Origin of the sequence: Solemya velum gill symbiont, from assembly GCF_002020255.1 — a bacterium.
Taxonomy (GTDB): Bacteria; Pseudomonadota; Gammaproteobacteria; order Chromatiales; family Chromatiaceae.
The window spans coordinates 288358-403700 of record NZ_MPQG01000001.1; the positions used below are offsets into that span (position 1 = coordinate 288358).

A 115343-nucleotide genomic window follows, 5' to 3' on the forward strand; every position below is an offset into this window, starting at 1 on the left:
CAAGCTGTTTAGCCAGCATCGATGAAAGTACGTTGGCCTCCTCATCATTGGTCACGGCGACAAAAGCATCCGTGTTCTCGATATTCTCTTCCAGGAGAAGCTCCTCATCCGAGATATCTCCTGACAGAACAATTGTATCGGTCAACTCCTCTGCAACCATACGGGCACGATTTTGGTCGCGTTCAATCAGCTTGACGTTGTAGTCCTTTTGAAGTGCGATCGCGAGTCGACGACCGATATTGCCGCCGCCGGCAATGATCAGACGACGCACCGCTTTCTCGGTTCGTCTCAGTTCACCCACTACGGCCTTGATATTTTCCGAGGCGGCGATAAAAAAGAGCTCATCATCTGCCTCAATGACAGTGCTTCCATTCGGCGAAAAGGAGCGATCATCACGGTATATCGCTGCAACCCGCGCCTCATGGACACCGGGAAGGTGCTCATTCAATTCACGTAACTCATGCCCCACAAGCGGTCCGCCATGATACGCCTTGACACCCACCATGCGTGCCCTGCCCTTCGCAAAATCCACCACCTGCAATGCGCCCGGATTCTGAATCAGGCTGATTATCGAGTCTGTTACCAGCTGCTCCGGAGAGATCAGAACATCGATCGGAATTGCATCACTGCCAAACAACTCCGGGTTGGCCAGGTACTCGGGAGCACGTACACGAGCGATTTTCCTCGGCGTCCTGAACTGGTTCCAGGCAATCTGACAGGCAGTCATGTTGATTTCATCACTCTGGGTCACTGCGATCAGCATGTCGGCGTCCTCGATGCCGCTTTGTGCGAGGATATCGGGATATGAAGCATACCCGTGAACAGTACGCAGATCGTAGCGTCCCTGCAAAGACTCAAGTCGTTTTGTATCCTGGTCGACAACAGTTATGTCATTGTGCTCGCTGGCAAGGGTTGCAGCCACTGACTTGCCAACCTGCCCTGCTCCCAGAATGACAATCTTCATTTACGCTTGGCCTTCACATCAATGTCGAGAGTTTTCAGTTTGCGATAGAGATGCGTTCTCTCGATACCAGCCTCCTCCGCCATCTGCGTTACATTCCGGTCATGCTTACCCATCTGGTAATTGAAATAGGCCCGCTCAAAATCCTCGCGTGCTTCACGCAATGGCTGATCGAAACTGATCGAGATGCCAGTGTGTTGTCCGCTGGATGACAACATGCCAATCGCACTCTCAACCTCACTGACCTCGATCTCCTCATCGCCACCAGCTATCAACAGACGCTGCACCAGGTTTTTCAATTCACGTACATTCCCCGGCCACTGGTACTGGCGCAGGTAGTTTTGTGCAGCAGTGTCGAAACGACGATAGGGCAGCCGTTCACGTGATGAATAGTGATCAACATAGAAGTTCAGCAGCTCGATGACATCATCCTCATGTTCACGCAGCGGCGGAATAACAACAGGCACAACGTTGAGCTGGAAAAAGAGGTCCTCACGAAAACGCCCCTCGTTGACCTCATCCTCAAGATTTTTCTGAGTCGCGGCAATGATACGCACATCCAGGTGTACCGGCTCACTACCGCCTACACGCAGGAAAGACCCCGTGTCAAGCGCGCCAACCAGACGCTTCTGGACATCAGCATCCATATCCGCAACCTCATCCAGAAAAAGGGTTCCGCCCCTGGCCTGTTCGAGTCGACCGTAATCAATCTTCTGATCTTCTTCACGTCCAAATAGTTCGAGGGCCGCATTACCAGCTTCAATCGATGAGACAGCGACATGTACAAAGGGCCTGTCGGAACGGGCACAATTGGCATGAATGTAGCGGGCAAAAGTCTCTCGCCCGCTACCGGCCTCGCCACTCATCAATACCCAGCTGTCATGCTGTGCAATTCGTTTCACCTGCTCCCTGAGGCGCGTAATCGCCTGGCTGCTGCCAGTGGGTTCTATAAATGGCTGTGCATGCAGAGAGTCATTCGCCTGCAACTGCAGGCGGCTGCTCTGCAGTGCGCGCTCAAGCGTCAGCAACAACTTGGCAATACCCAGGGGCTTCTCAAGAAAGTCGTAAGCACCAAGACGCGTCGCTTCGACAGCCGTCTCCACGGTGCCGTGTCCGGACATCATTACAACCGGGCTCGGCAACTTGCCACCGCTCATATCCGACCACTCCTTGAGGAGTGTTATTCCATCTGTATCCGGCATCCAGATATCAAGCAGCACTGCATCAGGAAGATGCTCCCTGAAGTGGTGGCGTGCTTCATCGGCGTTTTTTGCTGTTGCTACAAGGTAGCCTTCATCCTCAAGGATATCCTTAACCGTTTCGCGAATATCCGGTTCATCATCTACGACCAGAATGTAGGAACTCTTCATTTGTTATTACCAATTGGTTCTATCGATTTATTACACGACGCTGTGGTCAGGTGCCGGAACTGCATCGTAGACATCACCTTCCTGCCACACGGGTAGTCGCACAATTGCCCGCGCACCCTGCTTGCGTCTGTTCACCAGCCAGATGCCACCATTATGCTCCTCAACAATCTTTTTTACGATTGCCAGACCGAGCCCGGTGCCACCCTCCTTGGTTGTTACATAGGGATCAAAAATCCTTTCCATCAGGTCAGCATCAAAACCGCTGCCGTTATCTGTCACCATCAATTCGATGTAATGATACCCGTCCCCATCAACAGTAGCACTATTGATCTCTACACAGCCGTCATCCAGACCTGCGACAGCTTCCTGGGCATTTTTCAGAAGGTTATGGAAAACCTGCCTCATCTTGACCGGATCTGCATGCATTAATGCACTTCCAGCCCCATAGTCCGCAGTCACACGGCAAGTTGGACTCGAACTGTAAAGCGTCACCACCTCGCGTAACAGATTGTCAAACTCCAGTGGCCTGGCCTGCATATCAATATTCGAAGGCTTTGCATAGTCGGAGAAAGCATTCACCATCTGTTTCATGGCATCAACCTGTTGCACAATCGTGTGAGTTGCCCGGTCGAGCACATCCTTCTGCTCCTCTTCAAGCAGTGGCATATACTTGCGCCTGATGCGCTCTGCTGAAAGCTGTATGGGTGTCAGCGGATTCTTGATCTCATGAGCCAGTCGTCGCGCCACCTCGCTCCATGCCGCATCCCGCTGGGCCTGGATCAAATCGGTCACGTCATCAAACATCAATACGATCCCGCCATCACCACCACACTCACTCGCGAGCGGTGTGACTTGCCAGCGTAGTGTCTTGTAACCAGTGCCGGTATCAATAACCACCTGGTGTTCGCGCTCGAGGCCAGCACCGTAAACAGCGCTGAAAAAAGCTGCCAGCCTGGTTTCGCCTGCCGCAATCTCGTCAAGCGTCATTTCCAGGCACCGCTCCATCTGCACATCAAGAATAGTGCTTGCAGCACTGTTTGCTGTCCTTAACTTCCTGTCACAATCGAATGTCAGTACACCCGTGGTCAGATGCTCCAGCAAGGTCTGCAGGTATGTGCGCTGTGATTCAACCTGGCGCTGGCTATTGGCAGCCTCATCACGTGCCTGGCTGATGCGCCTCGTCATCTGGTTGAACGATGAGACCAGGAATCCGAGCTCATCTGAATGTGATACATGGGGAAGACGCGTGCTGTAATCTCCTGCAGCAACCTGCTCGGTTGCCTCGGCGAGATTAACTATGGGCGACAGGAGTCTGCGCGCCGAATAGATAGCTCCCCATAATGCACCGAACACGGCGAACAGCAACACCAGCACAAGTGTTATCGTAAAACCGAATTGAAGCTGCTCGCGAAGGTAGGTAAGTTGCAGGTACTCCTCGTAGGACTCTTCAACTTTCTCACTCAGCAGGGTGACACGTTCGCTGGTGGGAAAGAGTGCCTGCACAACCCTCTTTGCAGCAAGATCAGCAACCACGATACGTAAATGCAACTGCTCATCGATGCCATAGGGAATAATTCCGACAAACGAACCACTCTCCCTGACTTGCTGGAGTATCGAGGTCCCCGGGGTATCTGCAACCACGACACTGGGATCCTGGTTGCGTGACAGAATCACCAGGCCATTTTCGTCCATGAGGGTCAACTCGGTCGCTCCACTGAGTCCGTGCAAGCGGCCAATCTGGCCAAGTAACTTACCGTCCGCAACAGCGACCAGCTCCCGGCTGATAGCACGTGTCTGGTTCAGCAGACGGCTCTTTTCAAGATTAAGCGATGCCTTGCCGAGAGTCAGTGCATCACTCATTGTGGTTTCAATTTCAATATCAAACCAGCTATCAATACCCTGGCGCAAAAACTGCATTGAATAGTAGAAAACTACCAGCACCGGGATTAGCGAAAGGGTTGTAAAAAAGCTGACCATACGCACGGTCATGCGTGCTCCCGGCACCCCGTTTCGGTAAGACCTGAAAAGCCTGTAGAGGTTCAGAAATACGAGCCCAAGGAGGATGAAAAGCCCACTGACTGAAACGATAAGCAGAGGAATATAGAGTTTGCTGAGTGTCGCCGAATTTTGAACTGCATTACTCATCAGGTGTAAGGTCACCAGCAATACCAGCATCAAAAATCCGGCATAAGCAGCTCGTAGTTTGAGCCTGTTTATTGATTCAGCGACCATTCACTCCATCCACTCTGCTGTTGCCACTGCGATGACAGGTAGGCCCTTGGGCGCATCGGCAATGGCAGACTCTCTATATCCAGATTGATATTTGCAGCAATGACATAGTCATGTCCTGGCAACAATTCACTGCTCCCGGCAACCGGGATTTCGCGTATTCTTCCCAGGTAACCAAACAAGGCATGTTTCGTCACAAAACGCTCCAGTCCGTTTGTTGATCCAGCACTGGAACTGGCAAAGGTTTCCACCTCGTAAATATTCGATAATGGCCTGTACCTGGCCCGGAAGATTCGCTTGACCTGTTTGCCCCTGTCAAACCAGGATGCCTGCCTGTCACGAATATCGATCTTCATGATAAACACCAGCGGCACCCCCTGGTCGAGCGCCTCGATCACAACATCAGAGAGAGTGTAACTGATATCAAGATCAGTTAAGTAGCCTCCATCGCCCTGATTCCAGCTATGCACAGCCGTGATCTCAATCCCCTTGCTGTCACTTGCGTTAAAACAGCCTGCAATGAACAGGCAAAGCAACGGTGTCAGCAGACGCATCACCCGTGCTTCTCCATTAGTGCGTAATAGAAACCATCCATGCCTGAGCTGCCCGGCAGTATCTGTATTCCGTGCGAACACTCGATGCCGGCCGGATGCGACAGCTGCACCATCGCGGCATCCGGCGTGTCATCAATGAAAGCAGAGACCTGCTGCCAATTTTCCCCGGGGAGTAATGAACACGTGGCATACAGCAATCTGCCGCCAGAGCGTAACAGGCTCCAGGCGTGACGAAGTATATTTGCCTGCAACATGATCAGCGGGGCAATGTCAGACTTGCGGCGTAACAGGCGTATATCCGGATGACGGCGCATGACGCCAGTTGCCGAACAGGGCACATCAAGCAGAATCCTGTCGAATCCCGCATCCGATAGCTGATCGCCGGGTTCCGACATGTCGAGTTGCAATACATCTGCTTCAAGACCCAGACGCTGCAAGTTGTCATGTATCAGCTGCAAGCGCTTCTGCTCCACGTCGACCGCCGTCAGGGAGCATTCAGGTTGAAGTTCAAGCAGGTGGCAACTCTTGCCGCCTGGTGCTGCACAGGCGTCAAGAACTGTATCGCCCGGTTGTGGCTCGAGAAAGAGCGCCGCCAACTGGGCACCTGCATCCTGCACTGAAACCAGCCCTTTATCGAAGCCGGGCAGCTTATCGACGCTGACCGGCTGATCCAGAACCAGCGCTTGCGGAACATGCTCCACAGGCCTGCTGGTCATTCCTGCCCGGACAAGAGATTCAGCATAGTCCGTGACCGTGGTCAGCCTGGAATTGATCCGCAGGGTCATCGGCGGGCGTTGCAGAAGTGCCGTGCCAATTTCCTGCACTTGTTCAGGATACTGTTCTGACAAACTGCCATAGAGCCATTCGGGGAGCCCGGACGCAATCACAGAATCAGCTTCCAACTTCTGAAGAAGCTCCTGCTGTTCACGTTGTGCCCGTCTGAGGATGGCATTGACCAGACGGGTTGCCCACTTCTGTTTCAGCTGCACAGATGCCTTGACGGTTTCATCGACGGCAGCATGAGCAGGAATACGCATGTGAAAAAGCTGGTAGAGGCCGACCTTGAGTAATTGCTCAACCAACTGCTTGCTGCTCTTCAGTCGCTTGTCGAGCAACTGGTCGAGCATCGCATCCAGCTGCAGATTCCAACGGCACACACCGTAGGCCATTTCCGCCACCAGTGCGCGTTCATTGTCACTGACATCACTGCTTCGATCATCAAGCGCGGAATCCAGTGCGCGTCCGTTGGCAACATCCTGGATCACGCGGGCAGCAACTGAACGTGCGCCCTGTTTCATTTGAACCTCATTCGAAACGTGCGCCCAGGATGTTATGCGCATTGAGAAAATCGGCTGCCGACATGGCGCGTTTACCCGGCAACTGCAGGCTCTCGATCACCAGCTGCCCACTGCCGCATTGCACGACAATCCCGTTCTTGTCAGCCGCAATCACTTCACCAGCCACACCTTCAGCATCGCACTCTCTTTCATGGCCTTGCCAGACACGCAGCTTGTTGCCGTTATAACCTGTCCACGCAACCGGCCATGGATTAAATGCCCGCACCTTGCGGCTGATCACTTGTGCCGGCATCGCCCAGTCGATCTCTCCTTCTTCTTTACTGAGCTTGTCGGCATAGACCACACCGTCGTCCGGTTGGACAACAGGAGATGCTTCTCCCGATTCAAGCATCGGCAGGGTCTCCATCAGGGCTGTTGCACCAAGTTCAGATAGCCTGTCATGAAGCTCACCACCAGTCTCTTTCTCTCCAATTGCTATACGCCGAAGGTGCCATACCGGACCGGTATCCAATCCCGCCTCCATCTGCATGATGGCAACACCGGTTTCATCATCACCAGCAAGAATGGCACGCTGAATTGGGGCTGCTCCACGCCACCTTGGCAACAGGGAAGCATGTATATTGAGACAGCCGAGACGTGGCATTTCCAACACCTCGCCGGGAAGAATCAGACCATATGCAACAACAACCATCAGGTCCGCATCAAGCTCGGCAATTTGCGCTTGAATCGCCTCATCCCTGAGTGTCAAAGGCTGTAACACCTCTACACCCTGCTCAACTGCAAGCTGCTTGACAGGACTCGGGCTGAGTTTGCGTCCACGCCCAGCAGGTCTGTCCGGCTGGGTCAATACGGCGATGACCTGGTGCGGTGAATCGAGCAGTGCCTGCAGTGGAGGCACCGAAAAATCGGGTGTCCCTGCAAAAATAATCCGCAGTGGCCTTGTCATGTTCGATTAGCCCTCAGGCGGTTGCCTGCCGGCTCTGTTTTTCGAGTTTTTTACGAATGCGCGTACGCTTCAGGCTCGAAAGGTAGTCAACAAAAAGCTTTCCATCCAGATGATCAATCTCGTGCTGGATACAAACAGCCAACAAACCCTCGGCATGCATTTCGAAAGATTCTCCATGCTGGTTCAGAGCGCGTACCCGAATCTCTTCAGCACGGGTCACCTCTTCATAATATCCGGGTACAGAAAGACACCCTTCATCCATGGTTTCCTCACCCTCTCTCTCAATAATTTCGGGGTTGATGAAGACCAGCGGCTGGGAATGGTCCTCGGTTATATCAATGACGATGACACGCTTGCGCACGTTGACCTGAACTGCTGCCAGACCAATGCCTGGTGCTTCGTACATGGTCTCGAACATATCGCTGACGAGCTGACGAATAACATCATTTACCTCGACAACAGGCTTTGCGTGTTGTCGTAATCTCTCGTCGGGAAAGTGGAGTATTTCTAGTTTGGCCATGGTTTATTCATACCAGGTGTTGATTCACCTGTTCTCCTTCGCATACTGAATTTATACCGATTTTATCGCGGAATCGGTAATAACTGTTGTAAACTTCAGATGATATGGGAAAAAGAGGGGAAAATCTTCTCTATATTCTAGCGGTCTGTTGTTCCTGGAGAACCAAGTATGTATTACACCATCATCAGAACCATCACATCGCTGTCGTTACTGGCAGCAGTACTGACCTTTTCATGTGCCACTGCTGCCGATAATATGCGCCCGGTTATCACGCCAAAAACCCCGCACATGCACTTTAAGGACTACAAGTCCTTCATACCAAAACTCCACCTGTTGCAAGCGAACCAGGTCAATGAGTTACCCTACATCGTGGGAATCGAGGAAGATACCCTGATGGCGACTCCCGGGGATTTGATCTATGTACGCGGACTCAATTCATACAGGGGACGCAAGTACGACATCATCAGGCCCGATGATCGCTACTACGACCACGATACGGGGGAACTGCTGGGTATCTCTGGAGTTCATATCGGAACCGCTACCACTCTTGGTGGAGACGATCCCAAGACCATGAGAGTTGAATCAATCCAGGTGGAAGTACGGCGTGGCGACCTGCTCCTTCCTGCAAGAAAATCTGCTCTCGCAAAGGGACTCAAACATCCGAAAGGACCCAGGCACCGGGTTGCCGGCCATGTCATTGATACGATTCACGGTGTCATCAGGGCCAGCCACTACGAAGTCGTAGTGATCGATCGTGGCAGCAGAGATGGCCTGAAACCCGGCGATATTCTCGCCGTCAACAGCCCTTCGCGCCAAGCCGTTGACCAATATACCAAGCAACCCCCCCTCCCCACCAGCGGAGACCCTATCAGTGCGCAGGTCGTCTATACGCCACATGAAGAATTCCTCGAGAGTTACGAAGGCCAGAAAGGCAACATGGGAGGCATCGTTGTCGATACGGCTGTCGAGGTCACCAGGCTGCCGCAGGAGTCAATCGGACATGTGCTGGTATTCCAGACTCATGAGCGAGTAAGTTTCGCCATGATCACCAACGCTTCACGCGCCATCTCGGTAGGCCACATCGTCACCAATCCTATCGTCAGGCCGCCTCGCCACTAACCAGGAACAACTCATTGACAGCAAAGGATTTGCACACAAGTCAGGCCAGGCTCATTCACACCAAGGGGGCAGGGAGTGCCACCCTGCAGCGTCTGGTCGCTCACTTCGGTTCGCTGCAGACAGCCCTGCAAGCATCACCGGACTCTCTTAACCGGGCTGCCGGAAAAAACATAGCGGATAAGATTCCGCGTTCAGATGACCCGCAGGTCAGACGCACCCTTGAGTGGCTTTCACAGCCCGAAAATGGCCTGCTCACCTGCGACAGCTCTGACTACCCCTCTCTATTGAGAGAGTGTGACAGCCCACCGGCTGCACTTTTCTACACGGGCGACATTTCACTTCTCAAGCAACCGTTGTTGGCGATTGTCGGCAGTCGCACACCGACACGCGGCGGCACTCAGAACGCGCATGACTTCTCTGCCGACCTGGCTGCAAGAGGACTCGGCATTGTCAGCGGGCTCGCTGCTGGTATAGACGCTGCTGCCCACCGTGGAGCACTTGATGCGGACGGCATCACTATCGCCGTGACGGGCACTGGCCCAGACCGCGTTTACCCTGCCGGCAATCACGCACTGGCTGTTGAAATTGCTGCCAGGGGCCTCATCATCACCGAGCATCCACCTGGCACACAGGCGCATCCCGGGCACTTTCCACGCCGCAACCGCATTATTGCGGCGCTGGCTCTCGGCATCCTGGTTGTCGAAGCCGCAGAGAAGAGCGGATCCCTGATCACTGCACGTCTTGGATCTGAAGCCGGCAGAGAGGTATTTGCCATTCCCGGGTCGATACACAACGCCCTCACAAAGGGTACCCACAAGCTCATTCGCCAGGGCGCAAAACTGGTCGAAAATGCGGCAGATATCCTCGAGGAACTCGCACCCCTGCTCGCCCAAGCCCGCAGTGACGTCAATAGTGACCGGATTGATAGCAAAGCCGATAAATCGCTTCCTGACCCGGAATATGAAGCACTGCTCGATCTCATTGCGCACGACCCGGTAAGCGTTGACAAACTCATACAAAAAACAGGATTGACTGCTGAAGTGGTTTCCTCCATGCTGTTACTACTGGAGCTAAATGGTCATGTTGAATCCTTACCTGGCAATTGTTACTGTCGTATCGCATCCAGCCCTAACTGAGGGACAGGCTCCCTCGCTCTTCGAACTATCGCATCGGAATCATCAACGTGAATGAGAACATCATCGACGTATTGATTTATATCTACGAAACCTACATGGATGGTGACCAGCCCGTGCCTCCGGACCAGATCCTGATGCAGGAACAGCTGCTTGATGCCGGTTTCCAGCAGATCGAGATCAACAAGGCTTTCGACTGGCTCGATGAGCTAGCGTGGCGCCAGGGCAGCATGTCCGGGAATTTTGACCCCAGGCAGGTTTCAATGCGCGTCTACACAGAGCAGGAGATGCAGCGTCTCGACCTCGAAACCCGCAGCATGCTGCTATTTCTTGAACAGAATGGCGTACTCGATCCGATCAGCCGCGAACTCGTTATCGAACGCGCCACCGCGCTTGAAAGCGGTGAACTCGATGCCGACGACGTCAAGTGGATTGCCCTGCTGGTACTGATGAATCAGCCCGGACAGGAAGCCGCTTTCAATGTCATGCAGGACCTCATCTACGATGGCATTCCCGACGCCCTGCATTAAAAACCTCGCTCGATAGAGGCATCCCGGCCGCTGTCGATTCAACACAATTTCACCTTTTTTCCGGAAAAGCTTGACACGGGGCAGCATCAACCGTTATTGCTAAAAAATAGAAAATTTCGGACATCGGGTCGTTTATCTCATGAATCTGGTCATCGTGGAGTCGCCGGCCAAGGCGAAAACCATCAAGAAATATCTGGGCAAGGGTTTTGAAGTCCTGGCCTCCTATGGTCATGTACGCGACCTGATCCCGAAAGAGGGTGCCGTCGATACAGAGGACGGCTTCGCCATGCGCTACGATGTCATCGAACGCAATGGCAAACACGTCAAGGCGATCGTCGACAAGCTCAAAAAGGCCGACGCCCTCTATCTCGCAACTGACCCGGATCGCGAGGGAGAAGCGATCTCCTGGCACCTGTATGAACTCCTCAAGGGCCGCAAGGTACTCAAGGAGAAGCCCGTACATCGCGTGGTGTTCCACGAAATTACCAAGAAAGCGATCCAGGAAGCAGTCGACCACCCCCGAGACCTGTCGATGGAGATGGTCAATGCACAGCAGGCTCGTCGTGCTCTCGACTACCTGGTTGGTTTCAACCTCTCCCCGCTGTTATGGAAAAAGATTCGCCGCGGGCTCTCCGCCGGTCGCGTACAGAGCCCTGCGCTGCGCATGATTGTCGAGCGCGAAGAGGAGATCGAAGCTTTCGTTGCACGCGAGTACTGGAGCATCGAGGCAGACCTCAACAAGGATAAACACGCCTTCAGCGCCAAGCTGTCACAACTCAATGGCGAGAAGGTCGAACAGTTCACTATCACCAACGAAGTGCAGGCGAGCGCTGCCGAGCAGGCACTCTCGACCGCTGCAAACGGTGAACTCGACATCCTCAAGGTCGAAAAGAAACAGCGTCGCCGTAACCCGGCACCACCTTTTATCACTTCAACACTGCAACAGGAAGCGTCTCGCAAACTCGGCTTTACCGCCAGGCGTACCATGCAGGTCGCCCAGCAGCTCTATGAAGGTATCGATATCGGTAACGGCGCCGTCGGACTAATCTCTTACATGCGTACCGACTCGGTCAATCTTGCTGAAGAGGCCATCGGTGAGATTCGCGAGTACATCACTGCCAACTATGGCAAGGACCAGATGCCTCCCGAGCCACGTATATTCAAGACCAAGTCAAAGAATGCCCAGGAGGCGCACGAGGCAATTCGCCCCACCTCCATCGGCTTTGCTCCAAAGGAGATCGCAGCACATCTCAGCAAGGAGCAACTCAAACTTTATGACCTGATCTGGAAGCGTACCCTCGCCTGCCAGATGATCCACGCCACGATAGACACAGTCTCTGCCGATCTTGGTGCCGGTGACGCGGGTGTATTCCGCGCCAGCGGTTCAACCATTGCCAAGCCCGGTTTCATGACAGTTTACATGGAAGGCTCGGATGATCAGCCGAAGACAAAAGATGACGAAAAGATGCTTCCGCCACTGACAGTGGGTGAAAAGATCAAGCTGCTACTCATTCGTCCGGAACAGCACTTCACAGAACCGCCTCCACGCTATAATGAGGCTACCCTGGTCAAGGCGCTGGAAGAGCACGGCATTGGTCGCCCATCGACATACGCCTCAATCATCTCGACCCTGCAGGATCGGGAATATGTCGAGATGGATCGCAAGCGCTTTATTCCAACCGATGTCGGCCGCGTGGTGAGTAAATTCCTGACTAACTACTTCACAAATTATGTCGACTACAGCTTCACCGCGAAGCTCGAGGACGAACTCGACGCTGTATCACGCGGTGAGGAAGAGTGGATTCCACTGCTGGAGAAGTTCTGGAAGCCATTCAAGGAGAAAGTCGATTACACCGGGGAGAACGTCAAGCGTTCCGACGTAACCCAGGAACCGACTGGTGAGTCCTGTCCCGAGTGCGGTAACGAACTCAATATTCGCCTTGGGCGTAACGGGCGCTTTATCGGCTGTTCAAACTATCCGGAGTGCAGCTATACCCGCGACATGGGTGACGGTGGCGAGCGCGCAGAACCCGAAAAGGTCGAGGGACGACAGTGCCCCGAGTGCGAATCGGATCTGATTATCCGCCAGGGACGCTATGGCAAGTTCATCGGCTGTTCCAGCTATCCGGCCTGCCGCTTCATCGAACCACTTGAGAAACCGGTCGATACTGGCGTTGAATGCCCTCAGTGCCACAAGGGCACCATGATGCAACGCAAATCGCGTCGCGGAAAAATCTTCTATTCCTGCTCGACCTATCCGAAATGTGATTACGCCGTGTGGAATGAACCTCTGAAAGAGCCTTGCCCGGACTGTGGCTGGCCCATGCTGACGATGAAAACCACCAAAAAGCGCGGCACCGAAAAAGTGTGCCCGCAGAAGGAGTGCGGATACGCCGAGGCGGTTGAAGTCGAAGAGGCAGCAAACGCCGATTAGGAAACCCCTGATCAGCCGGGTTCTACTGGGCGCAAATTGACAAAAAAGAGAAGTTTGGCTTGAAGTCGACACGTCTCTCTGGTATAAATTGCGCCTCTTTGCTCCAAGTGGAGCCGGAATTGCCCCTGGGGAAACCTGAAATCGGTTCATACCAGGGGAAAACACAGAATTTATTTGAGGCTAGAACAATGTCAAAAGTCTGCCAGGTTACAGGCAAGCGCCCGGTCAGCGGAAACAACGTTTCCCACGCACACAACAAGACCAGACGCCGCTTTTTGCCCAATCTGCACAACCATCGCTTCTGGGTAGAGAGCGAGAACCGCTGGATTCGTCTGCGCATCTCATCAAAGGGCATGCGTATCATCGACAAGAAAGGCATCGATGCCGTTCTGTCTGATCTCCGTCAACGCGGCGAAAAGGTATAAGGGAGCAATAGCATGGCAAAAGCGATTCGTGAAAAAATCCGCCTGGTTTCAAGTGCCGGTACCGGTCACTTCTACACCACCACCAAGAACAAGCGCAACATGACTGGCAAGATGGAGATCAAGAAATTCGATCCCCGTGCTCGTCAGCATGTCATGTACAAGGAAGCCAAGATCAAGTAAGTTTCATCTTACTTATCTCAAAAACCCGCATGCACTCTGCTTGCGGGTTTTTTATTGCTTGTTGTATAGCCTCCAAGCCACCTGCGTAAAAACAGATGTGGCTGAAACCATCAGCCTGAACAGCTGTCAAAATGACTCAGCCTCCACAACATGACCTCTATGCGAACAACTATCACCGCCCTGTTAATTACGCTCCTCCTGGTTCCGCTGCAGCTGCAGGCTGGCTCGCTTGATGATCAGCGCAAAACTTTCCTCGCTGCAGAAAAGGCATGGCAGGAAGATGACACCGAAAGCTATGAAAAACTCAAGTCCTCACTGGGTGACTATCCACTGCGTCTCTATCTCGATTATGCTGAACTGAAGAAACGATTCGGAAAGGCAGACAACAAGGAGATCGAGAACTTTATCGAGGCAAACCGTGACAGCGCACCAGGACAGAAAATTCGCATTCGATATCTGAACAGGCTTGCTGACAGAAAGAAATGGAAAGGCTTTCTCAAGTGGTTTGATCCAAAGGTCGATACTGGTCCAAACATCGTCTGCAAGCAACTCACAGCCCTGATCAAGAGCGGTAAGGGGAGTAAAAGCTACAAGCAGATCGGAGCTATCTGGCTCACTGCCACGTCACGGCCGAAATCGTGTGATGCCGTATTCAACTACTGGAAGAAGAAAGGCAAGCTGACACGTGACCTGGTATGGCAGCGCGCTGACCTTGCAATCAGGCACGGCAAACCGAAACTGGCAAAAAGCCTTTCAAAATATCTGAAAAAATCGGATCGGAACTGGCTTCATCTGTTGATCAAAGTCCGCACGCACCCGGAAGCCACGCTCGTCAAACTGAAGGGGAAGCACCCATTCAAGGGCAAGATGCTGGGCTATGGCCTCGCCCGCCTGGCCGAATCCGATCCCGACAAGGCGATAGAGATGCACACCAAGTTGGTTTCCGGCCTCCCCGGCAAGCAACGCTGCCATACCGATACACGCCTCGCCCGTGCACTCCAGAGGAAAGATGGTGAGCCTGTTTACGCATTTTTCAACACCGTCAAATCCTGCCCCGGGCACACTGAATTACACGAGGCGCGCCTCAAGGCAGCCCTGTTGCGCCAACGTTGGGAGGATGTGATTACCTGGTACCTGGAAGCACCGGAATCGATGCGCTCTGAAACAAACTGGAAGTACTGGTATGCACGTGCGCTTGACCAGACAGGTGAAAAAACTGCAGCCAGGGATCTTTTCGGCAAACTCGCAAAAGACCGCAGCTTCTACGCCTACCTTGCAGCCGATCAGCTAGGTCATAACTACCACTGGAATCATCGTCCGGCAACCAGCGACTCTCTCGACAAGATACGCAAGCACCCAAGCATGCTGCGCATCCGCGAACTCTATCACCATGAACGTGATACTGAGGGACGGCGAGAATGGAATTACCTGGTCAAGGAACTGGACAAGCAGCAACTGGTTGCTGCTGCCGTCCTGTTCGACAAGTGGGGTATCCACGACCGCGCCATCTTCACCATCTCCAAGGCCGGCTACTGGGATGATCTGCATATCCGTTTTCCTGTCAGGCACAAGCGCCTGGTCACCTCGCTTGCCAAAAAGCGTGGTATCGACCCGAAGTGGGCCTTTGCCATCCTGCGACAGGAGAGTGCTTTCATGCAGGATGCCAACTCATCAGCAGGCGCACTGGGGCTGATGCAGCTGATGCCAAAAACCGCCCGCCACGTGGCGAAGCAACTGAAAATTAAACGGCCTAAAAAAGATGACATTCTAAAGCCTGAAATCAATATCAAGCTGGGCACGGGTTATCTTGCAGAGATGCTCGAGAAATTCGGCAACCTCGCACTGGCAACTGCTGCATACAATGCCGGTCCCCACAGGGTGAGTAACTGGCTATATGACACGCAGTTACCCGGAGACATTTGGATTGAACTGATTCCATTCACGGAAACGCGAAGATACGTACGTCGTGTCATGACCTATGCAAGTATCTACGACCGTCTGCTGGGTGGTAAGAGACGCGGGATTGAAACACGCGTGGGCACCGCACCAGCCAACCCTGTTGAAGAGTAAACTGATCAACTCGTACAAGACTGCACTGGATATTCCACTCAAGGTTAAGGATAATCAGAATCAGACACATGCAATCGACCAGGAAAACACAATGCGAAAACTGCTACCGATAATCGCACTGCTGCTTCTCTCACAGACTGCAATTGCCGCTACCTATGGCCCTACCGCTGCCTGGGACAGGGACTCAGTACGCCAGCCCTTTATCGATGGCATCGAGGCCATGGCAAAATCCATGCGCAAGCATAAGCCGGAAAATGATGAATTGTACGGTTACGGATATGGCAATCCCTATAACCCCTTTACTACCAATCCCTTCTCTACAAACAGATTCAACTGGAACGGCTCAGATGGGCGTACACCCTTCCCGTCAGACGATCCCTGGCTCGATGAACTGCCGCTCGGCTCGGAGGACTCTCCCTTCTTCCGCATTGCGCCCGTAGCCAAGCTGTCAGGGCGCTGGCTAGGCCAGTATGGCGACGGCATCTGGTTCAAACGCGGCTGGATCCGTTTCTACCGGGTTGATGACTACCACGATGGTCGCTACAAGGTAAAAGGGCAATACCTGTACGTCTATCTCAACAACGGCCTGCGTGTCACACGCTTTCGCTATGCAGTTGAAGATGACCTGCTGGCACTGAGAAGTAATTCTGGCACCACCTACCTTTACCAGCGTTTTGAAGAAGAGGATGACGACGACTCATCCGATGACGAGCTTGGCTCCGACGACTAGCAGCAGCACTGCAAACACTCGCTTGATTGTCGCCACCGGCAGCGTATGCGCGAGATGGGCACCGAAAGAGACCGTCAGTACACTGGCAGCCACAACGCCGAATATTGCCGGCCAGTAAAGAAAACCGCTCGACCACCCAGGTAACGCACTGTTACCCCAGCCGCTGATCAGAAATCCAACGGCACCGGAAAGCGCAATCGGCAGACCCACAGCACTCGATGTCGCGACTGCATTAACAACCGGAATCCTGTGCCACGCCAGGTAGGGAACCGTCAGGGTGCCACCACCAATACCGACAATCGCAGAAATTGCACCAATCACCGCACCAGCTGCCGAGACGAAGAGTTGCGACGGTAAATCATTGTGCCATTCAACCTTGCTGCTGAGCAGCATACGCAGACCGGCAATGATGACGAAGGCACCAAAAATACGCTGCAACCAGAGTGTCTCGAGGATACTCGCCAGCCAGGCGCCGACAAGTCCGCCGATAATAATGCCCGGCGTCAAACGACGAAACAGCTCCCAGCGCACCGCTCCGCGCCTGTGGTGCGCGCGGATCGAACCCATGGAAGTTGCAACGATGGTTGCCAGTGAAGAGCCAACAGCAAGATGCATAACAATCGACTCATCAAAACCCTGGGTACGGAACAGGTAGACCAGCACCGGAACAATGACGAGTCCACCACCCACACCAAGCAGACCGGCGAGCACGCCAGCCGCCGCTCCGACCGTCAGATAAATGAGAACGTCTATCATTCCGGCATTTTCCTTGCATAATTACTTGACGTGAATGGTACATCGATTCAGGATGTGGCGTTGTAAAGATTCAAGCAGTATCCGAATATGAAAATCAGAAAAGTTTGCATTCTCGGCGGCACCGGCTTTGTCGGTCGGCATGTTGCCTATGAACTCTCGCGTCGCGGCATACTGTGCCGTATTCCGAGCCGCCGGCCTCACAGAGCACGAGACATACAGCTATTCCCCGGCTGTGAAGTTACGCAGATCGGCAAATTCGAAACAGAAGAGCTGCAGGAGCAGTTCAAAGGGTGTGATGCCGTCATCAACCTGGTTGGCATCCTCAACCCCAGCCGCAACAGCAGCTATCACGATATCCACGCTGAACTTGTGTCTCACGTTGTCGATGCGGCAATTAACTCCAGTGTTAAACACCTGCTGCACATGAGCGCCATCAACGCCAGTGAGTCCTGCGGCAAGAGCAACTATTTACGCTCGAAGGGTGAAGGTGAGAATCGTGCTCACACACTGAGCAGGCATCATATTGCCGTTACCAGCTTCCGCCCATCGGTCATCTTTGGTGCAGAAGACAGCTTCATCAACCGTTTCAACAGGCTGATGAAACTGCCAGGCCCGCTGCCCCTCGCCTGCCCTGATTCAAAATTTGCCCCTGTCTATGTCAATGACGTTGCACAGGCCTTTGCCAATGCACTTGGCTCGGAGGAGACATTTGGCAAGCGCTACGAACTGTGCGGCCCCAAGGTCTTCTCTCTGCATGATATCGTCGACTACATCATCAAACATACCGGCAGGAAAAAAACAGTTATTGCACTGGGTAAAAACTCATCATTACTGCAGGCTACACTACTCGGCCTGGTGCCCGGAAAACCCTTTACGCTGGATAATTACCGCTCGCTGCAGACACCGGCTGTTTGCTCGAGAGATGGCCTTGCCGAGTTGGGAGTGACAGCGACATCGATGGACCAGGTCGTGCCGGATTATCTCAGATGAGCCGAATCTGGCTCAGTATCGGCAGTAATATCGAGCGTGAACTGCATATCACTGAGGCCTTGTCACAACTTGAGTCAGAACTGGGAAAGGCGATCCTCTCGCCTTACTACGAAAGTCCGGCAGAGGGGTTTGAGGGGCCGGATTTCATCAACCTGGTTGCCGGTTACGATACGGATAAAAGACCGGCGGAATTGATCAAACTCTTCAACAGCATAGAATCCGGACTTGGGCGTACCCGCACGGAGAAAAAATTCTCTTCGAGAACCATCGATATCGATCTGCTCACCTATGGTGACCAGGTGATCGAGGTGATGGGTAAGCAGCTACCACGTGATGATATCCTCAAGTACAGCTTTGTACTCAAGCCGCTTGCCGATGTTGCTGCTGATGAGGTGCATGTACTGACCGGAAAAACCTATCAACAGCACTGGGATGAATTCACCCCGAAAGATCGACTTATCAGGTTGTAAAGAGGGACAGCCAGTCCGGGTTATGCTGATATTTGTCTGAACACACGGAAGAGTTAGAAAATCGATATTTCAACAAAGACAATCATTGCGGGAACCCTCCTGCTGATAACATCAACAGCCTGCGCCAGCGGCGGGGCGGGCTATGGGGGAATGTTCTCGCTTACGGCCTTTATGCTTGGCTGGTCTCTCATACCGGCTGCGTTTGTTCTCAGCATGACTGTGACCAGGCGATCTGACGGCATGCCGGTCAAGATTCCGCGTGCCCTGTTCCTGTTATGCATGCTGATCTTTACGGGAAGCCTGGGCGCACTAATCGTGCTACCCCTGTGGGCTGAGGATGACTTGGGACTTGCAGAAGCTTTAGCATCAGGTTTACATTTGTTAACATTTTACTTCAGATATATTCTCCTCCTGGTTGGCCCATTTGCCGTGACCACCTTTTGCCTGAATCTCGCCAGGCACCGTAAGAAAAACAGCAGACCAAGAACAGGCCCGCTTGCTATCCTCTTTACATCAATTGCTATTGGAGTGATCGCGAACCTGGTCCAGTTTTCTAAATAGCAGGTCAGGTATCAGGAAAAGGGGTTTCATGCCTGCGTGGCCGAATCTACCTGGCCACGCTGGACGAATCGTGAAAGAGCCGGAGGGATGGTATCCCCCCGGCTCTTGACTGTATTTTTTTCTACAGAGTCGGACTCATTCAGCGACAGTCCTATTCTTCGACTAAGATATACCCTTCACCTGTAATGAATGCCGGATAATCATACCTGCTGTAATGGCGACCCGGTGCGATCGGGTTTCCATCATAGATCAAGCTTCCAGTAACGATCGTAACTGCATATTCTACACTCCCTGTATCGATAGTCGCTCCTGCGGCCAGTACAATTTTATCGACTTTTTCAAAATGCCCATTGGTTTTCAATTTGCCGTCGGAAGAGCGTACTTCGATCGTGCCATAGTCGGAAATTTGATCAGACGCTTCCCACGCAACACCGATATTACTTCCGCTACCCTCGATCACCAGGTGATTGGAAACCGCATTCGTCCCTGAGGGTTTTGCGAGAGCAATCATCCCGCGCGCGACTGTCGTCGTCCCCCTATAGGTATTGGGATCACTGCCCTCCACAAAAAGCAGATTATTCCTGCAGCAAGCTGACCTTTCACCTGCCCCCAAATAAGTCACATTCCCTTCACCTGAGATGGATCCAGAGTAGCGAAGAGGATTACCCCAACCACTATCAATGCTGAAGTTGTGCCCATTCAAGTCCACGTCCCGGGCACATGAACCTGTTTGCCAGCCAAACGCGCCATCGCCAATAAGAACTCCGGCATGGTTTTTCGGAATGACCTGACACGGGTTGTTGATTTTACGCTCGAAAACAAACTGTTTTCCCTCAATGAAGTTAATGACTGGACTACGTAAATGCGGGTCACCAGGAAAGTCACTGACCTCGTCCAGGAAGATATCAAGAATTTCAACGCCGCAATCAGCGCCCCACCCTTCCTGGTTAGACAGACCGGACATCACCACGGCAATGTTGACAACATCTCTTAGTTTTCCGTCAATCAACACCAGAGACTGATCAACGTTGAGTTTTTCGAATTTCTCTTCGCACCCCACCGCAAGATGATAACGAAGACCCGAATTGGTAAAGTAGGGTAGTGACAGATGCCTCTCCTGGGCCAGGTGGTAATAAGCATCCTTAAAATCAGAGTTTGCCGGGGTCTCAGCGCTCGCTATGGCAGGTGCCAGGCAGGAGCCGAAAAAAACAAAACCGGGTACGACACGTGATAGATATTGACTGTTTTTCATGATGAGTTCCCTCTCAAAAACATGATTTGAACTATGGCAAGATCTCCGTTTTGGTTATTCCATCACTAAAACAGAGATGTTCTGACTGTACCTCAAGTGACCAAGTGGTGTTTGAACCAAAGTCCAACTATCAGCTTCTGTTGCCCCGTTCGATAATGATGCCAACCCCCTCGGCACCACTCACGGCACCTTTCTTGTTCAGCGTCAGGCGTACCCATGGCACACCGAACTCCTCGCGGATCAGGCGGCACACCTCTTCGGCAAGGGTTTCTACCAGCTGAAACTCGCTATTGCCGACAAAGTCGATGAGACGCTTGGCAACTGCCTTGTAGTCGAGGGTGTCATCGATGTGATCGGAGGCGGCGGCCTTTGAAATGTCCGTACCCATCTCGATATCGAGCACAACCGACTGGCGAATTTCTCGTTCCCAGTCATAAATTCCGATTGTGGTATCGATCCGAAGCGCTTGCAGGAATACAATATCCATTGTTTGTGAAGATTCAGTTAGACTTTCACCAGTGTACTGCATGTCACCACGTGTGCAAGCAGGCAGATTGTAGTGAATCAGGAGATAAGAACCACCGATGTTTGGATTTGGAAAAAACAAGTCACAGGAAGATGAGATCGCAGCTGCAGAAGCTGATGAGTCCGCTGCAGATGCAAAGGAGACGTCACTCTTTGCACGCCTCAAAGAGCGCTTGGGACGTACGCGCAGCACCATCTCTGACGGCCTTGCAGGGCTGCTACTTGGAAAAAAGCAGATCGATGATGAGCTGCTCGAAGAGCTGGAAACACTGCTGCTGACTGCCGACGTCGGTATTGATGCAACGCAGACAATCATCAGCGACATCACCGCCAGGGTTAAACGCAAGGAGCTGTCCGATCCGCAGACACTCAGTGATGAATTGAAAAGTGAGCTGCGCGCCATTCTCGAGGCTGCAGAGAAAGCAGAGATCGAACCTGAAGCGGGACGTCCGAAAGTGATTCTCATGGTCGGTGTTAACGGTGCCGGCAAGACTACCACCATCGGCAAACTCGCCAAGCGTTATCAGCAACAGGGTAAGAGCGTCATGCTGGCGGCAGGCGACACCTTCCGTGCCGCTGCCGTGGAGCAGCTGCAGACCTGGGGCGAACGTAACGAGGTACCAGTTGTCGCACAACAGACAGGTGCCGATAGTGCATCGGTCATTTTTGACGCACTGGAAGCCGCTACTGCACGTGGCACCGACATCCTGATCGCAGATACGGCGGGCCGACTGCATACCAAGGGCAACCTGATGGACGAGTTGAGCAAAATCGTTCGTGTGCTCAAGAAAATCGATCCGCAGTCACCGCACGAGGTGATGCTGATCGTCGATGGCGGTACCGGCCAGAACGCCCTGCAGCAGGCGATTCATTTCAACCATGCGGTGCCACTGACCGCGATCAGCATCACCAAGCTGGACGGTACAGCCAAGGGCGGTATTCTTTTCGCAATTGCCGACAAGCTGAAACTGCCGATTCGTTATATCGGCATTGGCGAGGCAGTCGATGACCTGCGCCCTTTCAATGCTGAAGAGTTTGTCGAGGCGCTGTTCCAGGGATGATCCATTTCGATCACGTCAGCAAGCGATTTGAAGATGGCCAATACGGCCTGAAGCAGATAAATCTGCAAATCGAGGAAGGCGCCATGGCTTTTATTACCGGCCACTCCGGCGCGGGTAAAAGCACCCTGATGCGTTTGATTGCCCTGCTCGATCGCCCGACACGCGGGCAGTTGATTGTCGATGGCCGCAACATGGCCAAACTGCCAAACAGGGAAATCCCCTTCCACAGACGCAAGGTCGGCATGATTTTTCAAGATCATCGCCTGCTTAATGATCGCAGCGTGTATGAGAATGTTGCCCTGCCGCTACAAGTGATTGGCGCATCGCCTCGTGACAGCGGCAAACGTGTCCGCGCAGCGCTCGATAAAGTCGGCTTGCTCAAAAAAGAGAAGAGCCTTCCAGCCAGCCTCTCCGGTGGCGAGCAGCAGCGTGTTGGCATAGCCCGCGCCCTTGTCACGCGTCCACCGATTCTGTTGGCTGATGAACCAACCGGCAACCTTGATCCTGAATTATCACGTGAAATCATGGATCTGTTTCTTGCCTTCAACCAGATTGGCGTGACCACTCTGATTGCATCGCATGATCTTGCGCTGATCAATCAACTCAATCGTCCCGTAATCAAGCTGCATGAAGGATCCATCGCCCGTGTTTGAGCAACATAAACGCGCCATCAGAATTGCACTGGGCGATCTGTTTCAGCGCCCCCTGGCTTCGTTGATGACAGTCCTGGTTCTCGCTATAGCACTGGCATTGCCGGCAACTCTGCTCGCCCTGTTAAACCTGGGTGAACAGTTAACATCTGAGTGGAGTCACGAACGCACAGTCACGATGTTCCTGAAGGCAGACGTCGATGCCGAGGCTGCACTGCTGCTCTCTGCCACCATCGAAGAGATTGAAGGTGTTGACTCAACCGAACTGCGCACAAGTGCGGATGCTCTGGCCGAATTTCGCCTCTACAGCGGTTTTGGCGATGCACTCGATGCCCTGGACGAGAACCCCCTACCGAACCACATTCTGATTCATCCGTCCGAAATCTCGGACAACGATGCCATCGGAGAGTTGGTCAGCCATCTCGCAACCCTGCCCGAGAGTGACCTGGTTGAATACGACCTGGCGTGGGTGGAACGGCTCAACAGCTTTACCGAGACAGCAAGACGATTTGCCGATGCACTTGCGCTCGCACTCGCTATCGCGGTAGTCATGATCATAGGCAACACGATTCGACTGGAAATTGCCACACGCCACAGCGAAATCGAGATCACCCGGCTGGTTGGCGGCACAGATGGTTTTATCAGGCGGCCTTTTCTCTATACGGGCATGCTCTACGGTTTCAGCGGTGCCCTGTTGGGATGGTTGCTGGTGTCACTGCTCCTGCTGTTTCTCAAGTCGCCACTACACGACCTTGAAATCCTCTATGCAACCAGCCTGCCACTGAACCCCTTCGACCTGCAGCGCCTCGCTATCCTGCTGCCCGCAGGCACCCTGCTCGGAATGGCAGGTGCAGTACTCACGGTTGGCCGTCACCTGGCCACGATTCAGCCTGAATAGTCCGGGCAGCCGGAAATCGCCAGAAATTGCCTATAACAACAAGAACCAGCTGGATATTGAACCCGAAAGAATGCCTCGACTTTCTGCGGAAAACTCATAACTAACTGTTATATATAGTTATTATTTATTTCATCAGGATTTGAACGAAACTTTTCCACAGGTTGGCACTCTAATCAACCGAGTGCTAAAATAGGCACACAGAAAAGAGGTGTACAAATGTCAAAATCAAATGCAATTGCGTTAAACCTGCCGACCGGAAGCATGGAAGCTTACGTCAGCGCTGCATTTCAGCTTCCAATGCTGTCAGCAGAGGAAGAACGCGACTATGCGATCAAATTACGTGATCATAATGATCTCGACGCTGCGCGGGCACTCGTTATGTCACACCTGCGCTTCGTGGTACGAGTTGCACGCGGCTACTCTGGCTATGGTCTGCCACAGCAGGACCTGATCCAGGAAGGTACCGTCGGCCTGATGAAAGCCGTCAAACGCTTTAATCCAGACAATAATGTCAGGCTGGTCTCCTATGCAGTACACTGGATTCGCGCGGAAATGCACGAATACATCCTGCGCAACTGGCGCATCGTCAAGGTGGCAACTACCAAGGCGCAGCGCAAACTGTTCTTCAATCTGCGTAGCGCGAAGAAACGTCTCGGCTGGCTCAATCATGAAGAAGTTGTGGGTATAGCCGAGGATCTCGGCGTGAAGCCTGAAACCGTGCTGGAGATGGAAAAACGCCTCTCTGCACATGACCTGCCATGGAATGCACCATCTGATAGTGACGATGAAGAGGCACACTTCTCACCATCTAGCTGGTTGCCCGGCAATACGCCGGATCCTGCCACCGAGATTGAGCGTGCAGACACCACTGCAGCGCGTGAGAAGGCCCTTGCTGAAGCGTTGGCACAGCTGGATGATCGCAGCCGCGAAATTCTTGCTGCACGCTGGCTCAGTGAGCAGAAGATGACGCTGCAGGACCTCGCCGCACAGTACGGCATCTCTGCAGAGCGTGTTCGACAGCTCGAAAAGAGCGCCATGCAGAAACTGCAGCAACTAGTCGATCTCGACTAGGCCTGCATGACACTACAGCCCAAAAAAGGACGTCATTGGCGTCCTTTTTTATTACCCGATTGATTGTCCGAGCATGCCAATCAAGCCGCATTTTTTCTTTTTTGGTGGCTTCTTTATTCCCCTGATTTTACGGCTTGTCTCGACCAGTTCATGGATCATCGGCATCAGGACGACCTCCAGGGCATGGGTCAGCTTGCCGCCCGGAACCACGATCGTATCCCTGCGCGACATGAAGGATTCCGGCAGCATACTCTTCAACCTGACGAAATCTACCTGCGTTCCATCCCGAAAACTGATAATCAACAGGCTTTCACTATCTGTCGGATAGACAGGCATGTTGAAAGGATCCGAGGTATCAACAGCCGGAACCAGCTGGAAATTAACATGGGTACGACTGAACTGGGGCGTGATGTGGTTCACATAATCACTCATCCGGTCAATTATTGACTGCCGCACCTCAGCCTTCGTGTAGCCTCGCATGGAGGTATCACGCTGTATCTTGCGAATCCATTCGAGGTTGATATTCGGCACGATTCCGATCAGCAGGTCCGCGTACTGGGCAATATCGATATCATCGCTGATCGCACCTCCGTGTAAGCCACGGTAATAGAGCAGATCACTCTTCTTTTTCATCATCTTCCATGGCGAAAAGGTGCCCGGTTCCTGCCCCATGGCATCTGCGTGCTCTTTCGAGTGCAGGTAATAGCGATAGACGCCCGTCCCGGTCACTGCGTACTGAAACAGCAGAGACTCGAGCTTGTCTAGATGGTTACCCTCGGGTCCGAAATGGGTCAGGCTCCGCCCTTCCTGCTTCGCCCTCAAGAGCTCTTCCTGCATTTCTGCACGGGTATAGCGATGAAAAGCACTCCCCTGGATATAGACAGCCTTGACACGTTCCCTGCGGAAAATATGCTCAAATGCTCTCGTGATAGATGAGCTACCGGCTCCGGATGATCCGGTAACGGCAATAATCGGGTGCTCCCTGGACATTAGAATTTCCTGATATTCACAACTTCCCTATTTCTAGCATGGTTTCATGGTTGATTACAAACCCGATGACCTGTGCAAAGGAGTCTCCCCTGAAAATTAAAAAAGGGCGCAAAAGCGCCCTTTTTCAAGATACAACTGCCTCAATCAACCAAAAATGATGACCGACAGGAAGCTCAGCCATGCAAAAATGATCAGGCCGATGGTGAATGTGAGAGGAAAGTTTTCAAAATTAAACAATTGCCGCATGATTGCCAGCTCCGTAACTTAGGTTTCTGAATTCTGTTCATCTGTCTGCTTCTTCTCTTGCACATAGTCATGCGGAACAAGCGGATCATCGTCATCCATAAGGATGCGATAGGCAGGACCTTCAAGATCCTCGTACTGGCCACTCTTGATGGTCCAGAGAAAAAAGAGTACCGCGACAGTCATGATGACCACTGCCAGGGGAATCAATAAATAGAGTATGCTCATGTCGCCCTCGTCTGTTGGCTGTTTCCGGTGTGACGCAATCGCAGGGCGTTGGTAACGACCACCAGTGAACTTGCTGACATGCCAAGTGCCGCCATCCAGGGCGCAATCATGCCCGATGCCGCAAGTGGCAAAGCTACAATATTATACATCAGTGCCCACAGCAGGTTCTGCCGAATAATCACCAGCGTGCGACGTGCAACTTTGAAACCACTGACGAGGTGCGAGAGATGATCAGAGAGCACAACAAGATCTGCAGCCGCATGCGCCAGTTCTGTTCCGCCGCCCATGGCGACTGAGACATCTGCACCCGCCAGCACCGGCGCATCATTCACCCCGTCACCGACCATGGCGACAATCTTTCCCTGCTGCTGTAAGCGCCTGACATAGGCAAGCTTGTCGTCGGGTGAGGCCGAGAAGAGCACGTTTGAAATACCCAATTCAGCGGCAACTCTTGTAACCGGTTCCCTGCTGTCTCCTGAGAGCAGATGTGGCTCTACACCCAATTCCCTGAGCGCTGCGATAACCTCTGCTGCACCCTTGCGCAACTCATCACTAAGTTCAAAGCGCGCAACCAGGCCCGCTTCATCTGCAAGCCAGATACCTGCTGCACCATGCTCCTCCTGCTCAGCCGACACAGCACCCAGTTCAGAAACAAAGCGAAGCGAACCAATACGATAGCGCTGTCCATCAACGACGCCCTCGACGCCTTCTCCCGGTCTGGAGACGATTTCGCCTGCAGGCATCGGATCTCCGGCCTTGATTGATATAGCCCTTGCAACAGGATGCTCCGAACGTGCTTCAAGTGCTGCGGCGATATCAAGCGCAGTGCTCTCGCTGACATCAGTCAATGTAACGACACGGGTCAGTTCAAGGCGTCCCTTGGTCAGGGTTCCGGTTTTATCGAATACAACATGCGTCGCCTTGGCGAGTGTTTCGATTGCATGCCCGCGTGTCGCCAGCAGGCCCAGCCGGGTCAGGGTTCCGGTTGCTGCAGTGATCGCGACCGGGGTTGCCAGTGACAAGGCACAGGGGCAAGTCACAACAAGTACAGAGAGTGTCACTGCAAAAGCGTGCTGCGCATCATGCATCCACCACCATGTTGCGACCAGTGCTGCAATGATCAGTACTGCAGCGACGAACCATCCAGCGATGCGATCGGCAAGACGCGCGATTTGCGGCTTTTCCGCCTGCGCACGTTCGAGCAGCTGAACGATACCGGAGATAACCGTCTCCTCACCCACCCTGTCGATTTCAAACACCAACGGGCTTTCAACATTAAGGCTGCCGCCAACCAGTCGGTCACCCACTTTGCGCACCAGCGGCAGACTCTCACCCGTCAACAGGGATTCATCAACGGAGCTAACTCCTTCTACGAGGACACCATCTGCCGGGATGGTCTCGCCGGGACGTACGACAACCCTGTCACCGGCAATCAATTCAGTGACCGGAACCAGCTCTTCATTTCCGTCGGCAGAGAGTCGTGCTGCAGTTGCAGGCAACAGGCGCACCAGCGCTTCGGCGGCCTGCCCTGCCCGATGGCGTGCGCCCATCTCGAGATAACGCGAGGCAAGCAGAAAAAAGGCGAACATACAGACAGAATCGAAGTAGACCTCGGTTCCACCGGTTACGGTTGACCAGACACTGGCACCAAAGGCACCGCCTATGGCTATCGAGACAGGGACATCCATTCCCACCTGTTTATGCGTTATATCGCGCCAGGCGTTTTTGAAAAAACCGAGTCCCGCATAGAAGACCACGGGAATGGTAAGAAACATGCTGACCCAGTGCATAAAGCCCTGCATCTGCTCATCCATTCCGTAGAACTCGCCGGAGTAGAGTGCCACTGCAAGCATCATCACCTGCATTGCACCAACCCCGGCAATCGCCATCTTGCGCAGCGCGAGACGCTTCTCCTTGCGCTGAATCTCTTCCTGCTTACCCGGATCAAACGGGTGCGCGATATAACCGATGGCAGCGATCGCCTTGAGAATATCACTCAGCTGGATACGTGATTCATCCCATTCAACGCGGGCGCGATGGGTTGAATAGTTCACATCAAAGTTCAGAACACCATCGAGGGCGCGCACGTGACGCTCATTGAGCCAGACACAGGCAGCACAGGTGATACCCTCAAGAATCAGGGATGCACGACGCTTGTCATCTTCATCCACTTCAACAAAGCTTTCCTGCACCAGCTTTTCGTCATAGAGGGAGAGACGCTGCAGCTGCTCCGGAATCAACTCCTCCGGTCGTTGTGACGGTTCGGTGCGGTGGTCGTAAAAGCTCTCCAGGCCTCCGGCAACTATTGCTTCTGCCACTGCCTGGCAGCCATGACAGCACATATCCCGCTGCTGACCACGAATCTCAACCTGCAGGTTGATATCTTCAGGGACCGGCAGGCCGCAGTGAAAACATGGATGCTGTGTTTCGTCGTTCAAGTTCAGGTTCCCGCCGTAGCAACCGAGGTCGTTGCCTGTATCTCGTGAGTATCACCTTGCCTGTCAATTGTCACAACCAGGTTCCACACACCCGGCAAAGGCATCTCCAGCTCCACCACGTAAAAGCCCGGTGAATCCGGACGCATGCTGAAACTGAAATCATGCTCGCTATTCGAGGGACGAATAAAGGTTCCGGAGACTGTTGCCCCACTAACCGGTTGATCCTCTGCATCACGCACTTCAAGAAGAAACAGCTGTGGCTGGCCGACAACGGGGGCTGTACGCCAACCTTTCCGGACCCGCCATCCACGTGCCTGCTGCTCTTCTACCTGCTTGAGGTATTGATTGTAGAGTGCCTCTTTCTTCTGGTAGTCATATGGAACTGTACCGGGAAAACGTGAATCAGCAACCTGCGCTGATTTGGGCTGTGGAAGCAGTTTGGCAAAAATTCCGGTAATGCCTGTCTCCGCAAGGCCAACAAAGGTCACGTTAACTGCAATCACCATGGCAAAGAAAGCAACGATAATCGCCGGTCCCCAGTGCCAGCTTGTTCCCGAACGATGACCGACAATGCCGAGTACATAGGCGAGTACGACAAAAATACCGAGCTCGATGGCAAACACATCACCACCACGCCAGTTCAGCAGCGTCCACGGGATATGCACGCCAATCACTGCGAGAATCAGGACAACCGTCATCGCCTTGCTATCGAGCCTGGTGAGAAAACGCAGCACCAGGTAGAGCAACAGTTCCAACAATACACCGAGTCCAATTACAGCAAGTAATCCTGTTGTATTCATATCAGCTGCTCATCTCAGGGTGTGGTAAATACGGCATTCTGCATAAACTCCTGCAGGTCATCCCGTTTGAAAGGTGTAGCTCGAAAGACAAAAGAGTGAGAGCCTTCACCAAGAAGGTCCGGATGACTCCGGACGCGTGCCGTCAGGCGCAATCTCTGCTCAGGCGCAAGAATGATTGCCTGAAATTTTCCCATATCCAGTTCAGCGCCGGGCAGACCGTCAAGCGAGAAAGCCAACATCAGGTTGGCACCCGTCTTGTTGTTCATCTTGATTTCGTAGCTGTTCTGGATACGACCATCAGAGAGCGTCACAAACAGAGGCTGGCGTACTTGCGAAATCGTCATATCAAATTTCTGTTGGTGAGAAACACTCCACACCAACGCCGTAACAATGATCATTAGTACAGCAAAATAGCCTAACACCTTTGGTCGCAACAAGCGTGCACGCTTACCTTCACTGACCTGGCGCTCGGAAGTGTAGGCGACAAGACCGCGCGGCCACTCAAGCGAATCCATAATGGTGTCACAGGCATCGATACACAGGGCACAGGAGATACACTGAATCTGCAGGCCATTTCGAATATCTATTCCTGTAGGGCACACCTGCACACAGTAACCGCAATCGATACAGTCACCCACACCGGCCTCGGCTCTCACCTCGCGAGTTTTCAGATTGCGCCCTGCCCTTGCGCGTCCCTTATCACCTTCACCACGTTTTGCATCGTAGGAGACGATCAGCGAGTCGCTATCAAACATGGCGCTTTGGAAACGTGAGTAGGGACACATATAGGTACATACCTGCTCGCGTGCATGCCCTGCCATGACATAGGTTGTCGCTGTCAGGAAGAGTGCAGTTGCATAAGCCGCAAACGGCGCCTGTAAGCTGAAAAAGTCTCCGAACAGTTCAGGAGCATTGCCCCAGTAGAGCACAAAACTGAGCCCCGTAATAAAGGAGAACAGTAGCCATAACAAATGTGTTGTACTGATTTTGAGAATTTTTTCCGCATTCCACTTCTGTTTCGACAGACGGATACGCGCAGGACGTTCGCCCTGTACCAGCCGCTCAACCAGTACAAAGACATCGGTCCACAGGGTCTGGAAGCAAAAATAACCACAAAAGACACGCCCGGCAATACCTGTGACAAAGAACAGAAGATAGGCCGCGAGCATCAGGAAACCGGCAAGCCAGAAGATATCCTGCGGATAAACAGTGAGGTCAAACAGGTAGAATTTACGCCCGACAAGATCAAACAAAACAGCCTGATCACGACCGGTGTCACGCTCCCAGCGTAGCCACGGAAGCAGGAAATAGACTCCGTAGGCAAGCGCAAGTATGCCCCACTTAAGGTCACGAAAACGCCCCTTCACCGAACGCGGGAAGATCGATTTACGTGCCTCGTATAGATGCTCTACCGGTTGAACCTGCTCATTTTCCATTAGTTAATCTGTAGCTAGTCAATATATGTTTTTCGGTCTCATCGAAACAATACAGGGAGTGATGTCAACGACGCCACTCCCTGGAAGCTAATAGCAGGCAGAACTTGCCAGCCCTGCCGAATCAATCAGCTGATATACTTACTCACCGCCGCCCAGCTCGTGAACGTAGAGTGTCAGCAACTTGATTTGCTCCACACCAAGACGACTCTTCCACTGCGGCATTTGGCGTGTTATGCCATTTTTGATCACACTCTTAACAGCAGCGACCTTGCCCTCTTCCTTGACTGCGCCCGGCACATTGGCAACTGTCCATACTGCATCTGTGAGGTTCGCTGCACCCTGTGACTTGAGACCAGTTCCATCTGTTCCATGACAGTAGTAGCAACCGCCTTCCTGGCCCTGGAAAATCTTCTGACCTGCTGCTGCCTTGTCGGTTTCGACAGAGTGACCTGACAGGCCCAGAACGTAATTTGCCAGCTGCTCGAGCTTCTCATCATTGAGACTCTTGCCGAACGCCGGCATAAATCCATTACGGCCGTGCGTGATGGTCTGCTCGATCTCGGTGGTAGTACCACCCCACAACCAGGCATCGTCAGCCACATTGGGGTACAGACCGAATGCCTGTTCCGGCAGGTCTCCACCAGGCCCGTGGCAGGCTGCACAGTTATCAGCAAATACAACCTTGGCCATCGAGTTGGCAAAAGCCATCATGTCAGGATCACTGAGGATCTCTTCATAGCTGGCAGCGTTAACTTTCTCCAGGTATGCCTTCTGCTTGAGGGCCTCTTCTCCCGTCTGCATATCCTCGATCAGCAGTGAGCGCGTATTCCAGTGCGTGGTTACTTCTTCTCCGGCACTATTCTGGAAGGTGATGGTGTTACCCACGCCCTTGGTGAAGGTATTCGCATATGGCCAGGTTGGATAGATTATCCAGTAACCCAGGGAGAAAATGATGGTTGCATAGAAAGTCCATATCCACCAGCGCGGCAGCGGGTTATTGAACTCCTGCAGGTCACCGTCCCAGGCATGACCGGTTGTCTGTACTGCTTTACCCTGTTGCTGTGTATTGTTGTCACTCATGATGATTTACCTTGTTCATCTTCTGTGTCACTGACGTCATCATCTGCAAATGGAATGTACTTATACGACTCGAGGCGCTGTTTGCGCTTCTTGCCGGTAAAGACATAGACCAGGATGCCAATGAAGGTGAAGAAGAAGATCAACAGCGCTATTGGCTTGCTGTACTCCATCGATGTCATCCATTGCAACCATGCCGGCATTATGATTTCCCGTCAGTTTCTCTGTTTGTAACTCGTTCGATCGGATTTCGATCAACGAAACTCTGCAAAATAGCCTTCGTCGTACTTGCTGAAATCAACAAGCGTACCCAGCAATTGCAGGTAGGCGACCATTGCATCCATCTCGGTCAGGTTGGAACGATCACCATCGTAGTTTCCAGCCTGCGCCTGGGCGATAAGATTCTTTTCCGCACTATGAATATCAAGCATCTTTGCCGCTTCTTCACCAAATCGCTCAACATTGGCCTGGTACTCCTCATCTGTATCAGAGTAAGGAACACCAACCATCTTCAGCGCTCGCAGCTTGCCCTCGATGTCCGAGGTGTTCAGCGCTGTTTCAGAGAGCCATGGATAGTTCGGCATAATCGATTCCGGAACAACCGAGCGTGGCGCCTCGAGATGCTGTACATGCCACTCGTTGGAATACTTTTCACCAACGCGTGCAAGATCAGGCCCGGTACGCTTGGAGCCCCACTGGAACGGATGGTCATACTGTGATTCAGCCGCCAGCGAGTAGTGACCGTAACGAAGAAGCTCATCGCGGAAAGGACGGATCATCTGCGAGTGACAGGTATAACAACCCTCTCGAACGTAGATATCACGGCCAGCCTGCTCAAGTGGCGTGTAAGGGCGCACGCCCTCGACTTCCTCGATGGTCTCATCGATATAGAAGAGAGGTACAATTTCGACCAGTCCACCGATACTGATAACCAGCAAGGTGAGACCGATCAGAAGGCCAGCGTTGATTTCAATACTTTCGTGTGCAAAACGGAATTTCATGATCAAGCTCCTACCTTAGCCATCTTGGCCGCAATTTTCGCCTCGATTTCAACCTGCTCGCGCTTCGCCGTACGAATTGTCATGAAAACGTTGAACGCCATAATCAAAATACCGGCTACAAAGAAAATTCCACCCAGCATACGTGTCACCAGTGGCACGTGCATGAAGGAGACAGATTCGATGAATGTGTAGGCGAGGTTGCCGTAATCATCGAATGCACGCAGCATCAGACCCTGACCAATTCCTGAAATCCACATCGCAGTGATATAGAGAACGATACCGATGGTCGCCAGCCAGAAGTGAGTGTAGACAAGTTTTTTGCTCCACAGCCTGGTATCCCAGAGACGCGGAATCATGTGGTAGAAAGAGCCGAAGCTGATCATCGCAACCCAGCCAAGTGTACCAGAATGAACGTGACCAATTGTCCAGTCAGTGTAGTGCGACAGGGCATTGACACTCTTCAGTGACATCATCGGGCCTTCAAAGGTCGACATGCCATAAAATGCCAGCGATGTGATCAGGAACAACATGATCGGATCGGTACGCAGTTTGTCCCATGCGCCAGAGAGAGTCATGATGCCGTTAATCATGCCGCCCCATGAAGGCATCAGCAGCAGGATTGAGAAAGTTGCAGCAAGCGACGAAGTCCAGTCAGGTAGTGCAGTCCAGTGCAGGTGATGCGCACCAACCCACATATAAAGGAATGCCAGCGCCCAGAAGTGAACGATCGACAGACGATAGGAGTAGACGGGACGTCCTGCCTGCTTGGGCACAAAGTAGTACATCATGCCGAGGAATGCTGCTGTGAGGAAGAATCCTACTGCATTATGGCCGTACCACCACTGTGTCATCGCATCCTGAACACCCGAGAATGCACTGTACGACTGCAGGCTGAACATGCTGACTGGAACTGCCAGGTTATTGACAATATGAAGAATCGCAGTTGCCAGGATAAATGACATATAGAACCAGTTGGCAACATAGATATGCGGCTGCGAACGACGCATCAAGGTTGTCACGTAGACATAAAAATAGGCCACCCATGTGACCGTGATAAGAAGATCGATCGGCCAGACAAATTCTGCATACTCACGTCCCTGGGTATAACCGTTGACATAGCCCAGCACACCGAGAAGAACAGATGCCTGCCAGCCCCAAAAGGTAAAACCGGCCAGCATGTTGCTTGAGAGTGGTGTCTGACAGGTGCGTTGCACCACGTAGTAGGAGGTTGCAAACAGTGCGCTTCCACCAAAACCGAAAATAACCAGCGTGGTATGCACTGGACGCAGGCGCCCGAAGGTTATTGCCGGAGTGTCAAAGTTCAGAAAGGGAAACGCCAGCTCTGCAGCAATGTAGGTACCGGCAAACATGCCCAGTATGCCCCACACCAGTGCCATAACAGCGAATCGCTTTATGATGTCATAGTTGTACTGCGAATCCGCAGCTACAGCCTCTTGTGCCATGAGTACACCTCAATGCGTTAAAAAAATAAAACCTCTCCACGACTGCAGTCGAAACTGCTGCCGCCTCTTGTTCTTCGTTATTTGCTTGAACAGTGATGTTCAGGCTTTACCCGGCAGACCCAACCTCCGGATAGCCGAGAGACTTGAGCGTCTCGGCAACCTGCTGACGTTCGGATTCATTCAGATCGAATAGCAGGCGACCAGTGTCGATATCAACCTCGACCTTGTCGTCAAACGCCTTGCGTATGATGCTGGCGCATCCGCCACACCTGACATTTTCAACATCAATTGAGAAAGGCAATTGCATCACCTACGTGATTGATTAGCAAAAAATGACACAGTTACAACGTAACTGGATCCGGAACGCGCCAATAATATTAGATTTTTCTAACACAGTCAAAAGCAGCGCGCCAATTCTAAAGGAGAAATCCCGTTAAAAAAACCGCCCTCATTATAATGCTGCAGTGCATTAATACAAATTAACAAATTCGTACGTACGGATTTGCTTATATAACAAATTTGCCTGCGTCAATACCAAAATAAGCCTTTTTAATTGCGTTATGTCAAAAAAAATGGCATAAACACCTCACCAAAATAGCATTTGGCTTCTTTTGATGCCTGGCGGACAAAAAAACAGACATTAGTATGGGGGCGTATATGCCGATGTGGCATAGCGATGTTTCAACATCGTCAGAGAAATTCGTTATACGTCCGAATCGCTCTACAACTGGCAAGGGAATCGCTCTTCTCCTGCTCGGAGTAGGAACCATCACTATTGGTGTGGCTGTTCGCTTCTGGTTAATTGGAGCCTGGATGGTAATGCCATTTGCCATACTTGAAATGCTTGCACTTGGTTATGCATTCGTAGCAGTTGAACGCAAGACCCGATTCTGCGAAACCATTGAACTGGATGAAGAGACAGTCTCGGTGGTACAGAAGAACTGGAATGCAACGAATGAGTGGAAGTTTCCAACATACTGGGTAAAAGTCATATTGGATTTCGACTCTTCAGGATGGTACGCAAGTCGCCTGTACCTGCGTTCGCATGGCAAGTTACTGGAAATCGGTGCATGCCTGAACGAGGAAGAGCGCCAGGAGCTTACGCAGCATCTTAGAAACAGAATTACAGGTTGCCTGACCTGAACCAACTTAAAACGACAAGGCTGGCCAGGCAACAAGCTGGATAAATTAAAAAAATACCATTTATTTTTAGGGGGAGGTTGTATGTCAATACGCACAAAGGGCGGCATCCGGGCTCCGCAATTTTCACCATCACAGGTGATGCATTTGCGGACTGGACGCTGAACCTGCCGGAACCGGTTTCACCAGTCACGCGGGAAATCTTCAACCTGCACATGCTCACTGCCACCGTTGCACTTGTCATCATGGTGATCGTGACTGCAGTTATCATCTATTCACTGTGGAAGTTCCGCAAATCAGCAGGCTACGAGGCCGACCAGAACTTTCACACCGGCTGGTTTGGCAAATGGTCCTGGGTTTTGGTGCCTGTTGTCGTTCTCGGTATTGACCTGAGCATTGCCGGCAAGGCAACCAAAGTCTTCTCTCTTGTTGAAGACACCACGCCTCCCGAACTGACCCTGAAAGTCACCGGCTCGCAGTGGAAATGGACATACGACTACATGGAAGACGATATTCAGATCGTTTCCAACCTCGACCGTGACATAGCCGAAAGCGAAGACACCTACCTGCGCGATGTCGACAACAAGGTGATACTGCCTGTCGATACCCGCATCCGCTTCCTGCACACGGCAACCGACGTACTGCACGCCTGGTGGGTACCTGCCCTGGCCTATAAGAAAGACGCAATCCCGGGCTACATCAACGAAACCTGGGCGATTATCGAAAAAGAGGGCATCTACCGTGGCCAGTGCGCAGAAATCTGCGGTACCGGACACGCCTTTATGCCAATCGTTGTCGAGGCAGTCAGCAAAGAGAAATACGCTGCATGGGTAGACGGCAAGAAAGAGGCAGCTACTGCCGCTCTTGCTGAAGCCAGCGCCGATAAGACCTGGAGCATGGACGAGTTGATGGCACGTGGTGAACAAGTTTACAACACCGCCTGCGGAGCTTGTCACCAGCCTACAGGCCTGGGACTACCACCTGCGTTCCCGGCACTGAAAGGAAGTGCATTTACCACCACAGGTGAAATCAGCGCACATCTGGATATCATCATCAACGGCAAGCCCGGCACAGCAATGGCTGCCTGGGGTGCGCAATTGAATGACCTGGAAATTGCCGCAGTCACGACCTACGAGCGTAATGCCTGGGGTAATGATACTGGTGACATGGTACAGCCTGCCGAAGTCAAGGCGGCTCGCAGCAATAACAAATAATAGAGAGAATGATTGATATGAGTACTGAAGCTATTCACGCCGACCACGATCATCATCACGCGCCTTCAGGCATTGGCCGCTGGCTGTTCAGCACCAACCACAAGGACATAGGTACCATGTACCTGATTTTCTCCCTTGTGATGCTGTTCCTGGGAGGCGCATCAGCCATGATGCTGCGTGCAGAACTATTCACACCCGGACTGCAGATACTTGATCCGGACACCTATAACAACCTGCTGACGAACCATGCACTGATCATGGTGTTCGGCGTAGTCATGCCCGCTGCTGCCGGTATGGCCAACTGGATGATACCGATGATGATCGGAGCTCCGGACATGGCGCTGCCAAGACTCAACAACCTGAGTTTCTGGATTCTGCCGTTCGCTGCCATTATGCTGATCATCTCCATGATTGCCCCTTACTTCCCTGGCGGAGGCACACCGATCAATACCGGCTGGACACTCTATCCACCACTATCGGTACAGGTCGGCATGGGAATGGACTTTGCCATCTTCACGGTCCACCTGCTGGGTATCTCCTCGATCCTGGCGGCAATCAATATCATCACCACGATCGTCAACATGCGCGCACCGGGTATGACCTACTTCAAACTGCCGCTGTTCGTCTGGTCATGGCTGCTGACTGCCCTGCTGCTCATCATGATCATGCCGGTACTTGCAGGCGGCGTTACCATGCTGCTGTTCGACCGTCATTTTGGCACCGCTTTCTTTGACGCTGCCGGCGGCGGCGACCCGGTACTGTTCCAGCATCTTTTCTGGTTCTTCGGACACCCTGAAGTCTACGTACTGCTGCTCCCGTCTATCGGCATCCTGGGCATGGTCGTCCCGACCTTCTCGCGCAAACCACTGTTTGCATACAAGCCTCTGGTCTACTCCATGATGATGCTGACTGCACTGGGTATGGTCGTTTGGGCGCACCACCAGTACACCGTCGGTATGTCAGAGGCTGTTACGACATACTTTATGATAGGTACAATCCTTATCTCGATTCCGGTCGGCTACATGCTGTTCAGCTTTATATTTACCATGTGGCGTGGAGCGATGACATTCGAGACGCCGATGCTGTTCGCGGTCGCCATCGTGTTGATGTTCAGCTTCGCGGGCGTTACCGGCGTCATGCTCGCCGTTGTACCCGCTGACCTGCAGTATCACGATACCTATTTCGTGGTGGCACACTTCCACTACGCATTGATACCGGGTTCGCTCTTCGGTATCTATGCTGGCGTCTTCTACTGGCTGCCGAAGTGGACCGGCCACATGTATAACGAAACCCACGGCAAGATCTTCTTCTGGTGGACGACGATCTCCTTCAACCTGACATTCTTTGTCCAGCACTTTTCCGGACTGGCAGGTATGCCGCGCCGTATCGTTGACTACAGCCCGATTTTCGCCGAGTTCAACATGATCTCTTCAATCGGAGCTTTCTCCTTCGGTGCTTCGCACCTGCTGTTCCTGTATATCATCATCAAGACAGTCAAGGGTGGTGAGAAGGCCTCGGACAAGCCGTGGGAAGGCGCACAGGTCGGCACGCCGGGACTGGAATGGACCCTGCCTTCACCACCACCGTTCCACAGCTTCACAACACCACCGGCAATCAAGTAAGAACACCCCTCCTCCCTCGCGGGAGGAGGGATGCCCCACAGAGTATGAAATGATGAATAATGACGAAACCAAGCAGAAAAACAATATCCGCATTGCCTTGTTGCTGGGTGGTATTGCACTAGTCCTCTCGTTGATGACGCCCCTGCTGATGCTTCGTGATGGTGTTGGCTCTTGAGCAACCAGCCAAAATCCAATCGTAAACTCGGCCTCGGACTCGCTTCCATTGTCGTCGGTATGTTTGGTTTTGGTTTTGCGATGGTTCCACTCTATGGCCTGTTCTGCGACATCACCGGTATTAACAGGGCTGGTGGTACCGGAAGAGTAGCTGTTAGCGATGTTACGATGCTGGGCGTTGACCATGATCGTAAGGTTCGTGTCGATTTTGACTCCACGCTAAATGCCGGACTCAACTGGGAAGTGACGCCACAAACCACGACTCTCGAAGTGCATCCGGGCAAGGTCTACGATGTTTCATACAGAGTACGCAACAACAGTGATCATGCAGTTGTTGCCCAGGCAATACCCAGCATCACGCCCTGGCAGGCAACTGAACATTTCAATAAAACCGAGTGTTTCTGCTTCGAACAGCAGACACTGCAACCCGGGGAGAGTGCAGATCTCGGACTGCGTTTCGTTCTGAGCCGCACACTTCCCGAGAAGTACAATACTGTAACCCTGTCCTATACCTTCATGGATACCAACAGGGACAAAATGATAAGAAACGCCGTATCGGCTCGTTAACAGTCCGAATGGCATAAAACAGAGATTAACCGGATAACCATAATCAAGGTTGAATTGGGGAATAATATGACAACAACATCAAATGACGACTACTACATCCCGGAACCGAGCCGCTGGCCCCTGATTGGTGCTGCAACAGTATTCACCTTGCTGTTCGGTGTTGTACTCTGGCTCAACAGCTGGGTCGCAGGTCCATGGATCATGCTGGCTGGTGCTGCAAGCCTGGCGTTTCTTTTCAAAGGCTGGTTCGGCGATGTCATCAAGGAGAACCTCTCCGGTAGTTACAATGGACAGGTCGACAGTTCTTTCAGGCAGGGCATGTTCTGGTTCATTACATCAGAAGTATTCTTCTTCCTGACCTTTTTCGGTTGCCTCTACTACCTGCGCAACATCACCCTGCCCTACCTGGGTGGTGAAGGCTACCTTGCCACTTCCAACATTCTGTGGGAGGGATGGACCTACACATGGCCACCGCTGCAGCTCCCTGATGCAACCAACTATGTCGAAGCCAAGGAAGCAATGGGGCCTGGCGGCATTCCGCTGTGGAACACCATCATCCTGCTGAGTTCAGGCGGAACCCTGACCTGGGCACACTGGGCATTAAAGAAAGATGACAATAAACAGCTGGTACTCGGTCTTGCCGCAACAATCCTGCTGGGTGTCATCTTCTTCATCCTCCAGGCAGTCGAGTATGGTCACGCCTACGCTGAAATGGACCTCACCCTGGAATCGGGCATCTATGGCTCCACTTTCTACCTGTTGACCGGCTTTCACGGTTTTCACGTCACGGTTGGTGCCATCATGCTGATGGTCATCCTGGGACGAGCCATGAAAAACCACTTCAGTTCGCACAACCACTTCGCATTCGAAGCTGTCGCCTGGTACTGGCACTTTGTTGACGTGGTATGGATCGGACTTTACATCCTGGTTTACTGGCTTTAACAGAAGGAAAAAACAACAATGCGCCGCCCGAGGGGGCGGCGCATTTTTTATTTTGAAGAAAGGATATTTACTGAATCTGGTGCGGAACAAGATTACCGCTGAAATACCCAACGAGAATCAGTCCGATCAAGGTAAATGAGAGTGCAACCCGAATCGTTAGAGAGGTAACAACACGATTCCCCTTGCCATCATCCTTGGCAAGAAAAAACATCCCTGATCCGAGGCTGGCGAGAATCAACACCAGGTTGATTATGATAAGAGTTTTAATCATAGCGTTTTATTAACCAATACGGCTTCAATTAACTTTTTCTAATATCCCAAGAGTATAAACCAGTTGCAGATGCAAAAATACAAATTCAGCCCCGGTATATTCGGAACAGTCATTACTCTCATCGGTGTGACCCTGTTCTGTAGCCTGGCGTTATGGCAGTTTGGCCGTGCAACTGAAAAGGAAGAGCTCCAGGAGATGATAGAGCAGCGCCTTGCCCAACCAGCCTTTTCATACAAGGGCGACATTCTCGACCTGAACGAGATGAAGTACCGCCTTGTCAGTGCAAAAGGGCATTTTGAATCCACGCACCAGCTACTGCTCGACAACATCGTTTTCGAGGGTAAGCCCGGATACGAGGCAATTACGCCGTTTCGTCTTGAAAACGGCTCCTATGTACTGGTCAACCGAGGCTGGGTCCCACAGGGCGCCTACCGTGACCAGTTGCCCGATATCGACTTGCAGGCCCGGCCACGTACAATCACCGGCCGGATTGAACAACACAAGTCACGCCCGGTTGTTGGCGGCGACACCCCCAGAACAGATGCCAGTAACCGCTGGAGATATGTTGACACCGAACTCTTTGCTGAGGAGAGCGGTATCAGCACCCCCGGCTTCATTATCCGTCTCGATTCACAGGATCCTGACGCCTATCGCCAACAGGAAAGCCGTTTTGACGCCAAGGTTGGCATGCATATCGGCTACGCGGTCCAGTGGGCGGCTTTTGCACTTTTCGCCCTCGGCACATGGATTGGTGTAAGCTTCAGAACCCGAAACGGGAAACCGGAAAAAACCAGGAATGAGCTGACATAATGAAAACAACAGAATCACAAAGCCGCGGCCCTTTCTGGGCCCTGCTGGCACTAACGGGACTGCCGTTTATGCTTGCCCTCTATTTCTTCTACAATCCGGATATGCTGACTGGTCTGACAACAGCAAATAAGGGCCAACTGCTGACCCCTGCGCGCCAGGTACCGCAGATGACGTTACAGACCCTGGATGGCAAAGGATTTGATACTTCCGCCCTGAAAGAGAGCTGGGCGCTACTCCTCGTATCGCCAAGCGCCTGCGACACAGAGTGTGAGAAAAACCTCTTCCTCCTGCGCCAGATTCGTCTCGCCATGGGAGAGAACCGTAAACGCATCCATCGCCTGATGCTGCTGACGGACACAAATAACCTTGACCAGCTAAAGCAACAGCTGGAACCTTACGAGGGCACCCGGGTGATCACCGGCTCACCAGATGACAGGCAGCAACTGCTGTCGCTGCTTGAAACAGGTGACCTGCCACCCAATGGACGCATCTTTACGATCGACCCGCAAGGAAAAATTATCCTGGCTTATGATCTTGATCCAAACTGGAAAGATATTCTCAAGGACCTCGAGCACCTTCTGAAGGTTGTACAGCTATGAACAGCCTGCTGCTGAACATGACTAACCCCGAGAATTCGTGACTGTATTATGAAACAAGAGCTAATGAGAAGCTGGTTTAAAAACATTACCCTGTCGGCAGCACTGCTCGCCTTTATTGTTGTGGTGCTCGGCGCCTTTGTACGCCTGACCGATGCAGGTCTCGGCTGCCCTGACTGGCCGGGCTGCTATGGCCTGCTGACAGCGCCTGAAGTTGGTTCACAGACAGCTGATATCATGCACACCGAAAGTGGCGTCGCCAAGGCATGGAACGAGATGATTCATCGCTATGTTGCCGGCATACTCGGACTACTGGTGCTCGCATTGACCGTTATTGCCGTACTCAACCGGCGTGATCCTGAACAGCCTGTGGCTGTGCCTGTTGCCCTGCTGGCCCTGGTTATCTTCCAGGCACTGCTGGGGATGTGGACCGTAACCATGCTGTTACGGCCTGAAATCGTCACCCTGCACCTGCTAATGGGCATGGCAACGCTCGCAATCCTGTGGTGGCTGTGGTTCAGGACGGCAGGAGAACGCAGCCTGCTCTCCTATTCGGATAAATCCAAATCGACCGGCTACTGGGCTTTTGCAGCACTCACCCTGGTCTACCTCCAGATCGCCCTCGGCGGCTGGGTCAGTACCAACTATGCCGCCCTGCATTGCCCTGATTTCCCGACCTGCCAGGAGCAGTGGTGGCCACAAACCGATTTTGCCGGCGCATTTGACCTCAATCATGGGGACGACAGCAATTTCGAGGGTGGCAAACTGACAAATACACAGGGAGTTACTGTACATATTACACACAGAATTGGTGCGCTCATTCTGTTGGTTTTTTTCTCTATAATGGTATGGATCGCACAAATAAAAAATGACCATCGTTTCAAACAGGCATCAAGGGCCATCGCTTTTCTGCTGTTGATACAGATCGGTCTGGGGATCAGTAATGTACTGTTCCTGCTACCACTGCCGGTTGCAGTGGCTCACAACGGGGTTGCAGCACTGCTGCTGATTGCCAGTGTCTACCTGAACCACGTGGCAAACCCGAGAAAATTGAATTAAATCGTATCCGCTAAATAACAATAACAACAGGGTGCAGAGGAGGAATGACAATTGGATAACAGCCTGACAATGACACAACGCATCGTGCGTTTCCCATGGATCGAATGCTATGCGTTATGCAAACCCAAAGTCGTCGCACTGATCGTTTTTACTGCAGTGGTAGGCATGCTGCTGTCGACCAAGGGCGCACTGCCGCCTCTCGATTTGCTGTTCTTCGGTACTATCGGTATTGGACTCGGTGCAGCATCAGGTGCAGCCGTCAACCACTACGTTGACCAGCGCATCGATGCCATCATGGATCGAACCCACAACAGGCCGCTCCCGGCAGGCAAACTCGAACCGGCGACAGCCTTGGGGTTTGCTCTCGGTATCGGCGCCTTGTCGATGGTCATCCTGCTGGTGTTCGTCAACGCACTGACAGCCTTGCTGACACTAATCTCCATGATCGGTTACGCGGTGATCTATACCATGTACCTGAAACGCGCTACGCCACAGAACATCGTTCTCGGCGGAGCTGCAGGAGCAGCCCCTCCCCTGCTTGGATGGGCTGCAATTACAGGCGAAGTCCCCTATGAAGCCCTGCTGCTGTTTTTAATCATCTTCGTCTGGACACCGCCACATTTCTGGGCGTTGGCGATCAAGCGCCGCAAAGAGTACGCAAAGGCAGACATCCCTATGCTGCCCGTGACACACGGCGTGATTTTCACCAAGCAGCATATCCTGCTCTATACCCTGATGCTGTTTGCAATCACCCTGATGCCTTTCGTTACCCAGATGAGTGGTCTGGTCTACCTTGCCGGCGCACTCTCTCTCGGTATTGGCTTTATCTACCATGCATTGAAACTTTTGCGCAGTGAAGGCGATGAGCACTCGATGAAAACTTTCGGCTTCTCGATTTTCTATCTCAGCGCCCTGTTTGCATTTCTGTTATTGGATCACTACGCACGGGAGTTTATTCGTGGCGTCTTTCTCTGATGAGAGAGCCTGAATGAACGAGAGGACTCCGATTCCGGCAGATTAGCTGCCAGTCATCCCCGCGAAAGCGGGGATTCTTTTTGAAGCAGCAGTTCTCCCTTGTAAGGCATTTGGCCAATCAGGGGGGCATCCATCTGCTCATTCAGGGTATCGAGAACAGCTTCCGGCTCATCCATATCAGGATCGACACTGTTGGCGATCCATCCTGCAAGCTGGAGTCCCGAGGCCTTGATTGCTGCAGCGCTTAAAAGAGCGTGGTTGATGCAACCGAGGCGCATGCCAACAACGAGGATCACTGGCAGATTGAGCGTACTGGCAAGATCTGCAAGCATTTGTCCGCCGCCAAGCGGAACCATCCAGCCGCCAACACCTTCAATCAAGATGAGATCTTCATCTTGTACCAAAGTATGCGCAATAGTCGTGATCTGTTCGATATCGATCTGCACATCACTATTGCGAGCCGCAAGATGCGGTGCGATGGGCGGTTCAAATGCGTAGGGATTCACCAGTTCATACCTCTTGTGAACGGAACTAGCTGCCTGTATTGCGAGTGCATCGCTGTTTCTCAGGCCTTCATCTGTTTTTTCGCAGCCTGAAGCAATCGGCTTCATGCCTGTCACCTTGTTACCCTGCTTCTTCAGCGCCTCCATCAGGGCAAGGGTGATATGGGTTTTACCGATCTCGGTATCGGTGCCAGTGATAAACCAGCCTTTCATGTCGACGATCTGCGTACAGCACTGACGTTGATCCTTGTTGCCCCCTGGTCATCCTGGTACTGGGGTATCTCATCAGTAACCCATGCGTGGCCGTAGATCACTTCCCAGGTTGATGGCAATACACCACCGCTGCGGAACTGTTCATAGGCCTGAGTGAAAGCATGCATGCGTTTTTTTCCTGTCAGACCCTTGCGGCGTTCACTGTTGGCGTTATGCGCACCTATCGCCTTGATATCTGCCATCAGGGGACGCAACTGCGAATAGGTCATGGTGATCATCTCCATATCGATGACCGGATCAGCAAAGCGGGCACCGAGCAGTGCATCGCCAACATCATGCATATCAACAAAGGGACTGACGTGCGGTTTGTCATCAACCTCTGCCCACGCCTGCCTGATCTCTTTCAGGGTATCCGGCCCGAACGTTGTAAACATCAGCAATCCGTTCGGCTTTAATACTCGTTTGAATTCGGCAAAGGTCGAAGGGAGATCCGTACTCCACTGGATTGCTGCATTTGACACGATCAGGTCTACGCTGTGGTCCGCCAGGGGCAGTTGCTCAAGGTCTGCACACAAGCCATGCGGACGTTTCAGCCAGTGACGATGTGTGCGTGACTTCATCACCATTGGCAGTGCAAAATCGAGCGCAATCACTTGCGACTTCGGATAGCGCTTGATCAGCTGTCCTGAACAGAAACCCGTACCCGAGCCGACATCGACTATTACCTCTGGCTTCAGCTTGACATAATCAAGACGCTCCAGCATGCGCTGGCCAATTTCACGTTGTAACGCGGCAGCCTCGTCGTAGCTGTCCGCTGCTTTCGAAAAAGAGAGGCGCGCCTGCAGTTTATCGATCATGTTACAGCTCCTTGCAGGGTTTCAGCTACCAACTGTTCAAGTGCAGTTTCTGACACAACAGGATGCGACAGAAATGGAGCATGCCCACCTGAGGGGATTGTTATCCTGGTTGCCCGTGGTAACAGTTTTTCTATATAGATTGATGTTAGCGCCGGAACCAGCGTATCTTTCTCACCAAACAGCCAACAGGTTGGCATTGCCAACTCCCCCAAAGTATCGCGAAGATCAGCATGTTGAAGTAAATAGAGACCTGATTCAAGCGCTTCCCGTGATGGAGGATTGGACTTGATAATCGACTCTCGCAGGCGTTTCAGGGTACTACGCTCATCTGATGCTCCACGCACCTGCAAGCCGAGATATCGCAACAGCGCTTTTTGCGTATTACCCATCAACTTCTCTCCAAACTTCTCCAGGCCCTGTTTGTCCAATCCTGCCGGCCAGTCATGCTGTCGAATGAAACAGGGTGTGCTTGTTACCATCATCAGCGCCTTGACTCGCCCGGGTGATTTCAAAGCCGCCCGCTGTGCAACCATACCGCCAAGCGACCAACCTAACCAGACGGCCTCTTGCGGTACCACTTCAAGCACTGCGTCAACCCAGTCATCAAGCTGATTAGTCGCTGCTTCCGACGAACTGTCGCCATGTCCCGGCAAGTCAACAAGCAGCACCTCGAAATGCTGACTGAGCGTATCGACCGCACTCCCCCACACACCACTATTCATTCCCCATCCATGAAGCATTACCAGGGGAGTCCCGGATCCGTATGATTTAACCGCAAGGGTCATCTTGTCTTCCCCGCCTGAATCTGCTCAAAAGCATCCAGCAATTTATCGATATCTGTCTCCTCATGATTGGCCGACAGGGTGACTCGAAGACGTGAACTGTTGCGAGGCACGGTGGGCGGTCTGATTGCAGTCACCAGCAGCCCCTGCTCTTCGAGGGCCTGGCTCATGCTGAGTGCCTTATCTGCTTCTCCGACGAGAACTGGCTGAATTGGTGTCTCACTCGGCATTAAATTCAATCCCAGTTGTTCGGCACCTGACCTGAAACGAGAAATCAAAACAGCGAGCTTGTCACGACGCCATTGATCCTCCATAACACATCTGAGTGCGGCCCGGTTTGCTTCAGCCATCGCTGCCGGTGCTGCCGTGGTGAAGAGATAGCTGCGTGCATCCTGGATTATTGTCTCGATAAGCAGTTCCGGACCTGCGACAAATGCACCAAAGACGCCAAAACCCTTGCCAAGGGTACCCATTAATAACGGTACATCCTGTTGAGAGAGACCCTCCCGGTCAAGACTGCCACGTCCTTTATTACCTAGCACGCCAATGCCGTGCGCATCATCAACCAGCAACAGTGCGTTATGCTTCCGGCTGGCATTCGCAAGTTTCTGCAGGGGTGCAATATCTCCGTCCATGCTAAAGACACCATCGGTTGCAAGCAGTGCGTGCTTCCCCTTGTGGTCCAACAGCTTCTGTTCGGCTGCGTCTGTATCTGCATGTGGAAATCGCACCATTTGTGCGCCACTATTAAGACCACCATCAATCAGCGATGCATGATTGAGACGATCCTCTATAACAATATCACCACGCCCCATAAGCGCATTGATAATACCGCTGTTTGCCATGTAGCCGGTTGAAAAGAGCAGTGCACTTTCGCGACCTAGCCATTCGGCCAACTCCTCTTCAAGCTGATGATGTGCACTGGTATGACCAGTAATCAGGTGTGCGGCACCGGCACCATTTCCCCAGTGCTCTATACCGCGGGTAAACGCATGTTTGATACGGACGTCATTGGCCAGACCGAGATAGTCATTCGAGCAGAACGAAAGCAGCTTTTTTCCATCACACACAATCTCTGTCGACTGTGGCGACTCAATGATACGCCTGTGGCGGTAAAGCCCATCCTTCTTGCGCTGCAGAAGTCTTGCCGAGTAGTCTCTCATGCGGTAACTGCCTATGCGTGGCAGCATACTTTTTTTGGATCTTCCTCACTCACTGCCTGCATGTTGATGCCAAGTCTTGCAAACAGCTCTGCATCACTATTAGAGTCCGGATTATCAGTGGTCAACAAGCGCTCACCATAGAAGACCGAATTGGCGCCTGCAAAGAAACACATTGCCTGCATCTCGTCACTCATATCGGTTCGACCTGCCGAGAGACGTACATATGATTCCGGCATCATGATGCGTGCAACTGCAATTGTGCGGACGAAATCGAGCGGGTCGATACCATCTATACCAAACATCGGTGTCCCCTCAACTTGTACCAGCATGTTGATTGGGACAGATTCGGGATGCTTCTCCTGGTTGGCAAGTTCCTGCAGCATACGTGCACGATCGAGTGCTTTTTCACCCATACCAAGAATACCGCCTGAACAGACGTTGATTCCCGCATCGCGAACATACTTCAGCGTTTCAAGGCGGTCATCAAATGTACGGGTACTGATGACATTGCCATAGAACTCTGGTGATGTGTCTATATTGTGGTTGTAGTAATCAAGCCCTGCCTCTTTGAGGCGCTCTGCCTGGTGTTTTTCCAGCATACCCAGGGTGACGCAAGTCTCCATACCGAGATCCTGCACCGCCTTGATCATATCGATCACCTTGTCGAGATTTTTATCAGTCGGGTTACGCCATGCTGCTCCCATGCAAAAACGCGTGGAGCCCGTATCTTTTGCTGCCTTTGCCGACTCGATCACCTCGTCCAGTGGCAGCAGTTTCTCACGCTCCAGGGAGGTATCGTTTTTTGCACTCTGCGAACAGTAGCCACAATCCTCGGGACAGGCACCGGTCTTGATGCTTAACAGGGTGCTGACCTGCACGCTGTTCGGGTCAAAATTCTCTCTGTGCACCGAGTGGGCCTGAAACATCAGGTCGTTGATTGGCAGTGCGAACAGTGCCTCGATTTCATCGACACTCCAGTCGTGGCGAATATCAGTCATATTTTACTCCTCGTAAATCTGTATCTTCCCAGTGATCTTCCTTGATCCTGATGAGGTCCCGAATCGACAGGGGAATCATGATGATTGCTGCCAAACCCCAGTAAACCAGCCACGGGGTAATTTCCAGCGAAAAAAAAGTACCAACTGGCACAGCTGCACCGGCAATGCCATAGAGTCGCGTCGATGCGGCCTGTACATAGTGAGCTACCTTAACGTTTGGATGGTGACGGTTCATCGCGTAGAGCACCATCGATGCACCCAGCCAGAACACCATCAATGGCAGGGGAATAATCACTGCAATAATGTTCAATATATTAAAAAGGACTGGTGCCCGACGTGCCTGCTGAGCAGTAATCTGCTCCGGCAGGACTGCCTCCTCGTGAAACTCACTCATTATTTTGTCCGCGCAATATCCTATAGATCAGCTAATATTAAAGTGTGCCTGATAATTGTCAACCAAAAGGAGCTTGAATGGTTAACAAATGGAGTAATTTTAGACAATTCTTGCGCCTCAAGGGGCGCTGCCTTGTGTGTGGCGAAGCCCCAAAAACAGTGCCCGGGCTCTGCAACAGTTGCGATCAAAAAATACAGCGCATTGAACGCCCCTGTTATCAGTGTGGTGAGCCGATGCATTTCAATCCATCCTCACACAAATGTGGCCGTTGCCAGTCGAGTCCACCCGCCTTCGATCACTCTGTTTCGCCACTGCTCTACAGCGATCCGCTCAGGCAGTTGCACCTGAATTTCAAATTCCACCAGGATCTTGCCGCCGGCAACCTGCTAGCCAACCTGCTTTATGATTCTCTGTCTCATAGCAATGCAATGCCACAACTGCTGGTACCGATACCCTTGCATGCAGAACGCATGCGCGAGCGAGGCTTTGACCAGGCACTGGAGATAGCGAAGGTGCTTGCACGGCGACTGCAGATTCCATTTCATAGCGGATTACTGGTGCGCAAAAACTGTACACAACCACAGAGCGGCCTGAGCCGGGCGCAGAGACACAAAAACCTGCGCAATGCTTTCACACTCACACAGCCCTTGCCGGTGAAACATGTGGCATTAGTCGATGACATCATGACCACCGGCAGTACATTCAATGCAGCTGCACAGCTAATGAAAACTGCTGGTGTAAAAACCGTGGAAGTCTGGGCCGTAGGTCGTAGTACCAGGGATGAGTAAGAAGTAAGCGAGTGATTAAATGAGGGATTTTTGAATCGGGTGATTCAATCGAGTTGACTGATTGCCTGATCAATACGCCGCGCTGCTCGCAGGCTCATCTGCTTGCGCTGAACACTATCAAAGCGTGGCTGACCATGAGAAACATGCTCCGAAATCATCAACTCCAGCACAACGCCATCACCACGGTGCCAGCGCACCAGGCCCGCCAGCCTGCTCCACAGTGCTGCCTCGCCAATTGCATCAAGCGCCTCCGGAAGAAGAGGAGAAGTCATCGTACTTGCCGATGCGAGCTGCGCATCGATACGTGATTTTGCCTCGGCATCACCAACCGGAAAAAGCTGTAACTGCAGCATGACAAATGCATCGTCTTCAGAACCGAGTCGCCACCAGCAACCGGAAAAATCGGGTGCAGGAGTCGAGTCCCCGGCCAAGCGCTGGTAGGCATCATCGACACTCTGGTTAAAAAATGGCCCATCGTAATCGGTCAAATCGCGTAATGAGGCTTCTGAATAGAGCGCACAAGCATCGACATCTGCAGCTTTATTTTTGAAAGCCGCATAGAAGGTCGCAGCGATCGTGAGAAGAGGAAAAACGACCAGAAACAGCGGCAAATACCTGGCCAGCGGTGTGCCCTTACGAGTCACCTTCATCCACCAATCAACTTGTCAAAAATACGGAATCCGGCGATATAGGTACCGGCTGCCGACCCCAGTGTACTGAGAAGGAAAACCAGGAGAATCCGTGACACTCGATTCTTCCACCACCCCTTCCAATGGGTGACATCATGTCGCAGTTCCTGAAAGTGACCGACCGTTGGCTTGCGCAGCCAGGTCTCTACTGCAGCAGTCACCATGCCTGCACCAACGGTCGGATTGAGCGAGGTGAGTGGCGCGGCAGCGAATGCTGTTATCACGGTCAACGGGTGTGCTGCTGCAATGAGTGCGCCAAGAGCGGAGAGCCCTCCGTTAATCACCACCCACTCGATGACCAACTCCCATCCCAGTTCACTGCTGCGCGAAAATCCGATGGCAAAGCCGGTCAGAATCACAGCGACGATGATCCATGGAATGAACTTCATCAAGGGAAAACGCTTGGGTATCTCGTTGAGACGTGAGAGCTCTGCAGCGGGATCAGCCATACCGGCTTCAAGATAGTTGTTGATGCCTTTCTGGTGACCCGCACCAACGACCGCAAGGATGCGTCCGTAGCCATGCTCCTGCGACTCCTGCAGCAGTTTTGCAGTCATGAAACGATCACGCTCATCGATCAGTGGCAAATAGAGATCCTGGCGTTCGGCAGCAAACTCCGAAAAGGTGGTTTCAAGCATGTCGCCTTCCTTGAGGCGCTCAATCTCCTCCTCGGAGACGTCATCGCGTGACAGAACTGAACCGATCAGCCCCATAATCAATCCTGCACGTTTCCACCAGCTGACATTCGCAGAGATGCGCTTGAGCGTGATACCGATATCACGATCGGCAAAAATCAGGGGCAGCTCCTGTTCGCGTGCCACCTTGATTGCCGCCCGCTGCTCAGCACCGGGTTCAATACCAAACTGTTCCGCAAGACGCTGCTGATAAGCACCAAGTGCCAGCTGTGCTGCAACCAGGCCGGTCTTGCCGTTCTTGATAACAGAGAAGAGATCCATGCGGCTGAGGGCATCCGGATCGGTCAGTGCCTGGTATCGACCATGGCACAACTCGACTGCAACGCAGTCATAGTCATTCACATCAAGCAGATGACGAACATCATCGGCACTGCTTTTCGATACGTGTGCTGTGCCCAGAATATCGATAATGCAGTTGTTTGTCTCGATGCTGACAACGGGTAAGAGAGGGGCTTCGCTACTTGTCATGAAGATTTTGTTATGATCATAATTCAGCTCATTCTGACATATGCCGGGTCACTTGCGCATGCACTCATCAAAAAAGATTTTATCTCGACTGTTGGTTATCACTCTGATTTCCACTCTTGTCGCCTGCGGAAGTCTGCAAGAAAAACGTGAACAGAGCTTCTATGACACCCTGACACTGTTCAAGCACGCCCTGCGCTGGGAATCACCGGAGAGTCAACTGGCTTTTTTCATTAATCCTGAAAGTGCAAACCTGCCGTCCCGCTATGGCATGCGCGCCGTTGAAATGGACCAACTCACCCCGCCGGTGGAAATCGAAGAAAACATCTGGGTCATCAAGGTCAGGCTTCAGTACCTGAAAGAGAGTTCACAATCGATTCGAACAATCGATGACAGACAGCAGTGGCACTGGCTTGGTGAAGACGATGGGTGGCGGCGAAATAATCCGATGCCGATTGTCTTGCGCCGGTAATAAACCTCTGTTTCAGCTGCGTGCCAGTTCCTGCAACTCCCGCATGATAGTGTTGAGGTGCCCCTCGGCATTCTCAACCACGCAAACCAGGTTCGCGACCGAACACACAGTTAATAGCTTGCCACGCACGATCCAGCCCCCCGGCGGAGTCCAGCCACGCATCTGGGTGAACATCGACAGTTGATCCTGGTTGCCTTGCACGATGCGCTTGTACTCATGTGCGAAACCGGTCAATGCCCGGAGCATTTCGTCAGGCATGAAACCATAGCCTTCGAGGTGGGCGCCATCATCACGAAAACTGCATACGGCGAGGACGCCGTCAGATGCCAGCAGGCGCTTGATCACGATGCACCCCCTCCGCCGAGAAGGTTGAAAGCCGTCTGGTAATCGGCACCCTCATTCTTCAGCACCACGCCGTAATTACCCTGTGCCACCGCGCTCCATTCGAGCCCGATCACGGTGAAACCCTCGATCGGGTAGAAGCCACCCTGACCGGACACCTTTTCCCATCCCCTCGCCTGCATGGTGGCGATCGAGAGATTCGCCTGGCAAACATGTGCAAGCAGGTCGAGCGCATCTTCATTAATGTCGGAACCACTGGCAATCAGATGCTCTTCCAGTTCACCCTGATCAGTAAAACGGAAGGCGGCAATGGCTCCATTCAGAGACATCAGTTTATTCATATCAGTCATGACTATCCTCAGATCAGCTTCGGGTCAGTGTCGCCCAGGAGCTCTCGCATTTGTGCGACAATCTCGTTTAGGGACCCTGTATTATTATCGAGAAAACAGAACACATTGGCGATGTTGCAAACAGTGAACATCGGACCACGCACAATCCACCCCTGTGGCGGTAAAATACCGCAATCAGGACAAAAGGAATCCAGGATTCGGGCCTGCATGTGCTCGCTCATGGTTGTCGTTCGACACATGATCGATGCCATTCTTGCCATCTCGTCGGAAAGTTCGCCCTTGACGGAAAACCGGTCACCCCGGTAGGAATACTCGCCAACGGCGATGACGCCCGGTTTGCCGGACAGTTCAAGCAGTACACTCACGCTTTTCTCCAACCACGTTGTTATATTTTTTTTCGAACTCCGGTTTTGCACAGGAGGTAACGACGAATGATCCTATCGCATGCAGGCCTATATCACCAAGAGGTAAAAAAGGCTTTTTCAAAGTGCCCTGACAGCGGACTATTTTCCAGACCCAATACCCGGGCAGAAAAGAATGATTCTCACTTCTGCATACGGCACTGAGGCAAATTGTGTAGCAGTCCGTTGATAAATCGCAAGTCTATTGACTTTTTTGGTAATTTTACCGACATCTTTCTTGACCCACGACCCCGACTGTTGGACAATTCCGGGATTATTCTTGGAGTAGATGCGAATATTCTTATTTTGCATAGCCGCATCTCTCCTGAAACCGGCTGCCACGGGAACTGGGCGGCCTGACCAGATTACATATCCTAGTGAAAATCGTGGAGATACTACTATGAGCGAAGGGGCTGACCTCAAGAAGCGCCGCTTCCTCACTGCAACAACCGCCGTTATCGGCGCTGTCGGTGCAGTGGGTGTTGCAGTGCCATTTCTGAAGTCGTGGAACCCGAGCACCAGGGCGAAAGCCGCGGGTGTACCGGTCGAAGCGGACATAAGTAAAATGGAGCCGGGTCAACTGATCAGGGTCAAGTGGCGTGGCAAGCCTGTCTGGGTCGTTCGCCGTACCGAGAAAAACCTTGAGGACATGAAAACCCTGGACGACAAGCTTGCCGATCCAGCATCCGATCTGCCACAGCAGCCCGAGTATGCAAAGAACGCACATCGTTCACGCAAACCGGAGTACCTCATTGCTGTCGGTATCTGCACACATCTCGGCTGTTCACCAACTTTCAGACCCGAAGTTGCGCCAGCTGATCTTGGCCCTGACTGGCTCGGTGGTTTCTACTGCGCCTGCCATGGTTCGCGTTTTGACCTCGCCGGTCGCGTCTACAAGGGTGTACCGGCACCGACCAACCTGGTCATACCGCCCTACCAATTCATTTCGGACAACCTGTTACTCATTGGTCAAGACGGAGGTGCAGCATGAGCCTGATGAACTGGATCGATGACCGTTTCCCGCTGACAAAAGTGTGGAACGAGCATCTCGCTGAATACTATGCACCGAAGAACTTCAACTTCTGGTACTTCTTCGGCTCACTTGCATTGCTGGTACTGGTTAACCAGATTCTGACCGGTGTTTGGCTTGCAATGCTATACAAGCCGGATGCCGAACTTGCATTTGCCTCGGTCGAATACATCATGCGTGATGTCGAATGGGGCTGGCTGATTCGTTATATGCACTCGACCGGTGCATCGGCATTCTTTGTCGTTATCTACCTGCACATGTTCCGCGGCGTTCTCTACGGTTCGCACAAGAATCCGCGCGAGATGGTCTGGCTGTTCGGTGCAGTTATCTACGTGGTCATGATGGCGACTGCCTTCATGGGTTACCTGCTGCCATGGGGCCAGATGTCCTTCTGGGGCGCCCAGGTTATCGTCAACCTGTTCTCTGCAATCCCGGTGATCGGTGAAGACCTGTCAATCTGGATTCGTGGTGACTATGTCATCTCCGATGCAACCCTGAACCGCTTCTTTGCACTGCACTTCCTGCTGCCATTTATTCTTGCAGCACTGGTGTTCCTGCACATCGTTGCACTTCACAAGGTTGGCTCAAACAACCCTGATGGTGTAGAGATCAAGAAGAACAAGGACGAGAACGGCATTCCCAAAGACGGCATTCCATTCCACCCTTACTACTCGGTCAAGGATATCGTTGGCGTAGTCGTCTTCCTGATGTTCTTTGCCGGTGTGATCTTCTTCGCTCCTGAAGCTGGCGGCTACTTCATCGAAGCACCAAACTTCGAACCAGCAAACCCGCTGAAGACACCTGTGCATATTGCACCCGTATGGTACTTCACACCTTTCTATGCAATCCTGCGTGCTGTTCCCAGCTTCGCCGGAACCCAGGTGTGGGGCGTTATCGCCATGGGCCTCGCAATCGTGGTCTTCTTCCTGCTACCGTGGTTGGATCAGAGTAATGCCAAATCGCACCGCTACAAGGGCCCACTGTTCAAGTATGCCCTCGGTGCTTTCGTCGTTACCTTCATGGTTCTTGGTTACCTCGGCGTAGTTGCGGCAGATGCTAACCGCACACTGTGGGCACAGGTTCTGACGCTAATCTATTTCGGCTTCTTCTTCCTGATGCCGACCTACACTCGTGAGACAAGCAGCAAAACCACGATGACAAGCCTCTATTTTATGATGATGGCTGTCTCAACGATTGCTACTCTCTACTATTGGTGGATGTTCTCCGGCGGTGCTGACGGCTCAACGACCGTCAAGGTGGTCGTATCAGTTATTGCTATCATTCACTTCGCCGTATTTGGCATTAAACCTTGGCTGAAGCCAGAAGTCTCAAAGCCTGTACCAGAGAGGGTAACCAAATGAAAAAGCTGATTCTTGCTCTGGCCCTGCTGGCACCACTGACGGCTTTCGCTGCCGGTGGCGGGGCAATTCATCCCAATGATCCTGCCAACATTGACACTGGAAACGAGGCCGCCCTACAGCGTGGCGCAAACTACTTTGTCAGTTACTGCCTCAACTGCCACTCTATGCAATATGAGCGCTGGCAGCGCATGGAAGAGTTTGGTGTTCCGGAAGACCTGCTGAAATCAAACCTGATGCATGCAGGCGCCAAGAAAGGTGACCTGTTAAAGGTCGCCATGGCACCAGGTGATGCAGCCAACTGGTTTGGTGCTCCGCCACCTGACCTGACGCTAGAAGCACGCCTGCGTGGTTCTGACTGGATCTACAACTACATGCGCGCTTTCTATGTTGATGAAAGCCGTCCATTCGGTGTCAACAACACCGTATTTGATAATGTCGGCATGCCACACGTGCTGTGGGAACAGCAGGGCATGCAAAAGGCCGTCTACACCGAGGAAGACGATGGTCACGGTGGCACTCACAAAGTCTTTGCAGGCTTTGAGAAAGTCTCTGAAGGCAGCATGACCGATGTCGAATATGATGCAATGATCCGTGACCTGGTCACTTTCATGACCTACATGGCAGAGCCTACCAAGGCAAAAAGCCACAGGACGGGCATCATGGTATTACTGTTCCTGGCCCTGTTGCTCGTGTTCAGTTACATGCTCAAAAAGGAGTACTGGAAAGACGTTCACTAATCGTCTTTTTCCTCCTCACCCGCAAAGAAGCCCAGTCTGTTATACTGGGCTTCTTTGTTTAGCACATTTCGTACAACGCCCGTGACGGGGCGGCCCAGCCAGAGGAATACCGAATGCCAGCAGCAGTGACGAACAGACGTACCGTCATGACCTTATTTTCCGATTCAGCAGATATCTACAGCCACCGCGTACGCGTGGTTCTGGCTGAGAAGAACATTACCGTAGACATCCTCGACAGCGATCCGCTGCATCTTCCCGAAGATGTGGTTGAGGTGAATCCTTACGGTACTCTGCCGACCCTTCTTGACCGTGACCTGGCTCTCTATGATTCACGCATCATCATGGAATACCTTGATGAGCGTTATCCGCATCCGCCACTGTTGCCGATTGATCCTGTCAGCCGTGCCAACACACGCCTCTACCTACACCGGGTCGAGAAAGATTGGTACTCACTGGTCAACGGGATAGAAGCCGGCGGAAAAAATGCCACCAAGGCACGCAAGGAACTCACCGAGACCCTGCTCGCTTCAGGCCCTATCATGGCGTCCAAGCCATATTTCATGAGTGAAGAATACAGCCTGGTTGATGCTACGATCGCACCCCTGCTGTGGAGATTACCGACTCTCGGTATCGAGCTTAAGGGCACGGGATCTGCACAGGTACTCGGCTATGCCAAGCGACTGTTTGAACGCCCCGGTTTTGCCCGTAGCCTGACAGAAGCAGAAAAAGAGATGCGCATGTGACACCGAGCAAACCCTACCTGATCCGGGCCTTCTTCGACTGGATAGTCGATAATGACCTGACTCCGCATCTGTTGATTGATGCGGAATTCCCGGGCACCCTGGTTCCGGAACAGCATGTACAGAATGGTCAGATCATTCTCAACATCAGCCCCGGTGCCGTACAGAATCTGCAGCTGGACAACGAACTGATCAGCTTCAGCGCACGCTTCTCCGGAACACCCTTCGCAATCTCCTTTTCACCGGATGCGGTGCTTGGCATCTACGCCAACGAGAATGGACAGGGAATGCTGTTCGAGCCCACCGCTCCAGGGGAACCTGAGACAGCCGAAGAAGATGAATCACCAAAGAAGCCCCCGGGCGGCCCCTCCCTGAAAGTGGTCAAATAGCCGGGAGGATTACTCCTGGACATATATCCCCAGGCTGACATCCGTGACCTCACGGCCACAGGTCTGGATATTTCCCTGGTAGCGCTCCCCGGTCTCATCCGCATAATCAAAGTTGAATATCCTGCCGATGCGCTTGCCGCTTCCCATGTCGCACAGGCGCAGACGCCGTAGCGCAACTGTACCGTCAAGAAACTGCACTCCCTTACGCTGGCACAGCACTTTCGCCAACTCGGTCGCAATCTCGCGTGCACGCGCACTATCCAGCCACAGCCAGACAATTGCAAACACCAATAGAATAAATAAGAGTTCCTGCGCCATGAATTCGCTCCTGTCAGTTGAAGACATTCTACAAGAGAATGGATGCAATCCTTTGACAGAAACGCGATAATCAGACGAGTTAACTAGATATTGGCTATCAAAATGCAGGATCTCACTGAAAAAGCGCGCCAGATCAGACTGGTTATATTTGATGTCGACGGCGTACTCACCGACGGTTCACTCTTTTTTGGCGACGATGGGCAAGAATACAAGGCGTTCAATTCCAAAGACGGCCATGGTATTCGCATGCTGCTCGAAAATGGTATCGAGGCAGCCATCATCACGGGCAGAGAGTCAAACGTTGTTACTCACCGCATGAATAACCTTGGCATACCCCATGTTCTCCAGGGCCGCAGGGAAAAACTACCTGCTTACGAGGAGATCAAGGATATGACCGGTTTCGAGGATAACGAAATCGCCTACGTCGGTGATGATGTCATCGATTTGCCAGTGATGAAGCGTGTTGCCCTTGCCATTACTGTGCATGATGCGCACCCCTACGTGAAACAGCATGCACACTGGCAAACGCCCTCGCGTGGCGGACACGGTGCTGCGCGTGACGTGTGCGAAATGATCCTCGACGCCAAGGGCCTGCTGCCTGCGATCCTGGAAAGCTATCTTCAATGAACAAAATCATCTCCGTCCTCGTTGCGGTGATTTTTTCCGGTGCAGGCATTGCACTGTTTGTCTCGCATCTGGAGGAGAAGCTGAACGCTTCGTCAGCATCGATATCAGAAGTAGAACGCTATGCCGATGCTGAATTCCACAATGCACTGATCAGGGTTACCGACAGTGGCGGCATACAACGCTACCTGACACAGGCAAACCGGGTAATACATTACACAGACGAAACCTCTGAAGTTGTCGGTGCATCACTACTCGTCAACCAGGATAAAGGCAGCCCCCTGTTACTCGTTTCTGACAGGGCAACGTTGCTGAATAACAACAAACAGGCGATACTGCATGGCAGTGTTCGCGTCGACAGAGAAGCATCTGACGACAATCCGGCAGCCCATATCACCAGCCGGGACGTATCAATTGATTATGAGAAGAAGTACGCACACAGCGACGCTTTCACCACCATCGAAAGCGACTCGCAGGTGACCAGCGGTACAGGCATCGACATCTGGTTCGATGGCCCGACGCGAATTCGCTTGCTATCCAACGCCAGGAGCCGTTACACGCCATGAGACAACTGCTACTCACTCTTCTGATGCTAATAAGCATCAGCCTTCTTGCCACCAACAGCGTTGCACAACAAAGCGATGGCGAGGTGGAAATATCATCCGATACCATTGAACACAACAGCGAAAATGGCACGCTTGTCTACTTGGGCAATGTCATAGTCAACCACACCGATATCACAATCAATGCCAGCAAGCTGACCATTACAGAGAAAGAGGGTGGCGGTCATATCGTCCGCGTCACTGGATCACCTGTCAGGTTCAAGCAGGCAGCGGCTGATGGCAAAAGCATCTCGGGTGAAGCCAGGCAGGGGAGATACGATATTGATCTCGAAACCCTGGTCCTTAAGCAAAATGCCAGGGTGACGCAAAACGGCAACACGATCAGCGGCGACACGATCAGCGTCAACCTGAAAACCGGCATTGCAACAGCCGGTAACAAGAAATCGACATCCAGCCGCGTTCGTACCGTGATCAAATCCGGAGACGCGAAGAGATGATCTCACTCGAGGCGCGCTCTCTGACCAAGAAATATGGTCAGCGCACCATCGTCGATAACATCTCCACCATCGTCCAGCAGGGTGAAGTCGTCGGCCTGCTGGGGCCCAATGGCGCCGGCAAAACTACCAGTTTTTACATGATCGTCGGGCTTGTCTCCGCTGATGATGGAGAGGTCATTCTTGACGGAAACGACATTACGACATTGCCAATGCACCAACGTGCACGTCGTGGTATCGGTTACCTGTCTCAGGAACCATCGGTTTTTCGCCGCATGAGTGTCGAGGATAATTTGCTGGCGATCCTTGAAACACGTCGCGAGCTGGGCAAGGTTCAGCGCGAGGATATCTGCAACAGCCTGCTGCGCCAGTTCAACCTCAGCCACCTGCGCGAACACCAGGCAATGAGCCTCTCCGGCGGTGAGAGACGACGCCTGGAGATTGCCCGCAGCCTGACCATGGAGCCCACCTTCATTCTCCTCGATGAGCCATTTGCAGGCATCGACCCAATTTCGGTCAAGGATATCCAGGAGATAATCAGGGAGCTTGCCAGCGAGGGCATCGGTGTACTGATCACTGACCACAATGTGCGTGAAACCCTGGGCATATGCGACCGTGCCTACATCGTCAGCGAAGGAGAAGTGCTTGCCGAAGGCAGTCCACAGAAGATTCTTGATAATGACCAGGTCAGGGAAGTCTACCTGGGACATGACTTTCGCATGTAAACAGCCCCCTGCATGGATCTAGCCACCATTGTCGCAGCGCAACAAATTCCTTCATTCCCTGTCTCATATCCGCCGAATGCGTTAGAATTAATACAGGAAAGCGTTTCAGATGAAACAAGGGTTCAAATTGATTTATACACTCCGGGCAGGCAGAAGGTCGTGAAACCAGGTCTTCAGCTACGTCACGGTCAACAACTCTCCATGACGCCGCAGCTGCAGCAGGCAATTCGCCTGTTGCAACTGTCTTCGCTTGAGTTGAAGGAAGAGGTCCAGGAAGCGCTGGATTCCAACCTGATGCTCGAGATTGATGAGGAGAGGAGTGAAGAGACACAGGCAAGTGAAAGCCGTGACCGAAGCGAAATCGAACTCGGTGCCAGCGAGGATAACCTGCCTGACGAACTGCCGGTCGACACTGACTGGTCCAGCATCTACGAAAATGCATCACTTCCCAGCACGACAGGCAACCAGTCACAGGCAGACCGGGACCGGCTCTACGAAATCAGCAGTGCCAACCAGGATATCTCCCTGCGCGAACATCTCAGCCAACAGCTTTCACTCGCCACCCTGACACCGGAAGAGCAGCTCGCAGCAACCGTCATCATCGATTCAATCAACGACGACGGCTATCTTAGAACTTCGCTTGAGGAACTCCGGGAACAACTTTCTGGAGAGGGCGTGACGGAAGATGACATGGAGGGTGCATTGCTGCAGATCCATGAGTTCGATCCGGTTGGCGTCGGCGCCAGGGACCTGCGTGAATGCCTGCTGCTGCAACTCCTTCAGCTTGAGGTGACCACGCCTCACCTGCAACAGGCGATCAAGCTGGTCGACAAGCACTTCGATGACCTGGGCAATCCGCAGCGCGACAGGATCAGGCAGCACCTGGATGCTGATGATGATGAAATTACCGCGATACTCGAACTGGTTCGTTCCCTCAATCCGCGACCTGGTGGCGCCGTTAGTGCCAATACCACAGAGTATATCGAACCTGATATCATTGTCAGCCGCGACAAGGGTCGCTGGCAGGTACGACTCAACAGCGACCACGTACCGCGCCTGAGAATTAACCAGTTGTATGCGGCAATGATCCAGCGAGGAGCCAAGGGGCAGGACAACCAGACCATACGCAACCACCTGCAGGAAGCGCGCTGGCTGCTGAAAAGCCTGGAGAGTCGTCATGACACCTTGCTTCGGGTAGCCGAGCAGATTGTCACGCGCCAGATTGAATTCCTCGAACATGGCCCGGAATCGATGCGTCCGATGGTGATGCGCGAACTGGCCGAGGAACTGGGCATTCACGAATCAACAATTTCGCGTGCTACAACACGCAAATACATGCTGACACCGAGAGGAATCTTTGAACTCAAATATTTCTTCTCCAGCCACGTGGGCACAGATGCGGGTGGAGAGTGTTCAGCAACGGCAATCCGCGCAAAGATCAAAAAAATGATCGGCGCAGAGAAGCCGGACAAGCCGTTGAGCGATAACATGATTACCGCTCAGCTAAAAGACCAGGGTATTGCGATAGCCCGCCGCACAGTCGCAAAATATCGCGAATCCATGGCGATTCCGTCCTCAAGCGACAGAAAACGTCTGATTTGATAAGGAGAAAATAATGCAAATCAACCTGACAGGCCGACACATCGACATCACAGATTCACTACGTGATTATGTCACTTCAAAAATGGACAGGATTGAGCGTCACTTTGACCACGTAACCAACATCCATGTCGTTCTCGATGTCGAAAAACTGCGCCAGAAGGCCGAAGCATCATTCCACATCAGCGGTCACGACATCTTCGCTGAAGCTGAAAATGAAGATATGTATGCTGCGATTGACAGCCTTGTCGACAAGCTTGATCGACAGCTGTTGAAATACAAAGAGAAAATGAAGAACCATCGTTCATAACGGCAAATAAACCAGCAATGTCATTACCAGCATCACTTTTTCATCCGCATCGTGTACTGCTTGATGCGGATGTCAGCAGCAAAAAACGCCTGCTCGAGGCTCTTGCCAAACTCTTTTCTGATGATGAGAGCGAGCAAAATGAAATCTTCGAAAAACTGCTTGAGCGTGAACGACTTGGCAGCACCGGGCTCGGCTACTCTGTTGCCCTGCCCCATGCGCGAATTGAATTCCTTGCACAACCCCGTGCAGCATTCATTCGCCTTGCCGAGGCAGTTGACTTCGACAGTCCCGAAGGAGATCGAGTGAAGCTGGTCGTGGCCCTGCTGGTACCACAGGAAGCGACCGATGAACACCTGCAACTACTTGCTGGCATCGCGACTATATTTAACCAGGAGTCACTGCGGCAGGAGCTCTCTAGTGCAGAAACACCTGAAGCCATACTGCAGTTATTAACCGGTCAATGATCAATGCCTGATACAACAAGTAATACCAGCATAGGTGAGCTTGTCGATGCAATCGGAAGTCGGCTGCAACTCAAATGGACCAAGGGCGAAAATCGTCGCGACATGGTCATCAGCGACCGCGATGACTACCAGGGCCAACCACTTGCAGGCTCTCTCAACCTGATTCACCCAAACCAGATTCAACTGATCGGCACCGAGGAGATCGCCTACCTCGACGGACTGCTGGACTCGATACGCCGCGAATCTTACAGGCAACTCTTTTTTGCAGAACCAGCGGCAATAATCTGTACAGATGGCGTCGAGCCTCCAGGAGAATTACTCGATTCAGCAGAGACCACAGATACACCGCTGCTGCAAACAGACATGAGCGACAGGCTCGTCGCCAATCATCTCAATTACTACCTCTCACAGGCGCTTGCCGAACGCGATACCATCCATGGTGTATTCATGGAAGTCTTCGGAACCGGTGTACTCCTGACAGGCATGGCTGCCGTCGGTAAAAGTGAGCTGGCACTCGAATTGATCACGCGTGGACATCGCCTGATTGCTGATGATGCACCCGAATTTTCCCGCATAGCGCCGGATATTGTCACCGGCGTCTGCCCCTCGCTGCTACAGGATTTCATCGAGGTTCGCGGCCTTGGGCTTCTCAATGTGCGCCGCATGTTTGGTGACACATCAATCAAGAAGGGCAAGTACCTGCGACTGATCATCCATATCGCGCAGATGGACGACAGCACACTCGCCCGCCTCGATCGCCTCACCGGCACCTACTCGACCCGCAACGTACTTGGGCTCGAGATCCCCAAGGTGACCGTACCACTGGCGCCGGGACGCAACATGGCAATCATCGTCGAAACCGCCGTACGCCAATACATGCTGCGCCAGCAAGGCTACGAGGCAAGTGAAGACTTTATTGACCGTCAACGCAAGGCGATTAGTGATACAACCACGGATGAATGATTCCCGTTGAGTCACCTGCAATAACGGCGTTATACTTGCCGCACCGGATTCTCTCTCGTAAAAATTGATGAAACTGATCATCGTCAGCGGCCTCTCCGGGTCAGGCAAAACAGTTGCACTACGCACCCTCGAGGACGCCGGCTACTACTGTATTGACAACCTCCCTGTCGCACTCCTGTCGACAACTGTTGAAAGACTCCTGCAACATGACAACAGTCTGCACCAGGATATTGCGATCGGCATCGATATCAGGACCGGAGAGAACGAACTGGCAACACTGCCAGAGGTGTGTTCATCCCTTAACAGCGATCGTCTTGCGTGCCGCATCCTGTTCCTGCAAGCGGATAATGGAAGCTTGCTGCGCCGCTACAACGAAACCCGCCGCAGGCACCCGTTGGCAGCTGAAAACAAACCGTTACCCGCAGCGATTGAAAGTGAGAGAGAGATCCTCGCACCTGTCTGCAGCAGTGCGGACTTCATTGTCGACACTTCGAACCTCAACCTGCATGAACTGCGCCGCAAAATCCTTGCCGAGGTTGCAGAACTCGCCCACAGCCTGCAGATAGAGATCAAGTCCTTCGGATTCAAATATGGCACAGCAGAAGATGCTGATATGCTTTTCGATATGCGTTGCCTGCCCAATCCACACTGGCAGAGTGAGCTGCGCCCACTCACCGGAAAGGATTTTGCGGTTGAAGAGTTTCTTCGCCAAGAACCGCAGACAGAAAAAATAATGACACAGCTAACCAACTTGATCGGTGACTGGGTGCCTTTCTACAAGCGCGAGGGACGTGCTTACCTGACAATCGCCATCGGTTGCACCGGCGGGCAGCACCGATCGGTATTTATCGCCGAACAGCTCTATCAGCAGCTGACAGACAAGCTAAATGACCAGGTCACAATTCGCCATCGAGAACTCACATGAATACAACAGTTTTGATCATCGCACATGCTCCTCTTGCATCTGCATATTGCGATGTCGCAAGCCATGTCCTTAGCGGACAGCACAAGCAACTGTTCTGCCTTGATATCGAAGCTGATGCCGACGTTGAACAGGCGGTTACAGCTGGCATAGAGATGCTGCAACCAACCGCAGGTGGACAGGGCGCCCTGGTGCTGACCGACTGCTTTGGCGCCACCCCGTCGAACATCGCAGGGCGCATCGCCGAATCAAATACTCAAAACAGACTTATAACCGGTATCAACCTTCCGATGTTGATCCGGGTACTCAACTACCAGCAAGAGAATGCAAAGGCCCTTGCCAGTATCGCTGTTGAAGGCGGGAAAACCGCAATAATCGAACCACAGGCTAACTGAATAGCAGGAAAATAATCCATGTCCCAGCGAGAACTCACCATAATCAACAAGCTCGGGCTGCATGCGCGGGCTGCAGCAAAATTTGTTGCTACAGCAAGTCGCTTTTCATCCCTCATACAGGTCGAGAAAAGTGGTCAGAAAGTCAATGCCAAAAGCATTATGGGCGTCATGATGCTGGCAGCCTCGCGTGGCACAACGATTACTCTCGAGGCAAATGGTGATGATGCAGAAGATGCACTTGATGCACTCGAAGCTCTCATCAATGACAAATTTGGTGAGTCGGAATAGCCTGTCCCGACAAACAACGAACACACATGGTCGCGCTTGCGTTAAACTTGCAGGATAGCGTTACACGATCGGATAACTGGTAGACACATGAACGCCGCGAACCAGGAAGACAATTCACGCCTGCATCGTGTCCAGGAGATGCTGGACAGCGGCACTATGCACAAGGTCAGCGGCCTCTTAAACGCGCTTCAGCCCGGCGAAATTGCACACCTGCTGGAAAGCCTGCCACTTGCCGAACGCGAGATCATGTGGGGGCTCGTTAAGGAGAAGGATGGTGAAGTCCTTGTCCACCTCGCAGACGACGTTCTTGATGACCTGGTCAGCAAGATGGACGCAGCCGACATTGCAGCGGCCGCCGAAAACCTTGACCCCGATGACCTCGCTGACCTGATCCAGGAGCTTCCGGCCACTGTCACCAACGAGGTGCTTGCCTCACTCGATGCGCAATCACGCCATCGTCTCGAAACCGTACTCTCCTACCCTGAAGATACTGCCGGCGGCCTGATGAACGTCGATACCGTTACCATCAGGCCGGAGGTAACGCTCGACACCGTACTTCGCTATATGCGACAGCTCGGCGACCGGGTTCCTGCCAGTACAGATGCCCTGATCGTCGTCAACCGTGATGACAGCTACCTTGGCATGCTCCCCCTCGCACGCCTCGTCACGGGAGAGAGGAGTGACACGGTCGCCGAGGTAATGAGTGTCGATTTCGTGCCAATCCCTGTTTCAAAACCCGACACCGAGGTCGCCGCACGATTCGAGCGTCATGACCTGGTTTCAGCACCGGTTATTGATGATGATGGACGCCTGCTGGGGCGTATCACCATCGACGACGTCGTCGACGTTATCCGTGAAGAAGGCGAGCACCAGTTCATGGGACAAGCAGGCCTCTCAGAAGATGAAGATATGTTTGCACCCGTCTTCACAAGTGCAAGGCGCCGCGCAATCTGGCTTGGAGTCAATCTTGTCACGGCCATTCTCGCCTCGTGGGTAATCGGTCAATTCCAGGCGACAATTGAAAAACTGGTCGCACTTGCGGTATTGATGCCGATTGTCGCCAACATGGGCGGCATTGCCGGCACCCAGACCATGACCCTGGCTATCCGGGGTATTGCACTGAAACAGCTCTCTCTGAAAAACCTGCGATGGCTATTGCGCAAGGAGTTTGCGGTCGGATTTCTCAACAGCCTGCTATGGGCGGCAATGGTCGGTATCATTGCAACTATCTGGTTCAACGACACTTCGATTGGCTGGTTGATTGCAGCGGCGATGACCATCAACCTGCTGTTTGCAGCTGTCAGCGGCGCGCTGATTCCGATGATACTTGATAAGTTCAATATTGATCCGGCACTGGCCGGGGGCGTGTTTCTGACAACCGTCACCGACATCGTCGGCTTTCTCGCCTTCCTCGGCCTGGCGACGGTTTTTCTGATCTGAGCTATTAGAGCCGATAGACTGAAGTCGTCATCACTTTTGACATCAGCTTCATTGCCTTTTTAATCGGCAACGGCAATTCCACCCCACCCTTGGCTAGCGCCTTGTCAGCGTGGCTGATCTCATCCTCTTTCATCTGCTCAAGAATGACGCGGGTCTTTTTGTCGTCATCAGGTACTTCTGCAAGGTGGGAATCCAGGTGCGACTCAACCTGGTGCTCGGTCTCTGCAACAAATCCGAGGCTCCATTTATCACCGGCAATACCGGCAGCAGCACCAATCGCAAATGATCCTGCATACCACAAGGGGTTGAGCAGACTGGTGCGGCCACCCAGTTCCTTGATGCGGGTTTCACACCAGACGAGATGATCGTTCTCTTCCTGTGCAGAGCGTTCCATACTTTCACGTACCGAGGGATCCCGCGCAGTTGCGGCCTGCCCCTGGTAAAGCGCCTGCGCACAGACTTCGCCAGTATGGTTTATACGCATCAGGCGTGCTGTGTGATCACGCGTCGGCTCGGGCATATCCTGCGTCTCTTCTACGCCAACGGCCGGATTTTTCCTTTCCGTCACTTTCGGCGACCCGAAAACAGTCTCGATAGCCTGATCAAGGCCCATTACAAACTGGTCAATAGGTGTGTAGTCTCTTTTCATCTTAAGGAGCCCCTGATTACCTGATAGCTTCTGCAATCAATTCTAACGGATGTTGCACCGGGATGCTCAACCCCCGTTGATGCAACTGATCGCGCAACTGCATTGCACAACCGACATTTGAAGTCACAATCACTTCTGGTTGTGCTGCCATGATCTCTTCCAGCAGTGGGGCTGCAATCTGCTCAGCTTCTTGCGGGAAGAGCACCATGTTGAGACCACCTGCCCCGCAGCAGCCCAGTCCATTCAGATCTATCATGTCACAACCGGGCAGCAGTCCCAGCAATTGATAGACTGCCTTCTCTCCACCGAGTTTTTTTTGTGTACAGGGAATCATTACCCCCACGCGCCGTTTCAAGTCACCAGCCTCACCCCGCAACGGATTGAAATGCTCCATTGTGAGATGGGATGAAATCACATCAATTACTTCACGTACCGATGTGTCCAGACCCCCATGCTCGTGCAGCTGCAGACTGCATCCACTGCTGACAGTGACAACCGAAGAGAAGCGCTTATCATCAAAAACCATCTGATTCAGATCGCAACATTCATCCGTGGCCTCATCATAACCGGCATGCTGGTAAACAGCGCCGCAACACCCCTGTTTTTCAGGAATATGAACTGAAAAACCGCATGTTGTCAGACACTCGATGGCGGCTTTCAGTACCTTGGGCTCCGAGGTTGGCCCCTGGCATCCGGTGAAAAGTGCAACCGAACCAATGGGATCACGCTGTGCCGGATAGAGTGGCGCAAATTGTTCCGTACCGCTGCTGTGACCGGCCAGTGACAACAGGCGCTTGTTGACCCCGTCCGGCAGCAGTTTGTCAGCACCGGCTTTGTGTAAGAAACGACCAACCCCCAAGAGCGCATTACTCGGCTTCGCGACCCGGTCTGCGAGTTCGCGCGGTACCGGTGAACCATATAACACCCGACTCGTATCCAGGATTTCTGCATAGCGCACGCCGGATGGACAGCCACCTTCACATTGCCGGCACATCAGGCAATGATCGAGGCTTTCCCGAACACCGGTGTCATCTGATTTAAGCATACCTCCAAGCAACCCCTGGATTAATGCAATCCGGCCGCGGGGTGATTCCGACTCATCCCGGTGTACCCGGTATGTCGGACACAGCGGAAGACAGAGGCCGCATTTGACACAGCGGTCAGCCTCGGCGAGGAGTTGATCGGGGGAAAGGCTCATTCAAGAATTCAGGTATTTCAGGAAAAGGACAGTATACTATCTGGCAAACAAGTTTGATGATCGAATCCATGTCCTATTACAAACACCATCTTTTCATTTGCACCAATCAGCGTGATGACGGCAAGGGTTGCTGCCAGGATTTTGACAGCGAGTCTGCACGCAAGTACATGAAGCAGCGTGCAAAACAACTCGACATTCACGGCTATGGCCCGGGTCAGTGTCGTATCAATAATGCCGGCTGCCTGAATCGCTGCAAGCAGGGTCCCGTCATGGTGATTTACCCCGAAGCGGTCTGGTACACATGGGTTGACACGAGCGACCTGGATGAAATCATCGATAAGCACCTGCTAAAGGGCGAAATCGTTGAACGTCTGCGTATTCCGGATACCGACACCTTCGATAAAGACAAAAACTGAATCTTTCTAGTTAATTGATATATATCAATATAATTGATTTATTTCATAATCAGTCTTGACAAACCCGATTCTATATTAGACAATTCTTACATACTGAATAGCTAACCAGCTAATCAGTATCCTCCATCCTCCTTTGGTGGTTATCCAAAATTAGGCGCAGCTCCCCCGCTGCGCCATTTTTTTGCCTGTGATTTCACCCTTCTTTCAGGCACCCAACAGACTGGACAAGCATGCATCTCCGGCGTATTGTTTCACCCATGATCTTTGACCCGAAAATTCTTGACGACCTGTCACGTAAAATCAGCCAATCCCTGCCGCCTGGTGTAAGCAACCTTCAGCAGGAGACAGAGCAGCACATCAACAGCCTGCTGCAGTCCGGCTTCAATAAACTGAACCTGGTACCGCGCGAGGAGTTCGATATCCAGCAGGCAGTACTGCAGCGCACGCGCGAAAAGCTTGAAGCGCTGGAAAAACGCGTTGCAGAGATGGAACAACAACTGAAGTAACTCTTTTCCTGCCGGGCACAAGCCAGGCCAAGAGGTGTCATTGGCCACTCTATTCTGTCAGGCCTCTGCCTGGTATCCATTCTCCACCAGTGCACTCGAGATACATCCCTCCAAAAACCTGCTTGCTAGATAGATTTGCATGCCATACATAATTCCCACAGATTAAATAAGGCTGAATTAAGTATATTAGTTTTTTATAATATGCTTATATTTAATTTTTATCGCTCAGTAAGCGAGAAACAGAGGAAATGTAACCATGTCTTGGGACAACTACTGGCTATTCGAATTTGCCCTCATTGCAGCAACTGTTGCATGGGGTGTATACCAGGCAAAATTCAATTAAATCAAATGGGATCTGTTGGTCCCGTTATTACTTCTGTAGCCCCTGACTTCACTCGATTTTATTAACAGTCAGCCCTGAAGGCCAGCTACCCGGGATCGAGAAACATCTTTAAACTGGCAGTTGGATTTGCTACTCTTTTTATATACTTATACACCGATCAGGTCTGTTTTATGAACGCTCTGTACTCAAAAGTGACCAGCTTAGCTCTCTTCCTGAGCCTTATTCTATTGGCAACAGGTTGCGTCCCACAGCAAATGGTGAAGTCAGGCAATGCCTCTTCCAAGTCCAACCCGATGTACGATACCTCGTATTCCAAAGAGGCAGATGTCGAGTTTGTTTTGGGGCAAAAAGCAGCCGAAACATATGTTTCCAACAAGGCATTTGCTTCGTTACAGGACAAGTTCAAGTCTGAGAGCGCCTCACGCAGAACAAGGGACATGGCTGACTGGGTTGTCAGTTCAAGGGATAACCGCAATATGCCGTTCGCAATTATCGATAAAGTAAATGCCAAGGTTTATGCATTCAACCCAAGCGGAAAGCTATACGGAGCAGCGCCCGTGCTGCTTGGACTGGCGAAAGGCGATTACTCCGTCCCCGGTATTGGCGACAAGCCCTTGTCACAAATTAAGCGCTCTGAGCGCACGACACCGGCAGGTCGTTTTGTATCGAAAATAGGCCGCAATCACAAGGGCAAGGAAATCCTCTGGGTAGACTATGATCAGGCACTCTCCCTGCACCCGGTCGTCAGGGGCGTTCCCTCAGATCGCCGTGCGCAACGCCTCTCTTCCCTGACATCATCTGACAACCGTATTTCATTTGGTTGCATCAATGTCCCGAAGCCTTTCTTCAAGAACGTGATATCGGAAAAGTATTCAGGGCAGTCCAGTGTTGTTTACATATTGCCGGAAACCAAGCAGTTCAAAAAATCATAATCCGGAATATGTCGCCAATCTGATCTGCCAGTTCTGAAGATCAATGGAACTGCATTACACAGGCTTGTAAAACTGCAGTCTGCTTTATTCCTGCAGGGTCAGCGTCTCTGGCCCTGCACTAGTGCATAGCTCGTAGACTGAATAGGGAGTTGGGTTTAACTGCGCGTAAGGTGATTCCCAGCCTTTCTTCTCTCTGCTCCAGCTTCGCAAGGGCATGACCATTGGCAGGTGGCCATTCGGGCGAAACCAGGAGTCGATACTCCAGGCATCTTCACTTTCCGTATCAATGAGTACCGCCGTCCAGTGAACAGCGGTGAGATCAAAACGATTGCGCACTTTTGGTGATGAAACGCTCCATCCTTCCAGCGCCCCGATATCCCGAAGAATATGCAGGTAAGTAGAAGTGTTGCTGGTGTTGTCGACACAATCCATCCGCCCCTGCACATCCGCCTCAAAATCATTAATGGCAAGATCATTGGTTAACAGGGGTTGATATTTTTGTGCCAGCAATTCCAATTGCCAGATACCAATACGCACCTGCTGCAATCTATCGTGAAGAGTTGCGCTCGAACAAGTCGCCATACGCTCTTTCACGAGAACCATATCGTCTGCAGTAAAAGTGATGGCCTGCCTGCGCTTACACGACCAGTTGAAGCAGACTCGTAGCGTTATCGCCCCATCTGGTTCGATTACGTACTCTGGTGGAAGTGGTGAGCTAACTGATTTTTGAACAGTTTCAGAAAGATTTAGCTTTGAGGGGGCCGCTACAACCAAATCAGCATGACTGACAAGTATGGCAAAAAAACCGATTATAGCGGGCCGAAAGAGCATATTAGTAACGACATTGGTGCCAATAATTTGTACCAAATAGAATCTGAATAGCTTTGTGCTGCAGTATCATCTGATACTGTCAGCGTCATTTTCTCACCACCTGTGCGGCAAACTAATGTTTGTTTAAAGTGATTGAAAAACTGTCAATGGAACTGAATGCATGAGGTTCATTCCCTGACCATACTTAGAACCTCTGCCCTCGCCGTCAACTTGAACGTTTCGTTGTCCAAGTTGACGGCAAGTACTATCAATAACGAGCTGATATCAGCTACGATCTGGCTTTGGCTCCATCATAGGTTCAGGAGCAGCGGGCGCAGGCTCATGCTTGGTTGTGCTACAACCTACAACGCCAAGAACAAAAGCTGCAGTAACCAAAGTCATCAGGGTTTTGTATAAAGTATTCATTCGACTCCACCTTTGTTGAGTTAGTTGCACTTATATTTTTAGCATAATTGCTATATGACTACAATATATTATGCCACCACATATAAACCAACCCGTAGCTCACATAATATTGAGTTTGCTCGGCCATGACTCTCTTGCCTCCTGATATCTGGCAAGTAATTTCCTTAATCCCGGTCAGGATGCCAATCTGCTATTCTGGAGTTAAGGATAGAAAAGCCATGACCGAAGACAAAAACACCGAAAATGAAACACGGCTACTAGCCCTGATCTGGACGCTGGCGGCTGAATTACACGTCGGTCGCAGTCTGCCCTCCCCATCATTAAAATGCTCACTGGAACGAGAACTTGGTTTCGACAGCCTGACTCGCGCCGAACTGCTAAGCCGTGTTGAACAAGCGTTCTCGGTACGCTTACCCGGCAAGGCATTCGTACAAATCGATACTCCGGCCGAATTACTGCAATTGATTGACACATCGGTTCACCCAGGTAAAGCGTCCACGCAGCCGTTTGAGACCGGCGAATCCGTGCTGTCAGAAACCGCAACAGCCAGCCTGCCGACCGGAGCACAAACCCTGCCCGAGGTACTCGCCTGGCATGTTGCTCAACACGGAGAGCGTATCCATGTGCATCTGTACGAGGAGGAAGATCAACCTGTTCCTGTCAGCTACCAGGCACTTTTTGACGGTGCAGCAGCGATTGCCTCAGGGTTGCGTGCACGGCGAGTCTCCCCCGGGCAGAGCATCGCCATCATGCTTCCCACCAGCCGCGATTACCTGTTCAGCTTCTTCGGTATCTTGCTGGCAGGAGCAATTCCGGTTCCAATCTATCCCCCATTGCGACCAGCTCAACTGGAAGATCACCTCAGACGCCACGCTGACATCCTTGAAAATGCCGCAGCCGTGATGTTGATCACTGTGCCCGAGGCACGCGCGGTAGCACATCTGCTGCGTGCACAGATCAGCTCACTGGAAGATGTATCTATCCCGGAGGAACTTGCTGCCTCGACCATGGGCGAGCCATTGACAGCACATGGCCATACGGACGACATAGCCCTGTTGCAATACACTTCCGGCAGTACCGGCACCCCCAAGGGCGTGATGTTGAGCCACAGCAACCTGTTAGCGAATATCCGTGCGATGGGAGAGGCCGTGGAAGTAAAACCGGAAGACTGTTTCGTCAGCTGGCTACCGCTTTATCATGATATGGGGCTGATTGGTGCATGGCTCGGCAGCCTCTACTTCGCCATCCCCCTTGCACTGATGTCGCCATTGTCTTTCCTGAGTCGTCCACAGCGATGGCTGGAAGCGATTCACCACCACCGGGGCACGCTGTCGGCCGCGCCCAATTTTGCCTACGAATACTGTTACAGCCACATTGACCCGGCTCAACTCGAGGGGCTTGATCTCAGTTCATGGCGCATGGCATTCAATGGCGCCGAACCGGTCAGCGCCAGGACCCTGCGTCATTTTCAGGAGCGCTTCTCTCCCTTTGGCTTCCGGCCGGAGGCGATGGCCCCCGTCTATGGATTAGCGGAAAACTCGGTTGGCCTTGCATTCCCACCACCAGGCCGCGGTCCCTTGATCGATCATATCCAGCGCGCAAGCCTGGCCGAACGGGGAGAGGCGCAACCGGTCAGTAAAGACGAAGAGAGCCTGGAGGTGGTTGCTTGCGGTCGCCCGATGAGCGGACATGCAGTACGAATCATCGATGCGGCAGGACACCCCTTGCCAGAACGACGGGAAGGACACCTCCAGTTTCGTGGCCCATCGGCTACCCGGGGATACTTCCGTAATCCCGAAAAAAGCGCAGAACTGTTTCACGACGGCTGGCTGGATAGTGGCGACCTGGGATACCTTGCAAATGGAGAGATTTATCTCACCAGTCGTGTAAAAGATCTGATCATCCGCGGAGGCCGTAATCTCTACCCCTATGAACTGGAACAGGCGGTTGGCGCAATTGAAGGGGTGCGCAAAGGGTGCGTTGCCGTTTTCGGTGGCGTTGATAAAAACTCGGGAACAGAGCAGCTTGTGGTCTTGGCAGAAACACGGGAAACAGACCAGGCGGCGAGACAATCTATTGAAAATCAGATTGTAGAACTGGGCGGACAATTGCTGGGCATACCCCCGAGCGAGTGGTGCTCGCTCCGCCTCACAGCGTACTTAAAACCTCCAGCGGTAAAATTCGCCGTGGAGCGACACGTGAACTCTTCGAGCAGGGAAAGATCGGTAGTTCAGGTACAAGGGTTTGGCTGCAGGTGGTGCGACTGCTGTTATCGGCATTCGTTCCCAGCCTCCGCCGCTTGCGGCGAAACATTTCAGCGCGACTGTACGCGGCCTACGCATGGATGATGTTCTCGCTTTTTGCTCCTCCCGCCTGGATTCTGACTCAGCTGTTACCGAACCACGGGAAGCGTTGGCGCATGCTGCACAAGGCCGCACACCTGCTCCGCCGATTGCTCGGCATTCCGCTAGACGTGGAAGGCAGAGATAACCTGCCAGGCGATCAACCCTGCATTCTTGCAGTCAACCATGCCAGTTATATCGATGGCATCTTGTTAGCGGAACTACTTCCACACTCTTTTATCATTGTCGCCAAAAGTGAATTGCGTGACCACTGGGTTCCAAGGCTGTTCATCGAAAAACTCCAGGGTGAATTTGTCGATCGTTCCGATCTGCGGGCCGGTGCCGACGATGCCCTGCGCCTCGAACAACTGGCGCAGTCAGGCAGATCACTGCTGTTCTTTCCAGAAGGTACCTTCCATGAGTATCCCGGCCTGTTGCCTTTCCACATGGGAGCCTTCATCGCTGCCAGCCGAAGCGGACTGCCGGTAATGCCAATCACCATTCGCGGCAGTCGCCAAATCATGGCCGGCCGTACCTGGTTTCCAAGGCACGGGCCAGTGAAAGTGATTGTCTCCCCCCCGATAAGTCCTGCAGGCAGCAGCTGGGGCGATGCCGTGATGTTACGAAATGCGGTACGCAAGGAGATCCTGAAACACTGTGGTGAGCCTGACCTGGCCTGACCCAGGTTGTAGAAACCATAACGGATTCATCCGGATCGGATTTTAAGAAATGTGTAATTAAGTAACTGTGCAATGAGTATTGTGGTTATGGAAGTCTTGTAAAATTGAGTGACTCTCAAGTCAATTATGGCAACACAATCAGCACGTAGTCCAGTGCCTCGTAGTTCGCGATCTGGGTCGGGCCTGCTGGTGTTACATTGACGTAGTCCGGGAAATCTTCCGGCATGACATCAAACCAGCTTGCATGAGTTCCACAAACATGGAATTCAACATCATCACTCTTTACCAATGATTCAACAAGGTGATGTGTGCCTTGTTCCTCTTCAGCTTTTTTTGAAACCATCATGAACTGCTCTGAGCCATGTGAAACGATGGCAACAGGTAACTCCGGGAAACGGACACGCAGTTCTTCAATGTTGACCCTCACCTGCGGAAGCAGTGAGCGCAGCAGCTCACTGTCACCACTTACAATCTCAATCACCACACCGGGCGGAGCTGTTTCCATGGCCAGGATTTTGTCAAAGCTGCTCGCACTGGCGAGGTGGCCAGTGAGAAACAGTGTTAGTAGCAGAATAAGGCGGTTCATAAAATGCATTCTAGCTCTATTTTGCGCAGAGAGCATGAAGATAATGGCTCAACACCAGTATCTAAAGATATGGTGCTAAATGAGTTTGGTGTGATTTAGCTATCTCCGAAATCGAAATGAATCGCCGCTTTGGGGCGTTAGCAGTTGTTCTGATAAACAACGCATTACATCAAGATTGCGAATGCTCAATGAAAATGGCGTTAATTTAGACTAGATTTGAAAGCGAGTATTGAGTTGCTCGCAATCTTTCCTCTGCATCAACGAATACTCCTCTCCACACTTCTACACTTTGCCTCGGGAAATTCCGGGGCAATTTTTTGTGTCATACCGAAACAGCACTTTCAGTTGCCGCTTTTCTCTCATGCTTACGAACGCATGGGATCGTAAGTAACTCTCCGCCATAGCTGAACTATATGTGGATGCCTGCTTTTGGTCGAAAACGAACGTCAATTGATTTAGACTCAAAGATCACTTATTTGTTGTAACACGCCAGGGAGCAGGCATGTCACTCGCAATTCTTCACAGCCGGGCTCTGTCCGGCATTCATTCCCCTGCAGTAACTGTTGAGATCCATCTTGCCAACGGCCTGCCCGCATTTAATATTGTAGGGCTGGCGGAAAAAGCCGTGCAGGAGAGTCGTGAGCGCGTGCGCGCTGCCATTATCAATTCCGGATTCGAATTTCCTGCGCGCAGGATAACGGTTAACCTTGCACCAGCCGACCTTCCCAAGGAGGGCGGACGCTTCGACCTTGCCATTGCTATTGGCATACTTTCAGCCTCGGGACAACTGGCTGATGCAAAAGTCGATGGATACGAATTCCTCGGCGAACTGGCTCTTTCAGGTGAGTTGCGTCGCATCAATGGCACTCTGCCGGCTGCACTGGCAATTACACAAGATGAACGACACCTGGTCACAGCTGCCGACTGTGCAGCTGAAGCAGCACAGGTCAGTGCTCTCAAGGTCTACGCAGCGAAACACCTTCTTGAGGTTACTGCACACCTGCTCGACGTGCAGCGGCTCACCCCATTAACAGTAAATGACGAAACCACGACTTCATCAAGCAAGCTGCATGGCGACATCTCCGATGTAATAGGGCACCAGGCAGCCAAGCGCATTCTGATGATCAGCGCTGCTGGGCAGCACTCGCTACTGATGTGCGGACCACCCGGCACGGGGAAATCGATGCTTGCCAGTCGCCTGCCCGGCCTGATGCCGCCACTGACTGAATACCAGGCACTTGAATCCGCCTCGATTCGTTCTGTTGGCGGACATCCTGTCGATCCGACAAACTGGAACCAGCGCCCTTTCAGGGCACCTCACCACTCTGCCTCTGGTGCGGCACTGGTTGGTGGCGGCAGCAATCCGAGACCGGGAGAAATCTCGCTGGCACATCACGGCGTCCTGTTTCTCGATGAGCTGCCCGAATTCAACCGCACAGTACTCGAATCGCTGAGAGAACCACTTGAAACCGGCTGCGTCACGATCTCACGCGCCAGCAGGCAGGTCGAGTTTCCGGCAAAATTCCAGCTGGTCGCCGCCATGAATCCCTGCCATTGTGGCCACCTCGGACATCCCACGCGAGCATGCAGATGCTCGTCGAGTGAGCGTATGCGCTACCAGAGGCGTCTCTCGGGCCCACTGCTGGACCGAATTGATATCCAGATCGAACTCACACCGGTAGAGAGTGACCAACTGGTAGAAAATCAGCGAAGCGGCCCCAACAGCCAAGAACTTCGTGAGGTTATTACAGATTCGTACAATTTACAGATAGAACGCCAGGGAAAAGCAAATGCGCACCTGCTCGCTGCCGAGATAAAGGAGTTCTGCAAAATTGACAGGCCACAGAAAAAGCTGCTGCAACAGGCGATCGAGACGCTCAATATTTCTCATCGGGCCTATCACCGCATCCTCAAGCTTGCACGAACCATTAGTGATCTTGATGGTGGCGAATCGATTCAGACGAAACATCTCAGTGAAGCCATCAGGCTACGTTCACTGGACAAAAACTTTTCGACTTTTCACTAATCCTGCATACACAGCCCGAACCAATAGGGATTTCCCCAATACTTATGGGAAAAGTCCCCGAATAATAACCATTTATGAAACCCGGTTTAGTGCCAAATTTACGATAACCAGCTTGACTTTGAGGCGTGTTGGGATTATTTTCCCACTTATGAACTCAGCCCTATTTAACGCCATCTACCGGCTGCTAACCCCGCTGGTACGCTTTCTGCTACGCAAAGAGGTCTCATTTGACGCCTTCAGCCAGCTGGCGAGAAAAGTCTATGTCGACATCTCAGAAGAGCGCCTGCTTGAGAGCGAGGGGAAGGCAACCACTTCCAGAATTGCGATTGTTACTGGATTAACACGCAAGGATGTGGCCAAACTGCGAACATTATCGGTCGACTCGTCAGCCATGACACCAAGGTACAACCGCTCTACCAAGGTCATCAGCGGCTGGCTTCACGATAGCGACTTCTGTGATTCACGCAAACAACCTCGTATGCTCACTCCCGAGGGCGAACACCCCTGCTTCGAATCTCTTGTATCGCGTTATAGCGGTGATATGCCCTATCGGGCAATGCTCAAGGAACTCCTGGGGACTGAAACCGTCGAACTGTCACCAACCGGGAAAGTCCGCCTGTTGAAGCGTTCGTTTATTCCGCACGATGATGAATCCGAGGGCATCAGTATTCTCGGTAATGAAACACACAACCTGATTGACACCATCGATCACAACCTCAATTCAGATAGTAAAGACGACCTGCGCTTCCAGCGTAATGTCGCCTACGACAACCTACCGGAAGAAGCACTTCCAGAATTCAAAGCCTTTGTCGAGGAAAACGGGCAACGCCTGATAGACCAGTTCAACCGCAAGTTGGCTGCTGAAGACCGTGATGTGACAGGGGATACAAAAGGAACCGGCCGCATGAAGGCCGGAGTCGGCATCTACTACTTTGAAGAACCTGTAGGTGAAGAAACCGCAAAGGACAACAACGGTAAAGAATCATGAAACAGTTACTCAAGCACCTTTTGCCAATCATTCTTATGGCCTCACTTTCCTCATGCGGAGGGGGTGGAACGATCGCCTCCGGTGGCAGTGGAGGAACAGGTATTTCAACCGGTTCAATTGGGGGATTTGGCAGTATTTTTGTCAATGGGATTGAGTTCGACATCAGCGGCGCGACACTGTTTCGCGACGGGATACAGATATTTAACGATAATGACTTCGAACTTGGTGAGGTCGTTACCATCGAGGGCAGCATTGATTCAGCAAGCGGCACCGGTGTCGCCACATCAGTGACCTATGACGAAATCCTGGTTGGCCCCGTCACCACGGCGCAGGGTGCTGATCCGGATGTCCAGCCGATAGAGGTTCTCGGTCAAACGATCCGTATCCTGCCATCAACTGTATTAAGCGCAGATATTGCCACAATGACCCAGGGGGTTTTTGTCGAGATATCCGGTTACTACAATGCTGACCAGGAGATTGTCGCTACATCGATCAAGGTTGTTGGCGCCACGACTATTGAAGCCAAGCTTTTTGTGGACGGTGTCGACTTGACCACTTCCCCTGATGAGTTTGATTCTAATGATCTGACAGTCTTGCTTGCCGACCTGAGCCACGTTACTCCCGCTGACATGGTCCAGGTAACAGCTGCCAGCAATGCTCTCGCCGGAACAACCCTGACCGCCAGCAGTGTCACTGTCATCGTGTCGAGTAGTCCGGCACAGGGCACAGAAATCGAGCTTGAAGGCATCATTACGAGTTTCATCTCGCCAAGCCACTTTTTTGTTAACGGTGTCGAGGTCACAACTGACGGCGGGACGATAATTGAGAACCCGGCAGGTATCCCGATTGCCCTGAATGTCAGGGTAGAGGTTGAGGGTGTGATCAACAGCAGTGGTGTATTACCTGCGGACGTGCTGGAAGTCGAGGATGACTCCGAAGATATTGAACTGGAAGTTTTTGGCCAGATCGGCGCCAAGATTGATCCTGACACACTCGTAGTTCAAGGCACGAATTACGTTATTGTCCTCGGCTCCGATCTACACGGCAGCAGCTATGCTTCATTAAACATTGGTGACTGGGTCCATATCCATGCGGAAGAAGTCTCAGGTGAATACATCATTGAAGAGCTGGAACTCAAGGCTGCACCTGGCGGACCCGAGGAAGGCGAGATCGAAGGAACAGTGACTGATTTCAATGAAGTCGCCGGATGGCTCGTTGTCAATGGCACAACCATTAACACTGATAGCGGCACAGTTTTCCGTGGTCCCAACGAAAATGTGATTCCATCAGCCTCCTTTTTCGACTCCATCGCCATCGGCTCAACTGAGGTTCACGCGATTGGAGCCTATACCGGTGGTGTATTCGAGGCAGATGACATCAGGATTGATGACTAACAGGCTATAGAGATTGTGAACAAGAGGCCGGTTGCACTCACCTTCTACAAATTACTCACAGCGCTTCTTCTCCTGTGTAGTAGCACATACTTGACTGCTAGCGGTGGGAGTGGAGGTACTGGCATTGCGACCGGAACAATCAGTGGCTTTGGCAGTATTTTTGTCAATGGAATCGAGTACGACATTCGTGGCGCCAATCTTGTCTGTAATGGCATACAGTGCAGCGAATCTGACTTCAAGCTCGGAGAAATCGTCACGATTGAAGGAGTAGTAGACCATGACAAACGCACGGGCATTGCCACAAGCGTTATTTATACGAACATCCTGAACGGACCGGTTACCGAGACGTCCAATCAGAACCGCATCAAGGTGCTTGGACAAACAGTCACCACAACCCGCAGTACCGTATTAGAGGACATCATTACACTCAATGAGTTGCAACCAGGTCACATTGTCGAGGTCTCTGGCTTCCATGATGCGGATGGCAATATTGTTGCAACTCGCATGACACGCTTGTCCAACACCTTCAAGACAGGTCTCAGTATCATTGAAGCAAGAGTTCTTATCGAGAAAACCAACTCTCAGGCCAAGCCGGTCTCATTGGTCGCAGGAGACCTGACGATACGCATTGGGCAAAATACTCCCATTCCTGCACCCGGGGATTTTGTGCATGTGAAATCAACAGAAATACCGCTCAACTTGCAACTGCATGCCAGCGAATTATCTGTCATTCAAAGGCAATCGTACCCGGCAGGAACACGACTCAATATCGAGGGCATTGTCACAGCCTTAAACTCTGAGAGTCGATTTATAGTTAATGGTATTGAAATTCAGACTAACGACCATACCCGGCTGGAAAACCCTACTGGCAATGGAATAGCACTCAATCGCAAACTTGAGGCAGATGGTGTTATCAACAGTAAAGGGGTTTTGGTAGCCAGCAGCATCGAAATTGCAGGTGATCACACCAGCTCAGAATTCAATGGCAATATCCAGAAGATCGATCATGCATCAAAGCAAGTCCAGCTGTTTGATCGTACCTTTCCGATTAGTGAATCTACACAGTTACACGACAGCAAATCAGGCCTTCTCGATTTCACGCAGTTAAAAACCGGTGACTGGGTAGAAATATATTTCACCGAGTCCGATGGCAATATCAATGTCGAATTACTCGAACGTAAGGATGCAGAAACTGATGAAATCGAAGGCCCGGTCACTGCAATCAATTCAAAAGATTCATCGCTGGTCATGTTAGGAAAAACTATTGTAACCAACGACAACACACGCTTCACAGGCCCTAACGGTAATCGAATTAATGCAGATGCTTTCTTCAGATCGATTGCTCTTAAAACAACCATGATCGACGCCAAGGGAATCTATAACCCATCTTCGAAAAAATTTGAGGCTCACTCTCTACACGTAGAAGACTAACAGCAAAAATTGATTTGACACCGTCTTATTTTTGGGAAATAGTTCCCAATTATTAAAGCAAGGCACCTTTGTGCCTGGCTATTGATGAAAAATTGACCCTGCCTGAAGCAGGAATTCACTCAGCACGAGGACGGAATATGAAATCAGTGAAAAAAAACCTGCTAGCGGCTTCAATCAGCGCCCTGCTTACAGCGTGTGGCGGTGGCGGGGGTGGCGGCACAACCACCCCACCAGCACCATCTACATCATTCACCCTTAGCGGTACTGTTCCTGGCACTCTCATCGAGGCCTTCTGCGATGATGGCAGTTACTACAGCACCACTTCTGATGACAGTGTGCCAGGCTCTGATCACCCATTCGAACTCGAGCTTCCGAATAACCTGGTCTGCCGACTGGTAATGACAACCAATGAGTCGACAGCCAATCCGGTCATCACACAGATTGGCTTCGTCGATACAGGTGCCTCTGAAGAAAGCATTGCTTTCACTTCAGATACTGATGTGGATCTCGGGCATATTGACCTCGAAATGAATCCGGATCCGGGATGCCCTGGTGCAGGTACCTATGACGCCAACTGTGATGGTGTTCTTGATACCCCGCTTGAAATTGAAGTCGAGTCAACTGAAATCGAGGTTGTGGAATTGGTCAGTGACCCAATGGATACGGATCGTGACGGCATTATCAATGCTTATGAAGATGATGATGGTGATGGCGAACCCAATGCACTTGACGAAGATGATGACGGTGACGGTATCAATGACATCGATGATCATGACAGCAATGATAACGACGGTGATGGAATCGACAATGAAAATGATGTCGATGATGACAACGATGGTGAAAATGATGACGTCGATGATGACGACGACGGCGACGGCATCGATGACGATCTGGATGATGATGACGACAATGATGGTGAGGATGACGACGAAGAGAGCGAAGGCGGAACCGGCAATCACACCACTCCCTCAGGTGATGACCCGACAGCCGGGCGTCTCCTGGCAGCAACCCAGTGTACCCAGTGTCATGGCACTGACGGCTATTCTGTAACCGAAATTGAAGGCCTTGCCGGTGATTCTGCAAGTGAACTGACAGACGAGACCTGCGGAGAATCAGACGAGCCGGAAGAGATCATGGGATTCCATGGCGGAGCCTATTGCAGCAGCTCGGCAGCCTCTTCTGCATCTCAGGAACTTGAAGATATTGCAGACTATCTATCGGGAAGGTGATTGATGAAACGATTTACATATACAACAGAACAAAACCGTTTTATCCCGGAACTGAATTCAGGAGTACAAGATTATGACTAACCATTCACGCCGCAATTTCCTCAAGGGCGCGGCCACAGCGACCGCACTCTCAGCTCTGCCTTTGACGGCAAAGGCAACCACTGGTCTCAACGGTAAAAATGTCATCGTAATCGGCGGCGGCTTCGCCGGTGCAACGGCAGCCAAGTATATACGCCACTGGTCTGATGCCAACGTAACACTGATCGAACCCAATGTTGAATACAACTCATGCATACTCAGCGGACTGGTCGTGACAGGTGAGCGCACTCTCGACCAGATCTCATTCGACTACAACACGCTGCAGAGCAAATATGGCGTCAACGTGATTGCAGATACAGTAAACAGTATTGACTCAGGAAATCAAACAGTCACACGCTCAGGATCGGCGACGCCCCTGCCGTATGACAAGCTGGTGCTGGCGCCCGGAATTGAATTCATCGATCCGGGGCTGACAGGAGGCGCGGGGCAATTCAGCAATTTTGAGGTACTTCAAAACGAATGCCCGCACGCATGGAAAGCCGGGGCCCAAACGACAGAACTTAAAAACCAGGTCGATGCATTACAACAAGCAGGCAGCGGAACTCTTGTTATCCGCGTTCCCAAAAAACCTTTCAGGTGCCCACCCGGGCCATATGAGCGTGCCTGCACCATTGCTGATTACCTCGGTCCAAATTTTGACGTCAAAATAGTTGATCCGGATGACTCTCTCAACACGATAGGTGTTTTGACCAATGTTTTTGCCGGCCTGTTCGGTTCAGGAAACCTGTACCCAAATATTGAACACATTGCCGGGGAAGACGTTACAAACATCACAAGTGGAAAAGTGGTCACAGTATCAAACTATGGTGATATCGCGGCCCAGGTTGTTAATTTCATCCCTGACCAACGGGCACCAGCTATCGTACGCGATACAGTTGGTGGAACCTGGGGAGCAGTCGATCCGGTCAGCTATGAATCCACAACAACTGCAAATATACACATCATTGGTGATTCACAGGCGACCAGTCAGCCAAAAGCGGGACATATCGCCAACTCCGAGGCGAAAGTGTGTGCAGATGCGATTGTCAGAAGCCTGATGCCTGCACCTATGCTTCCATATGCTTATCCAATGACCAACTCGGCTTGTTTTACTCCGATCAATTCTAATGAAGCTGCCTGGATCAGTGCCGTTTACAAATACGACGGTTCGGCAATCGTAACCGAGAAGGTCGGGAATTCACCTACCTATAATGAAGAAAACCATGAAGTGATGTTCGACTGGGCGAACAATCTCTTCTCCGATACGTTCGGTTAAATCAAAAAGAGCTCAGATGCGGGGTCAGGAATCGCGTTTCCTGACCCCGTTTTTTATTGCTAATAACGCGACAACCACTCCAAGCAATGTGGAGCAATCGAGTTAAAAGGACTAGAATAGACGGATTATTGAATCCGGAGTCACTCCATTGCGCATGTCGCCAGAAGCCTTTCGCGGCTGGAAAAACAGATGCATCACCCTGCTGGGCATGTCGGGTGTCGGCAAAACCTATCTCTCGACCCTGATGAGGGAGCACGACTGGTTTCACTATTCTGGTGATTACCGCATCGGCACACGCTATCTTGACGAGGCAATTCTCGACCTGATCAAGGAAGAGGCGATGCAGATACCTTTTCTGCGCAACCTTCTGCGTAACGACTGGATCGATATCCATAACAACATCAAGATCGACAACCTTGGTCCTGTACTCGCTTATGTTGGCAAACTCGGCAATCCTGAATTAGGTGGTGTACCACTGGATGAGTTCCAGAGTCGCCAGGCCTGTTACAGGGAGGGTGAGATTGCTGCCATGAATGATCTGCCAGCGTTCATTCACAAGGCGCGTGAGATCTACGACTACCCACACCTGATCAATGATGTTGGCGGTAGCCTGTGTGAGCTTGAAGAACCGTCAGTCATCGATTTGTTGGCTGATAACAGCCTCATTCTCTATATCAAGGTGACCAATGACGAGGAGGAGCAGAAACTGATAGCACGTGCCCAGTCTGCCCCCAAGCCTCTCTACTATCGACCCGAGTTCCTCGATAAGCAACTGACAGTCTATCTTGAAGAGAACAACCTGGAATATGCTGCACAGATGGATCCCGATGATTTCACCCGCTGGGTGTTTCCGCGCCTGTTCCGCTCACGTGTACCCCGCTACGAGGCGATTGCAGAGCAGTACGGCTATACTGTCTCAAGTGAAGAAGTTGCCGCGGTACGCAACGAAAATGACTTCATGGATCTGGTCTCAACTGCAATTGAACGCTCTGGAAAGGATTAACCCATGCCACTGGTAGCACACAGCAAACTGCCGACTTTCGATCGCATGAAACATGAGGGGCATGACGTGCTGGAGGAAGAGCGCGCCAGCCACCAGGATATCCGCGAACTTCACATTGGCCTGCTTAACATGATGCCGGATGCCGCGCTGTCAGCGACAGAACGTCAATTCTTCCGTCTAGTCGGCAGCGCCAACCTGATTGCCCAGTTTCATATGCATGTCTTCACACTTGATGAACTGCCTCGCAGTGAACAGGCACGCGAATATATCGATAACTATTACGAAACATTCGATGACATCAAGCGTGACGGACTTGACGCATTAATCATCACCGGCGCGAATGTGACCCACCCGAATCTCTCCTCTGAGCCATTTTGGGAACCGCTTGCCGACGTTATGGCCTGGGCGCATGAAAATGTCACCTCGGTACTCTGTTCATGCCTGGCAACACATGCTCTACTGGAACATCACTATGGCATCAAGCGCAACCCGATGGAATTCAAGCGCTGGGGTATTTTTGACCACAAGGTCAGCATGCCTGAGCATCCACTGGTTGAAAACATCAACACCCGCTTTGATGTGCCCCATTCACGCTTCAACCAGGTAACACGTCAACAACTCGAAGAGAAAGGTGTTGTCGTTCTTGCCGAGGGTGAAGAGGCCGGCGTGCACCTTGCCGTGAGTCCTGATCTGTTCCGCACTGTATTTTTCCAGGGCCATCCTGAGTATGACTCCAACAGCCTATTGAAAGAGTACAAGCGTGAGGTTCTCCTCTGGTTCGATGATCAACGAGACGGCCATCCGCCTTTTCCTGACAACTATTTAACACCCCAGGCAAAAGCGATACTTGGTGAATATCGAAGTGAATTGATTGCCAGCCGAGAGACTGGCATCGAACCACCGGAATTCCCGGAGAAGTTGCTCATGACCCTGATCGACAATACATGGCGTGATACTGCAAAAGCTGTTGTCAGTAACTGGCTTGGTCACGTCTACCAGATTACCAACAGCCGTCGTGAACTGCCGTTTATGGATGGCATCGACCCGCAGGACCCGCTCGGACTGAAATCGTAATTCAATGATCAGTTTTGATGATGTCGCCCTGCGACGCGGCACACGACTGTTGTTCGAAGGTGCGAGCTTCCGTATTCACCCCGGGCAAAAAGTTGCCCTCACGGGACGTAATGGTACCGGCAAGTCGAGCCTCTTCAGCATGCTGCTCAGAGAGCTCGAGACAGACAATGGAACACTGCAACTGCCTGACAGCTGGGTGATTGCACACGTCGCACAACAGACACCCGACTCTGACCGCAGTGCCCTCGACTTCACCCTCGATGGCGATACCGAACTGCGTGAACTGCAAAACGCCATTGAGCAGGAGAAGGATGGCCACCGCCACGCTGAACTGCTGGCGCGTTATGAAGTCATCGACGGCTACTGCGCCGAGTCACGTGCAGCGCAACTTCTCAACGGCCTGGGGTTTTCACCGGAACAGGTCATGCAGCCCGTTAACAGCTTCTCCGGCGGCTGGCGCATGCGCCTCAACCTTGCTCAGGCCCTGATGTGCCGTTCCGACCTGCTGCTGCTCGACGAGCCCACCAACCATCTTGATCTCGATGCGGTGATCTGGCTGGAGCAATACCTGCGCGACTACCAGGGCACCCTGCTTCTGATCTCGCACGACAGGGACTTTCTCGACCAGGTTGCTACTCACGTGCTGCATATCGAACAGCAGGGTGTGGTGCTCTACAAGGGCAATTACTCCACCTTCGAAGTCACACGTAGCGAACGCCTTGCACAGCAGCAGGCTGCACACGAAAAGCAGCAGGCCGAGATCAAGCACATGCGCCAGTTTGTCGAACGTTTTCGCGCCAAGGCGACCAAGGCGAAACAGGCCCAGTCACGTCTCAAGGCGCTTGAGCGTATGACTCTCATCAGCTCTGCCCACGTTGACTCGCCATTCCACTTCAGTTTTGCCGAACCCGAAAAACAGCCGAATCCGTTGCTCCGGCTCGAGCAGTGCTCTGCAGGTTATGGTGACAAGGAGATCCTCACCACGATCAACCTGGAAATCCAGCAACAGCAACGTATCGGCCTGTTGGGCCCAAACGGTGCGGGCAAATCAACCCTGATCAAGCTGATCGCCGGTACGCTCGCCCAGACCAGAGGCAAGCGCACGCTCGCGCAAGATTGCAAGATTGGTTACTTTGCCCAGCACCAACTCGAGCAACTGCATCCGCAACACTCCCCTTTTGACCATCTGCGCCAGCTCGACGCTGCCATCAGTGACCAACGCGCGCGCGATTTTCTTGGTGGATTCGGTTTCAACGGTGATCGTGTGTACGAGAAGGTTGCACCCTTTTCCGGCGGTGAGAAAGCACGCCTCGCGCTCGCCCTGATCGTCTATCAGAAACCTAACCTGCTGTTACTCGATGAGCCGACCAACCATCTCGATATCGAGATGCGCCATGCACTCGCGCAGGCATTGCAGGAGTTCAAGGGAGCCATGCTGATCGTCTCGCATGACCGCTTTCTGATGCGCGCCACCTGTGACCAGCTGCTGCTTGTTGATGCCGGTTCGGTAGCACCATTTGACGATGACCTGGATCATTACCCTGCATGGATTGCAGCGAGGTTACAGGAGCAGTCTGCTCCAGAGTCAAACAGGAGCAACGCGTCACAGGCACAAGATCGCAAAGATAAAAAACGCAAAGAGGCTGAGCAGAGAAAGAGACTGGCCCCGCTGAAAAAACTGATCAGCCAGCTTGAGAAGCAGCTTGATGATCTCAACCGACAGAAATCAGCAATTGAAGAGCAGATGGCAGAACCGGGAATCTACGACGAAGAGAATAAAGAGCGTCTCAAGCAGCTGATTGCCGACAACAGTAGCATCGAGCAGCAGATTGCTACTGCCGAGGAGAGCTGGATGGAGAAACTTGAGGAACTCGAGGCAGAAACAGCAAGTCAATCAGCATGACACTCACGGCAATTGTCATGCGTTTCGTGTGCTTGAACACAGATCGCAATTTGCTAGGCTCATCTCATTAACAGAGCAACTGAACGGGTAAAACAATGAAAAAATGGGAATGTGAGATCTGTGGTTTCGTCTACGACGAGGCCCTCGGCCTGCCTGAAGAGGGTATTCCGCCAGGTACTTCCTGGGATGCTGTCCCGGAAAGCTGGCAATGCCCGGACTGCGGTGAGTCCAAGGCTGAATTCTCCATGGTTGAAATCGGTTGATGCATTACTGATGGGCCGTTACCGCGCACCTGCTGCGGAAAAATCCCCCTATATCACGCGCGAGGGCTACCTGCGTCTGCAACAGGAGGAGAAGGCGATCTGGAAGCGACGCCGCGAGGTCACTGTCGCGCTTACAGCTGCAGCCGCTGAAGGCGACCGCTCGGAGAATGCAGAGTATATTTACCGAAAGAAAGAGTTGAGAGAAATCGATCGCCGCATTCGCTACCTGCAAAAACGCATGCCCGACCTGAAGGTCATTGACCTGGTTCCCGATGACCCCGAGGCGATCTTTTTCGGCGCATGGGTCACACTCGAAGACAGCGATGGCAATGAATCAAATTATCGTATCGTCGGCCCGGACGAATTTGATGTGGAACCCGGCTATATCAGCATGGACTCTCCCATGGCCAAAGCGCTCTTCAAGCACAGCATTGATGACGAGGTGACGGTGCAGACACCGGCTGGCAATCAGCTCTACCTGGTCACGGATGTGCGCTATGACAGCACCTCGAACTGAATCCGCCGCCTTGACACCTCGCTGTTGCGCAGACGCCTGATTCTTGCACTGAGACGCTCTCCTCGATCCAGCATACCGGCAAGCCTGCCATTCTCACCTCTCGGTACATAACCGAGTTTGTCATTCCTGAAATAGATGGCAACAGCCGCAGGATCAAAAGGGTTTTGCGGTTCACGCACCAGTTTCAGCTCTTCACCCTCACGCAGGAAGCTCCACACCCCAATTGCCCTGTGGTGATAAAAACCGGCGACGGACGAAATCTGCAGACTCGATTGCAGGCGTGACTTCATCCTGGTTCCCGAATGAAACAGCTGTTTTCTGATTAATTCAAAATGTCTGATTTGCATGATTTCCTCCCGTTTGCAGTGAGTATCGGTCAGGAGGTGGCTCAATGTATGAGCCCGGGGAAAATCTTTTCGGCTAGCTTGCCGGGAAAGGTGGATTATTTCTCATTTTCCTTTTCGGCTTTTTTGACTTCGCGTTCGATCAGGTGCGTCACCCAGTTGGAAAGAGTGCGCCCATCATCCTGTGCAATAGCCTTCGCCCGTTTCTTCAAATCGGGGTCGATTCGTAAATTCAATACCTTAGTCTTGGACATGTGTATACAAAGTGTTGACGTTGAAAGTAATTCGTGTATACTTCATTTTAACACAAGCCAATCGGCGAGAGTAATCCATGTGGGTTTCTCTGATACCGGAGATAGAAAATGGACTATATGTCGGCAAAATCTGAACTCGAGCATCGCGTTCCGGCAATTGACTGGAAAGCCGTTGCGATCGAAGTAGCGCTGATGGGCTCTGCTCTCGTAATCATGATGCAGTTCTAGTAACGCTCAGAATAATCCCCTGAAAAACTGAAAGCCCGGAAATCGATTTCCGGGCTTTTTTACGTCTGACACCTGTCAATCAAGCACTTACCTGAGGCCCCGCTCAAGCTCCCTGGCCTCCCTCTCAAGACGGGCCGCTTCCTCACGCATCCTGCGGATATCCTCCAGCCGTTGATCGCGCTCGTTATGACTTTCCCTGTACCAAAGGCCGTTATCAGCAGATTCTCCTTCAGCGCCGGGAACCGTTTCCACCTCGATACCATCAATTGTTTTTGGTACCACGGGGCGTACCCAGGATGGACTGACTTCCGGTTTATCCAGCCGCTCTGCCACGACATCCCAGTGAGTCACGACACGCTGTAAACCCTTATCGGTCAGACTCACATCACGTACCTGGCCGACGCCATTAACAATCACGTCAACCCTGTACTTTCCCTGTGGCAGACGGGCCAGAAGGACCGGGCCATCCATCACCACATCAAGTACAACTGTCCCGCCGGCTGTGGCCACCCTGGCCCTGGCCATGGATATGAAGCTTCCTTTTTTTGAAGCTGTGAGAATTTCCAGGTTGTATTGCTGGCGTACCTCTTTCGATTCGAGATATTCCTGTTCAGACGCACCGATTCCTCCGGTGAGGTAGGTGGTGTCATGGTAGAACTGCTGGCGCACCGGCGCCCAGAATTCGGCAATTGCGGGAGTGAACAGCATTAACAGAAACAAAAGAGCTGAAATTCGTATTGCTGCCATTTTCATTACGACCCTCCGTAAAGTATCTACTTTCCTACAAATAATTATATGCCCTGCCAAAACTTCTGTTACTGATATTGCGCAAGCGCATCATGCAGACGCCGGGAGACCAGCTGCCGCAAGCTTTCAGGCGCTATCACCTCGACATTGCTGCCGTAGCGCAGAATATCCATGACCAGTTCGGTGGGATTGGCATAGGGAATGCGCATCTGGTATTTTCCGCTATCGAGCCATTCACCCTGCTGCTGTGCATGCCACGCCTCATTTGCGACCCACCGCGCGCTCTCGGCCGAAAAGTGCAACACCGCCTCATCTGTCGCCTCGCCGGAAAAAATGCCATAGGCAGAGGTAAAATGTGTTTTGAGCTCCTTCTCCCCAACATCATCGGCTGCAGTCTCCAGCTGACGCGCAGACTCGATCGCATCGAGCGAAAAGGTACGCAGTGCATCTCGCGTATGGCACCAGGCATCCAGGTACCAGTTATCACGATAGTGAACCAGGCGCTGCGGTGAGATACGTCTGCGTGAGGAGGTATCACTGGAACGGGCATAGTAGTCGATTTCGAGTTGCCTGCGTTGCGCGGTGGCACCGGCAATCAGCTGAAACCACTCACTTCCGGGACGCGAGGCGAGGTGCAGGATACGGATACGGCCGCTGAGATCGCCTGACTCTCCCTGTTGCAGCTGCAACAAATCGTCAATTCTCTCTCTGAGCGGTGCCAGCTGACGCTCAAACAGACCGGGCTGCACATCCTGCAGCAACTGTTGCACTGTCAACAGCGCCTGCAGTTCGGAGGCGTTGAACCAGATACCGGGCAGTTCGTACATGACTTCGCCCGACTCATTGCCGGTTTCATAATAGTAACCATTGAGCTTGCGGTCATAGGCAATCGGAGCATTGAGATAGAGACGCATCGACTCGATGATGCGTTTTACAGTCGCACGCGAACACTCAAGCTCATCTTCGAGGCGTTTACGTGAAACCGGATAGCGCGAGGCGCTGAGAATCTTGTGCAGATCGTAGATTCTGTCGAATCGATCCATGCGGGAAGCCCAGGAACTACTGCTTTGTGCTCTCCTGGAGCACTTTTTCAGCCTGTTCCGGATCCATGCTCCAGAGACGTTCAAGCTGGTAGAAGTCCCTGACACGCGGGTGCATGATGTGCACGACCACGCCGTTCAGGTCGACCAGAGCCCATTCGCCGTCAGTTACACCCTCGGTTCCGATTGGTGCCTCACCCGCCTGCTTTGATTTGAAAACCACCGCTTCCGCGATCGATTTGACGTGTCGGTCCGACGTGCCGCTGGCAATGATCATGAAATCGGTAATGCTGGTTTTTCCACGTACATCAATCACATTGACATCCATCGCCTTCATATCATCAAGAATGGCAATTGTCTGATCTCGGAGTTGTTCTGCTTGCATCTGGGTTTCCAAAGTCTGGTTATGCGTCATTTTAGCCGGAATGGCCTGCGCCTGCATCTTTCGTGTAAAGCTGAAGTCGCCCAATGATCGTTGCCACAGCATCCGGCACCAGGCAACTGATGTCCTGATCCGCTGCACAGAGCTCACGGATTGCGGTTGCACTGATATCGAGCTGGGTTACCTGCTGGAAATAAATCCTCCCCGCAAGAGCATCGTGCAACTCACGTGGCGAGTCAGCCTGCCGTTCATTTATCAGCGCCTGCAACTGTGAATCGAACTGATGTTCACCGGGACGCTGCATCACAACCAGGTGTGCCAGTTCGAGAATATCCAGCGGCCTGTGCCAGGAGAGAAAACCGCGGAAAGCGTCTTCACCAAGTAGCAATACCAGCGGTTCGTCTGGCAACTGTTGTCGAAACGAGGTGAGGGTGTCATAGCTGTAGGAGGGGCCATCGCGATGCAGTTCACGGTCATCGACACAGACACCGCTGCGTCGTCCAAGCGCTGCCCTGACGAGCGCACAACGCAGTTCAGGCGATACTTCCGGCTGATCCCGGTGTGGCGCATCCCGGAGCGGAACAAAATGCATCTGTTCGATGCCCAGTTCCTCCTGCACCTCAAACGCAGGGCGCAGGTGTCCATAATGAACCGGATCGAAGGTGCCGCCGAAAATACCGATCATCAACAACCTGACCGGTATTCACAAGGGCAAGAATCAGGTGCGAATATGACCATCGCCCAGGACAATAAACTTGACCGAGGTGAGCCCCTCGAGACCAACCGGACCACGTGCATGAAACTTGTCGGTCGAGATACCAATCTCGGCACCAAGTCCGTACTCGAATCCGTCGGCAAAACGCGTCGAGGCGTTAACCATAACGCTGCTTGAATCCACCTCTGTCAGGAATCGACGAGCACGAGTAAAGTTCTCGGTAACAATCGACTCTGTATGACCGGAACCATGGCGGGCAATGTGCTCCATCGCCCCAGCCAGATCAGCAACAATACGAACGGAGAGGATCGGAGCAAGATACTCTTCATCCCAGTCCTCTTCAGTAGCAGGGTTACAGTCGATCAGGGCGGCTATTTTTTCACAACCGCGCAGCTCCACACCCTTGTCTGCATAAGCTGCAGCAAGTTCAGGCAGTATTTCTGCGGCGACATTCTCCGCCACCAGCAGCGTCTCCATGGTATTGCAAGTGCCGTAACGCTGGGTCTTTGCATTCACTGCAATTGCAAACGCTTTATCATGATCAGCCTGGTCATCTATGTAGACATGGCAGACACCATGAAGGTGTTTGATCACGGGAACACGTGCGTCTGCCGAGATACGTTCGATCAGCCCCTTACCGCCGCGTGGAATAATCACGTCTATCGACTCCGGCATGGTGATCATTGCGCCAACCGCAGTGCGGTCAGTGGTCTCGACAACCTGTACGGCATCACCAGGCAACCCTGTCTTTTCAAGGCCGACGCGTATGGATGCAGCAATCGCCTGGTTTGACCAGAAGGCCTCAGATCCACCACGCAGCACGGTCGCATTACCCGATTTGAGGCACAGTGCAGCTGCATCTGCTGTCACATTCGGGCGTGACTCGTAGATGATACCGACAACACCGAGCGGCACACGCATGCGCCCCACCTGGATGCCGCTGGGCATGTAATTCATATCAAAAATTTCACCGATCGGATCAGGCAGTGAGGCAATCTGCTGCAGCCCCTCGATCATGGTGTCAATACGATCAGCTGTCAGTTCAAGGCGGTCAAGCAGTGCATCATCGAGTCCCTTGGCGCGCCCTGCCTCGAGGTCCTTGCGGTTCTCCCGCATGAGAATGTCGCGGTTCACATCAAGATCTTCGGCAATCGCAAGCAAGGCGGCATCCTTGAGGCCGGTACTGGTCGCGGCGAGCTGACGGGAAGCAGCACGCGCACGAGTGCCGACCTCCTGCATGTAGGAAGCGATATTGGTAATCTCTTTTTTAGCTTCTTGGGTCATAACGGCCAGGTAAAAAACAACCGGTGTAAAAAAGCTATTTTATCACACTAACTGACGGCCTCGAGGGAATAGCCGGCAATTCCGGCAAGCAGCGATTCGGTGAGTACCCACTGATCCTCGGCACCACCCTTGATTGCATTATCAATTCTTGCCACCAGCGACAGCAGTTGCTGCCACTCGGCAAGCGTATGTTTACGCATCGCATGACCAAGCAGGGCTCGACGCTGCTCCCACACACGATGCCTGTTAAAAACTGTGTCAGGTGATCCACCAGCTGCAGCATTCGTCGCCAGTTCAACCAGCAGTCGAATATCGCGTGCCAGAGCCCATAACAGAACCGGCATGGCGACACCCTCGGCACGCAGCACTGTCAGCATGTGCAGTGCGTGTCCACCCTGCCCTGCCAGTGCAGTATCGACCATTTCAAACGGCGTGTATCGGGAGTTACCGGAAACAGCACTGGCGACGCGTTCGACGCTGACTTTGCCCTCGCCGTGAATGAGACGCAGCTTTTCCAGTTCCTGTGAAGCGGCAAGAAGGTTGCCTTCAGTATGCTGGACCAGCAGTTGCAGGGCAATGTCGTCAAGCTGCAGACCAGACATCTGTGCCCTGTGCTTCATCCACTGCTGCAGTGAGCGGCCAGTGACAGGCCATACCTGCACAACCACACCAGCCTTGTCGATTGCCTTGAACCACTTGGTATTTCTTTGTGAGGCTTCGAGTTTTGACAGCACCAGCAACAGCAACGTATCGGGCGGCGGATTTGCCAGCCACTCGGCCAGCGCAGCACTTCCGTCACGGCCCGGCTTGCCGCTCGGAATGCGTACCTCAAGAATACGTCTCTCGGCAAACAGCGACATGGAACTGCCTTCAGCAAGCAGGGTATCCCAGTCGAATCCCCGCTTCACCTCGAACAGGGTGCGTTCAGTGTAACCCGCCTCGCGTGCGATATTGCGCACGGAATCTGCCGCCTCAAGCAGTTGCAGGGGCTCATCCCCGCACAGCAGGTAAACAGGTGCAAGCTGCTTGCGCAGGTGGGAATCCAGTGCTTCCGGTTTCAGCTTCACTTCAGAGCCTGCAGTTCAAACTGAAGGATCAGTTTGAACCGGTACGCATGGCATAGTGAATCGTGCGCATGATTTTCTGTGCCAGCAGTTGCTGCATCTCACGTTCCTTCTCTTCGCGTGCACGCTCACTGGAGAGCTGTTTTGTATCCAGTGCATAGCGATAGTGATCTACGGCCACCTTGCGCTCGGAAACCAGGGTCGCTCCTGTGCGGTCATATAGCGACATATTAGCACTCTCGGCCAGCAAGTACTCAACACCCTTGCCTTTGCTATTGATTGCTGTCAGCTTGTCGGACGACTTGACCTGGTTCAGTTTCAGAACAGTTGCTGTATCATCCTTCGAGCTGGTCACGCGGATACCGCTGGCACTCAGCTGGTATTCAAGCTGGCGATAGAGGTCACTGTACTGGTTGATACCCGTCACCAGGACAGGACTGATTGATGCAGGTAGAGGTTCGCTGCCACGCAACTGAAATCCGGCGCACCCAGTCAGCAGGGCCGCGATCAGCAATAGCAGTATTGGACGAATATTCACATCGATATCCTTCAAGGTGCTTGGCCTTGGTTATTGTGGTGCGACGATGTTGACCAACTTGCCAGGGATAACAATCACCTTGCGTACTGTCGCATCACCGATAAATTTCTGTACGTTCTGATTATCCAGTGCTTCTTTCTCGACTGCCTCTTTGTCGGCATCAGCTGGCACCTGTACTTTTGCACGCACCTTGCCGTTAACCTGAACAACATATTCTATATTCTCCTGCTGCAGAGCGGATTCATCAACCTCGGGGAATCCGGCAGAGAGAATATCCTCACCAAAACCCAGCTCACTCCACAGGTGATGGGTGACATGTGGGGCAATCGGCGCGAGCAGTCTCAGTATGATACTGACTCCTTCGCTCAGCAAGGCGCTGTTGTCGACCTTGTTGAGGACATTGACCATGGTCATGCAGGCGGAAACAACCGTATTGAACTGCTTGCGTTCATAATCGTACAGCGCTTTCTTCAACGCAGTGTGAATTTCCCTGCGCGCGGCGACACTCTTTTCGTCGGCATCGTCAAACTTCGCATCTGCTTCCTTGATAGCATCAGCATGGCCTGTTGCTAGTGTCCACAGGCGACGCACGAAACGGTGTGCACCCTCAACACCCTCGTCTGACCACTCCAGCGACTGGTCCGGCGGGGCGGTGAACATAGTGTAGAGACGCACGGTATCTGCACCGTAACGGTCAATCAGATCTTGTGGATCGACACCATTGTTCTTCGATTTGGACATTTTCTCGATACCGCCGAACAAAACCGGCTCACCATCAGATTTCAGCGCGGCAGATACCACCTTGCCCTTGTCGTCGCGTTCGATTTCAATATCGGCCGGGTTGTACCACTCTTTCGAGCCGTCGGCATTGTCACGATACCAGGTCTCCGCGATTACCATGCCCTGCGTCAGCAGGTTGGTGAAGGGCTCGTCATTCTCAATCAGCCCCTCGTCACGCATCAGCTTGTTGAAAAAACGGGCGTACAGAAGGTGCAGAACGGCATGTTCAATACCGCCAACATATTGATCAACGGGAAGCCAGTATTTTGCCCGTTCATCAAGCATTGCCGTGTCGCAGCCCGGTGAGCAGTAACGTGCGTAGTACCAGCTTGATTCAAAGAAGGTATCGAATGTATCTGTTTCGCGCTCCTCGCCATCTGAAAGTTGATAGAACTCCGGCATGCGCTTCAGTGGCGAGCCCGAGCCATCAACGATGACATCCTCGGGCAACTCCACGGGAAATTCGTCAGCCGGACGGTTGGAACCGTCGGCTGCATGAATGACAGGAATCGGACAACCCCAGTAACGCTGGCGCGAAACGCCCCAGTCACGCAGCCTGAAATTGACCTTGCGACTGCCCTTGCCATGCGCCTCGAGCCAACTCGCAATCGCATCGAAAGCAGCATCTGAATCGAGCCCGTCAAACTCACCCGAGTTCTTCAGTACACCCTTCTCTACATAGGCTGCTTCCTCAATTCCACATGCAGAACCATCGGTTGAGAAAATCACCTGCTTGCGGGGAATTCCATACTGCCCGGCAAACTCCCAGTCCCGCTGGTCATGGCCGGGAACCGCCATCACGGCACCGGAGCCATAACTCATGAGGACAAAGTTGGCAGCATAGACAGGTACTGCCTCGCCGGTGACCGGATGCAGCGCATTAATACCAAGAGGGACACCTTTCTTCTCCATGGTTTCCAACTCAGCTTCGCTGACACCACCGGATTTACATTCGGCGACGAATGCTTCTACATCCGGACGTGATTCAGCAACTGCAAGTGCAAGCGGGTGCTCTGCCGCCACCGCCACGTAAGTGACACCCATGAGGGTATCCGGCCTGGTTGTGAAAATCGTCATCGCCTCATCGGAATCCTCGATCCCGAATGACATCTCGACACCTTCAGAGCGTCCGATCCAGTTTCGTTGCATGGTACGAACCTGGTCTGGCCAGCCATCCAGTTTCTCTACGTCATCAAGCAACTCCTGGGCATAATCTGAAATCCGCAGAAACCACTGTTCGATTTCGCGTTTTTCGACAACAGCACCCGAACGCCAGCCTTTGCCGTCGATAACCTGCTCATTAGCGAGCACTGTCTGGTCTACAGGATCCCAGTTGACCGTCGCTGTTTTCTTGTAGGCGAGATCCTTCTCCATCAAACGCGTAAAGAGCCACTGCTCCCAGCGATAATAGTCCGGATCACAGGTTGCCAGTTCACGCTCCCAGTCATAACCGAAACCGAGGCGCTTGAGCTGCTCCTTCATGTAGGCGATATTTTCGCGCGTCCACTTGGCCGGTGCAGTCTTGTTCTTGATTGCCGCGTTCTCTGCCGGTAAGCCAAAAGCGTCCCAACCCATTGGTTGCATGATGTTTTTTCCCAGCATACGCTGCTGGCGGGCAATCACGTCACCGATGGTGTAGTTGCGCACGTGGCCCATGTGCAATTTGCCGGAGGGATAGGGGAACATCGACAGGCAGTAAAATTTCTCCCGCGAGGGGTCTTCGGTTGCTGTGAACGAACCATTTTTTTCCCAGTATGACTGGGATTGACGCTCAATTTCTGCGGGATCGTAACTGAAACTCATCAGGACGGATCAAACTCTGGTGATACTTGGAATCTGGGAAGGATACCGCAGGTTACCCTTTATCGAAAGAGTCACTGCAATTGAGAATCCCCGGTCGTAACCAAAACGTCACATCCGGATAACAAATATTTCATCGCTCTGTCGCGAATTTGTCATCAATGCTTTCTAGCATTGCTGCAATTCATCACATCGCGCGGACCAATCACATGAGCGCCATTCTCAAACCGGTAAAAACCAACCGTCTCAGTGTCGAACTGGCAACCGATGAGACTATGATTCGTGAGTCACTTGAACTGCGGTATCGCATCTTTGCAGAAGAGATGGGCGCAAATCTCGATACGACAGAAGCCATCGACGAGGATCGATTCGATGCGCATTGTCACCACCTGGTTGTGCGTGATACGCGCAGCGGTGACCTGATCGCCAGCACACGCCTGCTGACTGATAAGGGTGCAGCAGATGCCGGCTCCTTCTATTCGGAAACAGAATTCGACATGCAGAATATCAAGTGTCTGAATGGCAGCAAGGTGGAAGTCGGACGCACCTGTGTGGATGCAAGATATCGCTCGGGAGCAGCGATTGCTGTCCTGTGGCAGGGCCTCTCCTCCTTTGTCCAGCAAAACCATATCGACTTTCTGTTTGGCTGTGCAAGCATCGAACTGCAGGAGGATGATGGCATCATGGCAACTGCCATCATGAACCGCCTGCGCACACATGCGCTCATCGACGAGAAGTACAGGGTCCGTCCAAAAACCAGGCTACCGATCACGCCCCTGCCGGATGAGGTCGTTGCAGCCCGCATGCCGCCGCTGCTGAAAGCATATGTCCGGCTTGGCGCAAAAGCCTGCGGTGAGGCGTGCTGGGATGAGGACTTTGGAGTTGCCGATGTCTTTATGCTACTCAACATCAACAACCTAGATGCCTCCTACTCGCGTCACTTCATGTCTCGCGGAGGCAATGCGTAACATGGGTACTTCACCCGTTGCCATCTGGCGTGGACTACGCCTGTCGGAGCACATCTTGACGGGTATGGTGCTTACCGTGCTGCTCAACAGGGAAGAGACCCAGCGTCGTGCAGGCCGTCAATTCCCGACTGTCATCCAGTGGTGGCACAGGCGTCTGTGTAAAATTCTCGGTATAGAACTGGAAATTACCGGCGACATGACCGATGGACAAGCGCTGCTGGTTGCCAACCATGTCTCCTGGATAGACATTCCAATTATAGGCGCCGTGACCAATACCACCTTCCTGTCAAAATCAGAGGTCCGCAAGTGGCCTCTCATTGGCTGGCTTGCCGGCTCTGCAGGCACGCTGTTTATCTCGCGTGGAAACGGAGCGACCAGTGAACTGGCTGTTAAAATGTCACAGACGATTTCCGGCAAGGAACGCCCGGTACTGGTATTTCCCGAAGGGACGACGACTGACGGAACTGAAGTCAAACGCTTCTTTCCGCGCCTCTTCTCGGTAGCAACAGATGCTGGCATCCCTGTACAGCCGATTGCAATACGCTATACCTGCGAAGGGCACCTTGACACCCGTGCCGCTTATATTGACGACGACAGTTTTCCGGTTCACTTGGCACAGACGTTGAAACGCAAGCCGTCACACAAAGTACAGATCACCTTCTGTGAGCCAATTCAACCGGACGGGCAAAGCCGCAAGGAGCTGGCCGAAATCACAAGGGAGCGCATCGTTGAGGCCCTCGAAGCGGCTTGAAACGGCAAGCCGAGATACCATTTTTCCGCTCTTTTCTGACTATCATGAAACAAAAATACAGGTCTGTATGGATCTCGGATATTCACCTCGGAACCCGTGGCTGCAAGGCGAAACTGCTGGATAACTTTCTTGCTGCAACCAGGTGCGACAATCTCTACCTTGTGGGTGACATTATTGACGGCTGGAACCTCGGGCGTGGCTCATCATACTTCCCCCAGTCACACGTCAACATTATTCGCAGGGTCCTGTCGAAAGCAAGGAAAGGCACTGTAGTCAAATACGTCATCGGCAATCATGATGAGTTTCTGCGCAAATACCACGACTTTTTCGAGGACAGGGATTTCGGAAACATCGAGATTTCCGACGAGTTTGTCCATGAAACTGCCGATGGCAGAAAACTGTGGATCATCCATGGAGACCTCTATGACGGGGTCACCCGCTACCATGCCTGGATCTCTCACCTCGGTGACATCGCCTACAACATCCTGATTGCCCTGAACAGCATCTATAACCGCCTTCGCCAGCAGTTTGGCCTTGGCTACTGGTCACTCTCCTCTTACCTGAAGAAGAGGGTAAAAAGCGCAGTGTCATTCATCAACTCGTTTGAAGAATCTGTCGCACATGAATGCAGGAAACGTAATTTCAGCGGTGTCGTCTGCGGTCACATCCATCACGCTGAGATCAAGCAGATCGACGGCATCACTTACTATAACGATGGCGACTGGGTAGAGAGCTGCACAGCCCTGGTCGAGTATGAGAGCGGAATAATGGAGATCATCACCTGGCATATCATCGATCACGATTCGGAAAAAAATGAAGATACTGATCATCACTGACGCCTGGTTTCCACTCGTTAACGGTGTTGTCCACACACTGGACAATACAAGCAAGGAACTCGTCAAACGTGGACACGAAGTTGTCGTTATCCACCCTGGCCTTACACCATTCAGAACATTCTCCCTACCGACATATGCCGAGATCAGGCTGCCATGGAATCCATGGAGAGTCGGAGGGATGATATGCAAGGCCGCACCTGATGCGATTCACATTGCAACAGAAGGCACTCTTGGTATTGCCGCGAGGCTCTTTTGCGGACGCCGCGGAATTCCCTACACATCCTCCTATCACACCAAGACCCCTGAATACATACAGTGCAGATTTCGCTGGTTTTCACTGGCAGTCGGGTATGCTTTCATGCGCTGGCTACATAAAAAATCCTCTGCTGTGCTTGTGACGACCGAGTCTGTCAAGCGCGAACTCGACGAGCGCAAGCTGCACCCGAATCTCCTTGTCTGGTCTCGTGGAGCAGATTTCGACCTGTTCCATCCCGACAAGCGCACTCGTGTAAAGCGTCGACCTGTTCTGGCCTACGTTGGCAGGGTCAGCATCGAGAAAAACCTGGAGGCATTTCTTGACCTTCCTGACGATCACTACGACAAAGTCATTGTCGGCGATGGCCCTGACCTTGTGAGGCTGAGAAAAGAGTACGATCTGCCATCGATCAGTTTCGTCGGATACAAGCATGGTGCAGAGCTCGCAGAAGCATACGCGAATGCAGATGTGTTCGTTTTTCCATCGAAAACAGATACTTTCGGCATCGTTATGATCGAGTCAAATGCCTGCGGCACACCTGTCGCAGCTTACCCTGTCACAGGTCCGGTGGATTTCATCGTTAACGGGGTGAATGGGTATTGCAATCCTGACCTGCAGGCTGCCGTAGAACGATCCCTGAAGCTTGATCGTGCAAAAGTGCGGGGGCATGTGGTTGCACATTACTCCTGGCAGCATGTCACCGACCTCTTCGAGGATGCATTGATACATATCGAAGATCTGAAGAGTCGCATCTAGTAGAAGCCCCCCCTGACCGCCAGGGATGGTGGCTGGGCCGATCAAATCCAGCGTATCACCGGCGCTTTTTTTGCGCTTTTTTCTTTGCTACCTTTTTCTTCGCTACTTTTTTTGACGCCTTCTTGGCCGGTGCCTTTTTTACTACCTTTTTCTTAGCTACCTTATTTGCTGCCTTCTTCGCCACCTTCTTGACGGGTGCCTTTTTCTTGACAGCCTTCTTCTTGGCGACCTTTTTCACCGGCGCCTTCTTCACTGTCTTCCTGGCTGCTTTTTTTACAGGGGCCTTCTTGGCCGTCTTCTTCTTTGCTGCCTTCTTAACCGGGGCCTTCTTGGCAGTTTTCTTTGCTACTTTCTTTACCGGAGCCTTCTTGGCAGTTTTCTTGGCTGCTTTCTTTGCAGGAGCCTTTTTAGCCGCCTTCTTTTTCGTGCCTTGCTTCTTTCCTGCCTTGCTCTCTTCCTGGTCTGCTGTGCTTGTTACCGCTGCTTTCTTTCCGGCTTTCGCCTTGCCGCGTTTTTTCTTGGTCTCTTTCTTTTCGCTCTCGTCCGGTTCAATCTCCTGCAACGGAATTCGTTCGACAGATTTAATGATGTCCATGGCGCGAGCATAGGCATCTTCTCTATCTGCCAGTCCGAACAACTGGTGAGCAATTTTTTGCGATTTGAAGTAGTTGAGCATCTCGGCAATGCTGACTTCACAATTGCGTAAGCGATTGGCCACTGTCTCTTCGTAGTCTGGTGGACGACGGGCGATACGACCACCGCACATGTCGCAAACACCTTCGACCATTGGCGGTGAAGAATAAAGGTTATACTTAGTTCCGCAGCTGTCACACGCCTGTTTGCCGACCAGGCGCTCCATCAGATCATCATTATCAGCATGCACCTCGATAATCAGTTCGAGTGGCGCCCCTACACCCTTGAGAAAGTTGTTGAGCTGGGCAGCCTGTGCGGGGTCACGGGGGAAATCATCAAGGATAAAGCCCTCTCTGGAGGTTTCGATCTCCTCATGTAGCGCAGTTGATATAACCTCGTCAGGGATCGGCGCACAGGCGGTGATCAGCTCACCGACAAGACGTCCGAGTTCGGTCTCTTCTCCGGCCATGCTGGTCAGCCTGTCCTGCAGGTGAATACGGGGGATTTTGAGAGCCTTGGCGATCTTCATTGCCAGTGAAGCTTTGCCCGCACCCGGGGGGCCCATAAGTATCATTCGCATACTGCTTCCAGTCTGTTATCCGATGGCAGTTTTCAATTGCTGCAACTGCACGTTTTTGTTAATTAATTATTTGCATGGCCACATCCAGACATTTGGATTGCGAGCCGTGACACACACAGATAAGCTATTTTCACTATTTTTTCAAGTAGCATGCTTCAAACAGAGGTAAAATACACTATAATTTATCCGGTTTGAGCGAAATTATGGCGCTTTTCATGCCATTTTTATGCAATATACCCGTTTTTACAGAGAAACAGTTAGAGATCAAGAAACGTCGCTGATACCACTCAAGCATTCTTGCCTTCATGACAGCGGCGGCAGACACAAACACATTAAATCAATAATCTGAAATTAACTTTGGAGTAGAAACATGAGTGCAAAAAACGCATTTTATGCCCAGTCCGGCGGTGTCACCTCAGTGATCAACGCATCTGCCTGTGGCGTTATTGAGACTGCACGTCAGCACCCTGACAAGATTGCAAATGTCTATGCTGGCCGCAACGGTATCATCGGCGCACTGACCGAGGAGCTGATCGACACCAGCCAGGAGTCTGATGAAGCGATTGCCGCTCTGAAACACACGCCTTCCGGCGCTTTCGGTTCATGCCGCTTCAAGCTCAAGAGCCTCGAAGACAACAAGCGTGAATACGAACGTCTGATCGAAATTTTCAAGGCACACAACATCGGCTACTTCTTCTACAACGGTGGTGGCGACTCGGCTGACACCTGCTTCAAGGTCTCCCAACTCTCTGAAAAAATGGGTTTCCCGGTACAGGCAATTCACATCCCGAAGACGGTCGATAACGATCTGCCGATTACCGACAACTGCCCGGGCTTTGGTTCAGTTGCCAAGTATATTGCCGTTTCCACCCTGGAAGCCTCCTACGACGTACGCTCTATGGCAAAAACCTCGACCAAGATCTTTGTTATCGAGGTTATGGGACGCCACGCCGGCTGGATTGCAGCTGCAGGCGCACTGGTCGAGGACTACGGCATTCCTGTTGTTACCCTTTTCCCTGAAGTTGAATTCGACCAGGAGAAATTCCTTGCCGCGGTTGATGCCAAGGTTAAGGAACACGGTTACTGCACCATCGTCGTTTCCGAGGGTGCACACTGGCCAGATGGTACTTTCCTTGCTGAACAGGGTACGCGTGACTCTTTCGGCCATGCACAGCTTGGCGGTGCGGCACCTGTTGTTGCCAACATGATCAAGGATGCGCTTGGTTACAAGTTTCACTGGGCAGTTGCTGACTACCTGCAGCGTGCAGCACGTCACCTCGCATCCGGCTCTGATGTCGAGCAGGCTTACGCTCTCGGCAAGGCTGGTGTAGAAAAAGCCCTTGAGGGTAAAAACTCAATCATGCCGACCGTCGTGCGCGAGTCTTCATCTCCCTACAAGTGGAGCATCGGCGAAGCACCTCTCTCCGAGGTCGCCAATGTTGAGAAGATGATGCCAATGGAATACATCTCTGAAGATGGTTTCGGTATCACTGATGGTTGCAAAGAGTATCTCTATCCTCTGATCAAGGGCGAGTCTTACCCTCCTTACGACGACAACGGTATGCCTGACTATGTCACCCTGAAGTTAGCTGGCGTAGAGCGCAAGCTGGAAGACTTCGAGCTGTAATCAAAGCTCGACGTGCAAACAGGAAAGGGAGGCAATTGCCTCCCTTTCTGTTTTTTAACTGCTTATAGCGCTAATTCCTGTATATTTTTGTCGATTTTTGCAGCGCAACATATATAATCAGTCACCTAACTAGGAAGAAAAGGGGGTATATCACCATGAATCTGGATAAAGTCACCGCGGGAAGCAGTTCGCCAAACGAAGTCAATGTCATTATCGAAATCCCGTCACATGCTGACCCGGTCAAGTATGAAGTCGACAAAGATACAGGCGCAATGTTCGTTGATCGTTTCATGGCAACAGCCATGCATTACCCGTGTAACTACGGTTATGTCCCACACTCACTCTCTGATGACGGTGACCCGTGTGACGTACTGGTTGTCACTCCCTACCCACTGATCCCCGGCTCCGTTATCCAGGTTCGCCCAATCGGCGTACTGCAGATGGAAGATGAAGCAGGTATGGACGCCAAGGTACTGGCTGTACCAAAAGACAAGCTGACACGTCGCTACCGCGAAGTGGAGTCATTCCGTGATATGCCCCAGGATGTTCTTGACCGTATCTCTCACTTTTTTGAGCACTACAAGGACCTTGAAAGTGGCAAGTGGGTCAAGATTCTGGGCTGGGAAGGGCCTGAAGAGGCCAAGAAAGAGATCACAGACAGTATCACCCGCTATAATGATGCGCCTGAGAAGCCCGCTTTCTGAGCCAGAAATCACCATACAAGTAAAACCCCGGTCATGTATCGGGGTTTTTTATTGATTCAATACAATGCCTGGCGGGGCGTTTTATGCGAAAATTGCACCCCTTTCCGAAAATGGGCATCCAATTGGGAGTTGCTGGCATATGAAAATCGGCATAATTACTGACAGCCATGATCATATTCTACTGATGGTTGCGGCGGCCAAGGCTGCCGTGCAGGCTGGCGCCGAGGCGATTCTGCACTGCGGAGACGTGGTTGCACCCAGCAGCCTGCAACCACTCAATGCACTCGGTGTCCCGATTCACGTCATTCACGGTAACAATACCGGTGACCTGGTATCAATGTCACGCATGTCCAGTAAACCAGGATCAATGATCAACTATTATGGACAAGATGCTGGTATTGAACTGGCGGGAAAACGCATTTTCCTGGTTCATTACCCGCACTATGCACGAGCTATGGCCACTACCGGTGACTGGGATATTGTTTGTTGCGGCCACAGCCACAAAACCTCGATCGAAAAACTGGATAACATCAAGGGCGGTACCACGCAGTATATTGATGCCGGCACTGTCGGTGGTGTGGGAACCGCACCTGCCAGCTGGATTCTGGGAGATCTGGACAGCATGACCTTCACGGTTCATGAGCTCGATAAATCGCTGGAATATGCGGCGAGCTAAAAAGCTGTAGGAGCGGCGCCCTCGCCGCGATCATGCTGGGTCAGTTCAAACGATTCGGTACCGCCAGTGAGAATGGTGGAATCTGTGCGACAAACATCTCACCGGTGTCATCCTGCATCTCGTACTCCCCCTCCATGGCACCCACAGGCGTATCCAGAATTGCACCACTGGTATAGCGGAAGGCCTCACCCGGTTTCAGGTAGGGTTGCTCTCCAACCACACCCTCACCACGCACTTCGTCAATTTTTCCATTCGCGTCTGTGATGATCCAGTGGCGATTGATCAACTTTGCCGGCTGACCGCCGGTATTGTGGATGGTGATGGTATAACTGAACGCATACTGTCCGTCAGCAGGTGTCGACTGCTCCTCAAGGTAAGCTGTTTCGACACCGATGGTAATCTCTTTTTCCTGCATGAAAACTTCTCTGTATTAGTTTCGACGGGTGGTAGCAAATGTCGTATAAGCTCATCTGCACGTCATGTATGAATGGATCAATGATACAACGCCAATTGCTGCATGAGCAATTTTCGATCATCAGGATTTAGCGTACCAGTGCCGCTTCCACTTCCTGGCGCTTCTCCTCTCCAAGCAGCTGCTCAATCAAGTTGAGTGCAAAATCCATTGCCGTGCCAGGGCCTCGCGAGGTAATCACCTTACCGTCGATCTCCACCGCGGCCCCACTGACTTTGCTGTCCGGTAGTTCGACGGCATCCAGCACACCGGGATAAGCCGTTACCGTGCAACCATCGAGCAGACCGGCGGTTGCCAGCACCTTGGGGGCAGCACAAATCGCTGCAGTAAAGCCATTTTGATGCTTAATCCGCTCAAGCAGTGTATGAATTCTTGGATCTTCGTTGAGGTGATCAGCACCTGGCAGTCCACCGGGCAGGACAATCATATCGAACTCATCATCGATGACGTCGTCGATCGACTTGTCAGGCAACAGGCGCACACCACGGCTGGCAGTTATTGCTTCTCCGTCCAGTCCAACTGTCACCACGCTGACGCCTGCACGGCGTAACAAATCGATAATCGTGACCGCCTCAAGCTCTTCACATCCCTGGGCCAACGGCACGATAACTGAAGGCATTACTCACCTCCATGCTGACCAAGAATATGCAGCCCCTTGAGAATGTTGAGGGCCTCGTTAAGCATGAAGTCCTCGACGACCAGTGGGGTATCACTCTCCTTCTTTTCCGGTTCCGCTTCCACCTCGCCACTCTCCCCGTTAGCTGGTGCTTGCGCCGGATCTGTATCTTCCTCGTCATGATTGACCAGATGGCCACTGAGGACTGACTCTCTGACCAGGGTCAGTTTTTTCTCTTTCAACTCCACCGTGAGTGGCTGCAATTCAATATCCGGCACGATACCCTCGGCCTGGATAGAGCGCCCGTTTGGCGTGAAATAGCGCGCAGTGGTGATCTTGACTGCAGATTTCTCATCAACAGGAATAACTGTCTGAACCGAGCCCTTTCCAAAGGTCGTGCGCCCGATGATGATTGCTCTCTGGTGATCCTGCAATGCCCCTGCAACAATCTCCGAAGCCGAGGCAGAACCTTCATTGACCAATACCACGATTGGCGCGCCATCGAGAACATCATCCGGTTTGGCAGCAAAGCGACTCATGGAGCTTTTGGTACGCCCCTCTGTATAGACAACCTCACCCTTGGTGATAAATGCATCGCTGACAGCCACCGCCCCATTCAGAACACCACCAGGGTTGTTACGCAGATCGAGAATCAGGCCATTGAGCGATCCCCCGGATTCCTCACGCAGACGATCAATACGCTTGACCATATCTTTCGAGGTGTGCTGCTGAAAATTTGAAATCCGGATATAGGCATAGGCCTTCTCAAGCAGGCGCCCCTTGACGCTCTTCACGCGGATAATGTCACGTTCAATCTCAACGACCACGGGCGCATCAGCACCCCCACGTAAAATTGTCAGGGTAATGCTGGTACCGGGTTTGCCGCGCATGACATCGACAGCTTCATTCAGCGTCATCCCCTTGACCGGCTGATCATCGAGACGAATGATGAGATCACCTGCCTTGACACCCGCTGCTGCAGCCGGGGTATCGTCAATCGGTGAAATCACCTTGACGAATCCATCCTCCATGCCAACTTCAATTCCAAGGCCACCGAACTCACCGCTGGTATTCTCCTGCAGTTCCTCGTAGTCATCCTCGATCACGAAATCGGAATGTGGATCAAGCCCGTCGAGCATACCGCGAATGGCGAAACGGATCAGCTTGTCATCATCCACTTCCTCAACATAGGACTGCTTGATGCGGGTAAAAACCTCTGCAAACTGTCGCAGTGATTCGAGTGGTGCAACTTCTTCCTTCTCGACTTCCGCTTGCGCAGCGCTCTCTTCTGCCACGGCAAACCCGCCGATGCCAAGGGCAATGCATACACTCAGAGTTAACAGCAGTTCTTTTTTCACTAGCCAACCTTCCCTTTTGATACGGCACGACACCAGTGCGTTGGATTCATAGCGCGCTCACCGCGGCGAACCGCAAAATAGAGTGAGCCCTTTTTCTGACCGCCGCTGCGACCTGACAGGCCAATTGTCTCGCCGGCCTCGACCTTGTCACCGACCTGCTTTAATAATTCCTGATTATAACCATAAAGTGTCATGAAGCCGCTATCATGCTCGACAATCACCATCATGCCGTAACCACGTAGCCAGTCTGCGAAAACCACCGTACCACCATGCACGCTTCTTACCGGCTTGCCCTCTGGCAGCGATATGACCAAACCTTCAAGCACCACGCCACCAGAAAGCTTCTCACCGTATTTCCTGGTTATTTTTCCACTCACAGGCCACACCAGTTTCCCCTTGAGCGTAGCGAATCCCGCACTACCCAATTTCCTGAACTCCTCGGGGATCGCCTTATCGATACTGGCAAGTAACTGGTTCAGATCCTCGGCATCTTTTGCCAGTTGTTCAAGCTGTTGCTGATTCGAGCCAATCGAGTTGTTCCAGTGATCGACAATCTGCTGCTGCTCCACCCTTGCTTCCTGCAGCAGGGAAACAAGACGCGCCTGCTCAGAGAGATGCGATTCAAGTGACTCTCTTTGGGTTGCCAGTGCAAGGTTGACCTCTTGCAGTTGCTCATAGGAGAGACGAATCTCGTCAATAATGCCGATACGAGCGCGATTGAGATAACCATAGTACGTGAGTATGCGCGAGAGTCGCGCCGGGTCATCCTGCTTGAGCAGCAACTTGAGAAACTGCTGACGCCCCATGCGCCAGGAGGCACTGACCTGCTGAGCAAGGTGTTGTTGCTGATTTGTCAGCTGTTCGCGCAGTGGTCCGAGACGCTCCTCAAGCTTCTCGGTACGCGCCCTCACGGCTGTAATCTCTTCTCCTGTTCTGGATAGTTGTGCTGACTGCTGCGAGATCTTCTCGTCTGTCTCTTTCAGAAGTCTTACATCTGTATCACGCTGTTGCTGTTCATCCTGAAGCTGCTGTGTCAGATGGCCAATTTTCGCCTTGAGGGCCTCAAGTTCGAGTTGCTCGATTGATGGTTCCTGTGCGGCAGCAGGAAGAGGAAGAGCCAGAAGAACACAAGCCATGCACAGCAACAGCTGCTTCATGACATGCGGCAACACGTTCAGGCCGCAGCCTCTTCACCCTTTTCGACGAATTCAATCAAGGGCTGACCGGTCATTTCATTTGGCTGTGACAACTCCATGATACGCAGCAGTGTCGGAGCGATATCACTCAGCGATCCCGACTCCATCAGCTTTGCATCGCGCTCACCGATATAGATGAGAGGGACCGGGTTGGTCGTATGAGCTGTATAAGCCTGCCCGGATTCACGGTTGACCATTTTTTCGACATTGCCATGATCCGCCGTCACCAGGGCAGCACCACCAACCTCATGCAAGGCCTCGCGGATCCTGCCGAGACATTCATCAATCGTTTCAACTGCCTTGATCGCAGCATCGATGATACCCGTGTGTCCAACCATATCGGTGTTGGCAAAATTGCATATGATCGCATCATGCTCGCCACTATGAATCGCCTCAACCAGGTTGTCAGTCACCTCGCGGGCGCTCATCTCCGGCTGCATGTCATAGGTCGCAACCTTGGGTGACGGCACGAGGATACGCTTTTCGCCCTCGTAGGGTTCCTCAACACCACCGTTGAAAAAGAAGGTCACGTGCGCATACTTCTCCGTCTCGGCCAGACGCAGCTGGTGAAGACCAAGCTTGCCAATATATTCACCAAAACCATTGGGTAATTTTTCCGGAGGAAACGCGACCGGGATATCGAATTCGCTGTTGTATTCAGTGAGGCTGACATAGTCGGCAAGTTGCGGTACGACTTCACGTTCGAAACCGTCAAAATCGGGTTCGATAAAAGCACGAGTGAACTGGCGCGCGCGGTCGGAACGATAGTTCATCGACAGCACCACGTCACCATCTTCCATTACGACAGGTGCACTGCCTGTCGGCTGGATCGCGGTCGCCCTGACAAACTCATCTGTCTCGCCACGTTCATAGGCGGCCTCGAGTCCCTCCATGCCACTCTCCGCGGTGTACATTGACTTGCCCTGGGTGAGCAGATCATAGGCTTCCTGTACACGTTCCCAGCGGTGATCACGATCCATCGCATAGTAGCGACCGATGATGCTTGCCAACCTGCCTCCCTGCACCTCCGCAAACACGTCTTCGAGCATTTTGAGTGAATTACTCGCACTCTTTGGCGGCGTGTCACGCCCATCCAGAAAGGCATGGACATAAACATTCTTGACGCCCTTTTCCACCGCGAGCCCGATCGCCGCATGAATATGCGATTCATGCGAGTGCACTCCACCTTCAGAGAGCAAACCGATAATGTGTACAGCTTTGCCATTTTCTGCGGCCTTGTCGACTGCAGATGTCAGGGTGCGATTGGAGAAGAAGGAGCCAGTACGGATGGAACGACTAACGCGGGTAAACTCCTGGTAGACCACACGACCGGCACCGAGATTGAGATGACCAACTTCAGAGTTGCCCATTTGCCCACTGGGCAGACCAACAGCCGGCCCGCAAGTTCGTATTTCCGTGTGGGGGCACTCCTTCCAGAGTTTATCCCAATTGGGCGTATTGGCCATAATAATTGCATTATCCGGCTCGTTTTCGCCGAGGCCCCAGCCATCGAGTATCAATAAAAGCGTCGGTGTTGGACGTGTCATATCTCTTCGTCAGTTCCTGTAATTCTGTCGGCCAATCCTGATTTCTGACCATTTTAACGCAACTTGCATCTACAACCACAGACTAATTCCATGGAAACAGTAGAGTGGACTCTAGACTAGCCGCAAAACTCCGAATACACTAATCTTCTAATATATGCTACATTCAGCAGGGTATATGTGCCATAGAAGATGTAATTACAGGACTACACAACAATGCAGAAACAAGAAGAGATCTCAGATCTGGAGCTTTTAGAGGAGGATTCAGACTTCAACCGTGCATCCCGTGCACTCAAGGCGATGTCACATCCATTACGACTGAAAATTCTCTGCACCCTGGGTGAGGAAGAAGTCAGCGTTCAGGATATTGTCGAACAAGTCGGCACCTCTCAGAGTAATATCTCACAGCACCTGGCAATCCTGCGTGACAAGGATATCCTCTCCGCACGCAAAGATGCCAACAGGGTTTACTACAAGGTATCTGATCCACGCCTGCTACAATTAATCGGCATGATGCGTGAAGTTTTCTGTACAAGTGGGTTACACTAGCACCCCAAATACTCTACCCGTAGAAACGGACTTGATATGGAACAGCTGATTGAATTCGCTGGCAACCACGCGATGCTGGTTGCCTCACTTTTTGTCGTACTTGCACTGCTTGCCTTCAACCTGATGCAAGCACAGAAAAACAGCGTGGACCCGGTCGGCGCAACCCAGTTAATCAATCGTGAGGATGCAGTCGTAATCGATGTACGTCCAATGGCTGATTTCCACAAGGGACACATCGTTAACGCCCGCAGTATTCCACTGAACGGTTTCAAGAACCAGATCCATAGCCTGGAAAAGTTCAAGCAAACTCCGATTATAGTGAGCTGTAAAAGCGGTAACCAAAGCGGTTCTGCATGTGGCGATCTGCGCAAGGCCGGCTTCGAAAAAGTTTATAACCTGCGTGGCGGACTTCACGCATGGGAAGCAGAGAAGCTTCCGGTCTCTACAAAATAACCAATCTTTCAGGCAACAGGAACCATGAGCGAAAATAACGAAGCACAATTCAATCTCCAGCGCATCTATACAAAGGACCTCTCTTTCGAGACCCCGAATTCTCCACAGGTGTTCCTCAAGGAGTGGAATCCGGACATGAGCCTTGACCTCAACACAGAGGTTAACCAGATTGATGACAACAATTACGAAGTCGTACTGATTGTCACTGTCACCGTGAAAAATGGTGAAGAGACTGCGTTCCTGGCCGAGGTTCACCAAGCCGGAATCTTCCAGGTCAAGAATATTCCTGAAGAGCAGATGGGACCAATCATGGGCATCCAGTGCCCTAACGTCCTGTTTCCCTATGCGCGTGAAACCATGTCGGATCTCGTCAATCGTGGAAGCTTTCCGCAACTGTTGCTGACACCGGTTAACTTCGAGCAACTCTATATGCAACACGTACAGCAGATGCAAAAAGAGCAGGAAAGTGAGCAGTCTCACTGAGGACAAGAGATTCGCGGTACTCGGGGCTGGCTCCTGGGGTACCGCACTCGCCATTCTACTGGCACATAATGGCCACCAGGTCACACTGTGGGGCCTGCCACCTGAAGTTGATGCACTCAACCGCGACAGGTGCAACAAACGTTACATCCCGGACATCCCCTTTCCGGATAACCTGACAGCCAACAGCGATCTTGAAGAGGTCCTGGCAACGACGGATGAAGTATTGGTCGTTGTCCCCAGCCACGCTTTTCGTACCGTGGTCGATCAGATAAAAACCATCAACCCGAATATTGGCCGCCTCTCCTGGGCGACCAAGGGGCTTGATCCTTCAAGCAGAAAACTGCTCAGTGAAGTTGCGCATGAACTGCTGCCAGGTATCGATGTGGCCGTGCTCTCCGGACCGACTTTCGCCAAAGAGGTTGCTGCAGGTTTTCCGACAGCCATCACTATCGCTTCGAATTCCGAAAGCTATGCCAAGTTTCTTGCAGAGGCTTTCAGCTCAGACACCTTTCGTGCCTATACAAGCCACGACATCATTGGGGTTCAAATTGGCGGAGCAAGCAAGAATGTCATGGCAATTGGTGCCGGCATGTCCGACGGGCTTGGCTTCGGTGCAAATGCACGTGCTGCATTGATTACCCGTGGACTTGCCGAAATTACTCGACTCGGCGCAGCTATCGGGGCTCATCATGAAACTTTCATGGGGCTTGCCGGACTTGGCGATCTGACTCTCACCTGTACAGATGACCAGTCACGTAACCGTCGTCTTGGGCTTGCGCTTGCTCGCGGTTTGACTATCGACGAGGCGAAAGCCGAGATTCAACAAGAGATCGAGGGCATCAATACAGCGCGCGAGGTCTACTTCAAGGCGAAGGAGCTTGGTGTAGAGATGCCGATTACCGACCAGGTCTATCGCATCATCTACGAAGGGCAGTCACCGCGAGAAGCCGTCAAAGAGCTGTTGCACAGGGCGCATAAGTCGGAAGACTAGGCAGGCGTCTACCTTCATCACTATTTCTATTATTTGTGTCGCTGTGCGACTGCTTTATTTTGAAAGCGCGCGGTGGCGCGCACTGTTCAAAATGGACCCCGGCTCAAAGCCGGGGTGACAAAAGTAAAATGCCGGCTCAAGGCCGGCATTTTATAAGTGCTTAATGAGAAAGATCAGCGTGGCAGATCAGTCGACCCCATCAGGTATTCATCGATTGAACGCGCACACTGGCGTCCTTCGCGAATCGCCCACACGACCAGTGACTGACCACGGCGCATGTCGCCTGCTGCAAACACCTTGTCCATCGAGGTGTAATAGGCTTTCTCGCCCTCGGTATCACCCTGTACGTTGCCACGACCATCGAGCTCAACACCAAGTTGCTCAAGCATACCTTCGTGTACGGGATGGACGAAACCCATTGCCAGGGTTGCAATATCAGCCTGCAGTTCAAATTCGGAACCGGCAACTTCACTCATTTGCCAATTGCCGTTCTCATCCTTGTTCCACTCAACCTTGATGCACTTGACTGCCTTGAGGTTGCCCTCTCCATCATCGAAAAACTCTTTCGAGGCAACAGAGAACATACGCTCACAACCCTCTTCCTGTGAACTCGAGGTACGCATCTTGTTTGGCCAATCTGGCCACACGGTGCCCTTGTCTTCTTTCTCTGGAGGCTGAGGCAGAATCTCAAGTTGAGTAACAGATGCAGCACCATGACGGTTGGATGTACCGATACAGTCAGAACCTGTATCACCACCACCGATGACAACCACATGCTTGTCCTTGGCCGAGATCACACCCTCTTCGCCATGAACACCCTGCACGTGCTTGGTGTTCGCCTTGAGAAAGTCCATAGCAAAATAGACGCCGTTAAGGTCACGTCCCGGAATTGGCAGGTCACGCGGTTTTTCTGAACCACCTGTCAATGCAACTGCATCGAAACTGTCGAGAAGTTCCGTCGCCTTGATATCAACACCGACATGCGTGCGTGATTTGAAAACAACACCCTCTGCGCGCATCTGGCTCATACGACGGTCAATGATGCTCTTGTCGAGTTTAAAGTCCGGAATACCAAATCGTAAAAGGCCTCCAATACGTGGCTCTTTCTCGAACAGCGTAACATCGTGACCCACGCGTGCGAGCTGCTGGGCACATGCCATACCAGCCGGACCGGAACCTACCACGGCAATATGTTTGCCGGTTCTGTGTTCAGCGATTAGCGGCTTGATCCAGCCCTCTTCCCACGCCTTGTCAACAATGGCGCATTCGATACTTTTGATACTGACCGGCTCGTCAGTCAGGTTCAGAGTACAAGACTCCTGGCATGGTGCCGGACAGATACGCCCCGTGAACTCTGGAAAGTTATTGGTCGAATGCAATGTATCTGATGCTGCGTGCCAATCTCCATGAAAGACCAGGTCATTCCAATCAGGGATCTGGTTATTAACCGGACAGCCCTGGTGGCAAAATGGTATACCACAATCCATGCAGCGAGCACCCTGGGTGCTCAGCTCATCATCGGAAAGCGGAATAACAAATTCAGTGAAGTTGGTAATACGATCACTGACCGGTGCATAGGTACGGTCCTTGCGCTCATATTCCATGAATCCTGTTGGTTTACCCATCTCTTACTTTCCTCCGGGCTAGGCAACTTTAGTGTCGGTAGCCTGTTGTGCCTGCATTTCCATCAATGCACGGCGATATTCAACAGGCATAACCTTGACGAATTTTGGTAGCATTTCTTCCCAATGACTGAGAATGCGGTGTGCAACTTCAGAATTGGTGTATTCGAAATGATTCTCGATTAACTGGCGCAGACGAATTTCGTCGAAACGTGTCATATCATGACTGACATCGACGCGCCCCTTGGTTTCCAGGTCACCACCCATGTGTTCACTGGACTCAAGCGCTTCATCCTCTGCAAGAATAGGCTCAAGCTCAACCTGTGCCATATTGCAGCGGTTTTCGAAGTCACCCTTTGCATCAAAGACGTAGGCGATGCCACCTGACATGCCAGCCGCGAAGTTGCGTCCGGTCTCACCAAGACAGACGACAATGCCGCCGGTCATGTATTCACAACCATGGTCGCCAACACCCTCGATAACAGCTGTGGCACCCGAGTTACGTACAGCGAAACGCTCGCCGCCAACGCCACGGAAGTAGCATTCGCCACCGATGGCTCCGTAAAGCACGGTGTTCCCGACGATAATATTCTCTTCCGCCTTGCCGATCTTCGACTCCTGCGGAGGATAGATGATCAAACGTCCGCCAGAGAGCCCCTTACCGACATAGTCGTTACCTTCACCAGACAGCTCAACTGTGACTCCCTTGGCCACCCAGGCACCGAATGACTGACCAGCAGTACCTTTCGCATTGATGTGAATGGTGTCATCAG

General features: G+C 52.3%; 126 protein-coding genes (2 of these 126 only partly in view). 71 read left to right on the top strand and 55 right to left on the bottom strand.

The features are described from left to right. The 7 genes in view from trkA to def are tightly spaced (at most 30 nt apart) and all read right to left on the bottom strand, a layout consistent with a single transcriptional unit that may run on beyond the window. On the bottom strand, positions 1-964 hold the 5' portion of the coding sequence (trkA, locus tag BOW06_RS01335; RefSeq protein ID WP_043118148.1) for a Trk system potassium transporter TrkA. The gene continues 413 nt to the left of window position 1, outside the view; the window shows 964 of its 1377 coding nt (coding positions 1-964); its start codon is at positions 962-964; its stop codon lies beyond the left edge, outside the window. Then, positions 961-2331 (bottom strand): sigma-54-dependent transcriptional regulator, encoded by a 1371-nt coding sequence (locus BOW06_RS01340; protein WP_043118147.1) that lies wholly within the window; start codon positions 2329-2331, stop codon positions 961-963. The genes trkA and BOW06_RS01340 overlap by 4 nt, the downstream gene beginning before the upstream one ends. Before the next feature lie 30 nt (positions 2332-2361). Next, the gene (locus BOW06_RS01345) at positions 2362-4563 is read right to left on the bottom strand and encodes a sensor histidine kinase (RefSeq protein ID WP_078454391.1); all 2202 of its coding nucleotides are present in this window, start codon (positions 4561-4563) and stop codon (positions 2362-2364) included. Continuing rightward, a complete protein-coding gene (locus tag BOW06_RS01350; protein WP_043118146.1) occupies positions 4545-5114 on the bottom strand; it encodes a DUF4390 domain-containing protein in 570 nt (189 codons plus the stop codon). Before BOW06_RS01350 ends, BOW06_RS01345 begins: the two co-directional genes overlap by 19 nt. After that, entirely contained in the window at positions 5114-6412 is a 1299-nt protein-coding gene (gene rsmB, locus BOW06_RS01355; RefSeq protein ID WP_043118145.1) for a 16S rRNA (cytosine(967)-C(5))-methyltransferase RsmB, read from the bottom strand. The genes BOW06_RS01350 and rsmB overlap by 1 nt, the downstream gene beginning before the upstream one ends. A gap of 7 nt (positions 6413-6419) precedes the next feature. Further along, complete coding sequence (gene fmt / locus BOW06_RS01360) at positions 6420-7358, bottom strand: methionyl-tRNA formyltransferase (protein ID WP_043118142.1); 939 nt, start codon at positions 7356-7358, stop codon at positions 6420-6422. Positions 7359-7371: 13 nt separating this feature from the next. Then, on the bottom strand, positions 7372-7878 hold the full coding sequence (gene def, locus BOW06_RS01365) for a peptide deformylase (RefSeq protein WP_078454392.1): 507 nt from the start codon (positions 7876-7878) through the stop codon (positions 7372-7374). A 168-nt stretch (positions 7879-8046) separates the two neighbouring features. Between def and BOW06_RS01370 the strand changes: the two genes are divergently transcribed. The 8 genes from BOW06_RS01370 to BOW06_RS01405 all read left to right on the top strand — a co-directional run bounded on the left by BOW06_RS01370 (position 8047) and on the right by BOW06_RS01405 (position 16499). Next, positions 8047-8997 carry a hypothetical protein gene (locus tag BOW06_RS01370; protein ID WP_078452808.1) on the top strand — a complete coding sequence of 317 codons (951 nt, stop codon included), beginning with the start codon at positions 8047-8049 and terminating at the stop codon, positions 8995-8997. Positions 8998-9011: 14 nt separating this feature from the next. Continuing rightward, positions 9012-10133, top strand: a complete 1122-nt coding sequence (gene dprA / locus BOW06_RS01375) for a DNA-processing protein DprA (RefSeq protein WP_043118137.1) — start codon at positions 9012-9014, stop codon at positions 10131-10133. A gap of 47 nt (positions 10134-10180) precedes the next feature. Further along, positions 10181-10660 carry a Smg family protein gene (locus BOW06_RS01380; RefSeq protein WP_043118136.1) on the top strand — a complete coding sequence of 160 codons (480 nt, stop codon included), beginning with the start codon at positions 10181-10183 and terminating at the stop codon, positions 10658-10660. Positions 10661-10799: 139 nt separating this feature from the next. Next, on the top strand, positions 10800-13094 hold the full coding sequence (gene topA, locus BOW06_RS01385) for a type I DNA topoisomerase (RefSeq protein ID WP_043118135.1): 2295 nt from the start codon (positions 10800-10802) through the stop codon (positions 13092-13094). 188 nt (positions 13095-13282) lie between these two features. Further along, the gene (gene rpmB, locus BOW06_RS01390; protein WP_043118134.1) at positions 13283-13519 is read left to right on the top strand and encodes a 50S ribosomal protein L28; all 237 of its coding nucleotides are present in this window, start codon (positions 13283-13285) and stop codon (positions 13517-13519) included. A 12-nt stretch (positions 13520-13531) separates the two neighbouring features. Then, positions 13532-13699 (top strand): 50S ribosomal protein L33, encoded by a 168-nt coding sequence (gene rpmG / locus BOW06_RS01395; protein ID WP_043118133.1) that lies wholly within the window; start codon positions 13532-13534, stop codon positions 13697-13699. A 159-nt stretch (positions 13700-13858) separates the two neighbouring features. Beyond that, a complete protein-coding gene (locus BOW06_RS01400) occupies positions 13859-15769 on the top strand; it encodes a transglycosylase SLT domain-containing protein (RefSeq protein ID WP_179115107.1) in 1911 nt (636 codons plus the stop codon). After that, positions 15723-16499, top strand: coding sequence for a hypothetical protein (locus BOW06_RS01405; protein ID WP_143555906.1), 777 nt, complete (start codon positions 15723-15725; stop codon positions 16497-16499). The genes BOW06_RS01400 and BOW06_RS01405 overlap by 47 nt, the downstream gene beginning before the upstream one ends. Here the strand turns inward: BOW06_RS01405 and BOW06_RS01410 are convergent. Next, the gene (locus BOW06_RS01410) at positions 16467-17255 is read right to left on the bottom strand and encodes a sulfite exporter TauE/SafE family protein (RefSeq protein WP_078454393.1); all 789 of its coding nucleotides are present in this window, start codon (positions 17253-17255) and stop codon (positions 16467-16469) included. The genes BOW06_RS01405 and BOW06_RS01410 overlap by 33 nt on opposite strands. Positions 17256-17342: 87 nt before the next feature. On the opposite strand from BOW06_RS01410, the gene BOW06_RS01415 reads away from it, so the two are divergent. From BOW06_RS01415 to BOW06_RS01425, 3 genes are all read left to right on the top strand, one after another. Continuing rightward, positions 17343-18245: a complex I NDUFA9 subunit family protein gene (locus tag BOW06_RS01415; RefSeq protein ID WP_043118126.1), complete on the top strand. Its 903-nt coding sequence runs from the start codon at positions 17343-17345 to the stop codon at positions 18243-18245. Next, positions 18242-18715: a 2-amino-4-hydroxy-6-hydroxymethyldihydropteridine diphosphokinase gene (folK, locus tag BOW06_RS01420; protein WP_043118124.1), complete on the top strand. Its 474-nt coding sequence runs from the start codon at positions 18242-18244 to the stop codon at positions 18713-18715. Before BOW06_RS01415 ends, folK begins: the two co-directional genes overlap by 4 nt. Before the next feature lie 150 nt (positions 18716-18865). Then, positions 18866-19276 (top strand): hypothetical protein, encoded by a 411-nt coding sequence (locus BOW06_RS01425; RefSeq protein ID WP_043118123.1) that lies wholly within the window; start codon positions 18866-18868, stop codon positions 19274-19276. A 151-nt stretch (positions 19277-19427) separates the two neighbouring features. Here BOW06_RS01425 and BOW06_RS01430 read toward each other — a convergent pair whose 3' ends face one another. Continuing rightward, positions 19428-20528, bottom strand: a complete 1101-nt coding sequence (locus tag BOW06_RS01430; protein WP_043118121.1) for a hypothetical protein — start codon at positions 20526-20528, stop codon at positions 19428-19430. Positions 20529-20658: 130 nt separating this feature from the next. Further along, complete coding sequence (gene folB / locus BOW06_RS01435; protein WP_043118119.1) at positions 20659-21015, bottom strand: dihydroneopterin aldolase; 357 nt, start codon at positions 21013-21015, stop codon at positions 20659-20661. A gap of 97 nt (positions 21016-21112) precedes the next feature. Between folB and ftsY the strand changes: the two genes are divergently transcribed. The 4 genes from ftsY to rpoH all read left to right on the top strand — a co-directional run bounded on the left by ftsY (position 21113) and on the right by rpoH (position 24733). Then, positions 21113-22114, top strand: a complete 1002-nt coding sequence (gene ftsY, locus BOW06_RS01440; RefSeq protein ID WP_043118118.1) for a signal recognition particle-docking protein FtsY — start codon at positions 21113-21115, stop codon at positions 22112-22114. Beyond that, entirely contained in the window at positions 22111-22767 is a 657-nt protein-coding gene (ftsE, locus tag BOW06_RS01445) for a cell division ATP-binding protein FtsE (protein WP_043118116.1), read from the top strand. Before ftsY ends, ftsE begins: the two co-directional genes overlap by 4 nt. Continuing rightward, on the top strand, positions 22760-23662 hold the full coding sequence (gene ftsX, locus BOW06_RS01450) for a permease-like cell division protein FtsX (RefSeq protein WP_179115108.1): 903 nt from the start codon (positions 22760-22762) through the stop codon (positions 23660-23662). The genes ftsE and ftsX overlap by 8 nt, the downstream gene beginning before the upstream one ends. Positions 23663-23878: 216 nt before the next feature. Further along, positions 23879-24733, top strand: a complete 855-nt coding sequence (rpoH, locus tag BOW06_RS01455) for an RNA polymerase sigma factor RpoH (RefSeq protein WP_078452803.1) — start codon at positions 23879-23881, stop codon at positions 24731-24733. Between the two features lie 51 nt (positions 24734-24784). On the opposite strand, the gene BOW06_RS01460 is transcribed toward rpoH, so the two are convergent. From BOW06_RS01460 to BOW06_RS01505, 10 genes are all read right to left on the bottom strand, one after another. Further along, positions 24785-25723, bottom strand: coding sequence for a phosphoribulokinase (locus BOW06_RS01460; RefSeq protein WP_078452802.1), 939 nt, complete (start codon positions 25721-25723; stop codon positions 24785-24787). A 264-nt stretch (positions 25724-25987) separates the two neighbouring features. After that, positions 25988-26194, bottom strand: a complete 207-nt coding sequence (gene ccoS, locus BOW06_RS01465) for a cbb3-type cytochrome oxidase assembly protein CcoS (RefSeq protein ID WP_043118111.1) — start codon at positions 26192-26194, stop codon at positions 25988-25990. Beyond that, positions 26191-28632 carry a heavy metal translocating P-type ATPase gene (locus BOW06_RS01470; protein WP_043118110.1) on the bottom strand — a complete coding sequence of 814 codons (2442 nt, stop codon included), beginning with the start codon at positions 28630-28632 and terminating at the stop codon, positions 26191-26193. Before BOW06_RS01470 ends, ccoS begins: the two co-directional genes overlap by 4 nt. 2 nt (positions 28633-28634) lie before the next feature. Next, complete coding sequence (locus BOW06_RS01475) at positions 28635-29432, bottom strand: FixH family protein (RefSeq protein WP_043118108.1); 798 nt, start codon at positions 29430-29432, stop codon at positions 28635-28637. A 14-nt stretch (positions 29433-29446) separates the two neighbouring features. Beyond that, on the bottom strand, positions 29447-30868 hold the full coding sequence (ccoG, locus tag BOW06_RS01480; RefSeq protein ID WP_078452801.1) for a cytochrome c oxidase accessory protein CcoG: 1422 nt from the start codon (positions 30866-30868) through the stop codon (positions 29447-29449). A gap of 138 nt (positions 30869-31006) precedes the next feature. Further along, on the bottom strand, positions 31007-31948 hold the full coding sequence (gene ccoP, locus BOW06_RS01485; RefSeq protein ID WP_043118106.1) for a cytochrome-c oxidase, cbb3-type subunit III: 942 nt from the start codon (positions 31946-31948) through the stop codon (positions 31007-31009). Next, entirely contained in the window at positions 31945-32148 is a 204-nt protein-coding gene (locus BOW06_RS01490; RefSeq protein WP_043118105.1) for a cbb3-type cytochrome oxidase subunit 3, read from the bottom strand. Before BOW06_RS01490 ends, ccoP begins: the two co-directional genes overlap by 4 nt. 51 nt (positions 32149-32199) lie before the next feature. After that, positions 32200-32946 carry a cytochrome-c oxidase, cbb3-type subunit II gene (gene ccoO, locus BOW06_RS01495; RefSeq protein ID WP_043118103.1) on the bottom strand — a complete coding sequence of 249 codons (747 nt, stop codon included), beginning with the start codon at positions 32944-32946 and terminating at the stop codon, positions 32200-32202. Positions 32947-32948: 2 nt separating this feature from the next. Then, the gene (gene ccoN / locus BOW06_RS01500; protein ID WP_078459466.1) at positions 32949-34409 is read right to left on the bottom strand and encodes a cytochrome-c oxidase, cbb3-type subunit I; all 1461 of its coding nucleotides are present in this window, start codon (positions 34407-34409) and stop codon (positions 32949-32951) included. 106 nt (positions 34410-34515) lie between these two features. Further along, positions 34516-34710, bottom strand: a complete 195-nt coding sequence (locus tag BOW06_RS01505) for a heavy-metal-associated domain-containing protein (protein ID WP_162181114.1) — start codon at positions 34708-34710, stop codon at positions 34516-34518. Positions 34711-35066: 356 nt separating this feature from the next. Here BOW06_RS01505 and BOW06_RS01510 point away from each other — a divergent pair, with 356 nt between their 5' ends. From BOW06_RS01510 to BOW06_RS01530, 6 genes are all read left to right on the top strand, one after another. Then, positions 35067-35552: a DUF2244 domain-containing protein gene (locus tag BOW06_RS01510; protein WP_043118098.1), complete on the top strand. Its 486-nt coding sequence runs from the start codon at positions 35067-35069 to the stop codon at positions 35550-35552. A gap of 77 nt (positions 35553-35629) precedes the next feature. Beyond that, positions 35630-36763 carry a cytochrome c oxidase subunit II gene (coxB, locus tag BOW06_RS01515; RefSeq protein ID WP_078452798.1) on the top strand — a complete coding sequence of 378 codons (1134 nt, stop codon included), beginning with the start codon at positions 35630-35632 and terminating at the stop codon, positions 36761-36763. Positions 36764-36780: 17 nt separating this feature from the next. Continuing rightward, entirely contained in the window at positions 36781-38385 is a 1605-nt protein-coding gene (locus BOW06_RS01520; protein ID WP_043118758.1) for a cytochrome c oxidase subunit I, read from the top strand. 52 nt (positions 38386-38437) lie between these two features. Continuing rightward, positions 38438-38560: a hypothetical protein gene (locus BOW06_RS13170; RefSeq protein WP_256857647.1), complete on the top strand. Its 123-nt coding sequence runs from the start codon at positions 38438-38440 to the stop codon at positions 38558-38560. Then, on the top strand, positions 38557-39126 hold the full coding sequence (locus BOW06_RS01525) for a cytochrome c oxidase assembly protein (RefSeq protein WP_043118094.1): 570 nt from the start codon (positions 38557-38559) through the stop codon (positions 39124-39126). Before BOW06_RS13170 ends, BOW06_RS01525 begins: the two co-directional genes overlap by 4 nt. 66 nt (positions 39127-39192) lie before the next feature. Further along, positions 39193-40068: a cytochrome c oxidase subunit 3 gene (locus BOW06_RS01530; RefSeq protein ID WP_078452797.1), complete on the top strand. Its 876-nt coding sequence runs from the start codon at positions 39193-39195 to the stop codon at positions 40066-40068. A gap of 67 nt (positions 40069-40135) precedes the next feature. Here BOW06_RS01530 and BOW06_RS01535 read toward each other — a convergent pair whose 3' ends face one another. Next, positions 40136-40339, bottom strand: coding sequence for a twin transmembrane helix small protein (locus tag BOW06_RS01535; RefSeq protein WP_043118092.1), 204 nt, complete (start codon positions 40337-40339; stop codon positions 40136-40138). 69 nt (positions 40340-40408) lie between these two features. On the opposite strand from BOW06_RS01535, the gene BOW06_RS01540 reads away from it, so the two are divergent. The 4 genes from BOW06_RS01540 (at position 40409) to cyoE (ending at position 43779) form a co-directional block, all read left to right on the top strand. Next, a complete protein-coding gene (locus tag BOW06_RS01540; protein ID WP_043118089.1) occupies positions 40409-41149 on the top strand; it encodes an SURF1 family protein in 741 nt (246 codons plus the stop codon). After that, positions 41149-41748: an SCO family protein gene (locus BOW06_RS01545; protein WP_043118086.1), complete on the top strand. Its 600-nt coding sequence runs from the start codon at positions 41149-41151 to the stop codon at positions 41746-41748. The genes BOW06_RS01540 and BOW06_RS01545 overlap by 1 nt, the downstream gene beginning before the upstream one ends. Before the next feature lie 48 nt (positions 41749-41796). Continuing rightward, positions 41797-42804, top strand: coding sequence for a COX15/CtaA family protein (locus tag BOW06_RS01550; RefSeq protein WP_043118084.1), 1008 nt, complete (start codon positions 41797-41799; stop codon positions 42802-42804). A gap of 69 nt (positions 42805-42873) precedes the next feature. Beyond that, a complete protein-coding gene (gene cyoE, locus BOW06_RS01555) occupies positions 42874-43779 on the top strand; it encodes a heme o synthase (RefSeq protein WP_078454425.1) in 906 nt (301 codons plus the stop codon). Between the two features lie 53 nt (positions 43780-43832). Here the strand turns inward: cyoE and bioD are convergent, their stop codons facing one another. From bioD to BOW06_RS01585, 6 genes are read right to left on the bottom strand one after another with little or no spacing between them, the layout of a single operon-like run. Continuing rightward, positions 43833-44495: a dethiobiotin synthase gene (gene bioD, locus BOW06_RS01560; RefSeq protein ID WP_043118083.1), complete on the bottom strand. Its 663-nt coding sequence runs from the start codon at positions 44493-44495 to the stop codon at positions 43833-43835. Continuing rightward, entirely contained in the window at positions 44492-45352 is an 861-nt protein-coding gene (gene bioC / locus BOW06_RS01565) for a malonyl-ACP O-methyltransferase BioC (protein ID WP_043118081.1), read from the bottom strand. The genes bioD and bioC overlap by 4 nt, the downstream gene beginning before the upstream one ends. Then, positions 45349-46137 (bottom strand): pimeloyl-ACP methyl ester esterase BioH, encoded by a 789-nt coding sequence (gene bioH / locus BOW06_RS01570; RefSeq protein ID WP_043118080.1) that lies wholly within the window; start codon positions 46135-46137, stop codon positions 45349-45351. The genes bioC and bioH overlap by 4 nt, the downstream gene beginning before the upstream one ends. Beyond that, positions 46134-47324: an 8-amino-7-oxononanoate synthase gene (gene bioF, locus BOW06_RS01575; RefSeq protein WP_230209635.1), complete on the bottom strand. Its 1191-nt coding sequence runs from the start codon at positions 47322-47324 to the stop codon at positions 46134-46136. Before bioF ends, bioH begins: the two co-directional genes overlap by 4 nt. Continuing rightward, complete coding sequence (gene bioB / locus BOW06_RS01580) at positions 47309-48295, bottom strand: biotin synthase BioB (RefSeq protein ID WP_043118078.1); 987 nt, start codon at positions 48293-48295, stop codon at positions 47309-47311. Before bioB ends, bioF begins: the two co-directional genes overlap by 16 nt. Beyond that, positions 48288-48689: a hypothetical protein gene (locus tag BOW06_RS01585; protein ID WP_043118076.1), complete on the bottom strand. Its 402-nt coding sequence runs from the start codon at positions 48687-48689 to the stop codon at positions 48288-48290. Before BOW06_RS01585 ends, bioB begins: the two co-directional genes overlap by 8 nt. A 77-nt stretch (positions 48690-48766) precedes the next feature. On the opposite strand from BOW06_RS01585, the gene BOW06_RS01590 reads away from it, so the two are divergent. Then, complete coding sequence (locus tag BOW06_RS01590) at positions 48767-49477, top strand: ComF family protein (protein WP_078453902.1); 711 nt, start codon at positions 48767-48769, stop codon at positions 49475-49477. A gap of 44 nt (positions 49478-49521) precedes the next feature. On the opposite strand, the gene BOW06_RS01595 is transcribed toward BOW06_RS01590, so the two are convergent. Continuing rightward, positions 49522-50127, bottom strand: a complete 606-nt coding sequence (locus BOW06_RS01595; RefSeq protein ID WP_043118074.1) for a hypothetical protein — start codon at positions 50125-50127, stop codon at positions 49522-49524. Continuing rightward, positions 50124-51329, bottom strand: coding sequence for a TraB/GumN family protein (locus BOW06_RS01600; protein ID WP_043118073.1), 1206 nt, complete (start codon positions 51327-51329; stop codon positions 50124-50126). The genes BOW06_RS01595 and BOW06_RS01600 overlap by 4 nt, the downstream gene beginning before the upstream one ends. 58 nt (positions 51330-51387) lie before the next feature. On the opposite strand from BOW06_RS01600, the gene BOW06_RS01605 reads away from it, so the two are divergent. After that, positions 51388-51798, top strand: coding sequence for a hypothetical protein (locus BOW06_RS01605; protein ID WP_043118071.1), 411 nt, complete (start codon positions 51388-51390; stop codon positions 51796-51798). Positions 51799-51810: 12 nt separating this feature from the next. Here BOW06_RS01605 and BOW06_RS01610 read toward each other — a convergent pair whose 3' ends face one another. Genes BOW06_RS01610 through BOW06_RS01620 form a run of 3 tightly spaced genes read right to left on the bottom strand, consistent with a single transcriptional unit; the run spans position 51811 to position 52855 of the window. Next, positions 51811-52143, bottom strand: coding sequence for a DUF2173 family protein (locus BOW06_RS01610; RefSeq protein WP_078453901.1), 333 nt, complete (start codon positions 52141-52143; stop codon positions 51811-51813). Continuing rightward, positions 52140-52490, bottom strand: a complete 351-nt coding sequence (locus tag BOW06_RS01615) for a DUF2173 family protein (RefSeq protein ID WP_043118069.1) — start codon at positions 52488-52490, stop codon at positions 52140-52142. Before BOW06_RS01615 ends, BOW06_RS01610 begins: the two co-directional genes overlap by 4 nt. Positions 52491-52498: 8 nt before the next feature. Beyond that, complete coding sequence (locus BOW06_RS01620; RefSeq protein ID WP_043118753.1) at positions 52499-52855, bottom strand: DUF2173 family protein; 357 nt, start codon at positions 52853-52855, stop codon at positions 52499-52501. Positions 52856-53291: 436 nt separating this feature from the next. Here BOW06_RS01620 and petA point away from each other — a divergent pair, with 436 nt between their 5' ends. The 5 genes from petA (at position 53292) to BOW06_RS01650 (ending at position 57148) form a co-directional block, all read left to right on the top strand. Next, positions 53292-53882 carry a ubiquinol-cytochrome c reductase iron-sulfur subunit gene (gene petA / locus BOW06_RS01630; RefSeq protein WP_078454398.1) on the top strand — a complete coding sequence of 197 codons (591 nt, stop codon included), beginning with the start codon at positions 53292-53294 and terminating at the stop codon, positions 53880-53882. Continuing rightward, positions 53879-55282: a cytochrome b gene (locus BOW06_RS01635; RefSeq protein WP_078453805.1), complete on the top strand. Its 1404-nt coding sequence runs from the start codon at positions 53879-53881 to the stop codon at positions 55280-55282. Before petA ends, BOW06_RS01635 begins: the two co-directional genes overlap by 4 nt. After that, a complete protein-coding gene (locus BOW06_RS01640) occupies positions 55279-56019 on the top strand; it encodes a cytochrome c1 (protein WP_078453806.1) in 741 nt (246 codons plus the stop codon). Before BOW06_RS01635 ends, BOW06_RS01640 begins: the two co-directional genes overlap by 4 nt. 113 nt (positions 56020-56132) lie before the next feature. Beyond that, a complete protein-coding gene (locus BOW06_RS01645; protein ID WP_043118061.1) occupies positions 56133-56762 on the top strand; it encodes a glutathione S-transferase N-terminal domain-containing protein in 630 nt (209 codons plus the stop codon). Then, positions 56759-57148: a ClpXP protease specificity-enhancing factor gene (locus BOW06_RS01650; protein WP_043118059.1), complete on the top strand. Its 390-nt coding sequence runs from the start codon at positions 56759-56761 to the stop codon at positions 57146-57148. Before BOW06_RS01645 ends, BOW06_RS01650 begins: the two co-directional genes overlap by 4 nt. A 9-nt stretch (positions 57149-57157) precedes the next feature. Here the strand turns inward: BOW06_RS01650 and BOW06_RS01655 are convergent, their stop codons facing one another. Further along, the gene (locus tag BOW06_RS01655) at positions 57158-57466 is read right to left on the bottom strand and encodes a DUF3301 domain-containing protein (protein ID WP_179115109.1); all 309 of its coding nucleotides are present in this window, start codon (positions 57464-57466) and stop codon (positions 57158-57160) included. 102 nt (positions 57467-57568) lie between these two features. Here BOW06_RS01655 and kdsC point away from each other — a divergent pair, with 102 nt between their 5' ends. From kdsC to mgtE, 12 genes are all read left to right on the top strand, one after another. Continuing rightward, a complete protein-coding gene (gene kdsC / locus BOW06_RS01660) occupies positions 57569-58093 on the top strand; it encodes a 3-deoxy-manno-octulosonate-8-phosphatase KdsC (RefSeq protein ID WP_078454427.1) in 525 nt (174 codons plus the stop codon). Beyond that, complete coding sequence (gene lptC / locus BOW06_RS01665; RefSeq protein ID WP_043118055.1) at positions 58090-58656, top strand: LPS export ABC transporter periplasmic protein LptC; 567 nt, start codon at positions 58090-58092, stop codon at positions 58654-58656. Before kdsC ends, lptC begins: the two co-directional genes overlap by 4 nt. A gap of 23 nt (positions 58657-58679) precedes the next feature. Next, the gene (gene lptA / locus BOW06_RS01670) at positions 58680-59150 is read left to right on the top strand and encodes a lipopolysaccharide transport periplasmic protein LptA (RefSeq protein ID WP_179116183.1); all 471 of its coding nucleotides are present in this window, start codon (positions 58680-58682) and stop codon (positions 59148-59150) included. Beyond that, the gene (gene lptB, locus BOW06_RS01675; RefSeq protein ID WP_043118050.1) at positions 59147-59872 is read left to right on the top strand and encodes an LPS export ABC transporter ATP-binding protein; all 726 of its coding nucleotides are present in this window, start codon (positions 59147-59149) and stop codon (positions 59870-59872) included. The genes lptA and lptB overlap by 4 nt, the downstream gene beginning before the upstream one ends. Positions 59873-60031: 159 nt before the next feature. Next, positions 60032-61474, top strand: a complete 1443-nt coding sequence (locus BOW06_RS01680; RefSeq protein WP_078459470.1) for an RNA polymerase factor sigma-54 — start codon at positions 60032-60034, stop codon at positions 61472-61474. A gap of 13 nt (positions 61475-61487) precedes the next feature. Further along, the gene (hpf, locus tag BOW06_RS01685) at positions 61488-61781 is read left to right on the top strand and encodes a ribosome hibernation-promoting factor, HPF/YfiA family (protein ID WP_078453809.1); all 294 of its coding nucleotides are present in this window, start codon (positions 61488-61490) and stop codon (positions 61779-61781) included. 17 nt (positions 61782-61798) lie between these two features. Continuing rightward, complete coding sequence (locus BOW06_RS01690; RefSeq protein ID WP_043118044.1) at positions 61799-62245, top strand: PTS sugar transporter subunit IIA; 447 nt, start codon at positions 61799-61801, stop codon at positions 62243-62245. Positions 62246-62248: 3 nt separating this feature from the next. Then, positions 62249-63208, top strand: coding sequence for an HPr(Ser) kinase/phosphatase (gene hprK / locus BOW06_RS01695; protein WP_043118042.1), 960 nt, complete (start codon positions 62249-62251; stop codon positions 63206-63208). Positions 63209-63275: 67 nt separating this feature from the next. Continuing rightward, the gene (rapZ, locus tag BOW06_RS01700; RefSeq protein WP_078453810.1) at positions 63276-64133 is read left to right on the top strand and encodes an RNase adapter RapZ; all 858 of its coding nucleotides are present in this window, start codon (positions 63276-63278) and stop codon (positions 64131-64133) included. Further along, positions 64130-64525: a PTS sugar transporter subunit IIA gene (locus BOW06_RS01705; RefSeq protein ID WP_052132277.1), complete on the top strand. Its 396-nt coding sequence runs from the start codon at positions 64130-64132 to the stop codon at positions 64523-64525. The genes rapZ and BOW06_RS01705 overlap by 4 nt, the downstream gene beginning before the upstream one ends. Positions 64526-64543: 18 nt before the next feature. Further along, a complete protein-coding gene (locus BOW06_RS01710) occupies positions 64544-64813 on the top strand; it encodes an HPr family phosphocarrier protein (protein WP_043118038.1) in 270 nt (89 codons plus the stop codon). 87 nt (positions 64814-64900) lie between these two features. Next, positions 64901-66253: a magnesium transporter gene (gene mgtE, locus BOW06_RS01715; RefSeq protein WP_043118036.1), complete on the top strand. Its 1353-nt coding sequence runs from the start codon at positions 64901-64903 to the stop codon at positions 66251-66253. Positions 66254-66257: 4 nt separating this feature from the next. Here the strand turns inward: mgtE and coq7 are convergent, their stop codons facing one another. Both coq7 and BOW06_RS01725 read right to left on the bottom strand, forming a co-directional pair. Further along, a complete protein-coding gene (gene coq7 / locus BOW06_RS01720) occupies positions 66258-66902 on the bottom strand; it encodes a 2-polyprenyl-3-methyl-6-methoxy-1,4-benzoquinone monooxygenase (protein ID WP_043118034.1) in 645 nt (214 codons plus the stop codon). A gap of 16 nt (positions 66903-66918) precedes the next feature. Further along, positions 66919-68100, bottom strand: coding sequence for a (Fe-S)-binding protein (locus BOW06_RS01725; RefSeq protein WP_078453812.1), 1182 nt, complete (start codon positions 68098-68100; stop codon positions 66919-66921). 68 nt (positions 68101-68168) lie between these two features. Here BOW06_RS01725 and BOW06_RS01730 point away from each other — a divergent pair, with 68 nt between their 5' ends. The 3 genes from BOW06_RS01730 to BOW06_RS01740 all read left to right on the top strand — a co-directional run bounded on the left by BOW06_RS01730 (position 68169) and on the right by BOW06_RS01740 (position 70297). After that, positions 68169-68516, top strand: coding sequence for a (2Fe-2S) ferredoxin domain-containing protein (locus BOW06_RS01730; RefSeq protein ID WP_043118749.1), 348 nt, complete (start codon positions 68169-68171; stop codon positions 68514-68516). A 260-nt stretch (positions 68517-68776) separates the two neighbouring features. Next, positions 68777-69022 (top strand): accessory factor UbiK family protein, encoded by a 246-nt coding sequence (locus BOW06_RS01735; protein WP_043116811.1) that lies wholly within the window; start codon positions 68777-68779, stop codon positions 69020-69022. 513 nt (positions 69023-69535) lie between these two features. Continuing rightward, on the top strand, positions 69536-70297 hold the full coding sequence (locus BOW06_RS01740) for a L,D-transpeptidase (protein ID WP_230208798.1): 762 nt from the start codon (positions 69536-69538) through the stop codon (positions 70295-70297). A gap of 84 nt (positions 70298-70381) precedes the next feature. Here the strand turns inward: BOW06_RS01740 and BOW06_RS01745 are convergent, their stop codons facing one another. Beyond that, entirely contained in the window at positions 70382-70900 is a 519-nt protein-coding gene (locus BOW06_RS01745; RefSeq protein WP_230209637.1) for a hypothetical protein, read from the bottom strand. Positions 70901-71751: 851 nt separating this feature from the next. Here BOW06_RS01745 and BOW06_RS01750 point away from each other — a divergent pair. Together BOW06_RS01750 and BOW06_RS13175 are read left to right on the top strand one after the other, a co-directional pair. Beyond that, positions 71752-73881, top strand: coding sequence for an AMP-binding protein (locus BOW06_RS01750; RefSeq protein WP_256858092.1), 2130 nt, complete (start codon positions 71752-71754; stop codon positions 73879-73881). Between the two features lie 71 nt (positions 73882-73952). Further along, positions 73953-74555: a lysophospholipid acyltransferase family protein gene (locus BOW06_RS13175; protein WP_179116214.1), complete on the top strand. Its 603-nt coding sequence runs from the start codon at positions 73953-73955 to the stop codon at positions 74553-74555. A 124-nt stretch (positions 74556-74679) separates the two neighbouring features. Here BOW06_RS13175 and BOW06_RS01755 read toward each other — a convergent pair whose 3' ends face one another. Then, positions 74680-75150, bottom strand: a complete 471-nt coding sequence (locus BOW06_RS01755; RefSeq protein WP_078461419.1) for a DsrE family protein — start codon at positions 75148-75150, stop codon at positions 74680-74682. 493 nt (positions 75151-75643) lie between these two features. On the opposite strand from BOW06_RS01755, the gene BOW06_RS01760 reads away from it, so the two are divergent. The 11 genes from BOW06_RS01760 to greB all read left to right on the top strand — a co-directional run bounded on the left by BOW06_RS01760 (position 75644) and on the right by greB (position 88323). Beyond that, the gene (locus BOW06_RS01760) at positions 75644-77167 is read left to right on the top strand and encodes a YifB family Mg chelatase-like AAA ATPase (RefSeq protein ID WP_043116479.1); all 1524 of its coding nucleotides are present in this window, start codon (positions 75644-75646) and stop codon (positions 77165-77167) included. A gap of 148 nt (positions 77168-77315) precedes the next feature. Continuing rightward, complete coding sequence (locus tag BOW06_RS01765) at positions 77316-78155, top strand: DUF6502 family protein (protein ID WP_052132077.1); 840 nt, start codon at positions 77316-77318, stop codon at positions 78153-78155. Beyond that, positions 78152-79549 carry a DUF5666 domain-containing protein gene (locus BOW06_RS01770; RefSeq protein ID WP_043116477.1) on the top strand — a complete coding sequence of 466 codons (1398 nt, stop codon included), beginning with the start codon at positions 78152-78154 and terminating at the stop codon, positions 79547-79549. The genes BOW06_RS01765 and BOW06_RS01770 overlap by 4 nt, the downstream gene beginning before the upstream one ends. Before the next feature lie 90 nt (positions 79550-79639). After that, positions 79640-80980 (top strand): DUF5666 domain-containing protein, encoded by a 1341-nt coding sequence (locus BOW06_RS01775; RefSeq protein ID WP_143556050.1) that lies wholly within the window; start codon positions 79640-79642, stop codon positions 80978-80980. A 137-nt stretch (positions 80981-81117) separates the two neighbouring features. Beyond that, entirely contained in the window at positions 81118-82209 is a 1092-nt protein-coding gene (locus tag BOW06_RS01780; RefSeq protein ID WP_078454935.1) for a c-type cytochrome, read from the top strand. A gap of 73 nt (positions 82210-82282) precedes the next feature. Next, positions 82283-83563: an FAD-dependent oxidoreductase gene (locus BOW06_RS01785; protein WP_078454402.1), complete on the top strand. Its 1281-nt coding sequence runs from the start codon at positions 82283-82285 to the stop codon at positions 83561-83563. Positions 83564-83711: 148 nt separating this feature from the next. Beyond that, entirely contained in the window at positions 83712-84566 is an 855-nt protein-coding gene (locus BOW06_RS01790) for an ATPase (RefSeq protein WP_043116474.1), read from the top strand. A 3-nt stretch (positions 84567-84569) separates the two neighbouring features. Then, on the top strand, positions 84570-85640 hold the full coding sequence (gene metA, locus BOW06_RS01795; RefSeq protein WP_078455146.1) for a homoserine O-succinyltransferase MetA: 1071 nt from the start codon (positions 84570-84572) through the stop codon (positions 85638-85640). Positions 85641-85644: 4 nt separating this feature from the next. Beyond that, on the top strand, positions 85645-87543 hold the full coding sequence (locus BOW06_RS01800) for an ATP-binding cassette domain-containing protein (protein WP_078454404.1): 1899 nt from the start codon (positions 85645-85647) through the stop codon (positions 87541-87543). 95 nt (positions 87544-87638) lie between these two features. After that, entirely contained in the window at positions 87639-87806 is a 168-nt protein-coding gene (locus BOW06_RS01805; protein WP_043116470.1) for a rubredoxin, read from the top strand. 10 nt (positions 87807-87816) lie between these two features. Then, complete coding sequence (gene greB / locus BOW06_RS01810; protein WP_078454429.1) at positions 87817-88323, top strand: transcription elongation factor GreB; 507 nt, start codon at positions 87817-87819, stop codon at positions 88321-88323. Here the strand turns inward: greB and BOW06_RS01815 are convergent. From BOW06_RS01815 to leuS, 10 genes are all read right to left on the bottom strand, one after another. Then, positions 88302-88670, bottom strand: coding sequence for an HIRAN domain-containing protein (locus BOW06_RS01815; RefSeq protein ID WP_052132075.1), 369 nt, complete (start codon positions 88668-88670; stop codon positions 88302-88304). The two genes, greB and BOW06_RS01815, sit on opposite strands and share 22 nt — an antisense overlap. A 95-nt stretch (positions 88671-88765) precedes the next feature. After that, positions 88766-88921 (bottom strand): toxin-antitoxin system HicB family antitoxin, encoded by a 156-nt coding sequence (locus tag BOW06_RS12890; protein WP_143556051.1) that lies wholly within the window; start codon positions 88919-88921, stop codon positions 88766-88768. 315 nt (positions 88922-89236) lie between these two features. Next, complete coding sequence (locus tag BOW06_RS01820) at positions 89237-89902, bottom strand: hypothetical protein (protein ID WP_078453963.1); 666 nt, start codon at positions 89900-89902, stop codon at positions 89237-89239. A 62-nt stretch (positions 89903-89964) separates the two neighbouring features. Continuing rightward, a complete protein-coding gene (locus tag BOW06_RS01825; RefSeq protein WP_043116467.1) occupies positions 89965-90939 on the bottom strand; it encodes a helix-turn-helix transcriptional regulator in 975 nt (324 codons plus the stop codon). Positions 90940-90955: 16 nt separating this feature from the next. Then, positions 90956-91321 (bottom strand): ribosome silencing factor, encoded by a 366-nt coding sequence (gene rsfS, locus BOW06_RS01830; protein ID WP_043116802.1) that lies wholly within the window; start codon positions 91319-91321, stop codon positions 90956-90958. Between the two features lie 31 nt (positions 91322-91352). Continuing rightward, positions 91353-92003, bottom strand: coding sequence for a nicotinate-nucleotide adenylyltransferase (gene nadD, locus BOW06_RS01835; RefSeq protein WP_043116465.1), 651 nt, complete (start codon positions 92001-92003; stop codon positions 91353-91355). A gap of 33 nt (positions 92004-92036) precedes the next feature. Further along, positions 92037-93317 (bottom strand): glutamate-5-semialdehyde dehydrogenase, encoded by a 1281-nt coding sequence (locus BOW06_RS01840; protein ID WP_043116464.1) that lies wholly within the window; start codon positions 93315-93317, stop codon positions 92037-92039. Between the two features lie 47 nt (positions 93318-93364). Next, positions 93365-94384 (bottom strand): DNA polymerase III subunit delta, encoded by a 1020-nt coding sequence (gene holA / locus BOW06_RS01845; protein ID WP_078454405.1) that lies wholly within the window; start codon positions 94382-94384, stop codon positions 93365-93367. A gap of 28 nt (positions 94385-94412) precedes the next feature. After that, positions 94413-94919: an LPS-assembly lipoprotein LptE gene (locus BOW06_RS01850; RefSeq protein ID WP_179115159.1), complete on the bottom strand. Its 507-nt coding sequence runs from the start codon at positions 94917-94919 to the stop codon at positions 94413-94415. Positions 94920-94949: 30 nt separating this feature from the next. After that, positions 94950-97502, bottom strand: coding sequence for a leucine--tRNA ligase (gene leuS, locus BOW06_RS01855; RefSeq protein WP_043116461.1), 2553 nt, complete (start codon positions 97500-97502; stop codon positions 94950-94952). 206 nt (positions 97503-97708) lie between these two features. Between leuS and BOW06_RS01860 the strand changes: the two genes are divergently transcribed. The 4 genes from BOW06_RS01860 to BOW06_RS01875 are packed head-to-tail and all read left to right on the top strand — an operon-like array spanning position 97709 to position 101066. Next, a complete protein-coding gene (locus BOW06_RS01860; protein WP_043116460.1) occupies positions 97709-98467 on the top strand; it encodes a GNAT family N-acetyltransferase in 759 nt (252 codons plus the stop codon). Position 98468: 1 nt separating this feature from the next. Then, positions 98469-99218 (top strand): lysophospholipid acyltransferase family protein, encoded by a 750-nt coding sequence (locus BOW06_RS01865; RefSeq protein WP_043116459.1) that lies wholly within the window; start codon positions 98469-98471, stop codon positions 99216-99218. 44 nt (positions 99219-99262) lie between these two features. After that, complete coding sequence (locus tag BOW06_RS01870) at positions 99263-100054, top strand: UDP-2,3-diacylglucosamine diphosphatase (protein WP_043116457.1); 792 nt, start codon at positions 99263-99265, stop codon at positions 100052-100054. After that, positions 100032-101066, top strand: coding sequence for a glycosyltransferase family 4 protein (locus BOW06_RS01875; protein ID WP_043116456.1), 1035 nt, complete (start codon positions 100032-100034; stop codon positions 101064-101066). Before BOW06_RS01870 ends, BOW06_RS01875 begins: the two co-directional genes overlap by 23 nt. A 55-nt stretch (positions 101067-101121) precedes the next feature. On the opposite strand, the gene BOW06_RS01880 is transcribed toward BOW06_RS01875, so the two are convergent. After that, positions 101122-102279 (bottom strand): adenylate kinase family protein, encoded by a 1158-nt coding sequence (locus BOW06_RS01880; RefSeq protein ID WP_052132073.1) that lies wholly within the window; start codon positions 102277-102279, stop codon positions 101122-101124. Positions 102280-102649: 370 nt separating this feature from the next. Between BOW06_RS01880 and BOW06_RS01885 the strand changes: the two genes are divergently transcribed. The 3 genes from BOW06_RS01885 (at position 102650) to BOW06_RS01895 (ending at position 105286) form a co-directional block, all read left to right on the top strand. Further along, positions 102650-103906 (top strand): 6-phosphofructokinase, encoded by a 1257-nt coding sequence (locus BOW06_RS01885; protein ID WP_043116455.1) that lies wholly within the window; start codon positions 102650-102652, stop codon positions 103904-103906. A 155-nt stretch (positions 103907-104061) separates the two neighbouring features. Next, the gene (ppa, locus tag BOW06_RS01890) at positions 104062-104610 is read left to right on the top strand and encodes an inorganic diphosphatase (RefSeq protein ID WP_043116453.1); all 549 of its coding nucleotides are present in this window, start codon (positions 104062-104064) and stop codon (positions 104608-104610) included. Positions 104611-104749: 139 nt separating this feature from the next. Then, entirely contained in the window at positions 104750-105286 is a 537-nt protein-coding gene (locus BOW06_RS01895; protein ID WP_043116451.1) for a metallophosphoesterase family protein, read from the top strand. 40 nt (positions 105287-105326) lie between these two features. Here the strand turns inward: BOW06_RS01895 and apaG are convergent, their stop codons facing one another. From apaG to gpmI, 5 genes are all read right to left on the bottom strand, one after another. Further along, positions 105327-105701, bottom strand: coding sequence for a Co2+/Mg2+ efflux facilitator ApaG/CorD (apaG, locus tag BOW06_RS01900; protein ID WP_043116450.1), 375 nt, complete (start codon positions 105699-105701; stop codon positions 105327-105329). A 127-nt stretch (positions 105702-105828) separates the two neighbouring features. Beyond that, positions 105829-106377 carry a DJ-1 family glyoxalase III gene (locus BOW06_RS01905; protein ID WP_043116448.1) on the bottom strand — a complete coding sequence of 183 codons (549 nt, stop codon included), beginning with the start codon at positions 106375-106377 and terminating at the stop codon, positions 105829-105831. Next, positions 106377-107732 carry a S41 family peptidase gene (locus BOW06_RS01910; protein WP_230209639.1) on the bottom strand — a complete coding sequence of 452 codons (1356 nt, stop codon included), beginning with the start codon at positions 107730-107732 and terminating at the stop codon, positions 106377-106379. The genes BOW06_RS01905 and BOW06_RS01910 overlap by 1 nt, the downstream gene beginning before the upstream one ends. Further along, positions 107732-108889 carry a murein hydrolase activator EnvC family protein gene (locus tag BOW06_RS01915; protein ID WP_078461646.1) on the bottom strand — a complete coding sequence of 386 codons (1158 nt, stop codon included), beginning with the start codon at positions 108887-108889 and terminating at the stop codon, positions 107732-107734. Before BOW06_RS01915 ends, BOW06_RS01910 begins: the two co-directional genes overlap by 1 nt. A 17-nt stretch (positions 108890-108906) precedes the next feature. Continuing rightward, positions 108907-110475, bottom strand: a complete 1569-nt coding sequence (gene gpmI / locus BOW06_RS01920) for a 2,3-bisphosphoglycerate-independent phosphoglycerate mutase (protein ID WP_043116444.1) — start codon at positions 110473-110475, stop codon at positions 108907-108909. A 213-nt stretch (positions 110476-110688) separates the two neighbouring features. Between gpmI and BOW06_RS01925 the strand changes: the two genes are divergently transcribed. The 4 genes from BOW06_RS01925 to BOW06_RS01940 are packed head-to-tail and all read left to right on the top strand — an operon-like array spanning position 110689 to position 112948. Then, positions 110689-111021, top strand: coding sequence for an ArsR/SmtB family transcription factor (locus tag BOW06_RS01925; RefSeq protein WP_078454408.1), 333 nt, complete (start codon positions 110689-110691; stop codon positions 111019-111021). Between the two features lie 36 nt (positions 111022-111057). Next, positions 111058-111474 (top strand): rhodanese-like domain-containing protein, encoded by a 417-nt coding sequence (locus tag BOW06_RS01930; RefSeq protein ID WP_078454176.1) that lies wholly within the window; start codon positions 111058-111060, stop codon positions 111472-111474. 24 nt (positions 111475-111498) lie between these two features. Further along, on the top strand, positions 111499-111957 hold the full coding sequence (gene secB / locus BOW06_RS01935) for a protein-export chaperone SecB (RefSeq protein WP_043116440.1): 459 nt from the start codon (positions 111499-111501) through the stop codon (positions 111955-111957). Then, positions 111941-112948: an NAD(P)H-dependent glycerol-3-phosphate dehydrogenase gene (locus BOW06_RS01940; protein ID WP_078454409.1), complete on the top strand. Its 1008-nt coding sequence runs from the start codon at positions 111941-111943 to the stop codon at positions 112946-112948. Before secB ends, BOW06_RS01940 begins: the two co-directional genes overlap by 17 nt. A gap of 173 nt (positions 112949-113121) precedes the next feature. On the opposite strand, the gene BOW06_RS01945 is transcribed toward BOW06_RS01940, so the two are convergent. Together BOW06_RS01945 and gltB are read right to left on the bottom strand one after the other, a co-directional pair. Next, the gene (locus BOW06_RS01945) at positions 113122-114573 is read right to left on the bottom strand and encodes a glutamate synthase subunit beta (protein ID WP_043116437.1); all 1452 of its coding nucleotides are present in this window, start codon (positions 114571-114573) and stop codon (positions 113122-113124) included. 18 nt (positions 114574-114591) lie between these two features. Continuing rightward, positions 114592-115343 carry the final stretch of a glutamate synthase large subunit gene (gene gltB, locus BOW06_RS01950; RefSeq protein WP_078459467.1) on the bottom strand. Its footprint extends 3880 nt past the window's final position, so the window shows 752 of its 4632 coding nt (coding positions 3881-4632); its start codon lies off the right edge, out of view; the stop codon is at positions 114592-114594.

Bases quoted from the DNA above. Each gene is read 5' to 3' on its own strand.
- fmt (WP_043118142.1), bottom strand. From the start codon at position 7,358: ATGACAAGGCCACTGCGGATTATTTTTGCAGGGACACCCGATTTTTCG.
- BOW06_RS01645 (WP_043118061.1), top strand. From the start codon at position 56,133: ATGCCAGCAGCAGTGACGAACAGACGTACCGTCATGACCTTATTTTCC.
- BOW06_RS01725 (WP_078453812.1), bottom strand. From the start codon at position 68,100: ATGAGCCTTTCCCCCGATCAACTCCTCGCCGAGGCTGACCGCTGTGTC.
- BOW06_RS01770 (WP_043116477.1), top strand. From the start codon at position 78,152: ATGAAACAGTTACTCAAGCACCTTTTGCCAATCATTCTTATGGCCTCA.
- BOW06_RS01780 (WP_078454935.1), top strand. From the start codon at position 81,118: ATGAAATCAGTGAAAAAAAACCTGCTAGCGGCTTCAATCAGCGCCCTG.
- BOW06_RS01870 (WP_043116457.1), top strand. From the start codon at position 99,263: ATGAAACAAAAATACAGGTCTGTATGGATCTCGGATATTCACCTCGGA.
- bioC (WP_043118081.1), bottom strand. From the start codon at position 45,352: ATGATCGATAAACTGCAGGCGCGCCTCTCTTTTTCGAAAGCAGCGGAC.
- ccoG (WP_078452801.1), bottom strand. From the start codon at position 30,868: ATGGAAAATGAGCAGGTTCAACCGGTAGAGCATCTATACGAGGCACGT.
- gpmI (WP_043116444.1), bottom strand. From the start codon at position 110,475: ATGACACGTCCAACACCGACGCTTTTATTGATACTCGATGGCTGGGGC.
- BOW06_RS01880 (WP_052132073.1), bottom strand. From the start codon at position 102,279: ATGCGAATGATACTTATGGGCCCCCCGGGTGCGGGCAAAGCTTCACTG.
- secB (WP_043116440.1), top strand. From the start codon at position 111,499: ATGAGCGAAAATAACGAAGCACAATTCAATCTCCAGCGCATCTATACA.
- BOW06_RS13175 (WP_179116214.1), top strand. From the start codon at position 73,953: ATGCTGCACAAGGCCGCACACCTGCTCCGCCGATTGCTCGGCATTCCG.
- BOW06_RS01550 (WP_043118084.1), top strand. From the start codon at position 41,797: ATGAAACAAGAGCTAATGAGAAGCTGGTTTAAAAACATTACCCTGTCG.
- hprK (WP_043118042.1), top strand. From the start codon at position 62,249: ATGCCTGATACAACAAGTAATACCAGCATAGGTGAGCTTGTCGATGCA.
- BOW06_RS01730 (WP_043118749.1), top strand. From the start codon at position 68,169: ATGTCCTATTACAAACACCATCTTTTCATTTGCACCAATCAGCGTGAT.
- BOW06_RS01740 (WP_230208798.1), top strand. From the start codon at position 69,536: ATGAACGCTCTGTACTCAAAAGTGACCAGCTTAGCTCTCTTCCTGAGC.
- leuS (WP_043116461.1), bottom strand. From the start codon at position 97,502: ATGAGTTTCAGTTACGATCCCGCAGAAATTGAGCGTCAATCCCAGTCA.
- BOW06_RS01865 (WP_043116459.1), top strand. From the start codon at position 98,469: ATGGGTACTTCACCCGTTGCCATCTGGCGTGGACTACGCCTGTCGGAG.
- BOW06_RS01945 (WP_043116437.1), bottom strand. From the start codon at position 114,573: ATGGGTAAACCAACAGGATTCATGGAATATGAGCGCAAGGACCGTACC.
- BOW06_RS01760 (WP_043116479.1), top strand. From the start codon at position 75,644: ATGTCACTCGCAATTCTTCACAGCCGGGCTCTGTCCGGCATTCATTCC.
- BOW06_RS01690 (WP_043118044.1), top strand. From the start codon at position 61,799: ATGTCATTACCAGCATCACTTTTTCATCCGCATCGTGTACTGCTTGAT.
- BOW06_RS01930 (WP_078454176.1), top strand. From the start codon at position 111,058: ATGGAACAGCTGATTGAATTCGCTGGCAACCACGCGATGCTGGTTGCC.
- rpmB (WP_043118134.1), top strand. From the start codon at position 13,283: ATGTCAAAAGTCTGCCAGGTTACAGGCAAGCGCCCGGTCAGCGGAAAC.
- BOW06_RS01430 (WP_043118121.1), bottom strand. From the start codon at position 20,528: ATGAAAAACAGTCAATATCTATCACGTGTCGTACCCGGTTTTGTTTTT.
- BOW06_RS01400 (WP_179115107.1), top strand. From the start codon at position 13,859: ATGCGAACAACTATCACCGCCCTGTTAATTACGCTCCTCCTGGTTCCG.
- bioB (WP_043118078.1), bottom strand. From the start codon at position 48,295: ATGACTGATATTCGCCACGACTGGAGTGTCGATGAAATCGAGGCACTG.
- BOW06_RS01745 (WP_230209637.1), bottom strand. From the start codon at position 70,900: ATGGTTCTCGTGAAAGAGCGTATGGCGACTTGTTCGAGCGCAACTCTT.
- bioH (WP_043118080.1), bottom strand. From the start codon at position 46,137: ATGACCCTTGCGGTTAAATCATACGGATCCGGGACTCCCCTGGTAATG.
- BOW06_RS01475 (WP_043118108.1), bottom strand. From the start codon at position 29,432: ATGAATACAACAGGATTACTTGCTGTAATTGGACTCGGTGTATTGTTG.
- BOW06_RS01755 (WP_078461419.1), bottom strand. From the start codon at position 75,150: ATGCATTTTATGAACCGCCTTATTCTGCTACTAACACTGTTTCTCACT.
- ccoS (WP_043118111.1), bottom strand. From the start codon at position 26,194: ATGAGCATACTCTATTTATTGATTCCCCTGGCAGTGGTCATCATGACT.
- cyoE (WP_078454425.1), top strand. From the start codon at position 42,874: ATGACACAACGCATCGTGCGTTTCCCATGGATCGAATGCTATGCGTTA.
- BOW06_RS01590 (WP_078453902.1), top strand. From the start codon at position 48,767: ATGGTTAACAAATGGAGTAATTTTAGACAATTCTTGCGCCTCAAGGGG.
- metA (WP_078455146.1), top strand. From the start codon at position 84,570: ATGCCACTGGTAGCACACAGCAAACTGCCGACTTTCGATCGCATGAAA.
- ftsY (WP_043118118.1), top strand. From the start codon at position 21,113: ATGTTTGGATTTGGAAAAAACAAGTCACAGGAAGATGAGATCGCAGCT.
- coq7 (WP_043118034.1), bottom strand. From the start codon at position 66,902: ATGAAAAGAGACTACACACCTATTGACCAGTTTGTAATGGGCCTTGAT.
- rpoH (WP_078452803.1), top strand. From the start codon at position 23,879: ATGTCAAAATCAAATGCAATTGCGTTAAACCTGCCGACCGGAAGCATG.
- BOW06_RS01615 (WP_043118069.1), bottom strand. From the start codon at position 52,490: ATGACTGATATGAATAAACTGATGTCTCTGAATGGAGCCATTGCCGCC.
- petA (WP_078454398.1), top strand. From the start codon at position 53,292: ATGAGCGAAGGGGCTGACCTCAAGAAGCGCCGCTTCCTCACTGCAACA.
- BOW06_RS01785 (WP_078454402.1), top strand. From the start codon at position 82,283: ATGACTAACCATTCACGCCGCAATTTCCTCAAGGGCGCGGCCACAGCG.
- kdsC (WP_078454427.1), top strand. From the start codon at position 57,569: ATGCAGGATCTCACTGAAAAAGCGCGCCAGATCAGACTGGTTATATTT.
- BOW06_RS01510 (WP_043118098.1), top strand. From the start codon at position 35,067: ATGCCGATGTGGCATAGCGATGTTTCAACATCGTCAGAGAAATTCGTT.
- BOW06_RS01605 (WP_043118071.1), top strand. From the start codon at position 51,388: ATGCACTCATCAAAAAAGATTTTATCTCGACTGTTGGTTATCACTCTG.
- BOW06_RS01415 (WP_043118126.1), top strand. From the start codon at position 17,343: ATGAAAATCAGAAAAGTTTGCATTCTCGGCGGCACCGGCTTTGTCGGT.
- ppa (WP_043116453.1), top strand. From the start codon at position 104,062: ATGAATCTGGATAAAGTCACCGCGGGAAGCAGTTCGCCAAACGAAGTC.
- BOW06_RS01765 (WP_052132077.1), top strand. From the start codon at position 77,316: ATGAACTCAGCCCTATTTAACGCCATCTACCGGCTGCTAACCCCGCTG.
- BOW06_RS13170 (WP_256857647.1), top strand. From the start codon at position 38,438: ATGAATAATGACGAAACCAAGCAGAAAAACAATATCCGCATTGCCTTG.
- apaG (WP_043116450.1), bottom strand. From the start codon at position 105,701: ATGCAGGAAAAAGAGATTACCATCGGTGTCGAAACAGCTTACCTTGAG.
- BOW06_RS01840 (WP_043116464.1), bottom strand. From the start codon at position 93,317: ATGACCCAAGAAGCTAAAAAAGAGATTACCAATATCGCTTCCTACATG.
- BOW06_RS01370 (WP_078452808.1), top strand. From the start codon at position 8,047: ATGTATTACACCATCATCAGAACCATCACATCGCTGTCGTTACTGGCA.
- BOW06_RS01410 (WP_078454393.1), bottom strand. From the start codon at position 17,255: ATGATAGACGTTCTCATTTATCTGACGGTCGGAGCGGCGGCTGGCGTG.
- BOW06_RS01425 (WP_043118123.1), top strand. From the start codon at position 18,866: ATGTTCTCGCTTACGGCCTTTATGCTTGGCTGGTCTCTCATACCGGCT.
- lptC (WP_043118055.1), top strand. From the start codon at position 58,090: ATGAACAAAATCATCTCCGTCCTCGTTGCGGTGATTTTTTCCGGTGCA.
- BOW06_RS01535 (WP_043118092.1), bottom strand. From the start codon at position 40,339: ATGATTAAAACTCTTATCATAATCAACCTGGTGTTGATTCTCGCCAGC.
- topA (WP_043118135.1), top strand. From the start codon at position 10,800: ATGAATCTGGTCATCGTGGAGTCGCCGGCCAAGGCGAAAACCATCAAG.
- bioF (WP_230209635.1), bottom strand. From the start codon at position 47,324: ATGCTGCCACGCATAGGCAGTTACCGCATGAGAGACTACTCGGCAAGA.
- BOW06_RS01800 (WP_078454404.1), top strand. From the start codon at position 85,645: ATGATCAGTTTTGATGATGTCGCCCTGCGACGCGGCACACGACTGTTG.
- BOW06_RS01345 (WP_078454391.1), bottom strand. From the start codon at position 4,563: ATGGTCGCTGAATCAATAAACAGGCTCAAACTACGAGCTGCTTATGCC.
- greB (WP_078454429.1), top strand. From the start codon at position 87,817: ATGGGCCGTTACCGCGCACCTGCTGCGGAAAAATCCCCCTATATCACG.
- BOW06_RS01460 (WP_078452802.1), bottom strand. From the start codon at position 25,723: ATGTCCAGGGAGCACCCGATTATTGCCGTTACCGGATCATCCGGAGCC.
- bioD (WP_043118083.1), bottom strand. From the start codon at position 44,495: ATGAAAGGCTGGTTTATCACTGGCACCGATACCGAGATCGGTAAAACC.
- BOW06_RS12890 (WP_143556051.1), bottom strand. From the start codon at position 88,921: ATGTCCAAGACTAAGGTATTGAATTTACGAATCGACCCCGATTTGAAG.
- rapZ (WP_078453810.1), top strand. From the start codon at position 63,276: ATGAAACTGATCATCGTCAGCGGCCTCTCCGGGTCAGGCAAAACAGTT.
- folK (WP_043118124.1), top strand. From the start codon at position 18,242: ATGAGCCGAATCTGGCTCAGTATCGGCAGTAATATCGAGCGTGAACTG.
- BOW06_RS01915 (WP_078461646.1), bottom strand. From the start codon at position 108,889: ATGAAGCAGCTGTTGCTGTGCATGGCTTGTGTTCTTCTGGCTCTTCCT.
- BOW06_RS01925 (WP_078454408.1), top strand. From the start codon at position 110,689: ATGCAGAAACAAGAAGAGATCTCAGATCTGGAGCTTTTAGAGGAGGAT.
- BOW06_RS01815 (WP_052132075.1), bottom strand. From the start codon at position 88,670: ATGCAAATCAGACATTTTGAATTAATCAGAAAACAGCTGTTTCATTCG.
- BOW06_RS01520 (WP_043118758.1), top strand. From the start codon at position 36,781: ATGAGTACTGAAGCTATTCACGCCGACCACGATCATCATCACGCGCCT.
- BOW06_RS01905 (WP_043116448.1), bottom strand. From the start codon at position 106,377: ATGCCTTCAGTTATCGTGCCGTTGGCCCAGGGATGTGAAGAGCTTGAG.
- BOW06_RS01490 (WP_043118105.1), bottom strand. From the start codon at position 32,148: ATGCCGGCATGGTTGCAATGGATGACATCGATGGAGTACAGCAAGCCA.
- BOW06_RS01530 (WP_078452797.1), top strand. From the start codon at position 39,193: ATGACAACAACATCAAATGACGACTACTACATCCCGGAACCGAGCCGC.
- folB (WP_043118119.1), bottom strand. From the start codon at position 21,015: ATGGATATTGTATTCCTGCAAGCGCTTCGGATCGATACCACAATCGGA.
- BOW06_RS01540 (WP_043118089.1), top strand. From the start codon at position 40,409: ATGCAAAAATACAAATTCAGCCCCGGTATATTCGGAACAGTCATTACT.
- mgtE (WP_043118036.1), top strand. From the start codon at position 64,901: ATGAACGCCGCGAACCAGGAAGACAATTCACGCCTGCATCGTGTCCAG.
- BOW06_RS01340 (WP_043118147.1), bottom strand. From the start codon at position 2,331: ATGAAGAGTTCCTACATTCTGGTCGTAGATGATGAACCGGATATTCGC.
- BOW06_RS01350 (WP_043118146.1), bottom strand. From the start codon at position 5,114: ATGCGTCTGCTGACACCGTTGCTTTGCCTGTTCATTGCAGGCTGTTTT.
- ccoO (WP_043118103.1), bottom strand. From the start codon at position 32,946: ATGAAATTCCGTTTTGCACACGAAAGTATTGAAATCAACGCTGGCCTT.
- BOW06_RS01595 (WP_043118074.1), bottom strand. From the start codon at position 50,127: ATGAAGGTGACTCGTAAGGGCACACCGCTGGCCAGGTATTTGCCGCTG.
- lptB (WP_043118050.1), top strand. From the start codon at position 59,147: ATGATCTCACTCGAGGCGCGCTCTCTGACCAAGAAATATGGTCAGCGC.
- lptA (WP_179116183.1), top strand. From the start codon at position 58,680: ATGCTAATAAGCATCAGCCTTCTTGCCACCAACAGCGTTGCACAACAA.
- hpf (WP_078453809.1), top strand. From the start codon at position 61,488: ATGCAAATCAACCTGACAGGCCGACACATCGACATCACAGATTCACTA.
- BOW06_RS01635 (WP_078453805.1), top strand. From the start codon at position 53,879: ATGAGCCTGATGAACTGGATCGATGACCGTTTCCCGCTGACAAAAGTG.
- BOW06_RS01705 (WP_052132277.1), top strand. From the start codon at position 64,130: ATGAATACAACAGTTTTGATCATCGCACATGCTCCTCTTGCATCTGCA.
- BOW06_RS01640 (WP_078453806.1), top strand. From the start codon at position 55,279: ATGAAAAAGCTGATTCTTGCTCTGGCCCTGCTGGCACCACTGACGGCT.
- BOW06_RS01585 (WP_043118076.1), bottom strand. From the start codon at position 48,689: ATGAGTGAGTTTCACGAGGAGGCAGTCCTGCCGGAGCAGATTACTGCT.
- BOW06_RS01655 (WP_179115109.1), bottom strand. From the start codon at position 57,466: ATGGCGCAGGAACTCTTATTTATTCTATTGGTGTTTGCAATTGTCTGG.
- ccoP (WP_043118106.1), bottom strand. From the start codon at position 31,948: ATGAGTGACAACAATACACAGCAACAGGGTAAAGCAGTACAGACAACC.
- BOW06_RS01875 (WP_043116456.1), top strand. From the start codon at position 100,032: ATGAAGATACTGATCATCACTGACGCCTGGTTTCCACTCGTTAACGGT.
- BOW06_RS01825 (WP_043116467.1), bottom strand. From the start codon at position 90,939: ATGGATCGATTCGACAGAATCTACGATCTGCACAAGATTCTCAGCGCC.
- ftsE (WP_043118116.1), top strand. From the start codon at position 22,111: ATGATCCATTTCGATCACGTCAGCAAGCGATTTGAAGATGGCCAATAC.
- nadD (WP_043116465.1), bottom strand. From the start codon at position 92,003: ATGATCGGTATTTTCGGCGGCACCTTCGATCCGGTTCATTATGGACAC.
- BOW06_RS01805 (WP_043116470.1), top strand. From the start codon at position 87,639: ATGAAAAAATGGGAATGTGAGATCTGTGGTTTCGTCTACGACGAGGCC.
- rsfS (WP_043116802.1), bottom strand. From the start codon at position 91,321: ATGCAAGCAGAACAACTCCGAGATCAGACAATTGCCATTCTTGATGAT.
- ccoN (WP_078459466.1), bottom strand. From the start codon at position 34,409: ATGGCACAAGAGGCTGTAGCTGCGGATTCGCAGTACAACTATGACATC.
- rpmG (WP_043118133.1), top strand. From the start codon at position 13,532: ATGGCAAAAGCGATTCGTGAAAAAATCCGCCTGGTTTCAAGTGCCGGT.
- BOW06_RS01860 (WP_043116460.1), top strand. From the start codon at position 97,709: ATGAGCGCCATTCTCAAACCGGTAAAAACCAACCGTCTCAGTGTCGAA.
- BOW06_RS01600 (WP_043118073.1), bottom strand. From the start codon at position 51,329: ATGACAAGTAGCGAAGCCCCTCTCTTACCCGTTGTCAGCATCGAGACA.
- BOW06_RS01820 (WP_078453963.1), bottom strand. From the start codon at position 89,902: ATGAAAATGGCAGCAATACGAATTTCAGCTCTTTTGTTTCTGTTAATG.
- BOW06_RS01895 (WP_043116451.1), top strand. From the start codon at position 104,750: ATGAAAATCGGCATAATTACTGACAGCCATGATCATATTCTACTGATG.
- BOW06_RS01885 (WP_043116455.1), top strand. From the start codon at position 102,650: ATGAGTGCAAAAAACGCATTTTATGCCCAGTCCGGCGGTGTCACCTCA.
- BOW06_RS01710 (WP_043118038.1), top strand. From the start codon at position 64,544: ATGTCCCAGCGAGAACTCACCATAATCAACAAGCTCGGGCTGCATGCG.
- rsmB (WP_043118145.1), bottom strand. From the start codon at position 6,412: ATGAAACAGGGCGCACGTTCAGTTGCTGCCCGCGTGATCCAGGATGTT.
- def (WP_078454392.1), bottom strand. From the start codon at position 7,878: ATGGCCAAACTAGAAATACTCCACTTTCCCGACGAGAGATTACGACAA.
- BOW06_RS01750 (WP_256858092.1), top strand. From the start codon at position 71,752: ATGACCGAAGACAAAAACACCGAAAATGAAACACGGCTACTAGCCCTG.
- BOW06_RS01545 (WP_043118086.1), top strand. From the start codon at position 41,149: ATGAAAACAACAGAATCACAAAGCCGCGGCCCTTTCTGGGCCCTGCTG.